This window comes from Zeaxanthinibacter sp. PT1 (assembly GCF_028464225.1).
Taxonomy (GTDB): domain Bacteria; phylum Bacteroidota; class Bacteroidia; order Flavobacteriales; family Flavobacteriaceae; genus Zeaxanthinibacter.
In genome coordinates this window covers 173,015-288,357 of record NZ_JAQPCN010000002.1, presented here as the reverse complement: position 1 = coordinate 288,357, position 115,343 = coordinate 173,015, and the positions used below count along the sequence as shown (strand labels likewise).

111 protein-coding genes (2 of these 111 running past the window's edge) are annotated in these 115,343 nt (G+C 44.5%); 69 read left to right on the top strand and 42 right to left on the bottom strand.

The genetic code is table 11. From position 1 onward, the window contains the following. From PP178_RS08315 to PP178_RS08295, 5 genes are all read left to right on the top strand, one after another. Positions 1 to 171, top strand: partial view of a DinB family protein gene (locus tag PP178_RS08315; RefSeq protein ID WP_272593881.1) — the end only. The gene continues 336 nt to the left of window position 1, outside the view; the window shows 171 of its 507 coding nt (coding positions 337–507); its start codon lies off the left edge, out of view; the stop codon is at positions 169 to 171. 1 nt (position 172) lies between these two features. Further along, complete coding sequence (gene hisF, locus PP178_RS08310; RefSeq protein ID WP_272593880.1) at positions 173 to 928, top strand: imidazole glycerol phosphate synthase subunit HisF; 756 nt, start codon at positions 173 to 175, stop codon at positions 926 to 928. 43 nt (positions 929 to 971) lie between these two features. Continuing rightward, positions 972 to 1,568 (top strand): bifunctional phosphoribosyl-AMP cyclohydrolase/phosphoribosyl-ATP diphosphatase HisIE, encoded by a 597-nt coding sequence (gene hisIE / locus PP178_RS08305; RefSeq protein ID WP_272593879.1) that lies wholly within the window; start codon positions 972 to 974, stop codon positions 1,566 to 1,568. Positions 1,569 to 1,638: 70 nt separating this feature from the next. Beyond that, the gene (locus PP178_RS08300) at positions 1,639 to 2,793 is read left to right on the top strand and encodes a vWA domain-containing protein (RefSeq protein ID WP_272593878.1); all 1,155 of its coding nucleotides are present in this window, start codon (positions 1,639 to 1,641) and stop codon (positions 2,791 to 2,793) included. A 28-nt stretch (positions 2,794 to 2,821) separates the two neighbouring features. Then, positions 2,822 to 4,291, top strand: coding sequence for a magnesium chelatase (locus PP178_RS08295; protein WP_272593877.1), 1,470 nt, complete (start codon positions 2,822 to 2,824; stop codon positions 4,289 to 4,291). A gap of 30 nt (positions 4,292 to 4,321) precedes the next feature. Here the strand turns inward: PP178_RS08295 and PP178_RS08290 are convergent, their stop codons facing one another. Further along, positions 4,322 to 4,804 (bottom strand): hypothetical protein, encoded by a 483-nt coding sequence (locus tag PP178_RS08290; RefSeq protein ID WP_272593876.1) that lies wholly within the window; start codon positions 4,802 to 4,804, stop codon positions 4,322 to 4,324. Positions 4,805 to 5,034: 230 nt separating this feature from the next. Here PP178_RS08290 and truA point away from each other — a divergent pair, with 230 nt between their 5' ends. The 4 genes from truA (at position 5,035) to PP178_RS08270 (ending at position 8,361) form a co-directional block, all read left to right on the top strand. After that, positions 5,035 to 5,811 carry a tRNA pseudouridine(38-40) synthase TruA gene (truA, locus tag PP178_RS08285; RefSeq protein ID WP_272593875.1) on the top strand — a complete coding sequence of 259 codons (777 nt, stop codon included), beginning with the start codon at positions 5,035 to 5,037 and terminating at the stop codon, positions 5,809 to 5,811. 40 nt (positions 5,812 to 5,851) lie between these two features. After that, positions 5,852 to 6,955 (top strand): magnesium/cobalt transporter CorA, encoded by a 1,104-nt coding sequence (gene corA, locus PP178_RS08280; RefSeq protein ID WP_272593874.1) that lies wholly within the window; start codon positions 5,852 to 5,854, stop codon positions 6,953 to 6,955. Positions 6,956 to 7,183: 228 nt separating this feature from the next. Continuing rightward, positions 7,184 to 7,687, top strand: a complete 504-nt coding sequence (locus tag PP178_RS08275) for a Dps family protein (RefSeq protein WP_272593873.1) — start codon at positions 7,184 to 7,186, stop codon at positions 7,685 to 7,687. An 80-nt stretch (positions 7,688 to 7,767) separates the two neighbouring features. Continuing rightward, entirely contained in the window at positions 7,768 to 8,361 is a 594-nt protein-coding gene (locus PP178_RS08270; protein WP_272593872.1) for a hypothetical protein, read from the top strand. 58 nt (positions 8,362 to 8,419) lie between these two features. Here the strand turns inward: PP178_RS08270 and cysM are convergent, their stop codons facing one another. Beyond that, entirely contained in the window at positions 8,420 to 9,304 is an 885-nt protein-coding gene (gene cysM, locus PP178_RS08265) for a cysteine synthase CysM (protein WP_272593871.1), read from the bottom strand. Further along, positions 9,294 to 10,088 carry a serine O-acetyltransferase EpsC gene (gene epsC, locus PP178_RS08260; protein WP_272593870.1) on the bottom strand — a complete coding sequence of 265 codons (795 nt, stop codon included), beginning with the start codon at positions 10,086 to 10,088 and terminating at the stop codon, positions 9,294 to 9,296. Before epsC ends, cysM begins: the two co-directional genes overlap by 11 nt. 91 nt (positions 10,089 to 10,179) lie before the next feature. Between epsC and PP178_RS08255 the strand changes: the two genes are divergently transcribed. After that, on the top strand, positions 10,180 to 10,860 hold the full coding sequence (locus tag PP178_RS08255) for a DUF2461 domain-containing protein (RefSeq protein WP_272593869.1): 681 nt from the start codon (positions 10,180 to 10,182) through the stop codon (positions 10,858 to 10,860). Here PP178_RS08255 and PP178_RS08250 read toward each other — a convergent pair. Beyond that, entirely contained in the window at positions 10,852 to 11,259 is a 408-nt protein-coding gene (locus tag PP178_RS08250; RefSeq protein ID WP_272593868.1) for a glyoxalase, read from the bottom strand. The genes PP178_RS08255 and PP178_RS08250 overlap by 9 nt on opposite strands. A gap of 191 nt (positions 11,260 to 11,450) precedes the next feature. On the opposite strand from PP178_RS08250, the gene PP178_RS08245 reads away from it, so the two are divergent. Next, the gene (locus PP178_RS08245; protein WP_272593867.1) at positions 11,451 to 12,806 is read left to right on the top strand and encodes an NAD-dependent succinate-semialdehyde dehydrogenase; all 1,356 of its coding nucleotides are present in this window, start codon (positions 11,451 to 11,453) and stop codon (positions 12,804 to 12,806) included. Here the strand turns inward: PP178_RS08245 and PP178_RS08240 are convergent. Beyond that, positions 12,796 to 13,023, bottom strand: a complete 228-nt coding sequence (locus PP178_RS08240; protein WP_272593866.1) for a hypothetical protein — start codon at positions 13,021 to 13,023, stop codon at positions 12,796 to 12,798. The genes PP178_RS08245 and PP178_RS08240 overlap by 11 nt on opposite strands. 149 nt (positions 13,024 to 13,172) lie before the next feature. Between PP178_RS08240 and PP178_RS08235 the strand changes: the two genes are divergently transcribed. After that, the gene (locus tag PP178_RS08235; RefSeq protein WP_272593865.1) at positions 13,173 to 13,568 is read left to right on the top strand and encodes an acyl-CoA thioesterase; all 396 of its coding nucleotides are present in this window, start codon (positions 13,173 to 13,175) and stop codon (positions 13,566 to 13,568) included. On the opposite strand, the gene PP178_RS08230 is transcribed toward PP178_RS08235, so the two are convergent. After that, a complete protein-coding gene (locus PP178_RS08230) occupies positions 13,565 to 14,854 on the bottom strand; it encodes a dipeptidase (RefSeq protein ID WP_272593864.1) in 1,290 nt (429 codons plus the stop codon). The genes PP178_RS08235 and PP178_RS08230 overlap by 4 nt on opposite strands. Positions 14,855 to 15,004: 150 nt before the next feature. Here PP178_RS08230 and PP178_RS08225 point away from each other — a divergent pair, with 150 nt between their 5' ends. From PP178_RS08225 to PP178_RS08200, 6 genes are read left to right on the top strand one after another with little or no spacing between them, the layout of a single operon-like run. Then, positions 15,005 to 16,756: a response regulator gene (locus PP178_RS08225; protein WP_272593863.1), complete on the top strand. Its 1,752-nt coding sequence runs from the start codon at positions 15,005 to 15,007 to the stop codon at positions 16,754 to 16,756. A gap of 6 nt (positions 16,757 to 16,762) precedes the next feature. Then, positions 16,763 to 17,140 (top strand): response regulator, encoded by a 378-nt coding sequence (locus tag PP178_RS08220; RefSeq protein ID WP_272593862.1) that lies wholly within the window; start codon positions 16,763 to 16,765, stop codon positions 17,138 to 17,140. Between the two features lie 10 nt (positions 17,141 to 17,150). Further along, on the top strand, positions 17,151 to 19,325 hold the full coding sequence (locus PP178_RS08215; RefSeq protein ID WP_272593861.1) for a HEAT repeat domain-containing protein: 2,175 nt from the start codon (positions 17,151 to 17,153) through the stop codon (positions 19,323 to 19,325). A gap of 2 nt (positions 19,326 to 19,327) precedes the next feature. Further along, entirely contained in the window at positions 19,328 to 20,755 is a 1,428-nt protein-coding gene (locus PP178_RS08210) for a glycosyltransferase family 2 protein (RefSeq protein ID WP_272593860.1), read from the top strand. A gap of 3 nt (positions 20,756 to 20,758) precedes the next feature. Then, complete coding sequence (locus PP178_RS08205) at positions 20,759 to 23,140, top strand: sulfatase-like hydrolase/transferase (RefSeq protein WP_272593859.1); 2,382 nt, start codon at positions 20,759 to 20,761, stop codon at positions 23,138 to 23,140. After that, positions 23,137 to 24,645: a YaiO family outer membrane beta-barrel protein gene (locus PP178_RS08200; RefSeq protein WP_272593858.1), complete on the top strand. Its 1,509-nt coding sequence runs from the start codon at positions 23,137 to 23,139 to the stop codon at positions 24,643 to 24,645. The genes PP178_RS08205 and PP178_RS08200 overlap by 4 nt, the downstream gene beginning before the upstream one ends. Before the next feature lie 436 nt (positions 24,646 to 25,081). Here PP178_RS08200 and PP178_RS08195 read toward each other — a convergent pair whose 3' ends face one another. After that, entirely contained in the window at positions 25,082 to 25,945 is an 864-nt protein-coding gene (locus PP178_RS08195; RefSeq protein ID WP_133644240.1) for a sigma-70 family RNA polymerase sigma factor, read from the bottom strand. 189 nt (positions 25,946 to 26,134) lie between these two features. On the opposite strand from PP178_RS08195, the gene PP178_RS08190 reads away from it, so the two are divergent. The 5 genes from PP178_RS08190 (at position 26,135) to PP178_RS08170 (ending at position 31,411) form a co-directional block, all read left to right on the top strand. Continuing rightward, positions 26,135 to 26,662 (top strand): DUF6155 family protein, encoded by a 528-nt coding sequence (locus PP178_RS08190; protein ID WP_272593857.1) that lies wholly within the window; start codon positions 26,135 to 26,137, stop codon positions 26,660 to 26,662. A 19-nt stretch (positions 26,663 to 26,681) separates the two neighbouring features. Then, entirely contained in the window at positions 26,682 to 27,611 is a 930-nt protein-coding gene (locus PP178_RS08185; protein WP_272593856.1) for a 2-hydroxyacid dehydrogenase, read from the top strand. 116 nt (positions 27,612 to 27,727) lie between these two features. After that, positions 27,728 to 29,239, top strand: a complete 1,512-nt coding sequence (locus PP178_RS08180) for a DEAD/DEAH box helicase (protein WP_272593855.1) — start codon at positions 27,728 to 27,730, stop codon at positions 29,237 to 29,239. A gap of 40 nt (positions 29,240 to 29,279) precedes the next feature. After that, on the top strand, positions 29,280 to 30,521 hold the full coding sequence (locus PP178_RS08175) for a glycosyltransferase (protein WP_272593854.1): 1,242 nt from the start codon (positions 29,280 to 29,282) through the stop codon (positions 30,519 to 30,521). 47 nt (positions 30,522 to 30,568) lie between these two features. Beyond that, positions 30,569 to 31,411, top strand: coding sequence for a 1,4-dihydroxy-2-naphthoyl-CoA synthase (locus PP178_RS08170; protein ID WP_272593853.1), 843 nt, complete (start codon positions 30,569 to 30,571; stop codon positions 31,409 to 31,411). Positions 31,412 to 31,423: 12 nt separating this feature from the next. On the opposite strand, the gene PP178_RS08165 is transcribed toward PP178_RS08170, so the two are convergent. Continuing rightward, positions 31,424 to 32,578, bottom strand: a complete 1,155-nt coding sequence (locus PP178_RS08165; RefSeq protein WP_272593852.1) for a carboxylate--amine ligase — start codon at positions 32,576 to 32,578, stop codon at positions 31,424 to 31,426. A gap of 230 nt (positions 32,579 to 32,808) precedes the next feature. Continuing rightward, positions 32,809 to 34,140: a serine hydrolase domain-containing protein gene (locus PP178_RS08160; RefSeq protein WP_272593851.1), complete on the bottom strand. Its 1,332-nt coding sequence runs from the start codon at positions 34,138 to 34,140 to the stop codon at positions 32,809 to 32,811. Positions 34,141 to 34,240: 100 nt separating this feature from the next. Between PP178_RS08160 and PP178_RS08155 the strand changes: the two genes are divergently transcribed. The 3 genes from PP178_RS08155 to PP178_RS08145 all read left to right on the top strand — a co-directional run bounded on the left by PP178_RS08155 (position 34,241) and on the right by PP178_RS08145 (position 37,862). Continuing rightward, positions 34,241 to 35,833 (top strand): FG-GAP repeat domain-containing protein, encoded by a 1,593-nt coding sequence (locus PP178_RS08155; protein WP_272593850.1) that lies wholly within the window; start codon positions 34,241 to 34,243, stop codon positions 35,831 to 35,833. Positions 35,834 to 35,846: 13 nt separating this feature from the next. After that, positions 35,847 to 36,269 (top strand): 3D domain-containing protein, encoded by a 423-nt coding sequence (locus PP178_RS08150; RefSeq protein ID WP_272593849.1) that lies wholly within the window; start codon positions 35,847 to 35,849, stop codon positions 36,267 to 36,269. Between the two features lie 117 nt (positions 36,270 to 36,386). After that, entirely contained in the window at positions 36,387 to 37,862 is a 1,476-nt protein-coding gene (locus PP178_RS08145; protein WP_272593848.1) for a M14 family zinc carboxypeptidase, read from the top strand. A gap of 241 nt (positions 37,863 to 38,103) precedes the next feature. Here PP178_RS08145 and PP178_RS08140 read toward each other — a convergent pair whose 3' ends face one another. Continuing rightward, entirely contained in the window at positions 38,104 to 39,192 is a 1,089-nt protein-coding gene (locus PP178_RS08140) for a vWA domain-containing protein (protein ID WP_272593847.1), read from the bottom strand. Positions 39,193 to 39,324: 132 nt separating this feature from the next. Here PP178_RS08140 and PP178_RS08135 point away from each other — a divergent pair, with 132 nt between their 5' ends. The 18 genes from PP178_RS08135 to PP178_RS08050 all read left to right on the top strand — a co-directional run bounded on the left by PP178_RS08135 (position 39,325) and on the right by PP178_RS08050 (position 55,959). Continuing rightward, positions 39,325 to 40,254 carry a polysaccharide deacetylase family protein gene (locus PP178_RS08135; protein ID WP_272593846.1) on the top strand — a complete coding sequence of 310 codons (930 nt, stop codon included), beginning with the start codon at positions 39,325 to 39,327 and terminating at the stop codon, positions 40,252 to 40,254. 95 nt (positions 40,255 to 40,349) lie between these two features. Further along, positions 40,350 to 40,811 (top strand): (2Fe-2S)-binding protein, encoded by a 462-nt coding sequence (locus PP178_RS08130; RefSeq protein ID WP_272593845.1) that lies wholly within the window; start codon positions 40,350 to 40,352, stop codon positions 40,809 to 40,811. A gap of 77 nt (positions 40,812 to 40,888) precedes the next feature. After that, the gene (locus tag PP178_RS08125; protein ID WP_272593844.1) at positions 40,889 to 43,060 is read left to right on the top strand and encodes a xanthine dehydrogenase family protein molybdopterin-binding subunit; all 2,172 of its coding nucleotides are present in this window, start codon (positions 40,889 to 40,891) and stop codon (positions 43,058 to 43,060) included. 1 nt (position 43,061) lies between these two features. Then, positions 43,062 to 43,307: a MoaD/ThiS family protein gene (locus PP178_RS08120; protein ID WP_272593843.1), complete on the top strand. Its 246-nt coding sequence runs from the start codon at positions 43,062 to 43,064 to the stop codon at positions 43,305 to 43,307. A 62-nt stretch (positions 43,308 to 43,369) separates the two neighbouring features. Next, on the top strand, positions 43,370 to 44,353 hold the full coding sequence (moaA, locus tag PP178_RS08115) for a GTP 3',8-cyclase MoaA (protein ID WP_272593842.1): 984 nt from the start codon (positions 43,370 to 43,372) through the stop codon (positions 44,351 to 44,353). A 12-nt stretch (positions 44,354 to 44,365) separates the two neighbouring features. After that, positions 44,366 to 44,989, top strand: coding sequence for an NTP transferase domain-containing protein (locus PP178_RS08110; RefSeq protein WP_272593841.1), 624 nt, complete (start codon positions 44,366 to 44,368; stop codon positions 44,987 to 44,989). Then, positions 44,979 to 46,055: a HesA/MoeB/ThiF family protein gene (locus PP178_RS08105; RefSeq protein WP_272593840.1), complete on the top strand. Its 1,077-nt coding sequence runs from the start codon at positions 44,979 to 44,981 to the stop codon at positions 46,053 to 46,055. The genes PP178_RS08110 and PP178_RS08105 overlap by 11 nt, the downstream gene beginning before the upstream one ends. 25 nt (positions 46,056 to 46,080) lie before the next feature. Further along, complete coding sequence (locus tag PP178_RS08100; protein WP_272593839.1) at positions 46,081 to 47,292, top strand: molybdopterin molybdotransferase MoeA; 1,212 nt, start codon at positions 46,081 to 46,083, stop codon at positions 47,290 to 47,292. Continuing rightward, positions 47,293 to 48,303 carry an XdhC family protein gene (locus PP178_RS08095; protein ID WP_272593838.1) on the top strand — a complete coding sequence of 337 codons (1,011 nt, stop codon included), beginning with the start codon at positions 47,293 to 47,295 and terminating at the stop codon, positions 48,301 to 48,303. Continuing rightward, positions 48,300 to 48,911, top strand: a complete 612-nt coding sequence (locus tag PP178_RS08090; protein ID WP_272593837.1) for a nucleotidyltransferase family protein — start codon at positions 48,300 to 48,302, stop codon at positions 48,909 to 48,911. Before PP178_RS08095 ends, PP178_RS08090 begins: the two co-directional genes overlap by 4 nt. Before the next feature lie 64 nt (positions 48,912 to 48,975). Then, positions 48,976 to 49,992, top strand: a complete 1,017-nt coding sequence (locus PP178_RS08085; RefSeq protein ID WP_272593836.1) for a M4 family metallopeptidase — start codon at positions 48,976 to 48,978, stop codon at positions 49,990 to 49,992. Further along, positions 49,989 to 50,255 carry a hypothetical protein gene (locus PP178_RS08080; RefSeq protein ID WP_272593835.1) on the top strand — a complete coding sequence of 89 codons (267 nt, stop codon included), beginning with the start codon at positions 49,989 to 49,991 and terminating at the stop codon, positions 50,253 to 50,255. Before PP178_RS08085 ends, PP178_RS08080 begins: the two co-directional genes overlap by 4 nt. 108 nt (positions 50,256 to 50,363) lie before the next feature. Continuing rightward, the gene (locus PP178_RS08075) at positions 50,364 to 50,855 is read left to right on the top strand and encodes an RNA polymerase sigma factor (RefSeq protein WP_272593834.1); all 492 of its coding nucleotides are present in this window, start codon (positions 50,364 to 50,366) and stop codon (positions 50,853 to 50,855) included. Between the two features lie 2 nt (positions 50,856 to 50,857). After that, positions 50,858 to 51,451 (top strand): hypothetical protein, encoded by a 594-nt coding sequence (locus PP178_RS08070; protein WP_272593833.1) that lies wholly within the window; start codon positions 50,858 to 50,860, stop codon positions 51,449 to 51,451. A 109-nt stretch (positions 51,452 to 51,560) separates the two neighbouring features. Then, complete coding sequence (locus PP178_RS08065; protein WP_272593832.1) at positions 51,561 to 52,301, top strand: protein-L-isoaspartate(D-aspartate) O-methyltransferase; 741 nt, start codon at positions 51,561 to 51,563, stop codon at positions 52,299 to 52,301. Positions 52,302 to 52,409: 108 nt separating this feature from the next. Beyond that, positions 52,410 to 53,207 carry a hypothetical protein gene (locus PP178_RS08060; RefSeq protein WP_272593831.1) on the top strand — a complete coding sequence of 266 codons (798 nt, stop codon included), beginning with the start codon at positions 52,410 to 52,412 and terminating at the stop codon, positions 53,205 to 53,207. A gap of 244 nt (positions 53,208 to 53,451) precedes the next feature. Beyond that, positions 53,452 to 55,560 carry an elongation factor G gene (locus PP178_RS08055; RefSeq protein ID WP_272593830.1) on the top strand — a complete coding sequence of 703 codons (2,109 nt, stop codon included), beginning with the start codon at positions 53,452 to 53,454 and terminating at the stop codon, positions 55,558 to 55,560. Between the two features lie 33 nt (positions 55,561 to 55,593). Next, positions 55,594 to 55,959 (top strand): DoxX family protein, encoded by a 366-nt coding sequence (locus PP178_RS08050; RefSeq protein ID WP_272593829.1) that lies wholly within the window; start codon positions 55,594 to 55,596, stop codon positions 55,957 to 55,959. On the opposite strand, the gene PP178_RS08045 is transcribed toward PP178_RS08050, so the two are convergent. Beyond that, a complete protein-coding gene (locus tag PP178_RS08045; protein WP_272593828.1) occupies positions 55,956 to 56,312 on the bottom strand; it encodes a DoxX family protein in 357 nt (118 codons plus the stop codon). The two genes, PP178_RS08050 and PP178_RS08045, sit on opposite strands and share 4 nt — an antisense overlap. A 104-nt stretch (positions 56,313 to 56,416) precedes the next feature. On the opposite strand from PP178_RS08045, the gene PP178_RS08040 reads away from it, so the two are divergent. The 3 genes from PP178_RS08040 (at position 56,417) to PP178_RS08030 (ending at position 62,802) form a co-directional block, all read left to right on the top strand. Further along, entirely contained in the window at positions 56,417 to 57,685 is a 1,269-nt protein-coding gene (locus PP178_RS08040; RefSeq protein ID WP_272593827.1) for an FAD-dependent oxidoreductase, read from the top strand. A 176-nt stretch (positions 57,686 to 57,861) separates the two neighbouring features. Beyond that, positions 57,862 to 61,110: a VPS10 domain-containing protein gene (locus PP178_RS08035; protein ID WP_272593826.1), complete on the top strand. Its 3,249-nt coding sequence runs from the start codon at positions 57,862 to 57,864 to the stop codon at positions 61,108 to 61,110. Positions 61,111 to 61,272: 162 nt separating this feature from the next. Further along, on the top strand, positions 61,273 to 62,802 hold the full coding sequence (locus tag PP178_RS08030) for a GH3 family domain-containing protein (RefSeq protein WP_272593825.1): 1,530 nt from the start codon (positions 61,273 to 61,275) through the stop codon (positions 62,800 to 62,802). Between the two features lie 7 nt (positions 62,803 to 62,809). On the opposite strand, the gene PP178_RS08025 is transcribed toward PP178_RS08030, so the two are convergent. Together PP178_RS08025 and PP178_RS08020 are read right to left on the bottom strand one after the other, a co-directional pair. Next, on the bottom strand, positions 62,810 to 63,379 hold the full coding sequence (locus tag PP178_RS08025) for a hypothetical protein (RefSeq protein WP_272593824.1): 570 nt from the start codon (positions 63,377 to 63,379) through the stop codon (positions 62,810 to 62,812). An 81-nt stretch (positions 63,380 to 63,460) separates the two neighbouring features. Continuing rightward, positions 63,461 to 63,616: a YqaE/Pmp3 family membrane protein gene (locus tag PP178_RS08020; RefSeq protein ID WP_272593823.1), complete on the bottom strand. Its 156-nt coding sequence runs from the start codon at positions 63,614 to 63,616 to the stop codon at positions 63,461 to 63,463. A 353-nt stretch (positions 63,617 to 63,969) separates the two neighbouring features. On the opposite strand from PP178_RS08020, the gene PP178_RS08015 reads away from it, so the two are divergent. Further along, positions 63,970 to 64,389 carry an OsmC family protein gene (locus PP178_RS08015; RefSeq protein ID WP_272593822.1) on the top strand — a complete coding sequence of 140 codons (420 nt, stop codon included), beginning with the start codon at positions 63,970 to 63,972 and terminating at the stop codon, positions 64,387 to 64,389. Between the two features lie 41 nt (positions 64,390 to 64,430). On the opposite strand, the gene PP178_RS08010 is transcribed toward PP178_RS08015, so the two are convergent. Continuing rightward, positions 64,431 to 65,693 carry a mechanosensitive ion channel family protein gene (locus PP178_RS08010; protein ID WP_272593821.1) on the bottom strand — a complete coding sequence of 421 codons (1,263 nt, stop codon included), beginning with the start codon at positions 65,691 to 65,693 and terminating at the stop codon, positions 64,431 to 64,433. A gap of 217 nt (positions 65,694 to 65,910) precedes the next feature. On the opposite strand from PP178_RS08010, the gene PP178_RS08005 reads away from it, so the two are divergent. From PP178_RS08005 to PP178_RS07990, 4 genes are all read left to right on the top strand, one after another. Next, the gene (locus PP178_RS08005; protein WP_272593820.1) at positions 65,911 to 66,867 is read left to right on the top strand and encodes a nuclear transport factor 2 family protein; all 957 of its coding nucleotides are present in this window, start codon (positions 65,911 to 65,913) and stop codon (positions 66,865 to 66,867) included. Between the two features lie 123 nt (positions 66,868 to 66,990). Continuing rightward, positions 66,991 to 67,422 carry an FKBP-type peptidyl-prolyl cis-trans isomerase gene (locus PP178_RS08000; RefSeq protein ID WP_272593819.1) on the top strand — a complete coding sequence of 144 codons (432 nt, stop codon included), beginning with the start codon at positions 66,991 to 66,993 and terminating at the stop codon, positions 67,420 to 67,422. 195 nt (positions 67,423 to 67,617) lie between these two features. Further along, entirely contained in the window at positions 67,618 to 68,517 is a 900-nt protein-coding gene (locus PP178_RS07995) for a serine hydrolase (protein ID WP_272593818.1), read from the top strand. 29 nt (positions 68,518 to 68,546) lie between these two features. Beyond that, positions 68,547 to 71,372, top strand: coding sequence for an Npt1/Npt2 family nucleotide transporter (locus tag PP178_RS07990; protein ID WP_272593817.1), 2,826 nt, complete (start codon positions 68,547 to 68,549; stop codon positions 71,370 to 71,372). A 1-nt stretch (position 71,373) separates the two neighbouring features. On the opposite strand, the gene PP178_RS07985 is transcribed toward PP178_RS07990, so the two are convergent. The 5 genes from PP178_RS07985 to PP178_RS07965 form a co-directional block, all read right to left on the bottom strand. Next, positions 71,374 to 72,618, bottom strand: a complete 1,245-nt coding sequence (locus tag PP178_RS07985; RefSeq protein WP_272593816.1) for a serine hydrolase — start codon at positions 72,616 to 72,618, stop codon at positions 71,374 to 71,376. Between the two features lie 3 nt (positions 72,619 to 72,621). Further along, positions 72,622 to 75,534, bottom strand: a complete 2,913-nt coding sequence (locus PP178_RS07980; RefSeq protein WP_272593815.1) for a PEP/pyruvate-binding domain-containing protein — start codon at positions 75,532 to 75,534, stop codon at positions 72,622 to 72,624. Positions 75,535 to 75,625: 91 nt separating this feature from the next. Beyond that, complete coding sequence (locus PP178_RS07975) at positions 75,626 to 76,201, bottom strand: urea carboxylase-associated family protein (RefSeq protein ID WP_272593814.1); 576 nt, start codon at positions 76,199 to 76,201, stop codon at positions 75,626 to 75,628. Further along, positions 76,198 to 76,875 (bottom strand): guanitoxin biosynthesis heme-dependent pre-guanitoxin N-hydroxylase GntA, encoded by a 678-nt coding sequence (gene gntA, locus PP178_RS07970; protein ID WP_272593813.1) that lies wholly within the window; start codon positions 76,873 to 76,875, stop codon positions 76,198 to 76,200. Before gntA ends, PP178_RS07975 begins: the two co-directional genes overlap by 4 nt. A 92-nt stretch (positions 76,876 to 76,967) precedes the next feature. After that, complete coding sequence (locus PP178_RS07965; protein ID WP_272593812.1) at positions 76,968 to 77,939, bottom strand: YihY/virulence factor BrkB family protein; 972 nt, start codon at positions 77,937 to 77,939, stop codon at positions 76,968 to 76,970. Between the two features lie 178 nt (positions 77,940 to 78,117). Here PP178_RS07965 and PP178_RS07960 point away from each other — a divergent pair, with 178 nt between their 5' ends. Next, complete coding sequence (locus tag PP178_RS07960; protein WP_272593811.1) at positions 78,118 to 78,618, top strand: GreA/GreB family elongation factor; 501 nt, start codon at positions 78,118 to 78,120, stop codon at positions 78,616 to 78,618. Here PP178_RS07960 and PP178_RS07955 read toward each other — a convergent pair whose 3' ends face one another. Together PP178_RS07955 and PP178_RS07950 are read right to left on the bottom strand one after the other, a co-directional pair. Next, positions 78,619 to 79,212: a pseudouridine synthase gene (locus PP178_RS07955; protein ID WP_272593810.1), complete on the bottom strand. Its 594-nt coding sequence runs from the start codon at positions 79,210 to 79,212 to the stop codon at positions 78,619 to 78,621. A gap of 24 nt (positions 79,213 to 79,236) precedes the next feature. Then, on the bottom strand, positions 79,237 to 80,112 hold the full coding sequence (locus PP178_RS07950) for a sugar phosphate isomerase/epimerase family protein (protein WP_272593809.1): 876 nt from the start codon (positions 80,110 to 80,112) through the stop codon (positions 79,237 to 79,239). A gap of 169 nt (positions 80,113 to 80,281) precedes the next feature. Here PP178_RS07950 and PP178_RS07945 point away from each other — a divergent pair, with 169 nt between their 5' ends. From PP178_RS07945 to PP178_RS07930, 4 genes are all read left to right on the top strand, one after another. Beyond that, positions 80,282 to 81,232: an EamA family transporter gene (locus PP178_RS07945; RefSeq protein ID WP_272593808.1), complete on the top strand. Its 951-nt coding sequence runs from the start codon at positions 80,282 to 80,284 to the stop codon at positions 81,230 to 81,232. A 1,334-nt stretch (positions 81,233 to 82,566) separates the two neighbouring features. Next, positions 82,567 to 84,351 (top strand): alpha-amylase family glycosyl hydrolase, encoded by a 1,785-nt coding sequence (locus PP178_RS07940; protein WP_272593807.1) that lies wholly within the window; start codon positions 82,567 to 82,569, stop codon positions 84,349 to 84,351. Positions 84,352 to 84,438: 87 nt separating this feature from the next. Then, the gene (locus PP178_RS07935; RefSeq protein WP_272593806.1) at positions 84,439 to 84,576 is read left to right on the top strand and encodes a hypothetical protein; all 138 of its coding nucleotides are present in this window, start codon (positions 84,439 to 84,441) and stop codon (positions 84,574 to 84,576) included. A 46-nt stretch (positions 84,577 to 84,622) separates the two neighbouring features. Further along, entirely contained in the window at positions 84,623 to 85,852 is a 1,230-nt protein-coding gene (locus PP178_RS07930; RefSeq protein WP_272593805.1) for a multidrug effflux MFS transporter, read from the top strand. A gap of 83 nt (positions 85,853 to 85,935) precedes the next feature. Here the strand turns inward: PP178_RS07930 and PP178_RS07925 are convergent, their stop codons facing one another. Genes PP178_RS07925 through PP178_RS07915 form a run of 3 tightly spaced genes read right to left on the bottom strand, consistent with a single transcriptional unit; the run spans position 85,936 to position 87,501 of the window. Next, positions 85,936 to 86,565 (bottom strand): NADPH-dependent F420 reductase, encoded by a 630-nt coding sequence (locus PP178_RS07925; RefSeq protein ID WP_272593804.1) that lies wholly within the window; start codon positions 86,563 to 86,565, stop codon positions 85,936 to 85,938. 10 nt (positions 86,566 to 86,575) lie between these two features. Then, positions 86,576 to 87,109, bottom strand: coding sequence for a peroxiredoxin-like family protein (locus tag PP178_RS07920; RefSeq protein WP_272593803.1), 534 nt, complete (start codon positions 87,107 to 87,109; stop codon positions 86,576 to 86,578). Positions 87,110 to 87,120: 11 nt separating this feature from the next. Then, a complete protein-coding gene (locus PP178_RS07915) occupies positions 87,121 to 87,501 on the bottom strand; it encodes a hypothetical protein (RefSeq protein ID WP_272593802.1) in 381 nt (126 codons plus the stop codon). 148 nt (positions 87,502 to 87,649) lie between these two features. On the opposite strand from PP178_RS07915, the gene PP178_RS07910 reads away from it, so the two are divergent. Beyond that, positions 87,650 to 88,606 (top strand): TerC family protein, encoded by a 957-nt coding sequence (locus tag PP178_RS07910; protein WP_272593801.1) that lies wholly within the window; start codon positions 87,650 to 87,652, stop codon positions 88,604 to 88,606. Here the strand turns inward: PP178_RS07910 and PP178_RS07905 are convergent. Next, positions 88,603 to 88,941: a hypothetical protein gene (locus PP178_RS07905; RefSeq protein ID WP_272593800.1), complete on the bottom strand. Its 339-nt coding sequence runs from the start codon at positions 88,939 to 88,941 to the stop codon at positions 88,603 to 88,605. The genes PP178_RS07910 and PP178_RS07905 overlap by 4 nt on opposite strands. Before the next feature lie 215 nt (positions 88,942 to 89,156). Between PP178_RS07905 and hpf the strand changes: the two genes are divergently transcribed. Both hpf and PP178_RS07895 read left to right on the top strand, forming a co-directional pair. Continuing rightward, entirely contained in the window at positions 89,157 to 89,459 is a 303-nt protein-coding gene (gene hpf / locus PP178_RS07900; RefSeq protein WP_272593799.1) for a ribosome hibernation-promoting factor, HPF/YfiA family, read from the top strand. Positions 89,460 to 89,463: 4 nt separating this feature from the next. After that, complete coding sequence (locus PP178_RS07895; protein WP_272593798.1) at positions 89,464 to 89,922, top strand: arsenate reductase family protein; 459 nt, start codon at positions 89,464 to 89,466, stop codon at positions 89,920 to 89,922. Between the two features lie 9 nt (positions 89,923 to 89,931). Here the strand turns inward: PP178_RS07895 and PP178_RS07890 are convergent, their stop codons facing one another. The 11 genes from PP178_RS07890 to PP178_RS07840 all read right to left on the bottom strand — a co-directional run bounded on the left by PP178_RS07890 (position 89,932) and on the right by PP178_RS07840 (position 99,865). Continuing rightward, on the bottom strand, positions 89,932 to 90,300 hold the full coding sequence (locus PP178_RS07890) for a hypothetical protein (protein WP_272593797.1): 369 nt from the start codon (positions 90,298 to 90,300) through the stop codon (positions 89,932 to 89,934). Positions 90,301 to 90,684: 384 nt separating this feature from the next. Then, positions 90,685 to 90,936, bottom strand: coding sequence for an acyl carrier protein (locus PP178_RS07885; RefSeq protein WP_272593796.1), 252 nt, complete (start codon positions 90,934 to 90,936; stop codon positions 90,685 to 90,687). Positions 90,937 to 90,939: 3 nt separating this feature from the next. After that, complete coding sequence (locus PP178_RS07880; RefSeq protein ID WP_272593795.1) at positions 90,940 to 92,214, bottom strand: beta-ketoacyl-[acyl-carrier-protein] synthase family protein; 1,275 nt, start codon at positions 92,212 to 92,214, stop codon at positions 90,940 to 90,942. Beyond that, positions 92,207 to 92,650 carry a 3-hydroxyacyl-ACP dehydratase FabZ family protein gene (locus PP178_RS07875; protein ID WP_272593794.1) on the bottom strand — a complete coding sequence of 148 codons (444 nt, stop codon included), beginning with the start codon at positions 92,648 to 92,650 and terminating at the stop codon, positions 92,207 to 92,209. The genes PP178_RS07880 and PP178_RS07875 overlap by 8 nt, the downstream gene beginning before the upstream one ends. Position 92,651: 1 nt before the next feature. Next, on the bottom strand, positions 92,652 to 93,443 hold the full coding sequence (locus tag PP178_RS07870) for an enoyl-ACP reductase FabI (RefSeq protein WP_272593793.1): 792 nt from the start codon (positions 93,441 to 93,443) through the stop codon (positions 92,652 to 92,654). A 25-nt stretch (positions 93,444 to 93,468) separates the two neighbouring features. Continuing rightward, positions 93,469 to 94,524 carry a type III polyketide synthase gene (locus PP178_RS07865; protein WP_272593792.1) on the bottom strand — a complete coding sequence of 352 codons (1,056 nt, stop codon included), beginning with the start codon at positions 94,522 to 94,524 and terminating at the stop codon, positions 93,469 to 93,471. Further along, positions 94,517 to 95,242 carry a methyltransferase domain-containing protein gene (locus tag PP178_RS07860; protein WP_272593791.1) on the bottom strand — a complete coding sequence of 242 codons (726 nt, stop codon included), beginning with the start codon at positions 95,240 to 95,242 and terminating at the stop codon, positions 94,517 to 94,519. Before PP178_RS07860 ends, PP178_RS07865 begins: the two co-directional genes overlap by 8 nt. Further along, positions 95,239 to 96,357, bottom strand: coding sequence for an NAD(P)/FAD-dependent oxidoreductase (locus PP178_RS07855; protein ID WP_272593790.1), 1,119 nt, complete (start codon positions 96,355 to 96,357; stop codon positions 95,239 to 95,241). The genes PP178_RS07860 and PP178_RS07855 overlap by 4 nt, the downstream gene beginning before the upstream one ends. A 182-nt stretch (positions 96,358 to 96,539) precedes the next feature. Next, positions 96,540 to 97,202 (bottom strand): OmpA family protein, encoded by a 663-nt coding sequence (locus tag PP178_RS07850; protein ID WP_430974710.1) that lies wholly within the window; start codon positions 97,200 to 97,202, stop codon positions 96,540 to 96,542. A 37-nt stretch (positions 97,203 to 97,239) separates the two neighbouring features. Then, on the bottom strand, positions 97,240 to 97,728 hold the full coding sequence (locus PP178_RS07845) for a lipocalin family protein (protein ID WP_272593788.1): 489 nt from the start codon (positions 97,726 to 97,728) through the stop codon (positions 97,240 to 97,242). A 160-nt stretch (positions 97,729 to 97,888) separates the two neighbouring features. Further along, on the bottom strand, positions 97,889 to 99,865 hold the full coding sequence (locus tag PP178_RS07840) for an alpha-ketoacid dehydrogenase subunit alpha/beta (protein ID WP_272593787.1): 1,977 nt from the start codon (positions 99,863 to 99,865) through the stop codon (positions 97,889 to 97,891). A 127-nt stretch (positions 99,866 to 99,992) separates the two neighbouring features. Between PP178_RS07840 and PP178_RS07835 the strand changes: the two genes are divergently transcribed. The 6 genes from PP178_RS07835 (at position 99,993) to PP178_RS07810 (ending at position 106,185) form a co-directional block, all read left to right on the top strand. Beyond that, positions 99,993 to 100,943, top strand: a complete 951-nt coding sequence (locus tag PP178_RS07835) for an isopenicillin N synthase family dioxygenase (RefSeq protein ID WP_272593786.1) — start codon at positions 99,993 to 99,995, stop codon at positions 100,941 to 100,943. 72 nt (positions 100,944 to 101,015) lie between these two features. Beyond that, a complete protein-coding gene (locus PP178_RS07830) occupies positions 101,016 to 101,345 on the top strand; it encodes a translation initiation factor (protein WP_272593785.1) in 330 nt (109 codons plus the stop codon). Positions 101,346 to 101,418: 73 nt separating this feature from the next. Then, positions 101,419 to 102,351, top strand: a complete 933-nt coding sequence (locus PP178_RS07825) for a DUF1835 domain-containing protein (protein ID WP_272593784.1) — start codon at positions 101,419 to 101,421, stop codon at positions 102,349 to 102,351. 1 nt (position 102,352) lies between these two features. Then, the gene (locus tag PP178_RS07820) at positions 102,353 to 103,234 is read left to right on the top strand and encodes a nucleoside phosphorylase (protein ID WP_272593783.1); all 882 of its coding nucleotides are present in this window, start codon (positions 102,353 to 102,355) and stop codon (positions 103,232 to 103,234) included. A 57-nt stretch (positions 103,235 to 103,291) separates the two neighbouring features. Then, a complete protein-coding gene (gene ppk1 / locus PP178_RS07815) occupies positions 103,292 to 105,334 on the top strand; it encodes a polyphosphate kinase 1 (RefSeq protein ID WP_272593782.1) in 2,043 nt (680 codons plus the stop codon). Next, positions 105,331 to 106,185 carry a substrate-binding domain-containing protein gene (locus PP178_RS07810; RefSeq protein ID WP_272593781.1) on the top strand — a complete coding sequence of 285 codons (855 nt, stop codon included), beginning with the start codon at positions 105,331 to 105,333 and terminating at the stop codon, positions 106,183 to 106,185. The genes ppk1 and PP178_RS07810 overlap by 4 nt, the downstream gene beginning before the upstream one ends. Here the strand turns inward: PP178_RS07810 and ung are convergent, their stop codons facing one another. Then, positions 106,186 to 106,851 (bottom strand): uracil-DNA glycosylase, encoded by a 666-nt coding sequence (gene ung, locus PP178_RS07805; RefSeq protein ID WP_272593780.1) that lies wholly within the window; start codon positions 106,849 to 106,851, stop codon positions 106,186 to 106,188. A gap of 46 nt (positions 106,852 to 106,897) precedes the next feature. Here ung and PP178_RS07800 point away from each other — a divergent pair, with 46 nt between their 5' ends. Then, positions 106,898 to 109,072 (top strand): endonuclease MutS2, encoded by a 2,175-nt coding sequence (locus tag PP178_RS07800; RefSeq protein ID WP_272593779.1) that lies wholly within the window; start codon positions 106,898 to 106,900, stop codon positions 109,070 to 109,072. Positions 109,073 to 109,147: 75 nt separating this feature from the next. Beyond that, positions 109,148 to 109,567, top strand: a complete 420-nt coding sequence (locus PP178_RS07795; protein WP_272593778.1) for a thiol-disulfide oxidoreductase DCC family protein — start codon at positions 109,148 to 109,150, stop codon at positions 109,565 to 109,567. Between the two features lie 4 nt (positions 109,568 to 109,571). Here PP178_RS07795 and PP178_RS07790 read toward each other — a convergent pair whose 3' ends face one another. The 5 genes from PP178_RS07790 to aroC form a co-directional block, all read right to left on the bottom strand. Then, positions 109,572 to 110,735 carry a flavohemoglobin expression-modulating QEGLA motif protein gene (locus tag PP178_RS07790; RefSeq protein WP_272593777.1) on the bottom strand — a complete coding sequence of 388 codons (1,164 nt, stop codon included), beginning with the start codon at positions 110,733 to 110,735 and terminating at the stop codon, positions 109,572 to 109,574. Beyond that, a complete protein-coding gene (locus PP178_RS07785; RefSeq protein ID WP_272593776.1) occupies positions 110,732 to 111,559 on the bottom strand; it encodes an N-formylglutamate amidohydrolase in 828 nt (275 codons plus the stop codon). Before PP178_RS07785 ends, PP178_RS07790 begins: the two co-directional genes overlap by 4 nt. Continuing rightward, positions 111,552 to 112,583 (bottom strand): glutathione synthase, encoded by a 1,032-nt coding sequence (gene gshB, locus PP178_RS07780; RefSeq protein WP_272593775.1) that lies wholly within the window; start codon positions 112,581 to 112,583, stop codon positions 111,552 to 111,554. The genes PP178_RS07785 and gshB overlap by 8 nt, the downstream gene beginning before the upstream one ends. Before the next feature lie 14 nt (positions 112,584 to 112,597). Then, positions 112,598 to 113,923, bottom strand: a complete 1,326-nt coding sequence (locus PP178_RS07775; protein WP_272593774.1) for a dicarboxylate/amino acid:cation symporter — start codon at positions 113,921 to 113,923, stop codon at positions 112,598 to 112,600. Between the two features lie 64 nt (positions 113,924 to 113,987). Continuing rightward, on the bottom strand, positions 113,988 to 115,052 hold the full coding sequence (aroC, locus tag PP178_RS07770; protein ID WP_272593773.1) for a chorismate synthase: 1,065 nt from the start codon (positions 115,050 to 115,052) through the stop codon (positions 113,988 to 113,990). Positions 115,053 to 115,278: 226 nt separating this feature from the next. Here aroC and PP178_RS07765 point away from each other — a divergent pair, with 226 nt between their 5' ends. Next, positions 115,279 to 115,343: the beginning of a UDP-2,3-diacylglucosamine diphosphatase gene (locus PP178_RS07765; RefSeq protein WP_272593772.1), read on the top strand. 796 nt of this gene lie beyond the right edge of the window; the window shows 65 of its 861 coding nt (coding positions 1–65); its start codon is at positions 115,279 to 115,281; the stop codon falls past the right edge of the window.

Below are 115,343 nucleotides of genomic sequence, written 5' to 3'. Positions count from 1 at the left end.
TTGAGGGTAAGAAAGGTACAGGGTTTTAAATTATCAGGGATGGGGATCGTGATCCACGTGACCGAACACTTGTCTTATCACGGCGGCCAGATAGCTTTCTGGACCAAGTACTTAAAAGATCAGGACCTTGGATTTTACCAAGGGTCTGACCTGAATAAAAAAAACGATTAGTATGCTGACCAAAAGAATCATTCCCTGCCTGGATATTAAGAACGGGCGAACGGTTAAGGGGGTCAATTTCATCGATCTGAAAGATGCCGGAGACCCCGTGGAACTCGCTGCAGCTTATGCAAGGGAAGGAGCAGATGAACTGGTTTTCCTGGATATTTCAGCAACGGAAGAACGCAGGAAAACACTGGCAGAATTGGTTTTGAAAGTAGCAGAGAAGGTAAATATTCCCTTTACGGTAGGAGGAGGGATCGCCTCAGTAGAAGATGTGGATATACTACTGCAGAATGGAGCTGATAAAATTTCGATCAATTCCTCTGCCGTTAAAAACCCGGACCTGATCAATAAGCTTGCAGATAAATTTGGTTCCCAATGTGTAGTGGTTGCCATCGATGCAAAACAAATTGATGGGAAATGGAAAGTACACCTGGTAGGAGGTAAGGTTCCTACGGAAATTGACCTGTTTGAATGGGCCGCAGAAGTAGAAGAGCGCGGAGCCGGGGAGATTTTATTTACCTCTATGGATCATGACGGGACCAAGGAGGGTTTCGCAAACGAGGCTTTGGCAAAGTTGTCAACTTCCCTCAATATTCCAATCATCGCTTCAGGCGGTGCAGGGAATATGGATCATTTTGCAGACACTTTTACAAAAGGTTTAGCGGATGCAGCCTTGGCCGCAAGTGTTTTTCATTTTAAGGAAATTGGTATCCCCGAACTTAAATCGTCCCTAAAAACAAAAGGAATTCCTGTAAGGACGTAACAATAATCAGACAGAGGACCTTAAACCGATAGAGATTTAAAAGATGAGTATAGATTTTACTAAGAGCGAAGATGGGTTAGTACCCGCCATAATCCAGGATTCGGATACCCGTAATGTCCTGATGCTAGGCTACATGAACCAGGAAGCTGTTTCCAAGACGCTCGAGTCCAGGAAAGTCACTTTTTACAGTAGGAGCAAACAACGACTCTGGACCAAAGGAGAGGAAAGCGGTAATTTTTTAAACCTGGTATCCCTGAAGATGGATTGTGACCAGGACACCCTTCTGATCAAAGTACAGCCACAAGGGCCTACTTGCCATACCGGCAGCGATACATGCTGGAATGAAGAGAACATTGATGATGACCACTTCTTATCCCAATTGGAATCCGTGATTGCTGACCGGAAAGCTGATAAGGACAATCAAAAGAGTTATGTGGCCTCCTTATTCAGGGACGGAATAAATAAAATAGCCCAAAAGGTAGGAGAGGAGGCCGTTGAGACGATCATTGAAGCTAAAGATGAAAATGATTCACTCTTCCTCAATGAGAGTGCCGATCTCTTATTTCATTACATGATCCTTTTACAAGCAAAGGGTTATCGTTTGGAAGATGTTGTGAAAGTCCTGAAATCACGGCATTGAGCGCATTTACGAAGCGTTAAGGTTTCTTTAAAACCTCCGGCCATTTTATGAAATGTCTTATTTTTATGAAATGGCTATGAATATAAAAAAAGGGTTCCGGTTCTCCTCCTATGAAGCCCCGGAACTATCTCCCTTTGATAAACTCTTCGAGATTTTCCAGGAACTTATCACCCACACCTCGGGGGATGTGGAAGAAGCCCTGGACTGGCTTCGGGAACTGGATAAGGAATACGAACTCACCACCGAGGATTACACCATAGACGATTTTATTGAGGACCTGAAGGCTAAAGGGTTTATTCAGGAAGAATTTGAACCGGGGGATGGCGATGCAGATGAAGGGGAAGATGGCCAGGGTGGTCGTGGCAGCATGTCTATTACCGCAAAAATGGAAAGACTGATCCGTAAAAGGGCACTGGACCAGATCTTTGGTAAGATTAAGAGAAGCGGAACCGGTAATCACAAGACCGGTGCCTCCGGTCGTGGGGATGAACACACCGGTGATTTTAAAGAATATCACTACGGGGATCCCTTGGAAAGGATCTCGATGACTGAAAGCCTGAGAAACGCCCAGATAAACCACGGCATGGATGAATTTGCCATGAACGAGAATGACCTGGTTGTAGAGGATACCCACCATAAAGCACAAATGAGCACCGTACTGATGATAGACATCAGTCACAGCATGATACTATACGGGGAAGACCGGATCACCCCGGCCAAAAAAGTGGCAATGGCACTGGCAGAATTCATCACTACCAGATATCCAAAAGACACCTTGGATATCCTGGTCTTTGGTAATGATGCATGGCCTATATCCATTAAGGAGTTGCCTTACCTCAAGGTAGGGCCATATCACACGAATACAGTAGCAGGACTTCAGCTAGCGATGGATATGCTGAGGCGCAAACGGAATACCAATAAGCAGATTTTTATGATCACGGACGGGAAGCCGAGCTGCCTGCGGCTTCCGGATGGCCATTATTACAAGAATAGTGTTGGGTTGGATGATTTCATCGTGGAGAAATGCTACAACATGGCCCGGCAGGCTCGAAAGCTGCATATCCCTATTACCACTTTCATGATTGCGCAAGATCCTTATCTGCAACAATTCATAAGGCATTTTACGGAAGCCAATCGCGGGAAAGCTTTTTTCACAGGTTTAAAAGACCTGGGCGGAATGATTTTCGAGGATTATGAACAGAATCGGAAGAAGAGGATCAAATAACGAGATACAACAAAAGAAAAAATTGAATATGAATATAGATCATACTACTATAAATACCCTGGGTGCACTTAAGGCTTCGGGGTATACCCCGAAGTCTATCAAGGACGAACTTCGAGATAATTTACGGGAAAAGCTGAGGAAAGGTGAAACTACCTTCAGTGGTATATGGGGTTACGAGGATACGGTTATCCCGGAACTGGAAAGGGCAATTTTATCCAGGCACAATATAAACCTGCTGGGACTAAGAGGGCAAGCAAAGACACGACTGGCTCGGATGATGGTAAACCTGCTTGATGAGTATATCCCGTTTGTCGAAGGATCAGAAATTAACGACGACCCATTTAACCCTATTTCAAGATATGCCAGGGAATTGATTGCAGAAAAAGGTGACGATACTCCGCTACGCTGGTTACACAGATCTGATCGCTTCTTTGAAAAACTCGCAACCCCGGATGTAACGGTCGCAGACCTGATTGGAGATGTAGACCCAATTAAAGCCGCCAATCTCAGATTGTCATATGCGGATGATCGCGTGATTCACTTTGGGATGATTCCCAGGGCAAACCGCTGCATATTTGTCATTAATGAACTGCCTGATTTACAGGCTAGGATTCAGGTCTCCTTATTCAATATTCTCCAGGAAGGGGATATACAGATTCGCGGATTTAAGTTAAGGCTTCCATTAGACCTCCAATTCGTTTTTACCGCAAATCCTGAAGACTATACCAACAGGGGAAGTATTGTTACACCTTTAAAAGACCGTATCGGCTCCCAGATCCTTACGCATTACCCGGATGACATCGAAACTGCCCGAAAGATCACCGAACAGGAAATCCAGGTAGATTCAAGGCAGACAGATGCCATTTATATTCCTGACCTTGCAAAAGATCTGCTGGAACAGATCAGTTTTGAAGCGAGGGAAAGCGATTATGTCGATACCAAAAGTGGGGTCAGTGCAAGAACCAGTATTACGGCTTACGAAAACCTGTTAAGCACAGCCGAACACCGTAGTTTACAATCCGGTTCGGATAAGACAGCGGTTCGACTCAGTGATTTCATGGGGGTGATCCCCTCTATTACAGGCAAGATAGAGCTGGTTTACGAAGGGGAACAGGAGGGCGCAGATACCGTTGCGGTCATATTACTCGAAGACGCAATAAAATCGCTTTTTGAATCCTATTTTCCCAAGATCAATAAATTGGAACACAAGGATGCAGAAACACCTTATGACGATGTGATCCTGTGGTTTTTTGAAGGAGAAGGTTTTGACCTTTCTGATGAGGGACAAGATGAAGATTATAAGAAAGCATTGGACAGTATACCCCCGCTGGATGCCCTGATTGATAAATTCCAACCGGATACTGCTAAAGAAGACCGGTACTTTTTAAAGGAATTTATTTTATGGGGATTGGCTGCAAATAATAAACTCAGTAAACATCGATTTACAGATGGTTACCAGTTTAAAGACCTATATGGCAGTTATATCAGTAAATTATAGTTCTTACGACCCGGTCCTTGGCCGGGTTTCTTAATCCCAGGGTTCCAGGTGATCATCCAGGTAATCCGTTTTATAATCACCGATCATTCTTTTTCTATGACCAAAAGTGACCAGGGTAAGGAGCAGTAACAAACATTGCAGTGCAATGATCACTCCGCCGACAGGGAAGAAGGTAGGGGGAATAAGGTGTTGAGAATATTCGTGATGACTTAATAGGATTTTCCCAGTCTCCAGGGTGTTAAAGACGTAAATGACAAAGATTACGTACAGGCTGTACTCCAGGTTACGCATCCGGGGATCAGGAAATTCCTGTTCTTTGATCTTAAACCAGAATACATACAGGAATGTAAAATGTAACAGGCTCAGCAGGGGGAAAATATAGTTATCCAGTTTTAAAAAATAAAAGCGGTTGGAGTATAATCCATAAAAATTTAGGATGATCAGTAAAGCTAAAACACCTATTGAAAGTATCAGGCAGCGTTTCCAGCCAAGAATAGAATAGAGGTATTGCATAAGACAACTGAAATAATCTGTATGTTTAGTTCGGTGATAAAACGGAACGCATTTTTCTTTATTTTAAAACCATCCAACATTTTAGAATTCTTATTACGAGCTTCAGGAAAACTCGGCCGTAACAAAAAGGATTCTTAACATTCAAGGCATTAAACACCTAAAATAAAAAATAATCTATATACTGTGAGCCGACTTTAGAAAGTCATGAGATACTTACGTCCATTTAAACGATGAAACATCAGTACGTTATACGATTGCAGTACCTCGGTTTCAGGTACAGCGGCTGGCAGCGGCAACCCTCCCAGAAAACTGTAGAAGGCATGGTGCATAAAACCATGAAATTTGTGCTGGGGCAAAAACCTTTCAGGATACTGGCCTCCGGCCGGACGGATGCCAAAGTTTCTGCTCTTGATGCCGCGGTGGCCCTTTACCTGGAGGATGAATTGCCCATGCCACTCGAGGATTTCTTGCGTTTGCTCAACCAGAACCTGCCACCGGATATCCGGGCCATGAGTGTTCAACCGGTGACGCCTGCCTTCAATATTATAAAGGACAGTAGCATGAAGGAGTATGCCTATCTATTTGCTCATGGTGAAAAGATACACCCCTTCTGCGCCCCCATGATGGCCTGTATCCATGAGCACCTGGATATTTCATTAATGATCGAGGCGGCTCCGCTTTTTGTGGGAACACATGATTTCAGTGCCTATACTGTAAAACAAACTGGAGAGAAAGATACGAGCAGAACTGTAACTTTTTGCGAGCTGGGCGCTAACGATCAATGGCAGGCCAATTTTTTCCCTGAAGAATCCTACCTCTTACAAATTAGGGCGGAGGGGTTTATGCGGTACCAGGTACGTATGATCATGGGCGCCTTGATAGAACTTGGACGGGGTAACATCACCTTGGACCAGCTTACCAAATCCTTAAAGCCAGGTAACGACACCCGCTGGACCTATGTGGCCCCGGGATCGGGATTATCACTTAACCGCCTGGATTTTGAATGAACCAAAGCCTTCTTTTTTATCTTTATAAAAATTACTGTCCATGACCAAGAAAAAGAGCAAGCGAAAATATAATTTTAAAACTAAGCCTATCAGACCCAGGAAGATCTTCCAGAAGAAAGGTAAAGCTCCGGGAACCATCATTTATGTAGGGGATAGGGAGGGCATGACCAGCTCTGTTAACATCATGGAATACAACTGGGACGACATACAAGAATACAGTCTTGCGCCCGTAACGGAACTGGATAAACAAAAAGACAGTAGTACTACGGCCTGGATAGATATTCTTGGGATCAGTGATGAAAAGTTTATCGCGGAACTGGGGAAAAAATTCGAGATCAATAACCTGGTGCTCGAAGATGCCATTAATACCCAGCAACGACCCAAGATCGATGAATACGATAATTACATCTTCGGAGTTTTTAAAATGCTATACCTGGATGACAACCAGCAAATGGTCGTAGAACATATCGCTTTGACACTATTTCAACATAACGTTCTAGTATTCCAGGAGCTGGAAGGTGATGTATTTAACGGGGTAAGGGAAAGACTTCGCAGCAGGACAGGAAAGATTAGAGCTAAAGGAGCAGATTACTTGTTCTTTGCACTTATTGATGCCGTAGTAGACAGTTATTTTGAAGTGGTTGAGAATATATTTGAGCGGATTGACAGCCTCGAAGATGAAGTCTATTACGACCCTAAACCTGAAACGGCAAGGAAAATACAGGATGTTAAAAAAGAAGTTATCCGACTCCATAAATGGATTTTTCCGGTTAAGGAAATGATACAGCGCCTGATTAATACTGAAAATCCATTGATCTCCAAGGATACCAGGCTGTACCTTCGCGACGCCTTGGATCATTGCATCGAGATTAACGAGAGCTTACAGATCTACCGGGAAATGTCTATCAGCCTGATGGAAATGTATATGACCAGCGTTAGTAATAAGATGAACGAAGTGATGAAAGTCCTGACGATTATGGCTTCTATATTTATTCCACTTACATTTATCGCCGGAATATATGGGATGAATTTTGAACATATGCCAGAACTAGATTGGCGTTATGGTTATTCAGTAGTACTGGGTATAATGTTGGTAATCCTGGTAGGAATGTTAATTTTCTTTAAAAGGAAGCGATGGATTTAACATTCATTATGTTAAGAATTCTCAAAAAGGGTTAAAGCCCGTTAAATCCCTTGACACAGGCTGTCTCAGGCTTATATTCTTAGTGTATTATTAGAGACCAATAGGGGTTGTAAACTCCCTGAAATTGGCGTTCTGCCTATACTTAAAAGGCCTTTTGTGGCCACTATGCACGATCTCTATTTCCAATGCATAGTCACCCAACATTTATAAAAACAGCTTTTTAAAACGATGAATTACTTAAATATCAGCGAAGAAAAATTATTGCCCGTGGTGGTTGAACTTAATACACTGCTGGCAGATTACCATTTATATTATCAAAAACTCCGCAATTTTCACTGGAATATCTTAGGCAGGAATTTTTTTGACTTGCACGAAAAATTCGAGGAATTATATTCGGACGCCCGGATAAAAATTGACGAGATCGCGGAACGAATATTAACCCTGCGGTACCATCCCATGAGCAATTATACCGAATATTTGAAAACATCTAATATAGAGGAGAGTACCCGGAACCTGAGAGACACTGAAATGGTGGAAGAAATCTTAGAAGCTCATGGCATTTTGTTAAAACAAATGTCCAAAGTGGTATCTGAAGCAGACGCTATCAGTGATGAAGGTACTATTGACCTGATAGGGGCTTACATCAGGGAAATGGAAAAAACCAGCTGGATGTTGGATGCATGGAATAAAGAAAATGAAGAGCGCCTGAAAAGTGCAGATTTAGTACAATAATGCACTAGTAGGCCATGAGCCTTGCCTTGAGCGGCAAGCAGATGAATGATAACTGATTATTTAATCCTAAAACAAGACAAATGAAAAATTTAAAAAATATACGAATAGCTTTATTAATGACCGGTGCTTTTGCCATGACCGCTTATACCGCGGGAGCCCAAAAAAGCCCGGATAAAAATGTCATGGATCAACAGGAAGAGATAGCCTCGGAGTCTACACAGAAAACGTACAAGTTGTGGAGAAATAACGAGGTCATCAAAAATTCTGTAAGGATCAGCACGGAAAAGAAAATGGCCGTAATGTTATCCGATAAGGACAGTAACGATATCAATCAAAAGAGGATTCTCCCAAAGAAACAGGTGATGAAGACCGTAGAGATTGATAACGATTCCGACGACGCCTATGATGAACGGATCAGTTTCCGATATAATGCCGAGGAAACATCAGATTTTGTTTTGGTAAGCGATAAAGATGAAATCCTGGTTGCCCTGGAGAATGGTGAAAACCTGGAAATCCTGGAAGACAAGAGCATCCCTAAAGACGCTATGCCGGATGATAAGGACTCTTATGTATTTACCGACAAGAATGGAAAAGAAGTTGAGTTCTTTATAGAAACTTATGAAGATCTGAATACCGGTAAAAATGACAATGACACTAAGAAATCAGACAAATAAAAGCTGATAATTAGGACTGGATAACAACCATGAAAAAGAGCACGATTTGTGCTCTTTTTTATTGGAACAGATCCGAGGACAAATAACGGTCACCGCGATCACAGATAATGCTTACGATCACCCCTTGTTCTAACTCCTGTGCGAGTCTCAATGCTGCCGCGGTAGCTCCTCCGCTGCTCATACCGGCAAAGATACCTTCCTTGGCCGCAAGAATATTGGCCATTTCACGGGCATCGGTTTCACTGACATCCAGGATACGATCCACTTTCTTTGGGTTATATATTTTGGGGAGGTAAGCCTCCGGCCATCTCCGGATGCCCGGGATACTGGAATCCTCGGTCGGCTGTACTCCAACGATCTGGATATCGGGATTCTTTTCTTTTAGGTAAGTTGACGTTCCCATAATGGTACCCGTGGTCCCCATGGAGGATACAAAATGAGTGATTTTTTTACCTGTAGCATTCCATATTTCCGGCCCTGTAGTATGGTAGTGTGCGCGCCAGTTATCATCGTTCCCAAACTGGTTTAACATCACATAACCGGGTTCTTCAGCTTTAGCTTCGGCATAATCCCGGGCACCTTCTATCCCGATATCTGCTGATGTAAGGGTCACCTTAGCCCCATAAGCCCTCATGGTCTGTACTCGTTCTTTAGTGGCGTTCTCGGGCATGACCAATTCGATCTGAAGGCCGTAAATTCCCGCGATCATGGCCAGGGCAATTCCTGTATTCCCACTGGTTGCCTCTATAAGTTTGGTGTTTTTTGTAAGCGTACCACGCTCCAGGCCATTTTTGATCATAAACAGGGCCGCACGATCTTTTACACTGCCCCCGGGGTTCTGCCCCTCCAGTTTAAAATATAATTTTACGTTCTTATTCGTATTTAAATGGGTGGAAAGTACAAGGGGAGTATTTCCGATCAAATCGGTCAAACTATGGGACATTGGGAAGTGTTTTGATTTTAATTTCCGGGCTGTGGAATACTGTAGAATTTGGTGGGACCGAAGAGGTGACCCATGCATTCCCCCCGATCACCGAATTCTCACCAATAATTGTATTTCCACCTAAAATGGTGGCATTGGCATAGATAGTAACGTTGTTTTCAATGGTGGGGTGTCTTTTTGTCTTTTCGAGGTTTTTAGCCACGTAAAGAGCCCCAAGAGTAACTCCCTGGTAAATCTTCACATGATCGTGGATTACCGCTGTCTCCCCGATGACCACCCCTGTGGCATGATCGATAAAAAATGAATTCCCGATACGAGCCCCGGGATTGATATCCACCCCGGTCTTACTATGGGCATATTCTGTCATTAGCCGTGGGACAAGGGGAAAACCATAGTTATATAACTCGTGCGCCAGCCTGTAGATGGCAATAGCGTAAAACCCGGGATAGGCCATGTATACCTCTTCCAGGGAAAGGGAGGCAGGATCACAATCGGCGATGGCTTCAGCATCTAAATTGAGTTTTTCCAGGATTCCCGGTAATTTCCCAAGGTATTGTCCCCAAAGTTCTTTGCAGGAATTCTCCGGATCCCAGCATGCGAGTTCTGCCAGGGTGCTGAATTGCTCCTCCAGTTGCTGCAGGCTGGTCTCTACCGGTGTCTCTATATCAAAGAGGCAGAGGAAGAGTTTATTGGAAAATGTCTCAACCTCGGTTTTCAATCGGAAACGAAGGTTGGGTTGTTTCTTGTGGTCCTTTATTTTACGGACTATATCATCCTTATCCATAATTCTTTTTAACACTCAAAATTAACCAATTAATAAAAAGGAGGCCTTTCAAATTGGTTAACTTTAAACTAAATTAAACAGATTATGTGGTATGAGTAACGAGAGAGTGCCCCAGGAATCGCTTATATTCCTTAAGCGATTGGCTAAAAATAATAACCGGGAATGGTTTACAGAACACAAAAAAGAATTTAAAGCAGTTGAATCCTCTGTAAAAGAATTCTATAATTCCTTGCACCAGAGGATGAGTCTGCATGACGAAATAGAAAAATTCAAGATGTTTCGCATTTACAGGGATGTGCGCTTTTCTAAAGATAAAACTCCGTATAAAACGCATTTCGCAGGATCGTATGCTAGGGCAGGGGAACATCGCAGAGGTGGATATTACCTTCGTATCAAACCGGGGGAAACATTTATCGCGGTGGGTTTCTGGGAACCGAACAAGGAGGATTTATTACGGATCAGGAAAGAATTTGAGAATGACGCTTCTGAGTTCAGGGAAATTATAACATCACCCGGAATACGGGGAACATGGGGAAGCCTGCAGGGGGAGGAGTTAAAGACAGCACCCAAGGGTTTTGATAAAGAGCATCCCGATATTGACCTTATCCGTAAAAAACAATTCATTTTTGTAAAGAATTATACAGACAAGGAGGTCATGGATCCCGGTTTTATAGAAGATGTCAATAGTTCCTTTAAAGCCATCAGGCCATATTTTGACCTGATGAGCGATATCCTCACCACCAACTTAAACGGGGAGTCCCTCTTAAAGTAAAGGAACCAATTCAAAGACCTGTACCTGGTCTTTCAGACGTTCAATCACCATGTTCATCATGCGTTTGTTCAGGGCTGAGGAATTAAGAATATATAATTCGTACTCCTCCACGGTGAATTGCCCGATGAGCATTCCTTTTAGTGAATTACGGAATTTGATGTCCTTGTGGATGGCGTTATCGATGTATTCGAGCCTTCGCTCCATCGATAGCTCATAGAAACCATTCTTATGCTTGGCGATATAATTCTTAAAGGCAGCAATAAGAAGTTGGTTCTGGAATTTGATGATCGGCCTCAGGGTTGCATTCTGAAACCTTTCGTCATCACTGGTGTTCAGGTTAATTCTTGCGGAGGGAATCTCTGGACGGAATCGCAGGAGATCAGTTGATCTATTGTTCATCACAGGTGGTTTTTTTAAAATTAGAGAGAAAATAGACTCGTAAAGACGGCTGTCCGATTAGTTTTTAACCAGTTTATGAACAGTGGAGAAGTTTTGGCCATAGCCGGGCTATGTTTTGAACTAAAAATCCTTTTGGAAGACAACCATTAAAGCCGGCCAGAATTTTATCTTTAAAAAAATCACAGATATTTATGAAGAAGTCCGTCAACCCATATAATAACCAAGTACTCTACGAATTTGAGGAGTGGTCAGAAAATCAAATTGACCAAGTGTTGAAACAAGCAGATGAGACAGCCAGGGAATGGAAAAGAGTCCCCTATGAGAAACGATCTGCACTTCTGATCAAGGCCGCAGAAGAATTGAAAAAAAATAAACATGAATATGCCCGTACCATTAGCGAGGAAATGGGCAAACCTATATCGCAAGCCGTTGCAGAGATAGAAAAATGTGCCTGGGTCTGTTCTTATTATGCCGATAATGCCGAGAATCAGCTCGCGGATGAGACGATAGACACGGATGCTGACCAGAGTTATGTAAGCTATGAACCCCTGGGGGTCGTACTGGCGATCATGCCCTGGAATTATCCATTCTGGCAGGTTTTCCGCTTTGCAGCGCCGGCTTTGATGGTCGGCAATGTGGGGTTGTTAAAACACGCTTCAAATGTGATGAAATCTGCCGAAATGATCACAAGAGTTTTCGAGAGAACCGGGTTTCCTAAGGGTTGTTTTCAGCATCTTGTGGTTGGTAGTGATGCGATTGAATATATCCTGAAAAATCCTATTGTCAAAGCCGTTACCCTGACCGGGAGTAAACCCGCTGGATCATCGGTGGCTGCATTAGCTGGGCAGGAAATCAAGAAGTCGGTACTTGAACTGGGCGGCAGTAACGCTTTGGTAGTGTTCGATGATGCGGATTTAGATTCTGCTGTGGAAACCTGTGTTCAGGCGCGATTCCAGAATACGGGGCAAAGCTGTATAGCCGGTAAACGTTTACTGATACATGAAGCAATCGCTGATGACTTCACTAAAAAATTCCTGGATAAAGTAAGTTCATTAAAATCCGGTGACCCCTCAGATGAAAGTACTTTTATAGGGGTGATGGCAAGGGAAGACCTCGCCGAAGAATTGGAAAAACAGGTTAACGATTCTGTTTCGATGGGTGCTGCACTTCTGGCCGGTGGTAAGAGAGAAGGCGCGTATTTTGAACCTACTGTCCTGGGAGATGTTACAACTGGGATGCCGGTTTTTAAAGAGGAAACGTTTGGGCCTGCCATCGGAATTACGCGCTTTAGGAGTGAAGATGAGGCTGTAGAACTATCCAATGCCACAGAATTTGGCTTAGGGGTTTCAATCTTCACTAAGGATAGGAAGAGGGTGAACAGGTTGATTCCCCAATTAAATGAAGGGGCGGTATTCGTGAATGAATTGGTGAAAAGTGATCCCAGGCTTCCGTTCGGAGGTGTAAATACTTCCGGTTATGGTCGTGAATTATCAAGACACGGAATCCTGGAATTCGTCAATAAAAAGACGGTCTACATCAACAAGTAGTGCTGGGACAGCTTTTGTTGGTTGCAGCCGGATTGAGATTAATATACCGTATCTCCCGGTTTGTAATCGTACCCTGGTTGCTGAGGGAAAATGTCCTGCTTTGCTCGGTAACACAGGAATTATTGATCATGGTTGCTGCCTCACGAGAATCTCCGGTTACGATATAACCGAAAAAGGAAAAGATCGCAGCGGTAAAATATTTGACTACGGTTTGCATGGCTTGAGGATTAGTTCGTTGATATAAAGCTATTTAATAATGCCTCTGCCCGGTTTTGCCTTAAGAAAAGTTTAATGCATCTTAACAAACTTTAGGAATCATAACTATCTTTACGACTTTAATCAACACACTTAAATCTGACTTATCCAATGAGATTTCACACGAGAAAATGGGTAAAACCGGAAGATCTGAATGCTAACGAAACCCTATTCGGGGGAAGATTACTTGGTTGGATAGACGAAGAGGCAGCATTGTACAGTATAATCCAGTTAGAAAACCGTAAGGTGGTCACCAAATATATGTCCGAGATCAACTTTATGAGCTCAGCACAGCAGGGTGATATTGTCGAAATAGGGATAGAAGTGGTGCATTTTGGGAAGAGTTCTATCACGCTAAAAGCAGAGGCCCGGAATAAAATGAACCGGGTCACTATACTGACCATAGACCAGATTATCATGGTCAACCTGGGAGAGGACGGCAAGCCGAAACCTCATGGTAAAACAAAAATTGAATATGTTAAGGACAGGCTTGGAGAGGCTGATTAAGTCTTTTTCTGGGCAGTTGCCACCGAGCTTACTTCGTCCAGTACCCTTAGAAGGTTAGCTCCCCATAGTTTTTCTATCTGCTCTTCCGTATACCCTCTTTTTACCAGTTCTACCGTAACGTTCAGGGTTTCTGAAGCATCCTTCCATCCTTCGATACCACCTCCTCCATCAAAGTCAGAACTGATCCCCACATGGTCAATACCGATCAGGTCTACCATATAATCAATATGGTTGACCAAATCCTCCACATTTACTGCAGGGGGTACATCCTCGCGGCTTGACAGTAAGCGGTCTACCTCTTCCTGAATCCGCGCTGCATCTTCTTTATAGGCTTCTTGTTCGGCCTCGCTGAGAGAATAGCGTTCTCTCCTGCTGTACCATTGTAATCCGAGGGAATCAGCGACCTGGTTGTGTAATTCTTTTAGATAAGCAGAACGAGCTTCGTGCTTCTCTGTATTCAGGTAGGAAGAAAAGGCAACGGTCTGAACCACCCCTCCGTTTTCCTTTAAAGCTTTTAATTGTTCATCATCCAGGTTCCTGCTGTGGTTACATAACGCCCTGGCCGAAGAATGTGATGCGATCACAGGTGCCTTTGATCGTTCTACGATCTGCATCATCGATGCCTTGGAAACATGAGATAAATCGATCATTATTCCTAGTCTATTCATCTCATCTACAGCCTTTTCACCTAATTCACTTAAACCATTATATAACCATTGATCGTCCTCTTCACCCGTATTGGAATCACAGAACTGGCTATGCCCGTTATGGGATAAGGAGATATACCTGGCACCCATGTTGTAATACTTCTCAAAATTGGATAGATCAGTTCCCATGGGGTAGGCATTCTCAACCCCGATCATCGCCACTTTTTTTCCCGCAGCCTGGAGTTGCCGAACATCATCTGAACTCACCGCTAATCCAATCTGGTCAGGGGCAAATTCTTTTGTGAGCTTGTGAATAGCCTCAAATTTAGCCATGGCATTTTCTTCGGCCTTTTCATACCCTGAAGGGCTTAACGTATCCTGCCCCGTATAGACGATAAGAAAGACTACATCAAGCCCACCGGCATTCATTTTAGGCAAGGTTACCTGGGTCTCCAGGTCTTGCGTATAATTTATGCTGTCCGTAAAATTTTTGACATTGATATCGTCATGGGTGTCAATAGTGATCACCCTGTCGTGTATCTCTTGGGCCTTGCTCATCAGGTCGGTATCGTTTTTATTCTCTGGTTGTTCAGCGCAGTTTATCGATAATATGCACAAAAATAAGGTGAAGTAACGCATTTGTTAAAATTTTAAACCTACAAAAAGAGGAGTTTGACAACAGCTTAAGGGCTCTAGGTAACATATTATTGCCAGCCCCCGACGAATATAAGATTTTTAGAGCGTTAATGCACCTATTGATTTTCATCTCAAAATAGAAAAACAGCTCCATTGAAATCAGACCACCTACTTGACCAGCTCAACCAGTTAGAATCTCAACTGAATCATTTCTCCTTTGGCGAATTATCTGCAGAAGAAGCTTCTGAACTCAAGAATTCCTTCCAATCCTTTAAGGCTCAGCTGGAGAGGAAGATCTGGGGAGAAAAATCGACCATCGTACACCCGGGAAATTCCCCGGTAACCGATAAATCCCAGGCAGGGACAGTGAACAGTGCAACAGATATGCATTTGGTCACTTCTTTCAGCCAGGAGATACAAACAACTTTACACAGCATCATCGGGAATTCTGAGAAGTTACAGGAAGGGATGCTGAATCACGATCAGCGAGTTCAGCTCCAGGCCATATTAGCTGATTCTAACGGGCTTGTGAATATCACTAACGAATTGCTGGAGTTATATAAACTTTCCAGCGGACAAGAGATTTTCGAGACCGTGAGCTTTAATTTGCCAAGCCTGATCAATGAAGTTGTTTACCTGTGTAAAACCCTGATCGTCAACAAAAAGATCTCCATAATCCTGGAGATGGATCAGGATGTGCCAGAATTTATAGAAGGAGATCCTTCTAAGCTATCACAGGTATTACTGAACCTGGTAGGAAACGCTATAAAGTTTGTCGAAAGAGGTGAGATAAAACTGATCATAGGAGCAACTCGCAGTAAAATGTCTGCTGTAGAACTGGATTTTAAGATTGCTGACAACGGGGATGGAATGGATGATGAAACCCTGGAACAATTATTCCAAGCTTTTATATCCCCCCCAAAAGGACAGGTCCCAAAACTTAATTTTTCAGGCCTTGGCCTTAGCATCATTAAACAGATCATAGAACAGCAGCAGGGGGTTATCGGGATAGACAGTATCCCTGGTAAAGGAACCACCTGCCACTTTAGAATTCCTTTTAAAACGGGGAAGGAGAGTGGGAGAGCGGTAACCCGGGAGAGCAGGCAGGACCCGGATACAGTAAGGGGCAGCAGGATCCTTGTTTTTGAAGACAATCCCCTGAATCAGAAAATCATTGAACAACGGTTAAAAACCTGGGGATGTATTTCTTATATCACGGAAAATGTTCGTTATGGACTGCAGCTATTAGAGGAAAAAGAGATAGACCTTGTCCTGATGGACCTTTGTATGCCTGTAATGAATGGTTACCAGGTTACGGAGATCATCAGGAACCATGACCAGGATCGTATAGCCGGGATACCGGTAATTGCACTTACAGCCGATTTTACCGCCCAGGATAAGAGTGATTGTGAGCAGGCAGGGATGAATGATTTTATCCTTAAGCCTTTCAGTTCAGAAGAACTGCTTTCTAAACTCGCCAAGTTTATCAGGAGAGCCCCTTCTAATAATGAAGCCAGGAAAGAAAAGGAGATAAAACCTGAAATAATACCTGAGACCACTGATGAACTTGACCTGGAAGAAATGCTGGCGGATTGTATGGGCCAGATCGACTTGCTAAAGGAACTGGTCGTATTATTCAAGCAGAACGCCTTGGAGTTCATCGGGATGGTAAAAATGCACTTGGAGAATAACGACTATGAAGGCATAGCGCAATCGGCACATAAGATCAAATGCGGGTTGAAGATGTTCAATGCAGAACGCCTGATCCTGCTGACGGAGCAAATACATCAGAATGCACGTACGGACAAGGACTCCAGGCATCTGAAATTTTTATATGAATGTTTCGTAGAAGAGTTCCCGGTTATGGAAGCCAGGATACAAAAAGCACTGGATGCACTTAAATAACCAAATATGACTCCCCCAAAAAAACAATTACTGCTTGCAGAAGATGATGACTTACTGGCATCCCTTCTCAATTTCCGGCTAAAGAAGGCGGGCTACGATGTCCTCCTCGCCAGTGATGGGCAGCAAGTAAAGGAATTGCTTAAAAATCATATTCCGGATATCATCGTAAGCGATATTATGATGCCTTATTTCTCCGGGATAGAATTGATAGATTTTGTCCGGAACGAATTAAAGTCACAGGTTCCGGTAATTATCATTTCATCTGCAGGGAATGAACAAAACGTTCTCAGTGCATTTGAACTGGGAGCAAACGATTTTATCTCAAAACCTGTGAGTCCTTCAGAACTGCTCGTTAGGGTAGGCCGGGAATTAAATAAGAATTAAACATAACTGTATGCAAGCCGCTATAGTCCCCCGCTATATCCTGAATGCTACCTCGTTCCACCTGGAACTTGTGGGGTACTTTACGGTGGGCTTTACGGTAATTGCACTGATCCTTCTACTTATTGTTTTTCTCAACCGGAGAACTCAATCCAATAAAAAAAGAGGGACCGCAGCCAGGAAGAAGATACTGGCGCCTATGATCAGTACCTTTTTGTTCTATGAAAACGAAGGAAACAAAGAGGACAATGTTGAATATGTTGAGATGAAGATCCGTATCCGGGAGATGCTAAAAGATAAGGACAACAGGGGAGTGCTGACAGAAATACTGATGGACCTGCAGAAAGATATATCCGGGGATGCACAGGATAGACTTCTACAACTGTATGCAGATCTTGAGTTACACTTTGATGCATTTGAAAAACTTTCCAGCTGGCGATGGGAGATTATTTCGTCCGGCATCCTGGAGCTGAGCAGAATGAAAGTGGATAAGGCATATACATTTATCAGACCCTTTGTAAACGACAGGAGAAGTGTGATAAGAAAACAAGCCCAGATTGCCACAGTAACCTTGAGAAAGGAAGGAATTAATTATTTCCTGGATACGGCCAAATATGCTATTTCCGAATGGCAGCAATTAAAGTTGCTCGATATTATCCGGGAAAAAGAAGATTTTATTCCCCCTAGTTTCCGCCTCTGGCTCACTTCCGGGAATAAAGATGTTGTCCTGTTCGCACTCCGGTTGATACGTTACTATAAACAGAGTGATGCCAATAATGCAATCCTGCGTTTACTGCGCCATAAAAATGACCAGATTAAACTGGAGGCCCTGGAATGTGTCAGAGAATTCTGTGTTTTAGAATCGCTGGAGATTTTAAAGAAAATATACCCGGAAAATAAAGCAGAAATCAAACGGACCATATTAGATACGATTGGTTTCTTGGGCTCAGAAACAGAAATACCCTTCTTAGAGGGAGTAATCCATGAAGAAAAAGACTTTATGGTGAAAAGTAAGGCGATCAGCAGCCTGAATGAAATAAAACCCGACAGTATCCTGCCCGAAGACGTTTTGAGTAAGACCGAAAAAGAAGAACTGACCGTTGCTCCCCAGCAGGAAGACCAAGTAGAAAAAGTAGATACTCAGGAAAATGAGCCAATACCCGCTGTCACTGTAACCCAAACCTCGGAGACACCATCTTTAGAAGAGGAGGTATTGATCGAAGCGGTTCCCGGAATACCCCCTGCTGAGGAAATGCCTGTCGCTGCCACGATCGAAGAACCTGCAAGCAAAGAAAATATATCAGCACAGGATGAAACAGATTTAAGTATTCCTGATGAGCTTCCGATAGAAGAAGAGGACCTCGAGATTTTTGACCTCTGCCTTCATGAATCTCTTGAAGAATTAATCCTGGAAGCTCGTGAATACGAAGGAACGCTAAGTCCAAGGGGTGTACTATCCCTGGATTTCCTGCCCCTGGTCAATGAACCACAAGCCGTGGAACCATTTGATTCCGAGCTGTCTGAAGACGAATGTGAGGCCATTATGCATATGGAAACCGTGTACGAGATCCTTGAGGCCGGGGATGGTGGAAAGACAGAAGAGGAGCAGGAAGATGTACCCTTGGACAGCTTATTGCAACCCCATGGCATTGCCCTGAAAGCGGAGGATGAAAACACTTTTTTAGAAGATGCAGAAGCTATTAAAGGAGAGAATCATATCCCGGAGCTGGAGATCGACTTTTCACCGGAACCTGCTTTTCACCTGAGTATCTTTTCCGATCTGTTCCTACGCTGTGATAAAGATACCAAGTTGATGCTGCTGGACGAAATACTGGCCGTGGGAGATGAAAAAGAGCTGGAATTCCTTGATTTCCTGTTAGGACAGGAAGAAGGCGAGGTATTGGAGAAAGTGGAGTGTATTCGAGAGAAACTGGGTTCCCTGCTGGAATCATTCCCCGTTGGAACTTACTGTGAATCTTCGGAGCAAGATCAGTCCTCGGGGTTATCCATGCATGAAGGAGTGAGATTGGCAGTAACCTCTACAGATACAGAAGTGGACCCTGGACATTCGGCGAAAGAGGAGGAGGGACTCCTCCATCTGAATTTTGAACCTGACGTATCTAATGAAGAGTCTGCTGAAATCGTTACGGGATCGTTCTTTAGTTGTATTCGCAGATTGATGAAATAAGAATGGAAAAAGATATACTGCAAATCGTATTTGAATACCTGAACATCGTTTTCCTGTTGTTTACAGCTACGCTGTTCCTTATGTTCGGTTTTATGGCGTATCTCTCTTCCAGGAGTTCGCTTCATTATAAGCATAAGAATAGTTTCGGTGACCTGTCAAAGATCATGGCTTCTCCTTTGGCTCCAAGTATAACCATCATTGCGCCGGCCTATAACGAAGGTCCTACTATCGTTGAAAACATCAGGTCACTGTTGTCCTTACAATATGTGAATTTTGAAGTGATGGTGATCAACGATGGAAGTAAGGATGATACCTTACAGAAAATGATAGACGCTTACGACCTGGTAAAATCGGATGAGCTGACGGACCCGGACCTGAAGTGTAAGAGAATTAGGGGTATCTACAAATCGACCCAGCGATCTTTTGGGAAACTCACCGTGGTGGATAAAGAAAACGGGGGGAAGTCCGATGCCCTCAACGCCGGTATACACCTGTCGACAAGTCAATATGTAGGATGTATCGATGTAGATTGCCTTTTGCTTCCAGAAGCTTTGCTGCATGTGGTAAAATCGTTCTTCCAGCGTTCACAGAAAAGGGTTATCGCGGTAGGAGGGGTGATCAGGATTGCAAATTCCTGTAAAATATCGGGGGGTACGCTAGAACAGATCCGTATGCCAAAACATTGGTTAGCCAAGTTCCAGGTGTTAGAATATACTCGTTCTTTCCTCATTGGCAGGATGGCCTGGGGAAGAATAGACAGTTTACTTATTATTTCCGGAGCTTTTGGTTTTTTTGATCGTGAGATCGCCGTTGCCGCAGGCGGGTATGATACCAATACGGTTGGAGAGGATATGGAAATCGTTTTCAGGATGCGCCGCTTTATGCATGATCGGGATCTTCCTTATTCCATAGAGTACATTCCCGATCCCCTGTGTTGGACAGAAGTTCCTGAAGATCTTAAAATGTTTGTGAATCAACGGGACCGTTGGTCACGTGGTAACCTGGAAACATTATACACTCATAAAGACATGTTTTTTAACCCCAGCTATGGCAGGTTAGGAATGCTGAGTTACCCGTATTGGTTTTTTTATGAATGGCTGGCCCCCTTGTTGGAATTCGTCGGTTTTCTCTCGGTTATACTATTCTGGTATATGGGAGTTCTCAATAAAGAATTTTTTATCCGAATCACCCTCGCAGTGTATATGTTCTCCGTGATGTTCTCCTTTTACGCCATCCTGGCAGAAATGTACTCTTATAACCAATACAATAAAACCAAAGATATTTTCACCCTGGCCTTATGTGCCCTTATAGAACCATTTATTTTTCACCCCATCGTGGTCTATTCGGCGGTTAAAGGGAACTTTAAAAAACTGTTCAATATCAAGTCAGGCTGGGGTACTATGGCGAGAAAAGGATTCGCAAAAGCGTAATAAATGTTCACAAGTATTACAGATAGCAAAATAAGGGATCAGCGACCACTTCGGGATTACATCCGTATGGTCCTGACTTTTTTTATCTGCCTGGTTCTGTTATCTGTATTACAGCAATTTCACCTATACCGTCAAGGTGTATTGGACTCCGTGATCAACAAGAGCCTGTTAATCCTGGTGGTCCATCATACAGGTTTTGCATCTTTGGCAGGAATAATCCTGGCCTTTATTTTCAAATTCCTGGAATCGGTAAAAAAATCATTGGGTCTATTTAGTTGTGGGATGGTATTTATCTTTCTGTTGTTCTCAGAAATCCTGACCACCCTATACTTCACTGAACACCACGAAATGCTTGGATCGGACTTTATCGTGGTTTATTTAGCCCGTTACACTTCTTCACAGGTTATTTTAAGACTTGGATTGGGTTTATCACTGGGTTTATTGAGTTTCCTTGTAATGTATCGCCTCGTGGCCCGTGTTTACCATCTTATATCGAGGATGTATCCCTTCACCCTGGTTTTGCTCAGTATATTCCTCGCCACGCTCATGTCTCATAAAAACCCTGTTAACGAAAATAAAACCCAGCATTTGCTAGAGAATGCGTTAACGGAGCTTATGGACTGGAACGCCTACCAAGGGGAAGCTGAATACCCACTTTTACGGCCAAAGTCCTCCTCAGTGGCATTAGGTCCCTACTTTAAATTGGGTGCCGAGAGACCAAACCTTGTTTTCCTTGTCATTGACGGTTTAGGAGCGGATTTCCTGGGAACCGATGCCAAATACGCAGCATTTACTCCCTTCCTAAGCTCATTGTCTGAAAAATCACTGCACTGGGATCATTTCTTAAGCAACCAGGGAACAAATTATGCCGCTGTCCCTAGTATTACCGGCTCACTGCCATTTGGAACAAGGGGTTTTACCAAGATCGATCAACAACTGAATCGCCATACGCTATTTAGCCTGCTCCAGGAGAATGGTTACAGGACTTCATTCTATTATGGGGGGAATACAGCTTTACATCAAATGGATCGATTCTTATTTGAAGAAGGAATAGACGAGATCATTGGCAGGAAAAATTTTGGAAGAGCATATCAGCAACAACCCGAAGACGAAGCCGGTATCTCTAAAGGATACCCTGATAAAGCATTGTTTGCGTTCTATCATTCTGAGAAAAAGGATAGGAGCAGACCAAGGCTGGAGGTATTCCAGACCCTCAGTAGCAGTAAACCCTTCAATATTCCTCAAAAGCAGGTCTATGTAAAAAAGGTGAGGCAGACCTTGGCTTCAGGAAACTATCAAGAGGAGATAGCTTCCAGGATAAGTCGAAACAGCGATATTTTCGCATCTATCCTGTATATGGATGATGCGGTAAGACATTTTATTCAACAGTATAAGGCAAACCCGGAATTTGATAATACCATTTTTATTATTACCGGTAGCCATAACCTCTCAGAGTTACCCCAGGAGAGTAATATAGACCGGTACCGGGTGCCACTCATCATGTACAGTCCTTTAATAAAAGAAGCGCGGAAATTCAGTGTATTGGCTTCCCATGCCGATATAGTACCCGCCCTGTTGGGCCTACTAGGCCAGGACTATCCAATAAAGCAGCCTTCGGAGGTAGCGTGGTTAGGGGATGATTTGTTGATGGAGTCCGACCATAAGACCATTCCTTTATTTCGATACCAGAACGGCATAGAGGATTTTATAATGGGATCTCACTTTTGGAGTAATGGTGATTTGTACAAGATCGGGCCATCCTTTACACTCACGAAGCTCAGGAATCATGAAAAGGAAGAGGAAGTAGAATCGGCATTCCAATATTTTAAGGCGGTTAACCGTTATGTAACCATGCAGAACAAGCTTATACCTCCTGTTAACATTGGTCTAAACTCATATACATCCCAAGAATTCAGTAACGAAGACCAGATCTGGATACAGAGCATTTTTAACGGGGAGGATTATGATAAAGCCTACGGCATTGCAAGAGAGATTGCCTTCCAAGGAGATTGGGATCGGGCTGATCTCCTCTGTCGATATATATTGGACAAAGTGCCCGGACATGCCGACACCGAAATACTCATGGGAAGGATAGCTGCATGGCAGGGGAAGTATGAACCAGCCGAAAGAATACTCAGTAGCGTGGTACGTAAGTACCCTGTATATTCAGATGGTTATGCGGCTCTTCTCGATGCTTATTACTGGAGTGGTAAGCATAGCAAAGCCCTTGAATTGAAGACTGGCATTGAAAAATATCACCCGGAAGACCACGTACTGAATGAAAAACTTCAGAGAGCGTCGACCAGCCTCAGAAAACAGCTTTTAGAAAAAAGTGATAAGAGCAGGCATAAGCAGGTGAAAAACTCCATAACAGCAAAAATATGAAAGGATACCTTGCATACCTCGGCGTTTTGCTGTTATCGCAGTGCTTGGCATACGGCCAGGAGAAGGCTCAATTTCAGGATTCAGACCTGCTCTTTTCTGAAGCTCGTGAACTTGCCTTTAATGGCCAGCACAGCGATGCCAGGAATACCCTTGAAACTATACTGGCAGAACACCCCGATCATTCAGATGGGAAAACCCTGATGGCCAAAACTTACAGTTGGGAAGGAAATTATGAGGAAGCACGGAAACAACTTAACCGTATGACTTCCAGGAATCGGGATAATCAGGAGGCCTGGGTAGCCGCTATCAAGAACGAAATGTACGCGGGAAACACATACATCGCCCTGGGACTTGCGAACAAAGCACTGAAATACATGGCTACAGATCCGGAACTTAATGGTCTGAGAACTGCCTTGGAATCCGAACTCAACCAGAATTCAAAGCATGAGATACAACAAGAATCAGCCTCTGGAGATATTATAGCTTTAAAACCAAAAAGTCAAACTTGGATGGGAAAGTATGACCAGGCAAGGAAGCGTTTTAATGCATATACATCTGAAGATCCATACCACCAACAGGCCTGGGTGGGAGCCATAAATAACGAAATGGATGCCGGTAATCATAATATCGCATTGGGATTGGCCAATAAAGCTCTCGAGAAACTATCGGCAGACCAGGAAATTCTTGTGCTCAGAGCCCATCTTTTAAAATTAATCGACCCTACAGCTACTGCTAGCGGTATAGAGAAAAAGCCGGTGCTGAAGGAAAATTACAGGGCTAACCGTGTATCGGTAGCTAACCAGGTTGATGTCTTTGACCAGGTTTTTGATCCAATGTACTACGGGAGTGTTGAATATACCCGGGAAACTCCCTTTGGCAAAATTATCCCCAGGATACTGTACAGTAACCGCTTTAATACAGAAGGCCTGCAATATGAATTGGAATTGTACCCGAAAATTTCAGAAAAGATCTATGCCAATATTAGTTATGCGTATTCTTCCTCTTTCATTTTTCCGGCACAAAGGGGCGGTGCAGAGGTTTTCGCTAACCTGCCCAAGGGAATTGAAGCTTCTTTAGGAGCCCGTTATTATGATTTTAAAAAATCTGACGCTTTGGTCTATACGGGTAGTATGGGTATGTATAAAGGTAATTATTACGTTTCATTAAGACCTTTTATTACCCCGCGTACCGGGCAACCTGTTTCGCTGTCAGGATCCTTACTGGCCAGGAAATATACACGGACCAAAGATGATTTCTGGGGAATTCGACTGGGAGTAGGGTATAATACAGACTTAAAACAGCTCAGGAGAGATGATACCCTCCTTTCAGAGACTATACTGTTCGTGAGTTCTCAACAACTTCAATTAGAACACCAGTTCCGGCCAAAGCAGGCTGCTTCTATGTACAGGGCAAACCTTGGACTATTGCGACAAGAATTCGCTGCTGACCCGGGTAATTTTTTCTATGCCATCTCCGGGGGATTGCAATATTTCTTTGATTTCTGATTTAATTCACCATACTCAAACCAGTGTTTAACCACAAAAAAAAGAGGGTACACCACAATAAGTTGCGATAATTTCTATTATTAAATATGTTTACTACAAGCAAATTTGACACCAATCAAACCACGTAAACCCCACTTACTATGTTATATGATACCTACGGTGAGGAATATTTAATTTTCCTTAGAGAATTGAATGAGATTTTAAGTTTAAATGAACTAGCCGAGCTGGATTATCTATAATCGGTTTAACCCCTAAAACCTTTTTACTATGGCAAATGATCACAAAGACCAAGCAGCGTATCTGAATTTCATCGAAGATCTCAATGAAATACTGATGAATTTTAATATCAACAGACTTAACTGTTCTTAATTGTTTTAGTGTATAGTGTAAAATAAAAAAGGGAGCTTCTCAGCTCCCTTTTTTTATTGTTAAATGTTTATCCCAGGTAATTTTTAAGCAATTTGCTCCTGGAATTATGCCGAAGTTTCCTGATCGCTTTTTCTCGGATCTGGCGAACCCTTTCCCGGGTCAGATCAAATGTCTGCCCAATCTCGGCCAAAGTCATGGATTGTTGGTCCCCGATCCCGTAGTATAACTTAACTACATCAGCTTCGCGGGGAGAAAGTGTATCCAGCGCCCGGTTAATCTCTGTATTCAAGGACTGCTGCATGAGTGATTTATCCGGCTTTGGGGATTCCCCGGATCTCATTACATCATATAAATTAGAATCCTCTCCCTCTTTTAATGGAGCGTCCATAGAAACGTGCCGGCCAGAATTTTTAATGGACTGCTTGACTTCATTTACGCTCATATCCAATTCTTTCGCGATCTCTTCTGCAGATGGCGGGCGTTCATGAGCCTGTTCCAGGTAAGAAAAAGTCTTTTTGATCTTATTGATAGAACCGATCTTATTCAGTGGTAATCGTACCACCCGGGACTGCTCTGCCAAGGCCTGGAGAATAGACTGCCTGATCCACCAAACGGCATAGGAAATAAACTTAAACCCCCTGGTTTCATCAAAGCGCTTTGCAGCTTTAACCAAACCGACATTCCCTTCATTGATAAGGTCAGGTAATTTTAATCCTTGATTTTGGTATTGTTTGGCCACGGAGACGACGAATCGTAAATTGGCGTTGGTGAGTTTTTCTAGTGCGGCTTGATCCCCTTCCCTTATTTTTTGGGCTAGCTCAACTTCTTCATTAGCAGTGATCAGATCTATTTTGCTGATATCTTGCAGGTATTTGTCTAATGATTTGGATTCTCTGTTTGTTACCTGCTTGATTATCTTTAGTTGCCTCATATGTTTGTAAAGGGATTTAAGGGTTATATCCTCTCATTATAACATTTTATTCCGTCTTTTCCAAAAGCGATAGGGTTGTACACCCGATTTTATCAAAAGTTTAGCAAAAAGAGCGCAAAATTATACCCTCAGGGGTATATTGGAAGATGTATAGCAAGAGTTTACTTTCGATATCATTATCTTCGGGGCATGAGTAAACGAGCCTTGAAGAAGTATGTGGCCGAGTTGCCCAAAGAGGAATTGGAGTTGCAACTCATCGCGCTATATGAGCGATACCCGGAAGTTAAGAAGTATTACGATTTTATATTTAACCCTAAAGAAGAGGCACTGGTTCAGGAAGCAAAAGCCAAGATATCCTACGAATATTTTCCCACCCGGAGAAAAAGGGCACGGGCGAGACGTTCGGTTGCCCATAAGTATATCAAATCTTTCAGGAAACTGGAAATGGATCCTCAATGGGTGGCAGAGCTTATGTTGTACAACTTGGAAATTGCCCAGGTATTCGAGGAAAAAAAGCCGCTATCTGATGCCTTTTATAAGAGTATGTGGAAATCGTACTCCGAGGCGATACAGTTTATCAGCTATCATCACCTTAAAGCAGAGTTTGAAGAGCGCATCAGGAAAATTCTCAACACGGTGCAGGAAAGGGAATGGCCCTATGAAAGTGAATTTATAAGGGTATACGAATTGTTAGAAGAAGACCAACAACAGCATTAATACAACAAGACAACACCATATGGCAATAGTAATCATCCGGCAAGACGGTAAATCTGAAGAATGGAAAAGTGCTATCCTAGAGTTAGCACCTGATACAGAAGTGTATGTACATGGAGATGATTTCCCAAAGGAAGAGGTAAGTATGGCCTTGGTGTGGAAACATCCGGAGAACAGCTTAAATCAATACCCTGGGCTAAAACTGGTTAGCTCTATGGGTGCGGGGGTCGATTTTATCCTGGAAGATCCCGGCTTGCCCGGGCAGGTGGCGATAAGCAGGGTGGTAGATCCCTTATTGGCGGAAGATATGTCTGAATTTGTTTTGGCCCTGGTCTTAGGTCATATAAAGAATCTGAACACTTATCACGGGGACCATCGTCGAAGATGGTGGCAACCTATTGCGTATACCCGGATTAAGGATACACGGGTGGGTATTTTGGGATTAGGGCAGTTGGGAGCTAAGGTCGCCATAGACCTCAAGGGTGCGGGATTCCAGGTCAGTGGCTGGTCCAGGTCTTCTAAAGATATTCCCGGGATAACGACTTATGCCGGGCAGGAGGAGCTAACCGATTTCCTGAATGATACGACTGTTTTAGTTTGCCTGCTTCCGCTGACACCGGAAACCGAGGGAATACTCGATGAAAAGTTTTTTGAGAAGGTTGAGGAAGGTACCTACCTGATCAATGTCGCCAGGGGAGGGCACCTTGTAGAAAACGACCTGCTTATGGCCATAGAAAATGGAAAGATTTCCGGTGCCTCCCTGGATGTATTTCAGCAGGAACCCCTGGGGGTAAATCACCCATTCTGGGAACACGACAATATCCTCATAACTCCTCATGTTGCCAGTGTTTCGGACATGGATTCCGTCGCATCATTGCTGCTTGAGAATTACCGCAGGCTTACTGATGGTGATGCTTTACGCTTCGAGGTTTCCCGTAGCCGGGGGTATTAAAGCACCAGTTTTCACACTCATAATTTCTTTTAAGCTTAAAAAACTGCTAGTTTTGCAAAATTGATGTTCCCGTATTCAAAGGGCAACAGACCTCAAACTTAAATCCAAATCTCGATTTGAACCTGCAGACCCGAAACAAAGAAAAAACACTTTACGATTACCAGGCAGACGACCTGAATGCCATATTTGATTACCTGGACGAAGCCCCGGATAACGTCAATTTGTTATACCAGCTTCCCACGGGCGGTGGTAAGACGGTAGTATTCTCGGAAATTGCCAGGAGGTTTATTCAGAAAACCGGTAAGAAAGTCGTTGTGCTCACCCATAGGATTGAATTGAGTTCGCAGACCTCGAAGATGCTGAAGGGATTTTCGGTCAAGAACAAAGTGATTAACAGCGAGGTAAAAGAGCTGGGAGCGGACGATGACCACATGTGTTATGTGGCCATGGTTGAAACCCTTAACAATCGACTGCAGGACGGGATGATCACCCTGAATAATGTAGGGATGGTCATCATCGATGAAGCGCATTACAATTCGTTCCGTAAACTTTTTAAATATTTTGAGAAATCGATCATCCTCGGGGTAACCGCCACCCCACTCAGTTCCAACATTAAGCTCCCGATGAAGGACAATTACAAGAAATTGATCGTAGGGGAATCTATAGAATCCCTAATTTCAAAGAATTTCCTCGCCAAGGCCAATATGTACAATTACGATGTTAGCCTTAAGTCGCTGAAACTAGGAGTTAGCGGGGATTATACCGTGAAATCATCGGACGAACTGTATGGGAACCAGAATATGTTGGGGAAATTGTTGGGCGCGTACGAAGAGATTGCAAAGGGAACCAAGACCCTGATTTTTAATAACGGGATAAGTACTTCTCGTTATGTCTACGAGATCTTTAAGAAAGCCGGGTATAATATCAGGCATCTTGATAATAAGAATACGGCCTCGGAGCGAAAAGAGATCCTGGAATGGTTTGCGGAGACTCCCGATGCCATCCTGACCTCCGTCAGTATTCTAACCACCGGTTTTGATGAACCAACGGTAGAAACCATTATCCTGAACCGGGCTACACGGAGTCTTACCCTATACTTCCAGATGATTGGACGGGGATCTCGAGTGCTCCCGAATAAAAAGGAGTTCACAGTAGTAGACCTCGGAAATAATGTGGCGAGGTTTGGCCGTTGGGATGCCCCGATTGATTGGCAGGAAATTTTCCACTTCCCTGATTTCTTCCTCGAGAACATTAAGAATGACGAGGATATAGAGCGGGAGTTTGTATATGAAATGCCCCAGGAACTCAGGGAGAAATTCTCAAAGTCGGACTCCATCGAATTTGATGTCAAAGAGGAATATAAAAAGGTGTTTGCCCAGGGTCTTAAGTCCAAAACGGTTCTTGAGAGATCTATAGAACAACATGCACAGATCTGTGTGGAAAACAGTAGTGATGTCTTTGATGCCCGCTTATTGGCTAAAGAATTAAAGGAGGAGATCTCGTACCGGGTAAGACAATACTCTTATTGCATCATGAATAATACCAAGAGCTACAAAGAATGGCTGGAGGAAGATTATGAGCGTAAACTCCGATTGAGTATTTCACAGAAATTCGCGGCCCGGATGTAGTTTCGAACCAGGTTCAGAAATAGCGCTGCAATTTATTGTCATGAAAAAACTCCTGATCATTGGATATAACTGGCCGGAACCTGCTACTACGGCTGCAGGTGTACGCATGATGCAATTATTGCGGTGTTTCCGGGAAGCCGGCTACCAACAGACCTTTGCCTCTACCGCTGCTGCCTCTTCCTATACTGCAGATCTCAAAGCCGAAGGTATACAGACCAGGACCATCCGGATAAACGATTCTTCTTTTGATGCTTTTGTCAAAGAACTGCAACCCGATGTTGTACTATTTGACCGCTTCCATACCGAAGAACAATTTGGTTGGCGCGTAGAGGCTAATGCGCCGGATGCGCTACGCGTGCTGGATACCGAAGATTTGCATTCGCTCCGCAATGCCAGGAAAGAAGCTTTAACGAAAGACCGGGATTTCTCTTTAGATGCCTGGTTACAACAAGACCTGACCTACAGGGAACTGGCAAGCATCTGGCGATCAGATCTGAGCTTGGTGATTTCCTCTTATGAGTATTCATTACTGAAGGATCAGGTAAAAATTGATTCCTCACTGCTAGTCCTGGTCCCATTTATGACAAGTACTGTGAATACGATAACCACTGATTTTAACAAACGCAAAGATTTTATATGTATCGGGAATGGCAAGCACCATCCCAATATGGACGCCGTGCAGTATCTCTACAAAAAGATCTGGCCGGGTTTAAAAAAACTCATTCCCGATGCCTGCATTCGGGTCTATGGCGCTTACCTACCAAAAGCCATTCAACAGCTGCACCAACCTGCAAAAGGTTTCCTGGTAGAAGGCTGGGTAGAAGATGCAAAAAAGGCAATGGAAAATGCCAGGGTGCAATTGGCACCGTTACAGTACGGCGCCGGGATCAAAGGCAAGCTCTTGCTGTCTATGCAAGTAGGCACCCCAAGTGTTACTACGAGTATCGGGGCCGAAGGGATGCACGATGGTTTACCCTGGAACGGTTGTATTGCGGATGAACCGGAAGACTTTATACGATCTGCCGCTGATTTGTATACTGATAAAACCCTTTGGATAAACAGTGTGGAAGCGGGGAAGACCATTTTAGATGCAAAATATAATCGTGACCTGTGGGAACCCAAGCTAATAAGCACACTATCAGAAATACATCGCTCCTTAAGAGCTCACCGGGCTAAAAACTTGTTTGGCAGTATTTTACGTCATCATTCGATGGCTGCTACCAAATATATGAGCAAATGGATAGAAGCCAAGAACAATAATCAGGCCGGGAAACAGGGATAACTTTTTTTAAAAGTACCTTATCTTTAGCCTTTATAAATTAAATCAACATGGAGACAGCTAACTGGGTAACCGTTCGGGAGTACCAGGATATCACTTATAAGAAATGTGACGGAGTGGCACGGATTGCTTTTAATCGGCCAGAGGTCAGGAATGCGTTCCGCCCACAGACTACCAAGGAATTATATGATGCTTTTTACGATGCACAGGAAGACACGAGCATCGGGGTGGTATTGTTGTCGGCAGAAGGTCCTTCGCCCAAAGATGGAGTGTATTCGTTCTGCAGCGGGGGAGACCAGAAGGCCCGCGGACATAAAGGATACGTGGGTACAGATGGGTATCACCGGCTGAATATCCTGGAAGTACAGCGACTTATCCGCTTTATGCCGAAAGTCGTTATCGCTGTTGTCCCAGGATGGGCAGTAGGAGGGGGGCACAGTCTGCACGTGGTATGCGATCTTACATTGGCAAGTGAAGAACACGCGATATTTAAACAAACGGATGCTGACGTGACCAGTTTTGATGGGGGTTACGGTTCTGCTTACCTGGCAAAAATGGTCGGGCAGAAAAAAGCCCGCGAAATCTTTTTCCTGGGTCGTAACTACAGTGCAAAAGATGCTTATGAGATGGGAATGGTCAATGCCGTGATTCCGCATGCTGAACTTGAGGATACGGCCTATCAATGGGCCAGGGAGATCCTGGAGAAATCTCCTACCTCTATCAAAATGCTGAAGTTTGCCATGAACCTTACGGATGATGGGATGGTTGGGCAACAGGTATTTGCCGGTGAAGCCACCAGGTTGGCATATATGACGGAAGAAGCTAAAGAGGGCAGGGACGCATTCCTGGAAAAACGCAAGCCGAATTTCGGTAAAGACAATTGGATTCCGTGATCGGAATCTAACCTATAAAGTTTTTCTGCCCTTAATCTTCCTGAGAAGGATATTCTTGGTTCTCCAGACAAACTGATAAGCCACAGGGAGAGGATCCTTAACGATGTATGGTAGTGGGGAGTGATTCCATAAATATCCAGGTCTGAAAATAACCCTATAATCTTTGCCAATACTCGCAAAGATACCTTTGAGATTTACGAAATCCTTCGCCATATAGGTGTTTTCAGTGATGGGCTTTCCGAGCACAGCCTGGCAGTAAACGAGGGGAAAGTTTACCCCTGCAACCAGGGATCCAAGGAGCGTATTCCAGTAGCGTGGATTGATCTCCAGGATTTTATATTCCCGGCTATTATTATCGTAGAAAAGATCCACGTTCGCCACACCGGTCCATTTCAAGGATTTCATGAGTTTTCTAACGGATTGTATTACCGCCTCATCCTGTACCATCGTCAGCCCGATCTGAGGTGAGAAAGGAGTTTTGTTGTATAAGAACCCCCTCTGAATGGTAAATGCAAGGATCTCGCCCTCTTTACAGATCACGTTGCAACCCAGGTCGTGGCCGTCTAATTGCTCCTGTAATAATACCGGTGTTTGAACAGTGCCACTTTCCAACTTCTCCAGGAGTTCATTTTTGTTATTTACAGGCACAATACCTTCTCCACCTCCCGATACCAGGAAAGGTTTAGCTAACAGGGGATAATTTAAATGACACTCTTGAAGCGAGTTGTCATTTTTGTCCTGTAGCAGATAAGAACGGGGAACCGGTAATTGGTGTTGTTGTAAATGTTGGGCAAGCTTCGATTTATCGTTAGCAATATCAAATTCCGTAGTTGATGCGGCAAGAAGTGTCTTTTCACGAAATCTTAGCTGCTGCTTATTCTCGACCAGCTTTCGGATACCTTCTTCAAAAATGGGCATCAGGACATCAATATGGTGTTCCTGCATCCGCTGGTTGATCAGGGCTATCCATGCAGCTGTGTCGTCTGAAAGTTCATGGTATTCATAATGATATATATACCGCGAGAAACGCATGGGAGTGTAACGTTTAGCGGAAAGCACATATATCCTCGCGCCTTTTATCCGCGAAAGACAGTGAAGTACAGTACGGAGATAAAAACTCTCGCCATCGGGGATCAGGACAGATATGGAACCGAGTTCGTCTTTCATTCGTTAATCAGTACAATGGAAAAAAGGTAAATAACTTCTTATTAAAATCAAAAAGAGCCCTGTTCTTACGTCCAGGACTCTTTTACGAGAACACTATATGAAAATGAAAAAATTAACTCCGTTTTTTATTACATGGTAAACATACAACCACATAGGCCTGTCTCAAACTTATTGTTGTCAACTGCTGAAAACTTGTGGTGAAAGTATGTTCCCCTGATATCTTTTATGGTCTAGAAAGCCTGGAGGAGTGATTTTAAAAAGCCATCAGCATCAAATTCGGGCGATTCTGCCAATCCTGTTCGGACTATGACGAGCTCTTTTGACGGAATAATATAGACATGCTGCCCCTGGTAACCATTGGCGGAGTAAAGATCTGAAGGAGCATTGGGATAGACTTTCCCCTGGTTAAGCCAGAAGTGTCCGCCATATTGCCCTGCTGAATCTTCTACCGGGCTAGTCACAAAATCAACCCAGGAAGGATTGAATAAGCGCTCCCCGTTCCACTCGCCCCGGTGCAGGTAGAGCAGCCCAAACTTTCCCCAATCGCGGGTATTAGCCCAAGCATAGGAAGATCCGACAAAATTGCCCTCCCAGTCAGTTTCTATGAGCATACTGTGCATCCCTATTTTGTCTATAAGCGCTGAATAGGGGAAATCCAGGTACTCTTGTTCTGTATTAAAATAATTCTTTAATATACCTGACAAGAGGTTAGAAGTTCCAGAAGAGTAATTCCACTGTGTCCCGGGAATGGCCTGCAGTTCTTTTTCGCGTTGCGCACGGCTCATGTCCGCATCAAAAAAGAGCATTTCCGTTACATCAGAGATTTTGGAATAGTCTTCCTCCCATTCCAATCCGCTTTGCATTTGCAGCAAGTTTTTGAGGCTGATCTGGCTGCGTTCATCTCCCTGCCATTCCCTTACCGGTGCTGGGTCCTCTATATGCAGTACTTCCTTTTCCTGTAGGATGCCATAGAGGGTAGCTAATATACTTTTGGTCATTGACCAACCTAGAATCGGGGTGTTTTTATCAAACCCTTCGGCATATCGTTCTGCGATGATCTTGTCTTTATACAGGATAAGCAGGGTTCGAGTACGTTGTGTATCATTTTCACGGAAGGCATGAGCAACGGCTTTTTCTAATTGCCGATAATTGATCTCTGGGAATACAGTATCCTTTGGCTCCAGGCTTCCGAAAGGGTATTCCAGGGTATCCGCCTTTATAGTTCGTTTAGGGGTGAGCCAGTTGTTTTTGGGTTCAAAGTCTTTATTGAACAGTACGCATCCCAACCCGTCGCGGCACAGCGCATATCTTTCTGCCAGTCCAAAAACAGAAGCTTTCGCTTCCCCGCCCTGTTCCACTAATTCAGCATCCGCCCATTCGATCAATGGCACATTGTAGTCCTGGCGAATAATGTCCGCCGGTGTTCTATCGGCCAGGTGTACACCGGATGCCATGTATTTTGCGGCATAACCTGATATTATATTCAGTTTGGGTAATTGAAACAGGACTACCCCTGTTATCAACAACAGGAATACCAAAAGAATCTTTACGCTTAGTTTCATAAGAATTATTGTAACTTTCAAAAGGACAATATACACTTTTGCTATAGCTAAACGAAGTGAAAATTATGAACCTCTATTCCCTCTTAATAACGTGCTTTTAGTGACCAGACCATTGTGGTGTTATAGCTTGTTCTATTATTGTATCAGGCACGGTGTTTCCGGAAATCCGGCCAATTTTAAGAAGTTCGTTTATTTTTTTCTCTCGATATCGATGTTCGGGGCCTTGTCCTGCAAGCCTTCTAAGAAGGAAAGACAGCAGGCCCTCTACCAATCCTATTGTGCCAGTTGTCATCTGGCGCCTGCTATAGAGGATCTTCCCCGTAATACCTGGGCCAAAAGTGTTTTGCCCGATATGGCAGCAAGATTAGGTATAGAGGATGGCGACTACAATCCTTACAGAGGCCTTACATATCGCGAGCAGGAAGAAGTGATTAAAACAGGTATCTACCCGGGGCAGCCACTCATCGCCCGGCAAGATTGGGAATTACTTAAGGAATATATCCTGGAAATGGCTCCGGCAGATATCGGTGAAATAAAAAACAGAACTATTCTCCCGCAGCAAGAACTATTTGAATTAAAGGTTCTTCTCAGTGATAGTATCCAGGGTACATATATAAGCTCGCTGGACTTTGAAGAACAAAATTCCACCCTTTTTACGGGGGATCTGGATGGGCGTTTAAGAAAATTCAATTTTAAAGATTCTACCTGGCAGGATATGGGATCCTTTGAGAAAGGGATAACATCGTATTCCGGAAAAGATTCCCTGGAAATAGTGACCAGCGTTGGTAAGCTTGACCCTTCAGAAATTGCGAGGGGAAATCTATTTAATGCAAATACAGGTGAAAGGATAGCCCTACCGGGCCTGCTGCACAGGCCGGTCCATTCCCTTGCCGTTGATCTAGACCAGGACCAGGTCTGCGAGATCTTAGTGAGCGAATTCGGTAATTTGAGGGGAAGCTTAAGCCTGTTCAAGAAAAACACAGAGGGTACATATGATAAAAAAATATTGATGCACCAGGCCGGTGTAATAAAAACTGCAGTAGAAGATATGAATGCAGACGGTCTCCAGGATATTATTGCCCTGACATCGCAGGGAGATGAAAGCATCACCCTTCTCTCCCAACAGCAAGACGGGGAGTTTATACAGGAAAAACTTATCCGTTACAGCCCGATCTACGGCAGTAGTTGGTTTGAACTCCTGGACTACGATAAAGACGGGGACATGGATATAGTTTCGGTTCATGGTGATAACGCGGATAAAACATACATCCATAAACCCTATCACGGAATGCGGTTATACCTGAACGATGGAGAAAACCGATTTGAAGAAGCTTATTTTTTCCCAATGCATGGCGCCACAAGAGTAAGTGCCCGTGATTTTGACCAGGACGGGGATATAGACTTCGCTTTACTATCCACCTTTCCTGACTATGAAAATGAGATGCTTGAAACTTTTATTTATCTTGAAAATGAGGACAGTGATAATTTCAGCTTCAAGGCCATAGGGCAGTCCATTTCCGATATGGGTCGATGGTTCCTGATGGATACGGGCGATGTGGACCAGGATGGTGATACAGACCTGATCCTCACCGCGTTCACCTACGCGTTTACACCCATTCCGGAGGAACAGCTCAAGGCATGGGACATGTACGGTATCGATATTCTTCTATTGGAGAATCAGACCGTAGATTGAATTTATTTAAGTTATGAAAAGAATATCGTCCTTCTTTTTACTGCTTAGCTGTTTTAGTTGCGCTAAGGGGGAATCCGTACCGGAATACACCTGGAAAACCCTGGAGGTAAGGGCATCGGCTTATAATTCGGTAGAATGGCAGACTGACGAAGATAGTAACCTTGCGGCCTGGGGGGATACTTTAAAACCAACAATGCGTGCCATAGCGGTCTCCCGCGACCTATTGAAAAAGGGCCTGGATCACAATACGCCTGTATTTATTGAAGGATTGGATGGCGTCTTCCTCGTAAAAGATAAGATGCACTATCGATGGAGAAACAAGATCGATATTTATATGGGGAAGGATATCAAGAAAGCAAGGAAATGGGGTGTGCAAAAAGTTTTGATCAGTTACCCGGTAAAAACGGATTCGGCCTTCAGTCCATTGCCAAAATAAAACACTGATTAATTCGTAGATCCAAGTTTTAAACCGGAGCTTGAAAAAAGAATCAGGTACAATATTTTGGACGGGGACAGAAAGTAGTATTTTTAGACCATTCCTAAAAGCAAACTAATGATTAAAAGACTTCTCGCGCTGCAGGCGCTGTTATTTATCTCTTGTGTTTCTGAAGCCCAAACCGTGAATATAACAGACACCTTGTACGCCACATATGATTCTTACCATGAGAACAGTATAGAGAAAAGACGTATCAAGCATAAGGATATACAGCCTCTGATCGATAAGTACAGGAATAAGGAGGGATACCAGGTAAACAAGGTGGGAACCTCTATAGAAGGCCGACCGCTGCATTTAATCAGCCTAGGAGAGGGAGAGACTGATGTATTTTTATGGTCACAGATGCACGGAGATGAACCTACGGCCACACAAGCAATTTTTGACATTCTTAATTTCTTTTCTAGTGACGATTTTAAAGAAGAGAAAAAGGCGATGCTCAACGAATTGAAGATTCATTTCCTTCCCATGCTTAATCCTGATGGGGCAGAGGTGTTTCAACGCAGGAACACTTTGGGAATAGACATCAACCGCGATGCCCTGAGGCTGCAATCGCCTGAGGGAAGAACCCTGAAAAGAGTCCGCGACAGCCTGGAGGCCGACTTTGGGTTTAACCTCCATGACCAAAGCGTGTATTACAACGCCGAAAGAACACCCAAACCGGCTACAATCTCGTACCTGGCACCTGCCTATAATTATGAAAAGGATATTAATGATGTCCGGGGGGATGCCATGAAGGTAATCGTCTTTATGAACGACATCATACAGAAATATGCCCCGGGACAGGTAGGCCGTTACAATGATGATTTTGAGCCCAGGGCCTTTGGGGATAATATTCAGAAGTGGGGTACGAGTACCATACTCATAGAGTCAGGCGGATTTCCCGGTGACCCGGAAAAACAAGAGATCAGGAAACTGAATTACGTATCTATCTTATCTGCGATCTATACTATCGCAACCGGGCAACATAAAGACATTCCCTTATCCTCTTATGAGAAAATACCTGAGAATGACCGCAAATTGTTCGATCTTAAATTAGAAGGGCTTACCTATAACCTATTAGGAAACGAATATGTCCTTGACCTGGGGATACAACGAACTGAAATAGACAATGCCAAGCATACTGATTTTTGGAATAGAAGTACCATTGCGGACCAGGGAGATCTTTCTACCTATTATGGATACCAGGTTATGGATGCCAAGGGTTACCAAGCTGTACCCGGAAAAATATACCCTAAAACATTGGGCAACCTGGAGGCGGTAAAGGGCTTAGACCTGTTGCAAGTCTTAAAAGAGGGATATCTCTATGTTAAGGTAGCTGATCTTAGCAAGTCTGCCAAGTATATCGAGTTGCCGATCAATGTGCTGAGCACATCGTATAAATTACCGGAATTCCGTTTATCGGTAGATCGTAATCCGAACTTTTTATTGCAGAAAAACGGCAACAATGAGTATGCCGTAGTAAATGGATTCCTTATCCCGCTTCAAGGACAGGAAAAGGAGTTCAAATTCAAGAACGCCCTTATTTTACGATAGGGGTTTAAAAAAGCAATACGCCTGGGGAGGCGTATTGCTTAGACCATTTATATAGTGGACTCACCTTCTTTCCCCTGAAGACAAGCGCCAGATATAAAGGTCTATTGGGGCTATATGTAGAAAGGTAGTATATGGGAGAACTACCTTGTTATTATAAAACAACTCAGCTTTGTTTTTCCCTACCGGCAGCACAAAAAAAAGACCCTGGATAGGGTCTTTTAATATTTAAATTGTGCATTTCTTATTCGCATCCACCGGTAAATCCCTTAGCGCTGAATTTGGTCTGAACTGCTCCCTGCCGGTTACCATCCCTGACCTGTATCGCAAGGTTGTTCTCCCCGCTGCCATCCCTTTTGGGGCTGCAGTATTCGAACAGGTAAAAACTACTGGCCTGTTCAGAAACCCGGAAAGAGATGTCGTTAAATGTAGTCTCCAATTCTTCTTTATTCCCGGCAAACACACTGAAGGTTTTACCGATCTGAGATAAGATATCAGCGTCGATCTCTGCTCCCAAACCAATAGAAAAGAAGGATATATTGCGATTAGCCTTTTCAACTTTCTCTATAGCAGCCTTCTCAGTATACCTGGAAGCCTGGTCTGTTCCATCGGTGAAAACCACTACGGATGCCGCAGCAATTACGTCGTTATTACTACTTTCCCTCAGCACATCCTCTGCTATGGTGGTTGATTTAATAACGGCCCCGTAAAGATCGGTAGAGGGGTCTGTACTGATATCCTTGGTAATCCCATCAATAGAAGCGATCAGTTCTGTCTTGGACTGGGTCAGCGGGTTTAATAGGTGTAATTTGTCTTCCCCGTCAAACCAATAAATAGCCATTTTGTAAGATTCTGTTTCCGCTGCGGGCATAACGTTATTGACAAAGCTTATGGAAGCAGACTTCAGTTCATCCAGGCTGCTGCTCAATACGCTATTACTAAGGTCTAGCACTAATAAAGTGTTATTTCTGAATATCTGGGAATTAGGCGATATTCGCGCTTGTGATTCCGAGGTGGAAATGGTGTTAAAACAGTCATCATTACGGCCTTGTTCATAAATGGTGAACTGGTTGGCCTCCAGACCGGGTACCGGGTTTCCATTGCTGTCGGATACTTTAAAAAAGATCGATACTTTACCGGGTAGGGTAGTAAACTGGTCCTGTATAGAAAGTATTAATTCATTTTCTCCAAGACCAAGGCAATCATCAACCGGTTTTCCCTGTCCTAATTCTCCCTGGTTAAATTCAAAATCGACATCATTATCGGCATTCCCGCAGGACACCACCAGGGCTGCAAGGCTGAGAATAGTAAAGATGGAGCGTATAAATTTCATAGACATAAGGTTTATTGTTCTGCGTCCATAACGCATGATTGGCCACAAAAGTATGAAGCACGGAAAATTCTTATGCGATAGATTCAGAATTTATTTTTGTAGTTTTCTTTATCCATTTTTAATCACGCTCCTATGAAAACATTCTTTTCCCTGCTGATTCTCTTCACAACATGCCATATACATGGGCAGCAACCCTCTATTGCTGAACGTTTGGGTTACCCAGAAAAGGCCAGGTTACTGATCATTCACGCCGACGATCTTGGGGTTGCTCATTCAGAGAACAGTGCCAGTATTTCCGGTTTGGAGGACAGCCCGGTTAACTCTGCCAGTATTATGGTGCCTTGCCCCTGGTTCCCGGAGATCGCCGCTTATGCCAGAAAAAATAAACAGGCTGATCTCGGCTTGCACCTGACCCTGAACAGCGAATGGAAATATTATAAATGGGGTCCGGTAAGCTCCAGGGATTCTGTCCGCACACTGGTCAATAACGAAGGATATTTCTACGCCACCGTAGATAGTACGGCAAGGCTGGGAAAACCCGAAGAAGTTGAGCGAGAGCTCAGAAACCAGGTGGATAAAGCATATAGGGCAGGAATAGACGTAACCCATTTGGATGCCCATATGGGAGCGGCATTGAGCACCCCGGAGTTTATAGCTGCATATATGCGGGTAGGTAAAGAGTACCGGCTACCACAATTATTACCAAAAAGTATCCTGCAGTTAGACCATCCCGGCATCAGGGAACTGCTAGATCAAAATACAATTCTCATGGACGGTATCCATACCGTGGTTCCTGAGGATTACCGGAAGGGACCGGAAAAATATTACGATCGCTTATTGAGAGAGCTACCCCCGGGACTGCATTCCCTGCTGATTCACCTGGCCTATGACGACGAAGAGATGCAAGCCATTACCGTAGATCATCCTGATTGGGGCGCAAGCTGGAGGCAGGCCGATTACGATTACTTTACCAGTGAAGCATTTCGAAGTCTGCTACAGGAAGAAGATATCATCCTGGTGACATATCGGGAATTGCGCGATAAGATCAGTAGGGCCGAATAGTTTTAACATTTAACATATTGTTAAAACCCCATTTTAAGTATTCATTTTTTGATACCTTGTAAGGACAACCAATTTCACAAACTAACAAGCTTGTTATGCCAACTTATCAGATTAAAGTAAACGGGGCAAGTCGTTCCGTCAACGTCAGTGAAGATACCCCCTTATTATGGATACTCCGGGATCATTTGGATCTGGTAGGGGCTAAATACGGATGTGGTATTGCCCAGTGCGGGGCATGCACTGTTCACCTGGACGGGCAGGCAGTTCGCAGTTGTGTGCTGACAGCAGCACAAGTGGAGAACAAGGAGATAACCACGATAGAAGGACTCTCAAAAGACGGCTCGCACCCTGTACAACAAGCCTGGAAAGAGGTGGATGTTCCTCAATGCGGCTATTGCCAGGCAGGACAGATCATGACCGCAGCGGCTTTCCTGGATAAAAATCCTAACCCCGAGTCTCAGGATATCAAAAGTGCTATGCAGGGGAATCTCTGCCGTTGTGCTTCATACAGCCGCATTTACAAGGCTGTGGAAAAAGCAGCTTCTAACATGAGCTAAAACTCATCAGCTGATAATATTTACTGACCGGTTTAATAAACCGGATCTTTAAAACAACTATTCACAAAACCAACGATATGTCTACTTCCAAGCCAACAATAACCTTCAGCCGACGCGACTTTATGCGAACCAGTTCACTGGCAAGTGGAGGAATATTAATCGGGTTTAATCTTTTTACTGCATGTAAACCGGAGGCCAAGCCTCCTGTAGATCTTGCATCGCTCAATTACAACGACTTTAATGCCTTTATAAAAATCGCAGATAATGGAGCCGTCACCATCTTTTCTCCGAACCCGGAAATAGGGCAGGGGGTAAAGACTTCCATGCCCATGTTGATCGCGGAAGAATTAGATGTAGCCTGGGATAAGGTACTGGTAGAACAAGGAGTTCTGGATACCAATAACTACACAAGGCAGGTTGCGGGAGGTAGCCAGTCGATCAGGTTTGGCTGGGAGCCACTCCGACAGACCGGTGCCACGGCCAGGCAGATGTTGGTGAATGCCGCTGCCTCCAGGTGGGGAGTAGACCCTGCAGAATGCTCTACCAGCGAAGGTGTCATTACCAATGGTGCCGGGGAAACCCTTGGTTACGGGGATGTAGTTAAGGATGCTGCCGGCATGGAAGTACCGGATAAAGTAAAACTTAAGAAGAAATCAGAATATAAGATCATCGGGAAAGACACATGGAATGTCGACCTGGATAAAATAGTCACCGGCCAACCGCTATTTGGTCTTGATTATAAAAAAGAAGGAATGTTGATTGCCTCCGTAATAAGACCGCCGGCATTCGGTCAAAAACTGGATTCCTATGATGATTCTGCGGCTAAGCAAATAGAGGGCGTGCTGGATGTGGTTCCTTTTGGCGATAAGATTGCAGTCCTGGCCAAAGATACCTGGACGGCCATGAAGGGCAAAAAAGCTTTGGATGTCAGTTGGAAAAACGATAGTAAATTGGAAAGTACGACAGATCACGATCGTATCCTGACCGGCTTGCTGGATGGGAAAGAGTTCCAGACGCTGAGAGCAGATGGGGATGTGAAAAAAGCATTTGCAGGTGCCGATAAGGTACTGGAAAGGACTTATGAATCACCGTTTCTCCCACATAATTGCCTGGAGCCTATGAACTTTTACGCGGACGTCCGCAGCGATAAAATTCACCTGGTAGGCCCAATACAGACCCCTGAGCGTACAGCCCAGGAAATCGCAGAAAAATTAGGGCGAAACCCCGATGAAATTCACCTGGAAATGACCCGGATGGGTGGTGGTTTCGGAAGAAGGTTGTACGGAGATTTTGCCCTGGAAGCTGCGGAAATATCACATAAGGCCGGTAAACCGGTGAAAGTCGTTTTTTCTCGGGAAGACGATATGGCAGCCGGAATTTACAGGCCGGCGATCAAATACAGGATTAAGGCCGCAGTAAAAGACGGTAAAGTAACCGGTTACCATCTCAAAGAAGCTTCGGTCAACAGTAATATGTATGGCCTGATCCCTAATTTCTTTCCCGCCGGAGCTATTGAAAATTACCAGGTGGATGTAGCCAAGCACGATAGTAATATAACCACCGGGGCGTGGAGAGCTCCTTATACTAATTTCCTGGCTTTTGCAGAACAGAGTTTCTTTGATGAACTCGCAGAAATGATGGAAGTAGACAAGGTTCAGCTCAGGCTGGATCTTTTACAGAAGGTAAAGGGAACCACGGACGAAAGGATACAATATTCCCCGGAACGAATGGAAGAGGTCATTAAGACCGCTGTAGATAAATCCGGATGGGGTAATCAGCCCGATGGTGTATACCAGGGCTTTGTCAATTATTACTGCCACAACAGTCATGTGGCCGAAGTGGCCAACGTGGAGATCGAAGATGGCATGCCGGTGGTGAAAAAGATAACCTGTGTGGTCGATTGCGGGATCGTTGTCAACCCATTAGGAGCGCTGAACCAGATAGAAGGAGGAGTAATCGATGGTGTCGGACATGCAATGTACGGGGATTTCGCATTTGAAAATGGTGTACCCCAGTCCGGGAATTTTGACAGTTATCGACTGATCAGGATAAACGAGGCTCCGGAAGTTGAAGTGCACCTGATGGAAAACGATTTCTCGCCCACAGGATTGGGAGAACCCACCTTGCCTCCAGCAGGAGGAGCTGTTGCCAATGCTTTAAAAGCCGCTACAGGCAAGCGTCTATACAAGCAACCCTTTATAAAATACCCCGAATTACTAACCGTTCCCGAAAAGGAAATAATAGGATAATATGACTGTCTTACTTTTTGGTGTTACCAGGGATATCGTAGGTGCCGAGGCCCTGCAAATGCCGGTTGATAAGGTTGCATCAATACGTACCGTCGGAGATCTCCGAAGCTACCTGCAAGATACTTTTCCGTTGTTGAAAAATTTGTCTTCACTCCTGGTAGCCGTCAATAATTCATACGCCGAGGATGACATTAAACTCGATAATTTTGATGAAATTGCATTGATACCACCGGTCAGCGGTGGTTAGTACCCAAAAAAATCGCACTTCCTACAAACAGGAGGCTATCAATCAATCCATTAGCAGCTTATATGCTTATAGACAACCATCATAGAACAATTAATTACCTAAGACTCGCGGTGACCGATCGTTGTAACCTCCGTTGCAATTATTGTATGCCCTCAGAAGGCATACAATTTGCTAAGAAAGAGCAACTGCTGACTACGGAAGAACTGTGCCGGGTGAGTGCATTGATGGTGGCAGAAGGAATTGATAAGATAAGGATTACCGGTGGTGAGCCTTTTGTTCGGAAAGACCTGATGGTATTATTGCGATTCCTGGCCGGTTTAAAAGATCTGAAAGACATTTCAATTACGACAAATGCCACCCTGATCGGTCCTTATATAGAAGAACTGAAAGAACTGGGGGTGACCAATGTCAATGTCAGTTTAGATGCCATAGACCGGGAAAATTTTAAGCGGATCACCAGGAGAGATCAATATGATCTGGTATTTCAAAACCTGCAGCTGTTGATTGACAAGGGTTTTAATGTGCGAGTCAATTGTATTGTCCTGGATGGTCAGAATACCGATGAGATCATCCCTATGCTTCAGTTGGCTGAGGACTACCCCGTATCGGTAAGATTCCTGGAAGAGATGCCTTTTAATGGGGGAAGTAAGAGTTTTAATAGCATTCGCTGGGATCATCGAAAGATCCTGGACACCATAAGTTCGGTCTACCCGGAGTATGATAAGCTGGAATCTCCTGCAACTTCCACTTCTGTAAATTACAAGATTAAAGGGCATAGAGGAAGTTTTGGAATCATCCCTTCATTCAGCAGAACTTTTTGTGGTAGTTGTAACCGCTTGAGGATTACGGCTAAGGGTGATGTGATCACCTGCCTCTATGGCAAACCAAAAGCGAATATAAGGGACCTGATCCGCGGGGATAATAGCGCTGAAGCAGTTACTAAAGCCGTAAGACAGGCCATCGGTAAGAGGGCGAAAACAGGTTTTGAAGCACAGGAAAATTTTGATGGAGTTTTTGAGAATTCCATGACCTCTATCGGAGGCTGAAGAATTGAAATTATGAATACTGAGAATCATAAGAAAGAAGGAGTGCCACCGCTTTATGGACTTGTATTATGCGGGGGCCAAAGCAGTAGGATGGGCCAGGACAAAGGATTGATTTCCTACCATGGAATACCGCAAAGGGAATATTTGTACAAGCTACTGAGTCGTTATTGCGATCAAACATTCATGAGCATTCGATCGGAACAACTCGATTCCTTAGATAGCCACTTCAATACCATAATTGATCAAGATAAATATCGGGGTCCCTACAACGGACTTCTTAGTGCGCATGCTCAATTTCCTGAAGCAGCATGGCTAGTACTTGCCTGCGATCTCCCGCTTATGGATGATGAAGGGATCCGCACCCTGCTCAATTCCAGGAGGACGGGTAAGATAGCCACCGCCTTTACAACCTCTCGATCCGATTTGCCGGAACCCCTGGCAGCTATCTGGGAACCCGCTGCCCTGGAAGAATCCATTGCTTACCTGGTAAATGCACAGAGCAGCTGCCCGAGGAAATTTCTGATCAATTCAGAGACCGAATTGCTTAGGGCGACAAAAGATGAGTGGCTTATCAATGCTAATTCCCTGCAAGATTATAAAGAAGTCCATGAGAAACTAAAAAGTTGTGAAAAGTAACCGTTACATCAGGCAGACCACATTAAAAAGTTTTGGGCAGGAAGCCCAGAAAAAATTGGCTGATGCCAGGGTGCTCATTGTAGGGTTAGGAGGTTTGGGTCTTCCTGTTGCCCAGTACCTCAATGCCATGGGCGTAGGTACATTGGGTTTGGTTGATGGAGATGTGGTGGAGCTTCACAATTTACAGCGGCAGGTTTTATATACTGAAGAAAATTGTGGCACCTCTAAATTGGAGGCTACAATCCGCTTTTTGGAAAAGCAAAATTCAGAGACAAATCTGAAGGGTCACCAGCTTTTCCTGGATCGGAATAATGCCTTGGACATCATTGAGAAATATGATGTCATAGTTGATGCAACAGATAATTTCCCGGCGCGGTACCTGATCAATGATGCTTGTGTCATATTAGGGAAGCCTTTTATTTATGGTGCTTTACATGCTTTTGAAGGACAGTTGAGCGTATTTAATTACATGGAAGGACCAACTTACCGCTGCCTCTTCCCGGAAATGCCAAAGAGTGGTGAAATTGCAAATTGTGACCAACACGGGGTATTGGGAGTTTTGCCGGGGATTATAGGAAACTTACAAGCACTCGAGGCTGTAAAAGTAATCACGGGTATTGGTCAAGTACTTTCAGGTAAACTGCTGCTTTTTGACGGACTCTCACAGCGTTCCCAGCAAATAAGTTATCCTTTAAAGGCAGAGAACAGGCAAATCAAATACCTGGCTAATGATTATAACAGTGTTAGCTGCGATGCACGAATGAAATGCCAGGAGATAGAACTCTTCTTAAAAGAGCTATACGATCCGGATTCTGACCAGCTAATAGACGTACGTTCAACAGAAGAATTCAGGGAAGACCATTTACCTAATGCCATTAATATCCCTTTAAATGTCTTAGATCAGAACCTGGATGTACTGCATCCTGCAAAAAACGTCTACCTGCTCTGTGCTTCCGGCGTACGTAGCCAGAAGGCATGGGAACTCCTGAAAGATCATGTGGCCCCGGAACGGCTCATCGTGATCCAAGGAGGTATGAATACGCTCCGTATGGCCACCAAACAGTAGTGATATATTGAATTTATACAGAACTATGACAGAAACGATGATTACCTATAAGGAAGCAATGCAGGCAGTTTTAAACCAGGCTTGTCGTTATGGGGAAGAACTTGTTTTGCTCAAAGATGCAGGCGGCAGGGTACTGGCCGAAAATATTTATGCCGACAGGGATTTCCCTCCATATGACCGGGCCACCAAGGACGGTATCGCTATTCGATTTGAATCTTTCCAAGGTGGGCGTAAAGATTTTGAGATAGAATCGGTAGTACCTGCAGGAGAGCCACTCACTGCTCTCAGGGAGACAGAACACTGTGTTGAGATCATGACCGGAGCCGTTGTACCTATGGATACAGACACGGTAGTGATGTACGAAGAGATTGATATCGCACACCAGGTGGCAACACTAAAAACAAAGCCCGTAAAAGGGCAGAATATACACCGCCGTGGAAGTGATCTTAAAAAGGGTGATATTCTTATTACGGAGAACAGCAGGATTACTCCTGCAGAAATTGGAATACTCGCATCGGTAGGGTGCGAACAGGTCAAGGTGAGGAAACTTCCTAAAGTGGCCATCATTTCTACGGGAAACGAATTGGTAGAGGTAGGACAAACCCCTTTGCCACACCAGATCAGGAAGTCTAATGCCCACACGCTCTACGCGGCATTAAGAAATGAAGGAATCACCCCGCTCTTATTGCATGTATATGATGATGTGGATATGATCCGGCAAAAACTGCAATACGCCATTGAAGAAATGGATGTACTCCTTCTGAGTGGAGGGGTATCTAAGGGTAAATATGATTTTATACCTGGTATCATGAAGGACCTGGGTGTAGAAAAGATATTTCACCGCGTACTCCAGCAACCGGGGAAACCATTTTGGTTTGGGAGCAGAAAAGCGTCTAATACCCAAGTATTTTCCTTTCCCGGGAACCCTGTATCTACCTTTGTCAATTATCATTTGTATTTTAAGAACTGGTTAAGGCTGTCTCTGGGGGTCCCTGGAGAAGAGTTAGAGGTTGTTCTTACAGAGAACATGGATATTAAGGGCACACTAACTAAGTTTATCCAGGTAAAAACCTATTGGGACAGTGGATGCCTTAAGGCCAGGATAGTACACGGCAATGGTTCCGGGGACCTGGCAAGCCTGGCACAGACAGATGGTTTTATTTGTCTTGAACCCAGGGAAGAGGCATACAAACAAGGTACAGCGGTACGTTTTGTGCCTACAAGAACCTTACATTAAATGCTGCACGAATTAAAAAAAATAGTCCTCGAATACCAGAGAGCCCGGGAGGCTGGTTTAAAAACAGTTCTGGCAACGGTAGTACACCTAGAAGGATCTTCCTATCGCCGACCGGGGGTAAGGATGCTGCTGGATGAAAATGGAACTATGACCGGTGCTGTCAGTGGGGGCTGTGTAGAAAAAGAAATCTGGAGACAAGCACAACAGGTTTTCCAGACCGGGCTGCCCAAGTTGATGACTTACGATGGCAGGTACCGCCTGGGTTGCGAGGGAATACTGTATATTTTACTGGAACCTTTTGAACCCGGAGATGTTTTTACATCGCGGTTTTTTAAACAGTTACAAGAGAGAAATTCTATCCTAATCCATATACATTACGAAAAGAAAGAAGGCATCACCACCATTTCAGGGTCGGAGATGGTATTGAACGGACAAAAGTTGCCTTTTCGTATAGCATATAAGTCGCAAGTCAACATTCCGTGCCTGGAACAGGAGCTATCTCCTTGTTTTAGCTTACTGATCATCGGGGGTGAACACGATGCCGTAGAATTAGCTCGGTATGCCAGTGCGACCGGCTGGGAGGTCCGGGTGGTTGTCAACCCCATGGAGGAGAAATCCGTATCAGACTTTCCCGGAATAGACCAACTGATCCCGGTGAGTCCGGAACAACTGGATACTTCTATGATAGATTCCAGGACCGCCATAGTCCTTATGACTCACAGTTTTGTAAAAGATTTACAATACCTCTTGGCTTTAAAGGATTGTCCTGCATCCTATTTGGGCTTATTAGGACCTGCCTCACGAAGAGAAAAATTGCTGGGTGCCCTGATAGAGCACGACCCTGGAGTTACAGAACAATTCCTGGAACGGCTTCGGGGACCAGCCGGACTCAATATCGGTGCAGAAACTCCACAGGAAATAGCCATTTCAATAGTGGCAGAGATCCTGGCGGTCATAAGGCAGCAAGAACCTATGCCGCTAAAGGACAAAAAGGGTAGAATACACCATTGAATAAAGATTTAGCGATATTGATCATGGCGGCAGGTGCATCTTCCCGGATGGAACCGGTCAAACAATTGCTTCCGTGGAACGGTAAAACTCTATTAGAACACGTATATGCTAATTGCAGGGCCACCACTGCTACTGAATCCTACGTAGTTCTCGGTGCTTTTGCAGACGAAATCATTGACGACTGGAATGCTCCTTCAGAGCATCTTATGATCAACCCTGAATGGCAGCAGGGATTGGGCAGTTCTATTGCGTTTGGGGTGCGGAACATACTGCTTAATAAACCACAACTGAAGGGAATTCTTATTGTCTTAGGTGATCAGCCTCTTATTGACACAGCTTACCTGGACCGGTTGATATCATATTGGCAAGAACATGACTCGGAAATAGTGGCTACCCGATATGGTGATAAGATTGGAGTCCCGGCCCTTTTTGACCAGCGCCGGTTTAAAGATCTTCTGGCTTTAGATGGGGACAGGGGGGCTCAGAAAATGCTTTCCTCAGAATCTGAAATGATTGCTACCATTGATGGCTCTTCTTATATAGCCGATATAGACACGCTAAGTGATTATGAGCGCATAAAGAAAAAACAGGGAGATTCCAGTAAATAGCCTTGGAGGAAAAAACATTTGCAAGCTTAGTAAAAAGATTCGAAATTGTAGGAAAAACGCCACTATGTGTACCGGAAAAATTTGTTTTATCATTCCTCCTCACATCCTTGAAGCCCTTGCCAAGCAAGGGAATATATCCTGCAAGAAAGCACTGAATGACACCCGGAGGATCCTTTCTAAAAGAAACGAAGCCCTGAATAACCTACTTTTAAGACCAAGAGCAGAACGGGATGGAGAGCGATTTGTCTACGATTCCCAGGGGCAGTATGAGCAACGAGTTTCCTTACAAAGGACAGAGGAAGATAAACCATCCGGGGATGTTGTGGTGAACGAGGCTTTTGAGACCTCGGGCTTTGTACGCGATTATTTTGAAAACACCTTTGGTCTGAATTCCATGGACAATATGGGTATGCCCGTGATCTCTAACGTGCATTATGGAAAAGCCTATAACAATGCCTATTGGGATGGTGATGAAATGACCTATGGTGATGGGGACGGAATTGAATTCAAGAATTTTGCCAGCGCTATTGATGTTGTGGCACACGAACTTACCCATGGGGTTACCCAGTTCATGGCCAACCTAGAATACAAAGGTCAGCCCGGGGCGCTGAATGAGCATTTTTCGGATGTATTTGCTACCATCGTAAAACAAAAATACCTGGAACAAAATATAGAGGAGGCCGATTGGCTGATCGGGGATACCATAGTAACATCAGCCTTTCCCGGAATTGCCATAAGATCCATGAAGGAGCCAGGCAGTGCCAATGAATTTGATCGCCAACCGGCGCATATGGATAATTATTACAGTGGTTCTGATGATCATTACGGTGTGCATATTAATTCCGGAATACCCAACCGTGCTTTTTACCTCTGTTGCGTAAAGATAGGTATAGAACAATGCGCCCTGGTCTGGTACCACACCCTGAAAAAGTTGTGGCGAACCAGTAATTTCCAGGATATGGTAGACGTGATCCTGGATGTTACCCAAAAACTATCATCAGAGGGCCGCATTTCGGATAATGCAACAGACGCTGTTAGTCGCAGCTTTAATTCAGTAGGACTGGAAACACAATTAGTATGAAATATAAGGTGATTGTCGACGGTGGATTTACAGGAATCAGGCGGACTTACGAAGGGGATGTCAGCCTCGATGAAGAAGAGCGGAAAATCCTGTTGTCAGCCTTACGGGAATCTCATTTGCCAACCAAACCACCCTTGAATGACGGGGAGCAATACAGTTGGTTCCTGGAAAACGATGACGACATCATAGAAGCCATTTTTGATGAACAGAATCACCCGCCTGCCCTCCGCAAATTCCTCGAACAAATAAAAGCTGATCAATAGTTTGGAGTCCGTTATATTTTCTTCTCGCTTTATAAAAAATAAAATTTCTGAGTTTTAGTGTGATCTTTTAAGGTGACAGTATACTAATGAGTTGTAATCGACCAATAAATGACCAAGGAAGAAGCCTTTGTAGCTATAATCCAGGAACACGAAGGAGTTATTTACAAGATAACAACGGTGTATACCAATTCGGTTTCAGAACAACAGGACCTGTACCAGGATATCGTATACCAGTTGTGGACAGCTTATGACTCGTTCAGGAACGAGTCTAAGATAAGTACCTGGATGTACAGGGTTGCATTAAATACTGCTTTCAGCAGGATCCGGAAAGAGAAACGGCAACCTCGCGCTGTAACACTGGATCATCTTAATATTCGGCAGGCAGAGCCTTATGACAAACAATTTGAAGAGCGACTCCAGGCCATGTATGAGCAGATTGACCAATTAAACTCCCTGGATAAGGGATTGATACTCCTTGTGCTTGAAGGCAAGAAATACGAAGAGATAGGGGAGATCACGGGCTTATCCAAAACAAATGTAGGTACCAGGATTTCGAGAATAAAAGAGCGATTAAGGAATAAGATGACCAAAAAGGCGTAGCGATGGAACTTGAAGAATTACAACAGGTCTGGACAGAACTCAGTCAGGAGGTTGAGAAACAGAAAAAACTAAATCATAAAATCATCATGGAAATGACACAGCAAAAATATCGGAGGAAATTTGATAAAATAACCCGTTATGAAACCGCAGGAACGGTGATCTGCATACTCTCTGCAGGATTTGTCCTGTTCAATTTTGACAAACTTGATACCTTTTTCTACCAGGCCTGTGGCATATTTGCCATTGCTTTCCTAGTGGTACTGCCAACATCGGTGCTCCTGGCGCTTAGAAAAATCAAGGCCATAGACCTGATCAATAATCCGTATAAGGATACAATAGTGGCATACACCAAGGCTAAAAACCGGCTCTTGTTCCTTCAGCGGATAGGGATTTTTAGCAGCTTTATTTTCTTTTTTGTCACGCTGGCACTCACCGGCAAGATCATGAACGATAAAGATGTATTTCAAGAGACAGAGATCTGGTATTTTATCGTCCTTGTATTGATCGGTTTGCTATTCTTTAGCAGGTGGGGGTACCGAATGTATCTGAAAATCACCGGATCTGCGGAAGACCTTATAGAAGATATTAAACCATAAACAGCGAAGTGAACAAATGTATGTTTTTGATATTCAGTATATTGACCCCTGTAGTATCTTGACGAGTTCTGATCTGAAAAGATAATACGCATAAATCATATCATCTGTCATGAACAGGACGAAAGCTATCTTTAAAAAGTTGATAACTGTTAATTTATGGCCAGTTAATTTATTGCGCTTGATCGGTCCGTTGCTGATGATGCAAGCCGGTTTTTCTCAAGAGGCCTGGGATGTAGCCAGGGAGAACATGGTAGTTTTGCAGATAGAGAACAGGGGTATTAAAGACCAGGCAACACTGGCTGCCATGAGAAAAGTACCAAGGCATCTCTTTGTTCCTGAAAATATCCGGATCGCAGCCTATTCAGATCGTGCTCTTTCTATTGGAGAAGGACAAACGATCTCACAACCATATATCGTTGCGTTCATGACCGAAGCAGCAGAATTAAGCCCATCAGAAAAAGTTCTCGAAATAGGTACTGGCTCCGGGTACCAGGCCGCCATTCTTGGAGAAATTGCCGCACAAGTATACACTATTGAAATTGTACCAAAACTGGGGCAACAAGCTAGCGAATTGCTCTCTGAGCTGGGGTATTCTAATGTTTATGTAAAGATTGGGGATGGTTATGCGGGATGGCCAGATAAGGGCCCATTCGATGCTATAGTGGTCACTGCCGGAGCTACAGAAGTACCCGAACCACTATTGCAACAACTGGCGGACGGGGGCAGGATGGTGATTCCCGTGGGACCACATAACGGGGTCAGGCAACTTACGATAATTAGCAGGAAGGGAAATACTTTCCGGAAAAAGAGGGTAATGGCTGTTCGTTTTGTCCCCTTTACACGAAACTAACGAATTACAACCTAGGATCTTGAATCACCAGATAGTTTAAAGCGGCTGCCCATTGTACTAAATCAGCTTTAGCTTCGTTTACTTATCAAAACCTCAAACAATTACCAGATGAAAAAAGTTCAATTTCTTGGCAAATATGCAGGAATGATACTGTTAACTGCATTAGTGGCCGTAGGCTGTAGTAAAGATAACGAGACTGCTGCCTTACCTGAAGAGCAACTTGCACCAGAAGATTTAGAGACCGTAATGGAATCCAGTGAGTATACAGGGGCTGTTGATGCCGTATTAACTGATATATTCACAGACGATGGAACCAGCGGCAAATCGGCAAAAGGGAACGAGTGTTACCAAGCCGAATACACAGAAACAGGATACATGGTTACGTTCAATAATTGTAACCTGAATGGTACCGATAACATGAACGGAACCCTGGAAATGACCTTTGACAGGACTTCCAACAGCAAGACTTTTACCGCTACCTTCACCGATTTCTATATTGGACAAATTAAGGTTAATGGAAGTAGAACCTACACCATGATCGATCACGAAGACGCATCTAAATTCTGTTTTTCCGTAACCAGTGATATGAATGTTGTCCTTGAAGACGGTTCAGAAATATCGGAAGAAGGCACCAGGACGCTTACCCTTACCTTAGGCGACAGCCTTGAAACCACTACCATTGAAATTAGTGGTGAATGGACGGTTATGGCTGACGGCCATACCTATTCCGTAGATATCCCTGAAGCCATCGTAGGTAACCTGGGATGTGAATACTTTGTAAGCGGAGCTATGACCCTTGATAAGAACGGGCTGGTCGTAGTCGTGAACTTCGGGGACGGTGAATGTGATAATATCGCAACCGTGATCTATCCAAATGGTGCAACTCAAGAGATTGAACTGGATTAACATAAAACACCTTTATTAAAAATCCCTGTTGTTGAATAAGCAACAGGGATTTTTTTTGATATCAATTTAGCCTACTGAAGCTGGGCCATCGAGGTCTGAGGACTATTACCCGCCAATTTTCAACTATGAATGGCTTAACTACCTCATTTAATTGGAATTACTAAAAAGATCAAAACAAAAAATTGCTATCTTAATGGAGCGCTTTCTGGCCAAATAACCTTTACTAGACCAAAAACCATCCATTATGAAAGTATATGACGACAAACACATTAAAAATGTGGTTTTCGTAGGGGCTCATTCCAGCGGTAAAACAACCCTTGCGGAAACCATGTTATTTGAGGCAGGCCTCATTAACCGGAGAGGAACTGTTGAACAAGGTAACACGGTATCTGATTACCATGAAATTGAACAACACAGAGGTACCTCGGTTTTCGCGACACCCCTGCACACCGAGTGGCGAAACTATAAGATCAATATCATAGACACCCCCGGGCTGGATGATTTTGTAGGAGAGATCATTTCTTCCATACGTGTAGCGGATACCATCGTAACAGTCCTCAACGCTCAACATGGGGTGGAGATTGGAACAGAAATTATCTGGAATTATATCGATACCTATAATAAACCGACGGTATTTGTTATCAACCAGATAGACCATATTAACGCGAACTACGAAAAAAGTATCCGCAGTATACGAGACCTGGTCGGGAACAATGCCGTGATCATTCAGTATCCTATGACCATAGACGGGGCACAATGTATTGTAGATGTCCTGAAGATGAAATGCTATAAATTCCCGGAGACAGGGGGTAAACCGGAAAAGTTAGCCATTCCGGAGGATCAAAAAGAAAAAGCCAATACCCTGCACAATGAACTTGTAGAAAAAGCAGCAGAGAACGATGAGGCACTGATGGAGTTATTCTTCGAAAAAGGCACCTTGAACGAAGATGAAATGAGACAAGGTATAAAGGCCGGGATGCTGAATCATGAACTGTTCCCGGTCTTTTGCGTTTCTGCCCTGCAGGATATGGGGAGTGGACGTCTCATGGGCTTTATCGATAATGTTGCACCGGCAGCAGCAGACCTGCCACCGGAACAAACCGTTGAAGGGGATCTTCTTGAACGCAAAAAAGATAGTCCGGCCACCTTGTTTGTTTTTAAAACCATTTACCAGCCCAATTTGGGTCAGATCACTTTTTTCAAAGTGAAATCAGGAGTGCTTCATGTCAATGATAAGATGGAGAATTCCAGGAATGGGGAGACCGAGATTCTGAACCAGCTATTTATCATGGATGGAAAAAAACGTGAGGCTGTAAATCGGCTCGAAGTTGGAGATATAGGGGCAACTCTCAAATTAAAGCATACGGAGACCAATGATACCTTGTATACTCCCGGGCACCCGGCAACCATAAAACCTATACAGTACCCTCAACCCAGGACCCGAAAATCCATCAGTGCTGAAAAGCAACAGGATGAGGAAAAACTTTCCGATGCACTTAGGAAACTTCATAGCCAGGACCCTACAGTTGTGGTGAAATACTCTACAGAACTAAAACAGCTGATACTCGGTTGCCAGGGAGAACTTCACCTGGCCACGATTAAATGGTTGTTGGAAAATGTATATGGAGTTACCGCTGTTTTTGAGGCACCAAAGATTGCTTACCGGGAGACCATACAGCGCTCTGCCGCTGCCAGTTACCGGCATAAAAAACAGTCGGGCGGAGCCGGGCAATTTGGAGAAGTACATCTTAAAATAGAGCCTTGGTTAGAAGGCATGAACGAACCCCAGGGTTTCAACATCCGGGGGAAAGATGAAATAGACCTGCCATGGGGTGGAAAATTGGTATTTTATAATTGTATCGTAGGTGGAGTCATAGACGCCAGATACCTGCCATCTATCAGGAAGGGCATCCTTGAAGTCATGGAATCCGGTCCGCTCACCGGTTCCTATATCCGCGACATTAGGGTAATGGTCTACGACGGTAAGATGCACCCGGTAGATTCCAACGATATTTCCTTTAAGATTGCCGGTGCTCATGCGTTCAAGGAAGCATTCCTGAATGCCAAACCAAAACTGCTGGAACCCATACAGGAATTAACGGTGAAAGTACCGGAAGAGATGGTGGGAAGTGTTATGACCGACCTGCAATCAAGACGTTCTATTATACAGGGGATAGACAGTATAGACCAATATCAGATCCTGAAATGTGCAGTACCCGAGGCAGAGCTGTTTGGCTATTCTACCAACCTTAGGTCGCTAACACAGGGGAAGGCTACATTTAAATCAGCTTTTTCTTCTTTTAAGGCTGTACCCAATAACATACAGGCATCTTTGACCAGCGCTATGAGTTAATTACTTATATTTAAAAAACTTATCTAATTATTTATGTATTATTTCATAGTTGCCCTGCAGGTAATAGTGGGCTTAAGCCTTCTTAATGTTTGGCTGGTACAATACAACAAGCCCACAAAATACAGGGGCGGGGATGCCCAGAACATCCTGGAGGAATTTAAGGTATACGGTCTCCCGGAGTGGATGTGCTACGTTGTAGGAACTTTAAAAGTAATGCTTGCCTTGCTGCTGATTGCAGGGGTCTGGTTTCCTGCATTAAAACAACCTGTAGCACTGGCCCTGGCTGCTTTACTCGCCGGATCAATAGTTATGCATTTTAAGATTAATGATCCGCTGATCAAATCGTTCCCGGCTGCTTTGTTCCTGGTGATGTGTCTCCTGATTGCATTCTTGGGTTAAATACCAAAATGTTCTAGTATAAAATAAAGGGCGATATAAAGATTCAGGACTGCAAATGAGAAGGAGGGAAGGGCCAGTACTATAGAGTCTTTTATTCTTAATCTCACGATGAATCCCATAAACATCAGTATACTCAGGCCTGAAGCAGCAAGAATGACAAGAATATTTGAAAACCAGATACCTAATAACATCCCGGTCGCCCCAGTGAGCTGCAAAGCCCCGGTAAGCACCCTGTATTTTTCCAGGCCATATCGTACAAATTCACTTTTCATCTTAGGTGTTGAAAGGCAGGCAATACCGAAGAAAATAAAAGAAAAAACCGAGATTAGCGTAAGGTAGTATATGAACTCCATAAAAGATTCGCTAGTGAGTCAGGGGAGTATCCCGATGAACTAATGGAACATGATAAAGATACGCCAATTGAAAACAATAGATTTTAAAGGTACACTGTTCATTAATGAGTAGAACGGAACAAAGAATTATGGACAAAAAAGCCCGGGTCCATATCATCGGGGCCGGGATCAGTGGTTTAACCGCAGCTTTAGTCCTGGAAAAGCATGGATTTGCCCCTGTCATTTATGAAGCATCGGGTAGTGCCGGCGGAAGAGTAAAGACAGAAATCATTAATGGCTATCATTTAGATATCGGCTTCCAGGTATTGCTAGAGGCCTATCCCAAAGTACAGCAATACCTCGATATACAGGCTCTGGAACCGATAGAACTCTGGCCCGGTGCCATGATTTTCAATAATGGCCGTAGAGAAATCATAGGAGACCCATTGAGAAATATCGCCCTGCTTTGGCCGACGATCAAGGCGGGATCGGCTACATTTTCTGATAAATTAAAGGTGGCACGACTCAACCTGGAATTACAAGCTACATCCCTGAAAGACATTTTTAATGGAGAGGACATCCCTACAAGGGACTACTTGTTACAGAAAGGGTTCTCGGATAGTATGATGACCAATTTCTTCCTGCCTTTTTTTAGCGGAATTTTCCTCGAAGAGCATTTACAGACTTCCTGTCGCATGTTCAAATTTGTCTATAAGATGTTTGGCAAGGGAAGTGCCCTGATTCCTAAGGATGGCATTGGAGTAATAACGGACCAGCTCGTATCAAAACTCGGCCGAACAAAGATCAAATACAACAGGCCGGTGTACCAGGTAAAAGACGGGGCAATCAGTTTTGAAGATGGGTCTCAGCAACTATCCGATCATATCATAATTGCCACTGCAGATACTAACCTAACTGGCAGAACAGGGGAGAGGTCTGTGCAATGGCAATGCAGTGACACCATATATTTTGAATGTCTAAAGGATGAAATTCGGAAACCACTTATCGGCTTAGTAGCGGATTCCGAGGCCCTGATCAATTCGATCATATACCTACCACAAGGATCAGCTGTTTCCAGAATACCTTATATCTTGTCAGTCACGGTCGTAAAATCTCACCAACTTAGCTCCGTCGACTTACGGAAACAGGTTGAAGCAGACCTATCCCGCTTTTGCGATATCAATGATGTGAAATTTTTAAAACATTATGCCATTAGGAAAGGGTTGCCTGTAGTAGAGGATCTTAAAAATCGTTTACCCTTGTCTGCATATAGATTGGATAAGAATACTTACCTGGCCGGGGATTACCTGCTTAATGGTTCTTTAAATGCCGCCATGGCCTCCGGGGAAGGCGCTGCTCTTGCACTGATTGAGGATCATAATATGGCAAGTTGATCTTATATTCTTTACACACTTTTTTAAACTACAATGTTATGCCATAGAGGCATGTTTTACCTCTTTGTTAATTAAGAATATTTTAACATGAAAAGCCCTATTCCGGGCCCGTCTTCTCTTGGAGGTTGGATGGTGATTTAATTATCTTACAGGCTTAAACAAATACCACTTAAACAATGAACAAATTGCGAAAAAACTACTTTTTTGCCATTCTCTTTGTGATGATCCTGACTGCAACAACTGCCAGCGCTCAGGATTCTGTCATTTATAAGGGATTGGAATTCCGGTCCCTTGGCCCGGCAACAACCTCCGGACGAATTGCAGATATTGCCATTCATCCACAAGATGAGAACACCTGGTATATTGGTGTTGGCTCAGGAGGGGTATGGAAAACAACCAATGCAGGAACCACCTGGAAACCCATTTTTGACGACCAGTCTACTTATTCAATCGGCTGCGTAACCATAGATCCTAACAACCCCAGTACAGTGTGGGTTGGTAGCGGTGAGAACGTCGGTGGAAGGCATGTTGCTTTTGGTGACGGAATTTTTGTCAGCCATGATGGCGGAAACAGTTGGAAGAACATGGGGCTTAAAAATTCTGAACATCTATCTAAGATAATCGTCCACCCGGAAAACTCGGACGTGATCTTTGTGGCTTCTCAGGGACCTTTATGGAGTAAAGGCGGAGAGCGAGGGTTTTATAAATCAACAGATGGCGGGGAGACCTGGAACAGGACACTGGGCAACAGTGAATGGACCGGGGTTACCGATATTGCCATGGATCCATCAAATCCTGATGTGCTGTATGCCGCTACCTGGGACAGGCACAGAACCGTAGACAAATACCTTGGAGGTGGACCGGGATCCGGCCTTCATAAAAGTACGGACGGGGGAGAGACCTGGACAGCACTCAAAAACGGAATTCCCAATGCCAAGCTTGGAAAAATTGGAATAGCCATTTCTCCTTTTGATTCCCAGACCATCTATGCTGCTATAGAACTGGAGCGTCTTAAAGGAGGTGTTTTTATCTCCCGCGATGGCGGAGCTTCATGGAGCAAGCAATCCGATGCCGTTTCCGGTGGGACAGGACCACATTACTACCAGGAATTGTATGCGTCACCACACCAGGAAGGACGTCTGTACCTGATGAACAACTACGTGTTGATCTCTGATGATCACGGCAAGAATTTTTCTCGGATGAACGAGGACAAAAAACACGTTGACAGTCATGCGATGGCCTTTAAAAAGTCTGATCCGGATTATGTATTATTCGGTACTGACGGTGGATTATATGAATCTTATGATCTTACAGAGACCTGGAGATACTTCTCTAACCTGCCGATCACCCAGTACTACAAGGTAGCAGTAGATGATGCAAAACCTTTCTACCATATTTATGGAGGCACCCAGGATAACGGTTCACATGGTGGACCATCGCAGACTACCAGTGAAGGTGGGATTACCAATTTTGATTGGTGGAAAACATTAGGTGCAGATGGTCACCAGTCGGCTACAGAACCCGGTAACCCGGATATCACTTACGGAGAATTTCAACAAGGTGTACTTTGGCGTATCGACCAGAAAACCGGTGAGACCGTCTATATACAGCCTCAGCCCGGACCTGGAGAGCCTCATGAGCGTTTTAACTGGGATGCACCCATACTGGTGAGTCCGCACAAACCGTCCAGGATCTATTTTGGTTCTTACCGCGTTTGGAAATCAGAGAACAGGGGAGATGAATGGACCGCTGTTTCCGATGATCTTACCCGAAATGAAGAGCGCATGACCTTACCGATCATGGGCAAGAAACAAAGCTGGGACAACGCCTGGGATGTGAACGCCATGTCTGAATACAACACGATTACTTCCTTATCAGAATCTCCTGTTAAAGAAGGCGTTCTTTATGCTGGAACTGATGATGGGATGTTATCGGTATCTGAAGATGGCGGTAATACCTGGAGGAAGATTATGCTGGGTAATATAAAAGGGGTTCCAGACAGGGCATTTGTAAACGATGTACGCGCAGACCTTTATGATGCCGGTACAGTGTACCTGGTTCTCGATAATCATAAGGAAGGGGACTATCGGCCCTTCTTGCTGAAAAGCACCGATATGGGACGCAGTTGGACCAATATTAATGCCAACCTTCCGAATCGCTTACTCACATGGAGAATTGTTCAGGATCATAAGGATAAGAACCTATTGTTCGCTGCAACAGAATATGGGATTTACATGACCAAAGACGGTGGAAAAAGCTGGACACAACTAAAGGGAGGTCTTCCAACTATCGCGTTCAGGGATATCACCATACAGCGGGACGAAGATGACCTGGTTGCTGCTTCATTTGGACGTGGCTTCTATATCTTGGACGATATCAGTCCTTTGAGAGCCATGAACCAATCCATGGCCAAGGAGACTCAATTATTCCCGGTAAATACGACTCACCTGTATGTTCAGCGAGACGGTATGGATAGCCAGGGTCATACACACTATACAGGAGATAATCCTCCTTTCGGGGCAGTAATCACCTATTACCTCCCGGAAAAACTGAAAACACTCAGGGATGAACGCCAGGAAAAAGAGAAGGAAATGGCTAAATCCGGTAGTGATATTGAATTTCCCGGGTGGGAGGCCCTTGCGGAGGAGGCCAACCAACAAAAACCGGAATTGGTGCTGACAATAAGGGATGCGAAGGGCAACGTGATCAATACGGTTGACGGAACCAATAAGAAAGGGTTTAATCGAGTTGCCTGGGATCTCAGGCATGCAGACAGATCTGGGGTTTCCCTGCAAGCACCCAGCGGTGAGGTTAATCGGTGGAATCGCAGATCCTATTATGTTACCCCGGGAACCTACAGTGTAACCCTGTCCCAATGGGTAGATGGATCCCTGGAACAACTGGCCGGTCCTGAAAGTTTCGAGGTCGTTCCACTTGCTGAAGGAGCCCTTCCTTCTAAGTCAAAAGAAGAAATCGAGGCATACAGGGAGAAGCTTAACAATTTCCAAAGTGAAATGTACGCTGTCAGGAATACCCTGAAGGAAAGTGTTGCTAAAGTTTCTGCAATGAAACGAGCACTTGACAAAGCCAGTAAGCCTAGCCCTGAGCTTTATAGCCGTATTTACCAGGCAGGACAGGAGTTACAGTCTTTACAGACCATCATGGAAGGTAATGCCGCCAAGAACGAGATCGGGGACAGGAACCCGCCATCTCCGGGAGAAGCGCTGAGCGCTGCTTCAAGAGGCCTGTCTAATACCTATGGTCCTACAGCCAATCATAACAAGGCTTTGGATAGAGGAATCTCGCAACTGAATACGGTAGAGACACGTCTTAAAACAATGATCAATACCACGATTCCTAAGCTGGAAGCAGAGCTGATAGCAGCAGGCGCACCGGTGATTGAAGGTCAGGGCCTGATCGATTAAAAACACATATCATATCACCTTGAAAAAAGGGTCTGCTCCACATTAATGGGCAGGCCCTTATTTTTTTGGCCTGAATGGCTACTCCATTGAACACATATAAATTGTTTAAGGATACCCCCGAGGCCCCTATAAGACCTATTTTTGTGTATACCCGGAATAATTATGGCGATACTAGGAAATATAATCAAAGGAGTAATAGAGGTTAAGGACGCCCTAACAACAGCATCTGACCCCATCGAGGAACAACGCGATGTACTTAAGCATTTACTGACGACTGCCAGGGATACTGTATTTGGAAGGCACTATAATTTTGAAGCCCTGTTACAAGCCGAAAATACTGAAAAAGCCTTTTCAGAAGCCATACCGTTCTATGACTACAATGAAATGTACGAACGCTGGTGGCAGAGACAACTGGATGGGGAAGCAGATATTACATGGCCGGGTTCCAGTTCGTATTTTGCCATGAGTTCAGGAACTACCGGGAAAACCAGCAAAAGAATACCGGTAACGGATGCTATGATAGAATCTATCAGGCAGGCCGGAATCAAACAGGTTTTCTCTCTGAGCAACTTTGAATTTCCTGCCGATTTTTTTGAAAAAGAAATCCTGATGTTGGGCAGTTCTACAGATCTGGAAGAAAACGATGGTCGCTTAGAGGGTGAGATCAGTGGTATAAGTGCCAGTAATATTCCATTCTGGTTTCGGAAATATTACAAACCGGGAGAAGAAATCGCTTCAATAGACGACTGGGACAGGCGTGTGGCACAGATCGCAGAAAAAGCTCCGGAATGGGATATCGGGGCACTAAGCGGGATTCCTTCGTGCATAGAATTAATGTTAGAAAAGGTGATTGAAAAACATGGTTTGGACCATATTCACCAGATCTGGCCGAACCTCCAGGTATACACATCCGGTGGGGTCGCCTTCGGGCCCTATGAAAAAAGTTTTAGGGCCTTGATGGGTAAACCGGTGACCGTGATCGATACCTACCTGGCATCCGAGGGTTTTATCGCTTTTCAATCCCGCCCGGAGACCCATGCGATGAAACTGATCACGGATAATGGTATCTATTTTGAATTTGTCCCTTTTGAGCCGGACTATATTTTACAGGACGGATCGATCACACAGGATGCACCTTGCCTGAATTTGTCTGAGGTAGAAGAAGGTAAGGACTATGTTCTGGTGATCAGTACGGTGTCCGGGGCCTGGCGATACCTCATTGGTGACACTATTAGTTTTACTAACATGGAACGGGCGGAGATTATTATCACCGGACGGACCAAGTTTTTTCTCAACACCGTAGGTTCCCAGTTATCCGTAAACAAGCTGGATGATGCCGTAAAGCAACTGGAGGATGAACTGGAATTGAAAATTCCTGAGTACACTTTATGTGCCAAGCGATATGAGGATGGGTTTTACCATACCTGGTACCTTGGTACAAAGACTAAAATGGAAAATACCCGCATTGCTGCAGTACTGGATGAGTACCTGAAAGAAGCTAATAAGAATTACCGGGTAGCCAGATCAAAAGCCTTAGAAGGCGTCAAGGTTCACTGCATTGCACCTTCAGTATTTTACGAATGGAACGGTAGGAACAAGAAAAAAGGAGGGCAGGTAAAAATGGAACGGGTCATGGGAGAAGATAAGTTCCGGGAATGGGAAGAATTTGTAGCCGGGGAAACCAACAGCTGATCATCGCTTAACCGGCTTTATTTCGCTCTGCGACCATTTCCATGATTTCTTCCGGGCTCAGGTAGAATTTTTTTATCCGGTTCTTGTACTCCGGTGAAATTGCGGCATGGTTCAATATAAATTCCTTGGTCTTTAGTATATACTGCTCCATCCCGTTAGCCACCGCGAAGGCATCTGCCGTGCGTTCGGCCGCTTTGATCGAATTGCTGAAGAATAGGTACCTGAAGCCAAACCACATTAAATTTAACCCGGATCTGTGTGTATAGTCGAGGATATGCCCTAATTCGTGCCCCAGCCAGCCTATCATGATCTCGGGTGGAATATCCCTGGTCCTGAATTCCTGTCCGGAAATCTTGAACCGGTTACTGATCAACACATAATATTTTCTCTTTTCCTTAGCACCCAGTATGGTTTTAAAATCCGGCTGAGCCTGCATGGTAGATTTCCTGATATCTTCTTTGAATTTAAAGGTAATGTGGGTTTTTGCTAAAACCGGGTAATAGGAGAGGGCTTTTCGTGCTTCGTCTTCAATACTCGTGGGAACTGAGTGGTAGGGAGAGATTTGTTTTTGATGCATTTCTTAAGGGTAAAACTATGGAGTATGTAAAAAAAAGGCCACTCTGGCTGGTGGCCCTTTTCTTCTCAATGTAATGGTTTATTATTTGGAGTTCACAATAAATGCATGAATCACCCCGGGCAACCAGCCCAATAAGGTCAGTAATAGATTGATCAAAAATGTTCCTCCCAAACCGTGCTTTAGAAATACAGCTAGTGGTGGAAGGAGGAGATTTAATATAATGGTAACTAAAGACATATTCTATTGTTTTAATATTTCACCATAATATGCCAATTCTTTGGCAAACTCCCGGGTGGCATCAAAATAATATTTAGTCCATTCCAAATAAAAATGATAAACCTAGTACAAGTATAGCTGTACAGTAAGCATTGGGGAAAGAAGATCAATAAAAATCGTATTTTTAAGTACTAAACCCAGTATTGTGAAAAATGTAAATATTCATAGCCTGGCGATGCTTTTTATGTTGTTGTTCTAGCTGTTCCGTTGAAAGCAGGAAAAGATGAGGTTTTATCACCTTACTCGATTATTTGAATAATATATTTAATTAGTTATTTACAAGTTGTTGATTATAAAATTTTTAAAAAAATAATATGAAATTTATAAGAAGAGCGAAAGCGCAGTGGAAAGGAAGCGGGATGGAAGGATCCGGGAAACTGACAACCCAAAGCAATGTACTAAAAGACACATCATATTCCTTCTATACACGGTTTAAGGACGAAGTAGGAACCAATCCCGAGGAATTGGTAGGAGCGGCACATGCGGGTTGTTTTGCCATGCAGCTCAGTTTTGTGTTGAGTGAAGAAGGGCATGCCCCGGAATCTTTAGATGTAGACTCCAAGATCACCTTTGAAGATGGGAATATAACACACAGTACCCTTAGCCTTTCAGCAAAGGTTCCCGGTATAGAAAAAGAAGAATTTGAAAAGCTCGCTAAAAAAGCCAAGGACATCTGCCCTATCTCAAAATTGCTAAAGGCCGAAATTATCCTGGAAACCGAGTTAAAGAACTGATTTTGTCAACTATTTGAAAAAGCCAGGACCGGACTTTTTTTTTAGGCAATCTCTTGTGCTTTAGCAGGCTCAAAAGAAGAAGGTAATTCAAAAATCTTTAAGCCAAAGTAGGGTGTGGCGGCAATCAGGTGATCAAATATATCGGCCATGATATATTCATAATTTTCCCAGCGCTTATCTGTACTAAAGGCATAGATCTCTATAGGTATACCCTGGGGGGTGGGTGCCATCTGCCTGCACATCAGGGTCATCTTTTTATTGATGGCCGAATGCTGTTCCAGGTAAGTTTCTGCATATTTACGGAACAACCCTAAGTTGGTCAGGTTCCTGCCATTTATAGGCAGGGATTTATCGGCGTGGTGGTCCTTGTTATGCTGATCAATTTTCTCACTTCTCTGCGTAATATAAGCTGCGATCAGCTGTATCTTCTTCAAGGACTCCACTTCTTCTGAACCGAGGAAGCGAACACTGCTCTGCTGCAGTATGATTGCTCGTTTAATACGCCGTCCACCAGCTTCACGCATTCCCCTCCAGTTCTGGAAAGAATCAGCGATAAGGGAGTAGGTTGGGATAGTGGTAATAGTCATATCAAAGTTCTGGACCTTTACCGTGGCCAAATTGATCTCTACAACATTCCCATCAGCGCCAAACTTTTCAAAAGTGATCCAATCTCCTATACGAACCATGTCGTTCGCACTGACTTGAATACTGGCTACAAGGCCGAGGATAGTATCCTTGAAGATGAGTAAGATAATAGCCGAGGCGGCACCAAAACTGGCAAAAAACTTCCAGAGTGTACTCCCGGTGAGCAGAGCAATTACCATTAACAGGCCTGCCGCCCAGGCAAAGATCATAAACACCTGTATATAACTGTCTATCGGTTTATCTCTGAACCTGGGAAGTGTCTTAAGGTAATCTTTAATACTTGCCAGTACCCTTTTCACGATGCGTAACACCAGGATAACGGCAAATACCTGGAAAAATTTAAGCACCCAATATCCGATGGTTGGATAGTCTACGAATATCAGTTTTATCATTTCCAGGATAAAGACCAGCGGTAATAAGTGAGCTACACCGCGAGGAACCCGGTTGGTCACCAGGAAATTATCAAAATTGGTACGACTGCGCCTGGCGATATTTATGGTTACAAAGCGCAGTATCTTCCAGATGATATAATCCATCAGCAGGGCCAATAGGAGAGAGGTTGCAAACAAGGTGGTTATATTGAGCAGGTTGGCGGCATACTCACTCATGCCCAGCTCAAGGAAATAATCATACAGCAAGTGTATAAATCCGTTATCCATAGGTGGAAATTTTGAACAAAAGTACAGTAAAATAGTCGTTTGAGACCATGAATCCCCCATAGGCTGTTTCCAGGTATGGAATGATAACTGTGCTCCACCCATCCCTTGCTAATATTAAACGTCTGCCCGGACAATTTTTCGCAGTGTTCGTCCGTAAACAGGCGCTCAATCTTCATTTTATATGTAACTCTGGCAGGTAACTTTTAACCATAAGAAAATGAAACAACTGGTATTTATGATGGCACTGCTGATGACTTTAGGTCTGGCCGCCCAAAAAAAGAAAAATGGAACTGTTTATATTGAGCATCCTGCGATCAGCACGGTGGATGCGTTCAGCAAGGCCTGGGTGGAAGGTGATTCAGCCAGATTAGCTTCCTACCTCGCAGATGATTTTAAGGTATACAATGGTACCACGACTAATAAAGAAGCCAAAGGGGGTAACAAGGAAAATTTCTTGAAAGGCTTAAATTGGTGGCATAAAAATTTTAATCACCTGAGTGTTAAGCCTTCAGAAGGCGCATATCCCGATGCGATCGAGTACGACGACAGCGGGGTCTGGGTGCAATCCTGGGATCATATAAAAGGTGTTCATAAGGAGACGGGTGTAAAGCTCGACATGCCTATGCATCGCCTATACCGGATGGACAAGGACGGAAAAATAAACATGGTCATCAATTATAACAATTCCCAACCCTTCAGGGAAATATGGACCAGCCAGAAAGACCTAGTTAACGGGACGATATACAAGAACCATGAAAATATTAATACCGTAAGGAAAATGTTACATGCCATGGAATTCGGGGATTTTGATGAGGCTTACAGCTATTTCAGCCCGGATGCAAGTTTCAGGGACCTGGAAATGCCACCCGGTGAAAGCATGTCCCTGGAAGAGGATAAAATGTGGACCAAGAAATTTTTAGAAGATTTTGAAATTAAGAGTATCGATGTCCGCGGGTACCCTGATTACCTGGAGTACGACCTGGGTGATCAAAAAGACGTTTTATCCTGGTGGAACTTTTACCTGGTCAGAAAATCCGATCAGGCTAAGATCACTTTTCCGGTTATGTTTATTCATGGCTTTAATGATGAAGGTAAGATCACAGATAGTATGGGATATTACAGCAGTGCTGTACTGAAAGCAGAGGGGAAGAAGTCGGATACCGCCTCAGAATAGGCTTACATATTGTTAAGATTATGTAAAACCCCCGGATTAACCGGGGGTTTATTCGTTCAGCCGTTCAATATTTCCTAGTTTTGTCGTTTATAACAGTATTGAAAATTAGATAATTAAGTTTAGATGAGCAAAGTAAAAGAAAACGACACAGTACTAGTACATTACACTGGAAAATTAGAGAATGGTCAGGTTTTTGACAGTTCTGAAGGAAGAGATCCACTTGAAATTCAATTGGGTCAGGGAATGTTGATTCCAGGTTTTGAAGAAGGACTGATCGATATGGAGGTCAAAGAAAAGAAGACCGTTACTGTTCCTCAGGATAAAGCCTACGGAGACGTACGCAAAGAACTCTTCCAGGAGGTACCGAAATCAGAATTGCCTCAGGAGATTGAGCCGGAAGTAGGAATGGGTCTTATGGCTCAGAACCCTGACGGTTCCCAGCGTCAGCTTAGGGTAGCTGAAGTACACGATGAGCACATCGTGATAGACGCTAACCATCCTTTAGCAGGACACGACTTGGTTTTTGACCTGGAAGTTGTAGAGATCAAAGGATAATATTCCCAGGAATTTAATTTCCGGATAGATACATTAAACCACCCTTTTCAGGGTGGTTTTTTTGTTTGTAAAAAACTCTTTCTCAATATATTGAAGCACGGGATGCACTTCTGTACGACTTTATCAAAATTTTATGAGAGTCGATTTTGAAATGTATTAATATTGCGCTAGTTTTTTACAAAATCGCATTAATTTATGATAAAACGTGTTCCATTATTCTTAGCTGCATTATGCTTCGTCCAAATGCTTCTTGCACAGCCTTCTTTGCCTATTGCCCAGAAGGAGGAAGTGAAGCCCCTGACGGAACTTCACAGCGAAAAATTAAGGAAATTGCTTAAATCAGAACTTTGTAATAACCCTACCTGGAAAAAGCTGATCAACAATAAGAAAATGACCGTCGGCTTGGTCGATCTGTCAGACCTGGATAATGTCCGATATGCCGGCTTAAATGACGACCACATGATGTATGCGGCTAGCCTGCCGAAAATTGCAATTCTTTTGGCTGCCATGGATGCCATGGAGGATGGAACACTGAAAGAAACTCCGGAGGTTATAGAAGATCTTACCCTGATGATAAGGAAGTCAAATAATCAGGCCTCTACCCGGATGATAGACCGTTTGGGCTATGACCGAATAGAATCTACCTTGCGCAACCCTAAATATAAACTTTACGATGAAGAAGAGGGGGGAGGCCTTTGGGTCGGGAAGCGCTATGCTGCCGGCGGACTCAGGCATCCTGAGCCTATGAAGGGTCTGAGCCATGCTGCAACTACCAGGCAAGTGAGTAACTTTTATTATATGTTGGCCATGGGTGAACTGGTGAGTAAAGAACGGTCTGAGCAAATGTTGGATATCATGGTAGACCCAGGATTACATCATAAATTTGTGAATACCCTTGACCGAATTGCACCCAAAGCAAAACTTTACCGAAAATCGGGATCCTGGCGAAACTATCACTCAGATTCTGCTCTTGTCTGGGGCCCTAACCGGCGTTATATCATTGTAGTGCTGGTAGATGACGCTTATGGGGAACAGATTATGAGAAGAGTAGTTCGCCCCCTTGAAAATGTTATCAAAAAAAGCCACCAATTATAAGTACTTTTGAGCAGACCTAATAAGCCGGTATGCTCAAAACTACCTTAAAGAAACTTTTCCTGCTGAGGGACGGTGAATTCCGGGTATCACTGCTGATGCAGTTGTATATCTTTTTGATCATTACCGTTTTACTTATCGTAAAACCAACGGTTAACGCCTTGTTCCTGTCCGAACTGGGTGCAGGATACCTTCCTTACGGCTATATGCTGACTGCCCTGATCGCTATGGGCAGTTTTTACTTTTACAGCAAGGCAGTCCACTATTTCTCACTCAGGGTTATCATCTATTCGAGCCTCGTCTTCTTTTCAGCCTGCTTCATTTTACTAAGCCTGCTGATCCACTTTAAGCTCATAAACACCTTTTCCCTTTTTGCCTATTACATCAGTGTATCGCTTTTCGCCGTACTCACCACATCACAATTCTGGCTCTTTGCCAACATGGTATATAATTCCCGGGAAGCTAAACGATTGTTCAGTTTTATTGGTGCAGGTGCTATATCCGGGGGGATCATCGGCGGCTACCTGACCTCTATTATAGCTTCTAATTTTGGTAATAAATTCGCCATACTGCTGTCAGCAGTTTTACTACTATGTTGCATCCCTATCCTCCATAGCGTCTGGAAATTGCGAATATCCAAGTTAAACCTGTATACCCGGAAACAGCGCACCAGAGCAAAGACAGAACAGGAATCCCCGGCGTACAGGCTTATCCTGGATTCCAAGCACCTTTCTAACCTTGCCGGGATTGTTGCCGTAGGGGTCGTTGTAGCTAAATTGGTTGATTTCCAATTCAGTGATTACGCCAACAAATTAATTCCGGACTCTGATGACCTCGCCTCGTTCTTCGGTTTCTGGTTTTCTACCTTCAACGTACTGGCCTTGTTGATCCAATTACTATTAACCACCCGGATCATGGATCGCCTCGGGGTTGCGAGTACCTTGTTACTTATGCCTCTTGCACTGGCCATGGGAAGTTTATTATTCCTGACCTTCCCGGAATTGTGGGTTCTGGTGCTTCTTAAAGGTATAGACGGCAGCTTTAAACAATCAGTGTATAAGGCTGCCCTGGAGCTTTCTATTATGCCCATCCCGTTCCAAATTAAGAACCAGGCCAAATCTTATATCGATGTTGTGGTGGACAGTATCTCCGGTGGAATCGCCGGCCTCTTACTCTATTTCGTGATCCGGAAAATGGAGATAGACACCATTTATATCACCATCCTGATTCTGCTATTTCTTTTTGTCTGGATCATACTGATATACAGGTTGCGTGAAGCATATTTTGACTCGTTCAGGAGAAATCTTAAAAGCTCCATAGATCCGGTGGCCAAGGATAAGAAAGGGGATAGGAGGGCAGCTACCCTTAGGCATGCAAAGCAAATACTGAGTAAGGGCACGGAGGAAGAAATTCTCAGGTTGCTCGATAAGTTGGATGATTATAAGCTAAAAACTTTACAACCCGATATCATAGCGCTGCTGTACCATCCGGATAACAAGATTAAAACGAAGGCGCTCAAATTGCTGCATTTCTACGATAAAGGCACGGCGTCCAAAAAGGTGGTCGGGCTCTTAGAGCTCGAAGATCGTGAAGTGGTCCTGGCAGCTATGGAATATATTTTGGATAACACTCACATCAATGACGTGTACGTCTTTAATACCTACCTGGATCATCCGCAAGCCCAGATTGCCGACGCAGCCCTATTGTGCCTGGCACAGGATGCGACGAACAATGAAAAACTTGGGGCGCGCTACCATTTGGCAGAGCGTATCGGTCAGCGAATTAAAATTACCCAAAGCGCATCATCACCATCAGAACAGTTCCTTTCAGAATTGCTGTTGGTTATTGGTCATGCAGGACTACCCGAATTTTATCCCTTTATTGAAGAACACATAGATAAGCCTGAAGAAGCGGTGGTCAAAAAAGCGATCAGGGCAGCAGGTCTTACTGCAGATCAAAGATTTATACACCCCTTGCTCAATGCGCTTAAGGAAAAGAAATATAGAAAGGCGGGGATAAAGGCCCTTAAAAACTACGGGCAGGAAATTTCAAGAACCCTGTATGCGATGGCGGAACAGGAGTTATTAGAAGACCAGGTTAAGCCTTACCTGCCCGATGTTATCGGATCCTTTCACAACCAGCACTCGGTTAACACCTTATTAAAATTATTAAAGAACCGCGATGTCCGGACTCGTTTAGCCTCCGCTAAGCACCTCCGGAAACTTAAATTATCCAACCCTAAATTACGATTCCCGGACAGGCTGATCAACAGATATATTATACGGGAAACTAAGTACTATAAGAACACGATCTGGTCTATTAATACTGTAGAGGCATCTTTGAACTTAAGCCAGGATCCCGAGAAGCAGAAAGACCTGCTGAACCTTCAGATTGCAAGGGAAGAATTACTACAGATTCTTTACCAGCAATTAGACCTCAGTTTCCAGGCTATTTTTGAATTGCTCAGTATAAAATATCACCATGCAGACATCGAAGTGGCGTACTATGGGATAAAAAGCCAGAAGGAAGACACGGTGAATAACGCGCTGGAATTCCTGGATAACCTTTTACACAATCGCCTGAAAGGTGCTATTCTTCCCCTGTTGGAATACCGCATCCTTGAAAATATTGATCAGAAGAATGCCATGCCTGCTATGAAAAAGATGAACGAACATAAATGCATCAGTATGCTAGTGGCCAACCGCGGAAAACGGGTAAAATTGGCCAGCTTGCGCATCATAGATGAGCTCAGGGATCAGAAATACAAAAAAGTGGTCAGGAAACTGTCCAGTCATAAAAACCCGGAGGTCAGTGAACTCGCTAAGCAGGTAATGAAGCGCCTGTCAACTTCTGTTTAGATCAATGTAATATCCTATCTATAGCTGTAGCGAGGTACATATGTTCCCCTGCAGAATTTTTATTTAATACATTGGTCATGAGGCAAACGATGTAACGGGTTCCATCCGGATGTTCTACCAGGATAACAGAATTCATATAATTAAAGACATTTCCTGCATAATCGCCGCAATCGGGATTTTTTTGGCGATCACATTTGTAGAAACTCCCTGATTTAAAATATACAGCGGCATCATTGAGCCTTGGTGAATGGGCATATCGAATGCGCCGGTCTGTAAGGTACATCAGTCGCTTCATCTCCAAGCTAGAAGGGGCATCTATGGCTTCTCCCTGCTCCATCTTCAGCATAAATTTCATCAGGCCTACAGGCGTTCCTATACTGCCACCCTTTCGACTCACATACCGGTCTGGTCCATTAGTGAAAAAACCTCCCAATCGCCATTCGTCTTCAGTGATTCCCATTTCCCTCAGTGGATCGTTAACAATAGCATGAGACAGGTTGGTCAGGGAATCACGTGGAGTTTCCTTGAAGAATCTTTCAGATTCCTCCGGTGTTAAGGTGAGGTAATCTTCTCCAAGTGCTGCCATAAGCAAGGCTTCCCTGTATACAACGCTAGCTGCCCCGTTATTGCTGACAGAGACCATGTGATCTGCCCATTCAAATAAGGTAAATTCATCTTCAGCCCTGACAGTACGTCTGCTCAGCTTTTCTGTTTCCGGGTTATATATGGGTACCGTATGATGGTCACCCGTACCCCATATCCCTGACTTTACCTTACGATTCTTCAGCAGAGCAATCCGTTGTTCAAAATCTTCCGGACATAATTTAGCCAACTGGTCAAATAAAGCGATCAATACGGCCAGTTTCCCTACGCTCCCGGGTTGATAACCAATATTCTCCCTGTAAGCAGAATAGCGAAGAGAATCGGGTTTAGTGATGTCCATTACCGTTGCCGAATAGCCCTTTCCCGGAAAGAGCTTATTGATCTTCTCTGCGAAACCCCGGTCTTCTGTAAGTAGTTCCTCCATAGAGTCTCCCTGCCTGGATAGTAGGTTTAGCCTTATTTTATCCATTTTAAGGTAGGCCCCTTTGGGAATTCGAGTATAGGGGACACTGTCTTCCTGGAATTTCTGTATTTGCAGCAACCTGGTAATCCCACTCCTCTCATAGCCGTCTATTGGATACAGGAACAAGCCCAGTGATGTGAGTATAAAAAATGTACTGATGAGTAGAAAATGGGTACGCATATTTTAAATCTTTGTATCTAGTTCAATCTTAAAATTATCTGGCTTCTCCGGGCTGATACTGTTCAGGTATTCTGATGTCCTGGCATTGTTATTCTCGACAAATGGTCTGATCTGGAACAACCAGAGTTTATTATCCCGGAACCCGAGCTCTACATCGTAGGCCCCTTGGTAAGAAGCATCCTGGGTCTCCGGAATCTTTTTACGGATCTCCGAAGCTATTGCCCTGATCGATTCAATATTCCCTGGATTCAGTATTGGTTCTTCGTAAGTGGCATAGTGTTTTTGAACACCTCCTGAGACCGGAAGCCGGATGTAATCTGGCTGCCGGGCAGGGGAGAGGAGTTGCCAGCTATGATCTGTAATGAGGTAGGTCTCGGCTGATTGGCCGTCTACAGCACCTCCAGCACCCCTGCTGAAAGCTACCGTAAGGTCTTCTTCGGTCCCAACATTAATTCCCTTGGTTATCATAACGCCCGAATAGTCGACATCCACACTGGGAATGATCAAAATGGAAGGGTAAACATTTTCAGGGTTTAAGAGGTAGCTTTGCCTCCACTTAAAACTGCGTTCGCTATAGGGTGATGCCCACACATTTTTCACACCCTGGAGAATCTTCTCACGTTCCAGGATATTAAAAAGAGTAAGGTTAAGTCCGGCACCTGTAAATTCCTTCAAGTCTTCCATATTGGTGTCACTACGCAAGAAGACCGGTACATCGCCCATGCTGCCACCCAGTACATCTTTAAATTGCTCCTCCAGGGCATTAGTGAATTCATCGGACAATTTTATACCCCGGATCGCATCTGCCAGGACCTTCAGCTTGGATAGCTGGAATTCTTCTACTTGTTTTTCAGAAGAACCTGCCTGCCTCATTTGGTCGGCCTCTTTAAACGTCCTTGTCAAGAATTCCCAGTAAGAAAGATCTTTTCCCGGCATTGGATGTTCCATATGTTGCCTGAATATCCCGAAAGGGATCACCAGGCCTTCTACAACATGCTCCGGGAACAATTTCTTAAGTTCTCCCAGGTTGGCAGCCTTAGGACCACATAACGCCCCTGAATCATCCGCGTCCACTTCGCGCAAACTCAGTACTTGTGCTGCGGCAGTATTAATATTCTCTGTAGGTACTGTGATCTTGTTGCTGTTCCTGCTTTGGGAACTGAAGAGTTGGTTTTCTTCTGCTGTCATATTCGCGGCCGACTTCATTACGACATTTCCAGCAGGGGTGACTGCATAAAATACCTCTGTACCGTCTTTTGATCTGAGTTCCTGCAGGTTAGTTTCTGAAAGGGCTGCATTCGGTATTCCCAGGTTCCTGGCCAGTAATTGTACATGAGAAACCAGGTTTCCTTCGGAGACGGTCATAATGCCTGCTACCGGCTTAAGATCAGCCGGGGGTCTCTGGAATACGTAAATTTTATCTGTTTCCACCTCTATAGCTTCAGGATCCCCTGCTACAACGACCAGGGTTCCTTTGGCATATCCGGGGTTAAGACCACGAATGGCGCCTTGGTCAGCAATATTGAATACCTTGTTTTCCAAGGAAGATTTTAAGGAAATATAGTCGCCCAGCCTGCTGACACTTTCTCCCAGGCCAAGACTTACAGAGCTGCGAATCCGGTCATCGAGAAAGGTACGGGCCAGGGGCTCAAATTCTGAATACCGGTTAACCTCGGTTCCGTAAACTGCTTTTACCATTGCTGCACTCCATTCTACAACGGAACGTGCCGCTCTCTGGAAGGTTAACATATTCTCCATGCTAATTTCTTCCTGCCCGTCCTGTACCATTAAAGCATCATTTACGGCTTCCCATTCATGTGCTTCTATCAAACCCGACCCCATACTGGCGTAAGACAAGGTATAGATCTTCTCCAGGAGTTGGCGAATGTTATCGGGGTTCCAATCCTGTAATTGTTTGATAAGTTCATTCTCCAGGTCAATACTCATATCCAGGATCATCAATCGATCTTCCGGTTTTTCGAGACTTGTGACATTCTCACGAACCTCGCAGAGCATATCGGCAATACCTTTCACTATGGTCTCGGCATCGTTCTCATGGTGCAGGGCCATCAGGGAGGCTTTTAAGGCTTGGGTGAACAGATTATCCCCTTGTACTTGCTCCACCTTTGCCGCAAGGGCGGTCATACTAACCGGGCTGTGAAATTCCTCCATGGTTTTCAGCAACTCGTTCATGTCCCGTATAAGACCGGGGGTTAGTTTGTCCCGTTGTTTATCCAGGAATTTCCGAACCATAGTGATATCTGTAGGTTCGGGTTTACCATGGATCTTGATCCTGGCATCCATAAAAGGGGCGTAGGCTTCAGAGATCACCTTACTCTGGCTTCTCATATCCTGTGCGACATTCGTATCCCCGGAATGTGGTACATCCCTCAGGGACTGCCTGAGCAGGTAATAGTGCTTCTTTAAGATAGAATCCCGGGAAAATAGCTCCTTATAGAAGTCGATCCCCCATGCCTGCTCATCTTCGGACTGAATTGCACCCCGGTAGAATTGTGCTCTTCGCATTATCCATCCGTCATCTACACTGGCAAGGTAGCGTCCTATCTGGTATTGTTTCAGCCTGCTCTGGTTATTTTCATGATCCCAGAATTCACCATTATCCGTGGCTGCGAGAATCTGCCCGAAATACAATTTATTCTTCTTTGCCAAGGAGAGAACATCCTGCTTGTAGCTGGCATGCTGAATTCCACCTCCAATACTATCCGGGCAGGGATCACGGGGTTCCCTTATAGATCCATCATTGCAGAACCAGCGTATCCTATGATAAGGACCCCGTGGATCTTTTTTAAAATCAACGATATATTCTTTGATGGTGCTGTTCGGAATTTCTTGCGCGTCCAGGGTAAAGAGGGGTAGAAAGAAAAAGCTAATAAACAGGGTATAATAATACTTCATAAAGTCATTTTGTAAATTGATGGCGATACATGGTCAATCAAGTGCGTAGGATCACTGCCACCAATATAAGCTATTTTAAAGCCTTGTTTTCTTATTCTATAATATAATGTATAGGCTTAAAGGTGCCGCCATTGCTGTCTTCGGCAGAACATGCAGTCAGAGCTACGACCAGGTCCTTCAGCGCTTTAAATCGTATCCTGTCCCCAGCTCGGGATGTAGGTGGGACTACCGTGATCTTTCCTGAAGTCTCAAATTGTACATTCATAAAAATATTAAAGGCAGTCGGAATATCATCCGGCAGGATGTCAAATTTTTCAAGATTCAGGCAAAGGTTTTCAAAACAGCTGGGATGGTACCCTTCAATCCCGTACATAATCTGAAAGGTTTCAGGGGAGCATGGTGCCAGGAGGAAATCGTTCCGACCGTTGGTATCTTCAAGGATCTTAATTAATTTATTAGACCTGTTACTCCAGAGATGATGTCCTTCGGTAATGAGAATGGTCTCCTCAAAATCGAGTGTCTTGCCCGATGATAATTTCTCTCCTTTGTCTAAAGCATTGAACAATACCATATCACTGACTTGTCCCCCCTCAGGATCTACCACGGTTAAGACCTGGTCTTTCTTGAGGAGAAAACTTGTGCCGCTCTGTTTTGGGATTATATTCATTCGTTTTCTGCTTCTAATTGTTTCCTGTAGAAAGGACATTGCCAGGCGCCCGGCACCTGTCGGCCACTGTATTGCCTGGCTTCACTCGAGGTGCCAAAATCACTGAGCATGGGGTTCACGGACCCGTTCCTCTCTTTATCACGTTCCCGTATCGTATCCCTTATACGCTGGTAGGTACCCATTTCCCGTAATTGCTCAAACTGCCAATGGAGGTTGAAAACAATGCAGGGCACAGGACTGCGCCGGGCCAGCCTTGAACTTTTTGGATGCATGCCCACTATATAAAAGGCTTTCCCAAGCAAACTAAAGCTAAAATCCGGAGCGTCTGGATCCGAACTCACATCGGGATCCCAGTCTTTATCATCCTTGAGGTGTAATTGCTGCAGTTGTTTCCATAACAGTTGTTCATATTCAACTTCCGTTTGTATGTTCATTTCGGGAAAAGCAGCGATAAAACTATAGAATTCCGTGGATGAGAAATCGTAATTATCCAGGTAGTTCTCCAGGTCATCCAGTAGTTTATCCGTGGTCTGCGCACTACCCATTGCCGGGTAGGCCTTAAGTTTAAAGGTATCCAGTTTAAACATGGTCCTGGCCATAATACAGGGATGATCTTGGTCCAGAATAAAATGGTGAAATTCCTGCCTAAGGTGATTTTCAATATGCTTATCCATAAAGGTCTTATAAAAAGTCTAACTCCGTAAAATTAGGTCGAAGGGCCTTTCTCCTTTAACCCGATAGTCATATCCTTTAATCGATTTAGTGATCATTCAGCACTTCTTTTATTTCTAGAAGCTACTCGATCAGCATAATGTGCATCTCTTTGCCCAATGGGATCATCTTCCCCCACTGTGCTATCTTTTCTAACCTGGTGTTCGCTCTCCGCGTTAATTTCGGCACCGAGCAGGATGATAAATGCTGTTAAGAAAAACCACAACATCAGGATGATCACGGACGCAAAGCCACCATAAGTATTACCAAAATTCCCAAAGTTATTCACGAACCAGGTAAACAAAAGGGAACCTAACAGCCACAATAAGCTGGCAGACACCGCCCCGGGGCTCACCCAGCGGAATTCAGGATTATCCCGGTCCGGACCAATTTTATAAAGGAAGGATAGCCCCATCATGATTATAAATCCTAACAAGAACCATCTTAAAACACCGACCAGTAATTCTAAACCGCCGGAGAGATTGAGTCCCGAGAGGTAGGAGGGAAAGGCAATTATAACACCGAGACTAAGAACCCCAACCACAATAGAAAGCAAGGTAATGCCTAGGGTAATGGCTTTTCTCTTGATAAAACTGCGATCGTCAGATTCATGGTATGCTATATTCAGGCCTTTAAAGATGGCCGTTGTTCCTTTATTGGCACTCCATAAACTGAAAAGGATACTCAGGGCGATACTCCATCCAAGTGCTTGCTGGGATTGCTGGCTTACGGAAGTCATCACATCCCTGATCAAACCAAAGGCCTGGGATGGTAGTGACCCCTGTAGATGGGATAACTGTTGGTTCATGGACGATGGGTCCATTATAAGACTATAGATAGAGACAAAGGCAGCTATGGCGGGGAAAATCGCGAGGAAAAAATAAAAAGCAATCCCTGCTGCGACAATCTGTACATGATCATTAGACAATTGAGTTTTAACTCGTTTTAGAATATCCCACCAGCCCGAGCCTGATATCTCGGTAGGGGAGGTAGTTTTGTTGTTGTCGGTTCGTGTAGTATTAGACATATGAAAAGTTTCAGTTCTTTAAATCGTTTTAACCAATGGGGATAATCTATTGATTTGCTGTATAGAATGGTGACAGGAAAAGGGCAAAAATTGACCGCATTAGAAATCTTAGATAAAACCCTCTGTACCTAAGAAGATAGATGTTTGTTATCTTTAAAGAGTAATTCAAAAGAAATTTATGAGCAGAGGATTTGTAAAGGAAGATGACCAGGAAGAAGTACCATTTATTTCCCCCAGGGCAGACCTGCCGGATGGGTCACCCAATTACGTCACAGCGGCTGGGATGCAAGAGCTTTTGGATGAACGGAAGGACCTTAATGAAGAACGAGAGGGGTTGCAGATCGAAACTGAAAAAGATCGGAGGATTGCTCAGAATATCATAGATCTTAAACTAAAACAGCTCAATGAGCGGATAAGCAGTGCCAGGGTAGTGGAGACCACTGAAGAACCACTGGAGACTGTACGATTTGGCTGCGTGGTGACCGTGAAGATGGATTTGACCGATAAACCACAGAAATTCAGAATTGTCGGGGTAGATGAGGCTGATATAAAGAAAGGTAAAATAGCGTTTACTTCACCCTTGGCAAAGCAGTTGTTGCACCAGGAAAAGGGCAGTACGGTTAATTTGAAATTGCCTGCAGGGGACCGTTCCATCCAAATACTCTCTATCGAACCCTGATCAGTTCAGTTCTCCGGGAACTAAGGATTTTGGATTAAAAGGTAACACCTCTCCGGGGTTCAGGTTCCCAATATGAAATTGGCCAATACGGACACGGATCAGCCTGAGGGTAGGAAAACCCACAGCTGCCGTCATTTTCCTCACCTGCCTAAATTTACCCTCTTGGATGGTTATGCTGATCCAGCTACTTGGCCGGTGAAGACCAATCCTTAAGCGGGGGTCGGCAGGAGGGAGGGAAGGGTGTTCCTCCAACATTTGAACCCTGCAGGGCTGCGTATTATACTTCTTACCTTCGAACCCAATTTCAATACCATTTTCCAGTTTTTTCAGAGCTTCCTGATCAATTTCGCCGTCCAGTTGTGCGTAATATTCTTTCTCCAAACCCGATTGGTTGACCCAGTCACTGAGTTTACCATCGGTGGTCATCAGTAGTAATCCTTCAGATTTTTCGTCCAGGCGGCCAATGGGCATGGATCCGGGAGGGAAGTGGTATAATTCGGAAAGGAAGCGTTTCTTGGAGCGTTGCTTGGCATTGCCCGAGCTGAGTTGGCTGAGCATGCCACAAGGCTTATACAGGAAAAAGTGGTTCTTCATATGTAAAAGAAGTAATCTACAACATTAATCAAACCCGATCTCTTCCAGGTTTCCATGACTAATCTTAATGGCTTCCAGGGGATCAAGGTCAAAGGTGTTGTCCTGTTCTACCATGTAGTATTCCATACCAGCGGTTTCTTTATGTTCCAGGATCCTGGAAAAATCAATAGTGCCGGTGCCTACCGGGGCAAATTTTCCATCCTCGTCCATATCTTTTACATGCCAGATCTTGAACCTGCCGGGGTACTTTTCAAAATAGGCCAGGGGATCTGCGCCTGCTTTGGTTACCCAGAAAAGGTCCATCTGGAAATTGACCAATTCAGGATCCAGGTTCTCAAGCAGGTAATCAATGGGCACAATGCCATTTTCATTTTTCATGAATTCAAAATCGTGGTTGTGGTAGAGCAGTTGTAACCCTGCTTTATTAGCTTTCTTACCAAGGGATTCCAGTATATCGGCCAATTCTTTTACCGTTCCTGTCATGCCCATGGAATGAGTCTTATTGTCATAAAAAAACCGGCCCATAGGAGGTACGGGAATAACAAAATAAGTAAACCCAGCTGCTTTAACGTCGGCCATCATCTGCTCCGCATTTTCAAGGGTTACACTGCCTTGGTGAGTGCTTACCGGGTTCAGTCCAACTTGCTGGAGGTAGTCCTTAAATTCAGACGGACTCATATTGTAGAATTTACCGTCATCATAGCCCGCGGCTTCAATATTTGCATAACCGGCATCTGCAACCGATTTAAGGGTGGCCTTGGCGTCTTTTCCCATATGATCGCGTACGGTGTAGAGAGCAAGTCCGCCGTATTTCTCTTGTGATTGACCCTGAAGAAGAGTGACAAAAAAGAACAGCAGCAGTAAGTTGAAAGACAATTTAATAGAGAGCGGAGTTTTCATAGATACAGGAATAATGATCTTTTAAAATTAAGGAAAGTTGTTTAAATAGTGGTTGAAGCGTATTAAAATGCACAGTCATTGATGAGATTGGATCATTAAATAAGAATAAGGTGCGTGCAGATGCATCCTAAAATACTGTAATATTGCCTTTTAATCAACGGAGCAACCTATGCAGACCAAAACGAACGTACCTTTAATCATAGCCGCATTCTTCGCTATATATGTGATCTGGGGGTCAACCTACCTGCTCAATAAGATTGCTGTGACAGAATTACCGCCATTTATGTTGGCGTGTATTCGCTTTGTTACAGCAGGACTGTTAATATTCCTGATCGCAAAGCTGATGGGGAAGGGCCTGGCCATAACGCCACAGCAATTAAAAAACAGTACTATAGCCGGTTTCCTATTTATTAGTTTCGGTAATGGGCTGGTAGTTTGGGCACTGCGATTCGTGGACAGCAATTTTGCCGCGCTGGAAATATCTGCTCAGCCTCTGATCATACTATTAATGATGTGGTTGATACAAGGTAAAAAAATCCAGCCTATGTCTTTGGTCGGAGTATTCCTTGGCATCTGCGGTATCTATTTGTTGATCAGCCAGAAGACTGTAGTGCAGCAAGAAAATTCGTTTTTGGGAATCTGTATGATCTTTGCGGCTATGTTGGCCTGGGCGTATGGTAGTCTATTTGTAAGCAAGGCCGAATTCCCTAAGAATTTCTTTGTGAATACTGGCTACCAGATGTTGACCGGGGGTATCATTCTCGGCTTAATGAGCCTAGCTTTCCGGGAAAACTGGAGTATGCCATGGGCTTGGAGTGCGCGGACCAACTGGTCCATGCTGCTCTTGGTGATCTTTGGCAGCATCGTAGCATTTACATCTTTTAATTTCCTGCTCAAATCCGTATCGCCGGAAAAAGTAGCCACCAATACATATGTAAACCCGATTGTCGCCATGTTCCTGGGAGGATATTTTTTAAAGGAACCGATCACGACTCAATCTATAGTAGCAGCCGTAGTCTTACTTACCGGAGTCTATTTTATCAATACCAAGAAGAAACTGGTATTACTCTCACGATTCAGGAATAACAAAGTATCTGTAGAGGACAGGGGCATCGATTAATGAAACAGACCCTGCTCTTAATAGTTCTATTTTACATAATGTAAATTATAGTGCAGATATCTACTTAGGTAAAGTGCATCAATAGTATCGGATTGGTTTATATATAAGGTATACTAACTTATAATGAAATTATACCTGCAGATATTAGCTAATTATAGTTTTGAACATATCGCTCTTCCTGATAACATTTCTGAAATTATTTCTCAGCGTCCGGATATTTTTCAACATCAATGACCATATGAACTTCAGTTTAACTGGGGATATTGAACTAATTAGTTAATTATCCAATTGATCTCTTTATATCTTATAGACTCAATGTATACTTCCTGCAATGAAGAACCCTTTACTTGATTACGAGGCGGGATTGTAAGTCCCCCGGCGCTGTCCCTTTGTACCTATGTAACTTTGTCCCTTTGCAACCTTGTCCCTTTGTAACCTTGTCCCTTTGTAACCTTGTCCCTGTGTACCTTTATCCCTCCACACTGCAAGCTTTATGCAGTGAATCCCAATATCATGTCTCCGGGACGGGATTGTAGATCCCCCGCCGTTGTCCCTTTGTAACTTTGTCCCTTTGTAACCTTGTCCCTCCACACTGCAAGCTTTATGCAGTGAATCCCATTATCTTGACCCCGGAGCGGGATCGCAGATCCCAGGCTTTGTCCCTATGTACCTGTGTCCCCATGTACCTTTGTCCCTACGTACCTTTATCCCTCCGCACTGCAAGCTTTATGCAGAGAATCCCATTACCTTGACCCCGGGGTGGGATCGCAGATCCCCAGTTCCTTTCCATTTCTAACTGTACCACTGCAACTTGGTAACCCTTTAACCTTGTCCCTTTGTAACCTTGTCCCTATGTACCTTTGTCCCTTTGTAACCTTGTCCCTACGTACCTTTATCCCTCCACACTGCAAGCTTTATGCAGTGAATCCCATTATCTTGACCCCGGGGCGGGATCGCAGATCCCCGGCTTCTTTCCATTCCCAACTGTACCACTGCAACTTGGTAACCCTGTAACCTTGTCCCTTTGTAACCTTGTCCCTTTGTAACCTTGTCCCTATGTACCTTTGTCCCCATGTAACCTTGTCCCTTTGTAACCTTGTACCTATGTACCTTTGTCCCTATGTACCTTTGTCCCTATGTACCTTTGTCCCTATGTACCTACGTAACCCCATATAACTTAAACAGTCCAATTCCCATCCTTAAAGATCAACTTTATACCTTCTAAAGCGCAAAATCAATTTTATGGAAACACTAACAACCACAGGCGCTGCCGTACTTTTATCTCCTTCGCCGGCGACAGGAATTTTCCTTTAAATCTCCGGCAGTCCTAACAGATGGAAACAACAATAAAGCGCTCTCCCGGGATGGGCGCTACAATACAGGGTGGGATCACAACATTCAGAGTTTGGGCCCCAAATGCCGAAAAAGTTTTTGTGATCGGTGATTTTAACGACTGGAACCGAACCAACTTTGAACTGGAACATGAAGATGCCGGCTACTGGTCCGGCGCCACAGACCTGGCTCAACCCCAACAACAATATAAATACCTGATCCATTACCAGGGACAACAACTGGAACGGAATGATCCCTATGCTTTCGAGGTAACTAATAGTGACGGTAATTCTGTGATCAGGGAACTTAATTTCAACTGGGATGGGGATGATTTTACAATGCCAGCCTGGAACACCCTGGTGATATATGAATTACATGTCGGAACCTTTAATCGCAAAGACCCGGAAAAAGTCGGGACTTTCGCCCATGTTGTTGAAAAGCTGCCCTACCTCGCCGAATTGGGTGTTAATTGTATAGAACTGTTACCAGTGGCCGAATTTGCCGGCGGTATTTCCTGGGGTTACAATCCTGCTCACCCCTTCGCTATTGAGCAGGATTACGGAGGCCCGGAAGGTCTTGCTTACTTAGTCAGGGAGGCCCACCGCTCCGGGATCGCTGTGATTATGGATGTGGTATATAACCACTTTGGCCCTTCGGATGTGGATCTATGGCAATTTGACGGCTGGAGTGAAAATGGTAAAGGTGGAATCTATTTCTACAATGATCACCGGAGCCAGACTCCCTGGGGTGATACCCGCCCGGATTACGGCAGACAGGAAGTACGCCAGTATCTCAGGGATAATGCTTTGATGTGGATAGAGAAATACCACTGTGATGGGCTTAGACTGGACGCAACTTCCTATATACGGTTTGAAGGAGGTGGCTTGGGTGATGACAAGGCCATTGACGAAGGGAATCAGATGATGCAGGAGATCAATGCTGAATTGCAGCAGAAATATCCTCAGGTCCTGACCATTGCTGAAGACTTAAAAGGACACTCCTTTATCACCGATGACATAGCGGCTGGGGGTATAGGGTACGGCTCACAATGGGATATGAACTTTGTTCACCCTGTCAGGGAAGTTTTGACCGATACCCATGACGACAGCAGGGATCTCCAGAAGATCATCGATGCCCTCACCTACTCCTACAGCGGCGATGTATTTCGCAGGATTATCTATACAGAATCCCATGATGAAGTGGCCAATGGCAAAGCCAGGGTTCCGGAGGAGATCCAGCCCGGAGATGCTGAAAGCGGGTTTGCCAAGAAAAGAGCGATTTTAGGTTTAGTACTGGTGCTAACAGCTCCGGGTATACCGATGATCTTCCAAGGGCAGGAGTTTATAGAAGACGAATATTTCCAGGATACTGAACCGCTGGACTGGAATAAACTTGATAGGCATCCCGGCATATTCAGATTAGTTTCAGACCTGGTGAAACTCAGAACGGGGGCTTATAGCGGAACAGGTGGTTTAAGAGATCAGGCTATTGAGGTTGTTCATTCAAATCAGGAGACCAAAATATTGGCCTTCCGAAGGGGGGGCATGGAAGAGCCACTATTGATTCTGATGAACTTCAGCGCTGTTGATCACCAGGATTATATGATAGGCCTGGACGATGGCCTGGAATGGAAACTACGGCTTAATACCGTGTGGAAAGGATATGATGAACATTTCTCCGATCTGGAGGTCAGTGAACCGGAACTGGAACATTTTTCTACCGATCAAAAAAACATCTCCGGCAAATTCAATATCCCGGCATATGCAGCATTAATTTACAGTTTGTAGAGGTTTGATGCTCAGCATCAGAAAATCAAATTATAGCGCACTTGTTTCCCCTACAGACGCTATAATTTTAAATGTAAATATACATTCATGAAAAATATAATTAGAGCAATTGTTGCCGGCTATGGCGCTAAGAAAATTGGCGGGGGTAAATGCGGTTGTATCGGTACAATAGTGGTATTCCTGATCTTGTACTGGTTATTGGGATACGTTTTTGAAATTTTTTAAACTAAAATTGACAAACAGCCTCGATAATATCTGCTAATTTTGCCGGATGGTTAAACCTAACAGCTCCCAGGTAGAATTTGTAGGGTTGATGGCGTCACTTATGGCTATCGTCGCCCTGGCCCTGGATGCCTTACTCCCGGCACTGGATGTTATTGGGCGTTCTATAGGTACAAGCGACCCGACAGAGAACCAACTGCTGATAATTCTTTTTTTCCTGGGCCTGGGTTCCGGACCTTTGATCTTTGGACCGGTATCGGACAGCCTTGGACGCAAGCCGGTGGTTTTCATGGGTTTTACATTGTTTATTTTAGCTAGTGCTCTATGCGTAAACGCAGCTGACCTGCAAACCATGGTTATAGGCCGCATTTTACAGGGCATCGGGCTTTCTGCACCCAGGACCATTAGTATTGCCATGATTCGCGACAGTTACAGCGGTGACCGAATGGCAAGGATTATGTCTTTTGTGACTGTTGTATTTATTTTGGTTCCGGTTATAGCACCTGCTTCCGGGAAACTGATTATGGATATTTATGATTGGAGAGCCATTTTTTATGCCCAGGTGATCTGCAGCTTATTAGTTTGTCTCTGGTTTTGGCGGCGACAGGCGGAGACCTTGCTCCCATCTAACCGTAAACCTTTTAAAATAAAGCTATTCAGCCAGGGATATAAAGAACTCATCAAATACCGACAGACCATGATTTACACCTTGATTTCCGGGTTTATAACCGGGTCTTTCCTGGTGTATCTCAGTACATCCCAGCAAATTTTTGAGCGTCAATACGAGCTGCAGGAAAGCTTCCCTTATATCTTTGCCGGTCTTGCCATAACTATAGGAACAGCCACATTTATGAACGGAAGCCTGGTCATGCGCTTTGGCATGCAAAAACTGATTACTGTTTCCCTGTTTTCATTTTTTGCTGTTTCTCTGGCTTACGTACTTCTTTTTCCCTCCGGGAATAATCCCCATCTCGCAGTTTTACTGACCTTCTTTGGGCTACAGTTTTTTGCCATTGGTTTTCTCTTCGGTAACCTTAGAGCCATGGCCATGGAACCCGTTGGCCATATCGCCGGGATTGCTGCGGCACTTACAGGCTTTCTTTCCACACTGATGGCTGTACCAATAAGTACCTTTATAGGACAGTTTGTACTAGGTACTGCCCTGCCATTATTTATTGGATTCTCAATCTGCAGCTTTATTTCCATACTTCTACTGGGGGTAGCAAGATCCTCAGATATCCGGGAATGGCGATTAAAATGGGTACGTACTAAGTCATAAAGAAAGCCGTGACTTATTGTAGACACGGCTCTCTTAACTAATTCAACAATCAGTTGTAATAAAGATATTTAAAGTATTTATAATCAGTTACTTAGCTTTTCTGCTAATTCTGATTTACTTGTACTGACACCATATACACCCTGGTCTACCTCCATAGCCTTGGTGGCGGATAAATCTCCAACATAGACGGCGTCCATTCCAATATCTTCAATAAGCTGCCGCGTTACTTCACGACTTTTCTCATCCTGGGCTGCATAAGGTACTGCAAGCTTTTCTGTGTCCCTGAATGCTCTCTTTTTAAGATGCTCTGCATGGATGGTATTAAATGCTTTAGAGGTGAGGGCTGTACTGAATTTTATCGCCGTATATTCGGTAGCATTTCTATTACTATCCCGGACTTCCTGGGCAATATCCCCATCTCGGTCGGGATAGGGATTGGTGGCATCTATTACTACTTTCTGCCCATATTCCCCAGCAAATACCTCTGCTATCCTATTCACTTCCTTAAACGGAACTGCGAGCAGGTATGCATCTGCTTTGGCCTCAAAGGCTTCAGCAACGCTAACCGCCTTGGCATTCTTACCCGCATCATGCACGAGCGAATTTAATTCTTCAGGGTGCCTGGAACTGAATAATACTTCATGGCCCGCCTTGGCCCAATGCTTACCCAGGGTTCCTCCTATATTTCCACTTCCTATTATTCCTATTTTCATCATTTAAGTTTTATGCGTTAGCTTGTTTGTAATTTGTTTCTGATCCCCTTGCCGGGTAATCTTTCTCCAGGATAAAATCCACGGCCTTTAACACCTCGGCTAGTCTTGGCCGGGCAAAGGGCATGGTCTGCACGGAACCGGCATAAAGATTTTGGTCCGGACGTACCAGGAATAGCCCCGGTTCAAAGAATTGTTCCGGTTCTTTTTCCGATATAGCTCCTGAGATATACAACCCCCATTCCCGGGCTTGCTCCATACTCATTCCATATCCCAATGGTAATCCGGGGATATCCCATTCTTCTGCAGTCTTTTTAGCAAGTTCCTCCGTATTGGTACTGATCGCAATGATATGTACTCCCCTATTTGCAAACTTCTCACGAAGTTGCGCCAGGTCCTCGAGGTAACTTTTACAAACCGGGCAGTGCAATCCCCTGTAAAAAATAACCAGGGTGAAATTTTCCGGATCTTGTGCATATAGATCCCACTCCGTACCATTTATGAGCGATACTTTTAACTGTGGGACTTTTTCATTAGGTATTAACATATGTTTCTTTTTTAATTTACGGTTACTTGTTCTGGCTGCAGCTCCTTTTTCAATTGCTTATAAGCTCTTAGCTGAGGCCTGGTCAGGATATTTGCCATTTCGGCATTCTCCTGTTGTGAAAGCTTTTTCATTAAGGTCATCCTTTCGCGAACAGGCAAGTCCATCTGGTCAATTTCTTGCCTGCGGATCTGGAATTCCTCCACTTTCTGCCGGAACTTGTTTCCCTGCTCAACGGTCATTCCTAATTCTGCCTGGTAACTGCTAGTTAAGGCAACAGCAATCTCCTCTGCTGTCTGATCTTCAGATTGCAAGTAGGGATCCTGGGCTTGAACTGACAACTGGGTCAGAAATAGACTTATCAGTAAAATATAGGGAGCTAATTGAATTTTCATACAGTCATCGTTTTAGGGAATATATTTTTTTCACCTGCCCTATCTTGACCCAATCACTTTTTTTTTTAGTTGCTTAAGTCTTCATGCCCATACCGCTGTTTTCCCTATCGATACGATTGCTATATTTGCGCCTAAACTGAAAATTACTATGTGGATCTGGGGATCATTTATTTTGCTGATTATTATCTTTCTTGCGCTAGACCTCGGGGTCTTTAACCGGAAAGATCACGTGATCCGAACTAAGGAGGCTGCTATATGGACATCGGTCTGGGTAAGTGTTGCCATGGGTTTCAGTGGCGTGATTTATTGGCTTTTCAGTGCCGGAATGATTGAAAACCCAACCGGGCTCACCCCTGGAAGCGCGGTTCTGAAATACATTACCGGATACCTGATAGAACTATCACTGAGTATTGACAATGTATTTGTGATCGCGGTGATATTTAGCTCTTTCGCTATCCCTGCAAAATACCAGCACCGGGTGCTTTTCTGGGGTATATTGGGAGCCATTGTATTCAGGGCCATCATGATCGTGTTCGGGGTTGCCCTGATCAATAAGTTTGAATGGATCATCTACGTTTTTGGCGTATTCCTGTTGTATACCGCCTACAAGATGTTTAAGTCCGATGCTGAAGATTATAAGCCCAAAGACTCTTTCGTCTTTAAACAGGTGAAGAAATTATACCCGATTACAACGGCGATTGATGGTCATAAGTTCTTTATTCGCCGAATGGGGATCAAGGCGGCCACTCCCCTCTTTGTAGCCTTGATCGTAATAGAGCTTACCGATATCTTGTTTGCCTTGGATAGCATTCCGGCTATCCTGGCCATTACTTCGGATCCTTTCATCGTCTTTAGCTCAAATATCTTCGCCATCCTGGGCTTACGGTCTATGTATTTCTTAATTTCTAGAATGTTAGCCAAGTTCAGGTACATCCACTACAGCCTAGTGGTCATATTGGCTTTTGTTGGACTTAAAATGCTCTTCTCGCATTTTCTGCACTTAGAAGAGTGGGTATCGCTCACGGTGATCCTGGTGGCTCTTCTCGGTGGAATTGCGGCCTCCTTGTTATATCCGGAAAAAGTAGAATTGGACCAAAAAAATTAGCAGTGCATTCTGGCCATGCCAATGTACTCCAGGACACTACGCTCCAATTCCTGGAATTCCCTAATCCTGTTGCGGAATAATTCTAGCTGATCTCCTGCAGCTTGCTTTTGCTCTTTAATGGTAGTAATAAGCTCCTGGTTCCCTGATCTTAAGTTTTCCAGGCGACGTTTCAGAGATTCAAATCGCACAAATAAGTTGTACGTCTTGGGTTCACATACGTAGGATTTGAGGGTATCACTCAATCCACTTAATTCTTGATTAGTCCTTTCCAGTCTGTGGATCACATGACTGCTACTTGGCAAGGACCGTTTTGAGGTTGTTTGTAGGGTTCTCATGAAGTAGGTTCATTAGAGTTAAAAATTATTGTTTTAGCGTATAATAAGGTACGAAAAAAACGTATTGATCAGATGCTCTAACGTTCAGAAAATCAGACTTTAACTTTTTATTGAAGATTTGTTTACATCGTGACAATTTTTGAGAGTTCAGGAGCAAAAATAAATTTGGAATTGGGTCCTCGTCGTCATATCTTGAATTCAAAGAAAAAACAACTATGAATATAAATTTTGAGTACGACGGCGTATCGGCCAGTGCGAGACTAGAAGAGATGGCCACTAAGAAACTGGATAAACTGGTTGATAAATATGACTTTATAGTACGTGCTGATGTTTTCTTTAAAAAAGAAAAAAGCTCTGACCCGGAAGAGGGAAAGGTCTGTAATATAAGACTAAGTGTCCCAGGTCCACGACTGTTCGCAGAGGCGAGCAATGATACTTTTGAGGAATCAATCGCGGAGTCCACAGGCGAATTGGAAAGACAATTAAAAAAGAAAAAGGAAAAAATGAAATCTCATTAATCCGATGGCAGACGATATGAGTGTTTTAGCAACAGATAAACGACAATTAACCCTTATCTACAACTCGGAGACAAGCTTGGGGAAACAGACCGTGGGTTATGTAGAATCTTCAGGTGATAAGATCCAGATGGTAGATATTTCCAAGACATCCCTCGGAGATACGGTATGGGTCTCCCTTGCCGAAGGGCTTAATAAACCCTTAGGCAAATTACTGGCTACAGATCACCCGGATGCTCCGGAGATCGAAGGTGCTAATTTCAGTACGGATGATTGGTTAAAACTTATTAAGAAAAACCCCGTGCTGCTGCAGCAGCCCATAGCGGTCAACGGAGATGATTACCTGCAGGTAGACACACCCTCAAGGATTCTTAAGTTCTTCGATGTAGATTCATCCGGCCTTGACAAAAAGCCCTTAGGTGAAGAACCATCTACGGATGCAAATGATGAAGAGCCCTTTGTTTAAGGGCTTTTTTTATGGGTCGGGCTCATCTTCCCCTAACCTTAAAATCATATCGGCAACTACCTTATCCCATTGACTGGTATGAGGGCTTAGGTAGAGCTCTTCTAATAATCTCCACTTTTTCCTGAAAGACAGGTCTAAAGTGTCTATGGCCATTAAACGCGCTTCCAATTCACGTCTGCGATCTTCTTTTAAACGCAATCGCTCCTTCGCACTTATAGCAAATTCGGGCTCAAAGCGTGCCATCAGGGTGTGTTTATTCACCCGCATTTCCTGGATGGAATCCAGGGGAATAGGTGCTTCAGCCTGTGCGCAAAGGCCGTTTATAGCCATAAAAGCACAGCAGACCAGGCCTGTTCTCAGGTAGGCGTATCTGTTCATTAGTATAGTGTTCTCCCCCCTAAGATATTAAATCTAATAATGATTCTCTTTACACTATCGACCAAAGGATAAGAAACATCCGGCAATAGCAGCACTGGGGTAAACTTGAATTAAAATAGATCTCTGGAAGTAAAATTGTCATTCAGCCGGTGCCATTCTGCATTTCCCCACGAACGCAGCTATGTCCTTGGGTGCCATATTTTGAAGTGTCGGACCCATGACCAACTGAATGACAGTACTTTATGGCATATATACGAATTATAATGATCCTTGGTTTTTCCTTAAGCGGAAAAATAACTAAACTTCACCGTGGGAGTAGGAGACTCCCCTATTTTACCACCCGAATATCCAGAGCTTATTAAGGTAATACATCAATCCATTTGACTAAGAAGATCTTTTTCTTTCGATTATCGCCATAGCATCCCTGACGGTCTGCATAGCTTCCATATCATCATTTTCCAGGACGATATCAAATTCATCCTCCACATCAAGGACAATATCCACCAGGTTAGCGGAATTAATATTGAGTTCATTCAGGAAATGACTGTCTATCCCGATCTCATCAACACTGACATCGTCCGGGAGATATGGACTCACTATAGTTTTTAGCTTTTGGTAATATTGGGGTTCTGTCATAGTTCAGTCGGTAATTTTTTTAAAGATAACACAGGCATTGACATCGCCAAAACCAAAACTGGCCTTAGCAATTACCTCAGGTGAAACGTTAAGCGTACTAAGCGGAACCCGGGATCGATGAACTTTTTGTTCGATGGCAGGATTGAGATCATCACAATTGATGTTTCTATATATTTTTGCGTCTCTTAACTGCAGGACCACTCCAACACTTTCGACACTCCCGGCAGCTGCAAGGCAATGCCCCAAAGTGCTTTTAAAAGAGTTTATATAGGGAAAATCATGCCCTTTGCGCCCCAAGGCCATTGACCAGTTCTCGATTTCCTCAGAATCCTTACTGGTGGCAGTCAGGTGCCCGTTAATAGCGTCGATTTCCCCGGCACTGATCCCGGCAATCGATAAGGATTCTGTTATACATCTACGAACAGCAAGGGGATTAGGCGCTGTCATACTTCCCCCCTGCCGCTGGCCCCCGCTGTTAACCGCACCACCCAGGACTTCTGCATAGATGTATGCTCCCCTATTCCTTGCGCTATCCAGCGACTCCAATACCATCGCACCGGCACCACTACCCGGAACAAAGCCTGCAGCTGTCTTACTCATTGGCCTGCTGGCTTTTTCTGCAGCATCATTATATGCCCGCGGAAGAATCCGCAAGGCGTCAAAACCTCCCCAGATATAGGGTCCGCTGTCACTACTACTCCCCACCAGGATTCTCTGGGCATTACCCTGGCGTATTCGGTCCCAGGCCATCAGTATTCCCTCTGTACCCGTAGTGCAGGCCGACGAATTAGCTGTTACCTGGTTTCCGCAGCCAAGTATGCCGCCCAGGTAAGCACTTATTCCACTAGCCATAGTATGCACAACAGCAGTACTTCCTAGTCGCCGTACTTGTCCAAGATCTATTTGGGAAACTGATTCCCGGAAACGGTCAACCCCTAATAATCCTGTTCCGAAAATAATACCACTATCCCAATCCGGCGGGCCCTCTTTCTCTATCCCTAAACCGGCATCCTTCCAGGCATCGACACCGGCGATGACGCCATATTTCAGCCCTGAACCGGGCTCACTTTTCAGTTGAATAGATGTAAAGTAATTATTTAATTCAATATGTTTAATATTCGGTTTTCCAGCAATTTGACATCCAAAATTCAACTCTTTTAATTCTGGTTGGAAACGAATTCCGCTTTTTCCTTCGGCAAGAGCTTTTGAAAATGCCTCCAGCCCAACCGCGTTCGGAGCACAAACTCCCATACCTGTCACCACTACCCTCTTATTCATAGCCTCGTTTTAGCTGCATTCCTGCCAATACCCCTTTACAAACCAACTTATCTTCAGCATTCCACATCCAAACCTTGCACTTTAGTTTTCCAAACCTGAAGTATATTTTTTCCGATCTTACTTTTACCTGTTCACCTGGCAAAACATGGATTAAATACTCCATCTCTGAACTGCTTAGCGCAAAAGCCGTTTCCCTTGCATCCTCTTTGGCTGTTAAAAAAATCCCCAGGCAAACCAAACCGATCTGCGCACAGCATTCGGTCAGCAATACGCCGGGAATTACAGCTTTTTTCTTAAAATGCCCTTCATATATCACCGATTGCTTCCTGAAGGTATAATGGCCGGTCACTCCCTCTTCGCTTGCCTCTAAAAGGCTGTCGACAAAGACAAAGGGCTCGCCATAGGGTAACCGTTTAATTATCTCGCTTGTGTCCATATTACCTTAAGCTTTCACCCCCATCAACTGTAATCGTTGTTCCTGTGATCCATCGTGCCTCGTCCAGTGTCAGGAGGTAGACAGCATTAGCCACATCTTCTGCAAGGGTAAGCCTTCCGGAAGGGTTTCTTTCCCGCGCTGCTTTAAGTAATTTTTCACTTCCCGGTATCATCCTTAAAGACCTGGTATCGGTTACTCCTGCCTGTATACAATTGACACGTACGCCCATAGGCGCGTAAGCCAGGGCCATGTTTTGGCATATAGATTCTAATGCGGCCTTTGCGCTGCTTACGGCAGCGTAGTTTGGGATGACACGGGTTTTTCCCTCGCTGGTGAAGGCAATCACCCTGCAATCCTCATGGGTCAGTTTTTGTTGCACTAATATTTTCATCCAGTCATACAAGCTTACAGCCATGGCATCCAGCGTAAGTAAAAAATCCTCGTGCTCCAGCAGCGGACCATCACCGGTCATCGGCTTCAGGTTCCCTTTTGCTATACTATGCACTACTACTTTGATCTTTCCCTCTTTGCCCAGGCTAGTGGTGATTTGATCAATGACCTGCTCTCTTTTATGTTTATTCAGGGCATCCGTATTAAAAGCTATACACTGGGTACCGCCTGATCTGATGAACTCAAAGTCTTCGTCTATAGTACTGAGATCGGCTTTCCTGTCCCTGTGCAGTATTATTAGGTTGTAACCTGCTGACGCCAATTTTTTGGCCGTAGCAAGACCCAGTCCGTGGCTCCCGCCCAATATTAGCGCCCATTGGGAGTTAAAGTTGTTTTTAGTCATCTCACTGTTCGGTTAACTCTTATTATTACCATTCTAATAATACCCGTTGAGCAGAAAAGCCGGGGCCAAAGCTCAATACCAGGCCCTGTTCTCCCGGTTGTGCCGGTTTTTTCATAAACCGCTCCAGCACGTATAGGACGGTAGCACTGCTCATATTACCATACAACCTGAGGGTTTCGCGGGTATCATCGATATTTTTACCTAAGGGCCGGAACCGATCTTCTACGGCTTGTACGATCTTTCTCCCTCCCGGGTGGAAGATCAAACGGTTTAGCTTGTCAATTCCCGAGCCATTTTCCCGCAGGAAAGGATGGATGATAGCATCAAAATGTGCATTGATGGTATCCGGAACAGAAGGGTCCAGGATCATCCGAAGCCCCGGGTTGGTAAGATCAAAGCCCATCATATGGGTAGCTTCCGGGAAATGGTACATCCCGTCCCCAATGATTCGTGGTCCTTGCGCATCTTTTTCCGATGAAAGCAGCACGCAGGCAGCACCATCACCAAAAATGGCTACACTCACCATATTGGCCATTGAAAAATCCCTGTGCTGAAAAGTAGCTGTAGGACTCTCTACGGCCACCAAAGCTACCCGCTTTCCGGGATTAGACCTCAGGAAGTTTCGCGCATAGATCAGTCCGGAAACGCCAGCTGCACAACCCATTTCTGTCACCGGTAAACGGATGATATCCTGTCTGAGTCCAAGATCGTTGATAAGGTATGCGTCCAGAGAGGGTATCATGATCCCGGTACAACTCACCGTAATGATATAATCCAGCGAACCCCCCTCCCACCCGGCTTGTGACAGAGCTTTCTGAAGTACATCCGATCCCAATTCCTTAACTGCATCCGCGTAAAGGCGATTCTTTTCTTCAAATGAAGTCTCGGTAAACACATCATCGGCCTCCATGATGCTATATCGCTTGTCCACGGCAGCCCCTTCAAAAATCTTCATTACTTTACGCCTGAACCTGGGTTCCTGCGCTCCCAGCCAGCGTTCTACATATGGTAATATCTCCGGGGTTTCCCGGCAATATGGCGGAAGCGACTTGCTTACCGCAACAATTCTAGTATCAGTCATAGGATTGGCGTGCTTTGGCCTGAATTACCCAGAGATAGCGGAATAACCAACGCCACCGGATACTGTGTCGCCATTCGCTGAGCGCTTCTGCAAAACGTATTAATTCACGTTTGCGGAACCCGCTCCGTATAGAGATCAAACCGTCTTCTTTTGCAATTTCTGTTTTTATAAAAATAAGACTAAACAGCTGAAAAAGGTAGTAAGCTATTCTATTTCTTTGGAGATCCTGTATCACGATGGCTTTGCGGGCGCAACGACTAAAGATGCCAAGCAGTACTTCAATATCACGGTCCGCAAAATGGTGTAGGGTGAGCGTACAAAGAAGAATATCATATTGATTATCTCCTGGGTCTAATTGCAACAAGTCCTCCTTTTTATACGTAATCTCGGGGTAATCTACAGATTTGCGCCTCGCGATGGCAAGTGCTGCCTCGCTGTTATCTACGCCTGTAAAAGTTGCTTCTATCCCGCTCTTCCTGCAATAAGCAGCCAGGCGTCGAAGAAGGTCACCGTCACCACAACCCATATCGGCAATACAAGCCGGACTTCCCTGGTTCTGATCCAGTAATCTCCTCGTGGCTTTCAGTGTTATATATTGCCCCGCCAGGAGTTGGTTGGTACGGTTAAGATCGTTAAAAACTTCGTCCAGGTCTGCTTCCTTCAACCCCGGATCGTCCATAGCTTCTTCTTCCTCAGAGCGTTTTTTAAATGCTATCATATCGGTATACCTTTTCCATGGGTTGCCCGGATGACCGCCCTTAACAAACTGGGAGACCGGGCAATGGTCGCTTGTGAAAGTGACGCCAGCGAATCATTTAACAGTACAGTTTGCAATGCTGACCCAATCATCAGTCTTTTCCTGAAGTTGGCCTGCCATAGCCTGCGGTATTCTCGACGAACTGACAGTAGGTCGTCAGAGGAAGTTGACAGGTACTGGTGGACCAGCCTGGCAGCAATAGAGGCTGAGTGTATGGCCATTGCCATGCCGTTCCCACACAGGGGATGTATCACTCCTGCCGTATCCCCAATCATCAGTAAGCCGTTGTCAACAGGGTTTTTAGTTCCAAAAGAGATCTGCGCTATGGACATTGGCTTGTCAAATACCATTTTGGAATGCCGCAGAAAATGACGAAGCTCCCTGTTTTCAGAGATCACCTCTTCCTTGAATTCTGTCATATTCCTATAGCGTTTAAAGGAGTCATAACGCACTAGGTAACAAAAATTAACAGTACCCAGCTCGGTCTTGGAAAGACCACCGTACCCTCCTTTAAACGTGTGTAATCCAACCAGGCGATCTGGCCATCCCTGGCAATGGTAATGGGCCTTTACTGCCAACCAGGGTGATTTCCTGGAGATAAACTGACGGCCTAATGATTTATCGAGAGATTCTCTTTTTCCGTATGCGCCAAGAACGACCCGGGACTCGTATACTTTTCCTTTTGTCCTTACCTGGAAACAGCCGGGGAGGGCTTTAATATCGGTCACAGCGTCAATGAGCACTTGGACTCCGGCATCGCATGCCTTTTGATACAAAAGTGCATCAAGGCCATAACGACTGATCCCTACCCCACCTAAGGGCAACCTGGTTTCCACGGGCCGCCTCCCTGGCACAGACCAGGATAAAGTATCTATGGTAATAGCTCCTGGAAGTTCAACGCCGATGGTATGGAGGTATGGCCATACTTCGCCGGATAAATATTCTCCGCAGACTTTGTGGCGGGGATAGGCATGCTTTTCTATAATCAGCACTTCCCGCCCTCTTACAGCAAGGTCTATCGCAGCAGTTAAGCCTGCAAGGCCTCCTCCAACAATGATCACTTCATGGCGTTTCATGGAAGGAAGATACTATTTTGGCTGTGTGATGTGAGTTCTGGACATAAAAAAAATCGACCTGTTCAGGAATCCTATTGCCACAACGTCCCCACATCGGCAAGTGGATCAGACCGTCTATAATTTTTTGAATGAAGTATAGTGACGGTTTCCTGTACAGGTCGACTTTCGTCTATTTGAAGAAGTTATTCCTGGGTTTCTCTCCTGGCTTCCTCTTTTAATTCTTCGCTGGCAACTATTCCCAGTTCAACTCTCCTGTTCTTAGATCGTCCTTCAGGGGTACTATTGTCAAACCTTGGCTGCTCTTCACCGTACCATTTTGTGGTAAAACGGCTGGCATCAATACCCTGGGCGATCAGGTAATCACTAACCGACTTTGCCCTTTGTTTAGACAAGGTCATATTGTACTCGTCGCTACCACTACTGTCTGTATGTCCTTCAATCAGGATATTAGATTTGGGATATTCCTTGAATATTCCGGCCAGGCGATCCAGTGTAACAGCCGCCGGTCCTTTAATTGTGCTTTTATTCAACTCAAAGTAAACACCGCTGTTCTCGTCAAAAGTCACATTGATCCCTTCTCCGACCCTGGTGACTTCTGCACCGGGTACCTGGTTTTCAATTTCCTCTGCCTGGCGGTCCATGCGATCTCCGATGTAACCCCCTGCAACTCCACCGACTACTCCGCCGATGATAGCACCTAACACGGTGTTTCCTTTACCGACATTGTTTCCAACAACTCCACCTATAACGGCTCCTCCGGCGCTACCGATGACAGCACCTTTCTGCTTGTTGTTGGCATTCTTAACGGCATTACATCCAAATACCAATCCCATCACCAGCAACATACTGATGAACTTGGTGTATTTTATATCTCTTAACATATTATGATTTTTTATTGAATTCGTAAACTACGGTCACAGCTTCCCCATTGACATTAACGTCTGATTTTAGGGTCATCTGTGCATCCGTTAGCTGGGCGATCTTTAATCGATACCCGGTGCCCCCGGAAATATCTTTTCGCTTCTCATCTATAAACTTAAATTGTAATTCGCTCGAATAGGTTTCGGGTCTCTCAATTACGGACCAACGTATAAAACGGTCACCGCCACTACATAGGCTGCCTTGTTCTATCGTATACCTCCCGGTACTGTTATTGTCTCTAAAATACCAATCGCTCCCTTCAAAACACACGGCATTAGCGTCTCCGAATAACTCAGACTTAAAACTTCCCTGGTTATTCTCATATGATATATTCTCGAGGGTCCATGACCCGCTTATCAAGTTTCGCTGCTCACGTACGGATTTTGAAATAGAGCAAGAAATAATGATCAGTAGTAATAAACCACTGAACCAGTAAAATGATTGTTTCATAATTATCTTTCTCTTTTGATGATTCAACATCTATTAACGTAAAGTTTGGTGTTCCGGTTCTGTCGAATCAAATTAAACTCGGTTCACCGAAATAGTACTGCAAGATGTTAATTAAAGAAGGATTTGAATGATGGAAACAAAAGTATTATTGACGCATTCATCAATACTCGATAAGTGACATCAATTCCTGTTCAAAACGCTGCTTGGGCAAAAAACCTGCTTCCAGTGCTGCGGCAAAGGGAATAGGGGTCTCCAAGCTACCAACCCTCTTAACGGGTGCATCCAGGGATTCAAAGCAGTGCTCCATGACCAAAGCGGAGATATCACTTGCGACTCCTCCGAAAAGGGTGTCCTCCTGCAGTATGATCAACTTCCCGGTTTTCCTTACTGATCTATAAATACACTCGGTATCCAGAGGCTGCAAGCTTCGAAGATCAATCAGGTCTGCAGAAATCTCCGGGTGGGCTTCAAGGGTACTAAGTGCCCAATGTACAGCAGCTCCATACGCTACAATACTTATCTGTTCACCTTCTTTCAACAAAGCAGCTTGGCCAAAGGGCAGGGTATAATAATCTGTCGGGACGTTCTGGTATATACTTCGGTACAGGGCCTTATGTTCAAAAAAGAGGACGGGGTTAGGATCGTTAATGGCCGTTGCCAGCAATCCTTTGGCATCGTAAGGAAAAGCAGGGTATACTACTTTTAGCCCGGGCGTTTTGGTAAACCAGGCTTCATTGGTCTGGGAATGGAACGGACCCGCGCCCACTCCTGCACCACAAGGCATCCGGATAACGACATCCGCAGCCTGGTTCCATCGATAATGCACTTTAGCCAGGTAATTAACAACAGGATTAAAACCACTACTGACAAAATCGGCAAATTGCATCTCTACCATGGCTTTCATACCATTGATAGAAAGGCCCATGGCCGCAGATATCACTGCGGATTCACAGATGGGGGTATTACGGACTCTCTCTGTGCCAAAAGTATCGGCAAAACCTTCTGTCACCTTAAAAACCCCGCCGTATCCTGCAATATCCTGCCCCATGAGCACCAGATTAGGGTGGCGCTCCATAGATTGCCTTAAACCCTGGGAAACCGCATCGATTAACCTGATATTCTTATAGGTAGTGCCTGCCGGTGTATCCTCGTATTCAAATGTTTTATAGACACACCCCAGTTCATGTCCTTCATCAAACTCGACCTCCGGTTCTTCGCCCGCTTCCTGCAATCCTTCTTCAATTTCTGATTGAATCCCGATTCGGATCGCTTTGATTTCTTCATCATCCAGTATCCCTTTTTCCAGGAGAAAAGTCTCATAATTCTCCAGTGGATCCCGTGCCGCCCATGTCTCCATTAATTCTGCTGGGACATATTTTGTACCACTTGCTTCCTCGTGACCCCGCATCCGGAATGTCTTGAATTCGACCATTACCGGCCTCGGGTGTTTACGCATGCTTTCACAGATCGCAGAAACTTTTGTGTAGACTTCCAGGATGTTGTTTCCCTCTATGACATAAGATTCCATACCATACCCCTTGCCTTTATCTGCAATATGTTCGCAGCGGAATTGCTCTTCCGTGGGCGTAGATAAGCCATAACCATTGTTTTCTATACAGAATAACACCGGGAGATCCCATACCGATGCGATATTCAGTGCTTCGTGGAAATCACCCTCGCTGGTACCTCCCTCTCCCGTAAATACAGCAGTTACCCGTTTTCTATCATTTAAAAGATCGGCAAGGGCAATTCCATCTGCCACCCCGAGTTGCGGACCCAGATGGGAAATCATTCCCACGATCTTGTATTCCTGTGTGCCAAAATGAAAGCTGCGGTCACGACCCTGGGTAAAACCGGCTGCCTTACCCTGCCATTGGGAAAAAAGTCTTTTCAAAGGAACTTTCCGACTTGTAAATACTCCGAGGTTCCTGTGAAGGGGTAAAATGTATTCCTCTGGTTTCAGGGCATGAGTTACCCCGATAGATATGGCCTCCTGCCCTATTCCGCTGAACCATTTAGAAACCTTACCCTGCCTTAGAAGGATTAGCATTTTTTCTTCGATCATCCGCGGAAATAGCATCGATCTGTAGAGGTCTTTTTGTAAGGATTCGGGAATGCCGTCATTCTGGTAGTGCATAAGCGGATGGAGTGTTTGGAAGTTTATAAGGTAAATGTAATAAAATAGGGAACATTTCCACAGCGCCTCCGATGTCCCTCATATGGTTAATTTTATTAACTTTGACTTCCAATTTTGAAATATGAATATGAACGCAATTCCAAGTGTAGATCTAAGAGATTTCATTTCAGGAGATAAAGAACGGAAGGAGAAATTCATCCGGGAGATAGGTAGTGCTTTTGAAAATATAGGATTTGTCGCGCTAAGCGGGCACTTTTTATCAGACCAGCTGGTAGAAGACCTATATGAAGAAATCAAGAAGTTTTTTAACCTGCCACAAGAGGTGAAAGATTCCTACGAGATTCCCGGTATAGGGGGTCAACGAGGATACACTTCTTTTGGAAAGGAACATGCAAAAGGCAAAAAAGAAGGTGACCTTAAAGAGTTTTGGCATTTTGGCCAATACGTGGAGAACGATCCAAAACTCGAAGAAGAGTACCCGGATAACGTAGAAGTAAAAGAGTTGCCAGATTTTAACGAAGTAGGTAAGGAAACCTATAAAATGCTGGAAAAAACTGCTCGTTATGTATTAAGAGCCCTTGCCCTTCACCTGGGCTTGGAAGAGACTTATTTTGATGAATACATCACCAACGGGAACTCTATTCTCAGACCAATTCACTATCCTCCTATTACTGAAGAGCCTAAAAACGCGGTACGGGCTGCCGCCCACGGGGATATCAACCTGATCACCTTACTGATGGGGGCACACGGACGCGGATTACAGGTTAAGAACCACGAGGGAGAATGGGTAGATGCTATTGCGAAACCCGACCAGCTCATGATCAATGTAGGTGATATGCTTTCTCGCTTATCGAATAACAAGTTGAAATCGACCATTCACCAGGTCGTCAACCCTCCTAAAGAGGAATGGGGTAAGTCTCGTTACAGCATCCCATTCTTTATGCACCCTGTCAGCGAAATGCCGTTGAATTGCCTGGAAAACTGTATCGATGAGGACAATCCTAAGCAATTTGAGGACATCACTGCAGGAGAATTTCTGCACGAGAGACTGATCGATCTCGGTCTGATCAAAAAATAACTTAAACTTTAATTAATGCCTGTTAATTTATTGATAATCAATGAATAGCAGGCGTTATTTTCACTAACTTTAATGGACCTAAAAGATCAATTACAGAATTTGTTCCCGGATCATGTTCCTAAAGAGGACGCTGTAGAGGAGGACAGGAGTGGCGGTATATGGATGCAGGAAGATCCTATCCTCTGTAAGTACGAAAAACGAAAGGGAAAACCTGTAACCATTCTGGACGGTTATACCGGGGCGGATGAAGATTTTAAGAAACTTTGTAAAGAGCTCAAAACGAGGTTGAGCGTCGGTGGAAGTTATAAAAACGAGCAGATCATCCTGCAGGGCGACTATCGCGACCAGATCATGGAAATATTGCAGGAAAAAGGCTTTAAAACCAAGCGTGTAGGCGGCTGAATTCTGTTAATTAGTTTTTCTTTTTTTCTTTATTGATGTACCTTAGGGGTTAGAACACAAACCAAATTAGACAATGAGCTCCCAACTGCATATTACTAACGGGGACAGTTTCACCCAGCGATTACAGGAACTGGATTTAAAGGGCGATATTATTACCTGGAGGGAGATGCTATGCGAAGGTAAAACAGAAACAAACGTCGGTAGCGAGGCCTTCTGGAAGACAAGGTTCGAATTTCTTCATAAGAATTATAATGTAAGTAAATCCTGGTTTGTTGAGAAAACGCTGAAAGAATACAGGTCTCTATGCAACCATAAACAGCAAGACCAGATCATACTCTGGTTTGAGCATGACCTCTATTGTCAAATTAATATGCTCGCCGTACTGAGCTGGTTAAAGACTCATCGCCGGCATGCCGAGATTTCCATGGTTCGCACCGGTAAAGACCCGGAAACATCACAGCTGACCAGCTTAAACAAGTTAAGCAACGAACAATTATTAAGTTTGTTCAATAGCCGCAAGGTACTGAGCCAGGACGATATTGAATATGCAGATTATGTCTGGCAACTCTATTGCAGCGACAATCCTATCAGGCTCGAAAATATCACTGATTCTGATCATTTTAGCTTTGAATATCTCTCCGATGCTCTGAAAGCTCACCTGAAGAGGTTTCCAACCATTAAGAATGGGCTGAACGATATTGAGAATAGGATTCTGGAAGTTTCCCTACTGGAGAAACCCAAGTCTAAAAAGGCACTGCTGACTAACCTTCTTGAAACCCAAACGCTCTACGGATTTGGGGATACCCAATATGAACGGGTTATCACCAGTCTGAAGCCACTGTTTAAGGGCTTTAACCCTGTTAAGATCACCGATAAAGGAAAAGAAATCCTGGAGGGTAAGGCCAATTATTATTCACAACTGAGAGATAATGAATCCTACCTTGGTGGAGCACTTAAATATAATTTTCTATACAATACGGATTCTCGCAGGATCCTAAAACTCTAATATGCCTTTACTTCCCTCAGAATTAATCCTCAACGAGGATCAGAGTATCTATCATTTAAATTTACATCCGGAAGATATCGCAGACACCATCATTACTGTCGGTGATCCAGACCGTGTCGCTATGGTCACTTCCTATTTTGACTCTGTCGAAGTCAAAAAAGGAAAACGCGAATTTGTCACCCAAACCGGGCATTATAAGGGTAAACGGCTCACCGTTATCTCTACAGGGATCGGAACAGATAATATCGATATCGTCCTGAACGAACTAGACGCCCTGGTCAATATCGATTTTAAAACGCGAAAAGTAAAGGAAGATTTACGGCAGCTGAAACTTATACGTGTCGGAACCTCCGGTGCTCTGCAACCCGAGATCGAAGTAGATACCTTCCTGATGAGCGAATACGCCATAGGATTTGATAATTTGCTTCACTTCTACGATAGTTCTCACCTGCAACACCACGAAGTTCAACAGGCTTTCCTTGAATATACCCAGTGGTCTACGGCTAAATCTACTCCATACGTGATCAAGGCCGATGACGAACTGCTGCAACTATTTGCTTCTGAGCAGGTGTTGATGGGGGTTACGGCAACAAAAGTAGGATTCTACGGGCCCCAGGGCAGGAAGCTGAGATTAGAGCTACAGGATCCTGATCTCAATCACAAACTGTCCTCCTTTCGGTATAAGGACCGAATGATTACCAACCTGGAAATGGAGACCTCGGGAATCTACGGGCTTTCAAGGCTGCTGGGTCACCAAGCTGTTTCCATGAACTGTATTCTGGCCAACCGCTACAATGGAACATTTTCTGAAGACCCTGAGAAAGCCGTTAAAAAACTGATCGAATACGTGTTGGAACATTTGACTGTAGCGTCATTTGTTTAACCAATATAGCAAATTGGCTGCTGAACTTATCCGTATTTTTACCCTCAAAACAGCGTAGTGGAAAAATCGTATAAGCACAGGGATGTCAATTGGCTGTCCTTTAATGAGCGGGTTCTTCAGGAAGCAGAAAACCCGGATACTCCCTTATTGGAGCGACTAAAATTTCTTTCGATTTTTTCTTCTAACCTGGATGAATATTTCAGGGTAAGGATCTCACAGCTCCGCCAGTTAAAAAAGGTAGACAAGAAATTACGTAAGAAACTGATGACCAGGTCTAATAAGACCCTGAAACAGATTCTTAAAGAGGTTCATATCCAACAATGCAGGTTCGGTAAAATCCTTAACCAAATCTATGCAGGATTAAAGCAACATGATATCTATTTTGAAACTCCCGAAAGTTGTACTGAAGAGCAGCTTAAGTATATGGACAATCTCTTCACTGAGGAAGTAATAGATGATTGTAATGTGCTCCATAATTTTGATTCCGAAGATCTGGAGAACGGGAAAATATACCTTTTGGTCGCCTTTGAAGACGGATCCTTTTCACTGGTCTTTCTACCCTCAGACAAACATGGTCGTTTTATTCAACTTCCCGGAAAGTACAAACATTTTATCTTCCTGGATGACGTGGTTCGCCCGCATCTGCAACAACTCTTTAAGGACCGGAAGATCATCAATGCATATTCTATAAAATTATCACGGGACGCAGAACTTTACCTGGAAGACGAAACCTCGGATACTGCCCTGGTAGAACGGATTTACAGTTCCTTAGACCAGAGGACTTCCGGGCAGCCTACTCGGCTGTTATACGACGATAGCATGCCCAAGGAACTCTGTACGGCACTCATGAAGAAGTTGGGCATCAGTAAAATAGACATGTTCCCCGGAGGTAAATATCACAATTTCTCCGATTTTATGGATTTTAGCCTTTCACTGGACGAACCCGATTTGAAATATTCCGAAATGCCTCCCCTTCCCCACCCTGAATTAGCCGGTATCTCGGATTACTTCACTGCCTTAAAACGCAAAGATTATCTAACCCATTATCCCTATCAGGATTTCGCGGTACTTGAAAATTTTATTCGGCAGGCGTCAGAAGATGAACAGGTGGTCAGTATAAAAATATCACTTTACCGCATTGCAAAAGAATCGACCCTTACCGATGCCCTGTTAAGTGCATTGAAGAAGGGGAAAGAAGTCATCGTGTTCGTGGAAGCCAAGGCCCGTTTTGACGAAGAGAATAATATTCACTGGGGAAAGACATTTGAAGAAAGCGGCGCCAAGGTAATATTCAGCGTACCCAATATCAAGGTCCATGCAAAAATTGCCATGATAGAGCGTGAAGAAGAGGGCGGTATAATGCGCTATGGATATATAGGTACAGGGAATTTTAATGCTAAAACATCTAAGATTTATTGTGATCACGGGCTTTTCACTGCAGACAGGCGAATAACGGACGACCTCGCCCAGGTGTTCCTTGTACTCGAGAAAAAGCTGATCATCCCCAAGCTGAAATATTTAATGGCCTCTCCATACAATACCCGAAGCACTTTTAGGGAGTTGATAGAGAACGAGATCAGGAACAAAAGAGCGGGTAAAAAAGCACTGGTCATCGCCAAGATGAACAGTCTGGAAGACAAGGGAATGATCGACGAGCTCTATAAAGCACATGCCAAAGGTGTGGATATACGACTTTTGGTCCGGGGGTTTTGTTGCCTGGTACCGCCGGTAATGGAAGAAGGAAGCTCCCAGGGCGAGTTGAAGATCACCAGTATTATAGACCGTTACCTGGAGCACGGCAGGATCTATTATTTTTATAATGATGGTGAGCCGAAAATGTACATGGGGTCGGCAGACTGGATGACACGTAACCTCGACAAACGAATAGAGGTGCTTACACCCATTCTTGATCCTGATATTTTTAAAGAATTAAAACAGGTACTGGATATACAATTAGCAGATAACGTTAAAGCGCGAATCATAGATGTTGAAGATTCTAATGCTTTCGTGGCCAAATCTCCAGCTGAAAAAGATATCCGGTCCCAATACAAGATCTACGAATTTCTCAAATCTAAACTTGAAGTAAAACAAGATCTATGAAAAAAGTTAATGTTATAGGAGTCCCCGAACATTTTAACCTTCCCTGGCACCTGGCCATTGAGGAGGGGGCTTTTGAAGACCGGGGTATAGACCTTGAATGGACCGATATTCCGCAAGGTACGGGTAGGATGTGCGATATGCTGGAAGCAGGAGAAGCAGACGTGGCTATTGTATTGACCGAAGGCATCGTTAAAAAGATCACGGAAGGCCTGGAGGCTAAAATTGTTAGGGAATATATATCCACTCCCCTGCAATGGGGTATACACGTGGCTGCCCAGAGTCATTACCAGAAGGTAGAGGAACTACAGCATGCCAGGGCAGCGATAAGCAGGTTTGGCAGTGGAAGCCACCTGATGGCTTTTGTAAATGCCAGGCAACAGGGCTGGGACACCAAATCCCTGAAATTCAAAGAAATTCAGCACCTCGAGGGTGCTATTGAAGCATTGAGTAAAAAGGAAGCAGACTACTTTATGTGGGAACATTTTACGACCAAACCTCTTGTAGATGAGGGGATTTTCAGGAGACTGGGTGACTGCCCTACACCCTGGCCTTGTTTCGTCATTGCGGCCAACCACCGTTTCCTGGAAAAAGAACCCGGTACACTGGAACACATCCTGGAAATTATGGATAATTATACCAGCGAGTTCAGGAATATTCCTAGCATAGACCGTACACTTTCTAACAGATACGGGCAACAACTGGAAGATATACGGATCTGGTTATCCTCCACCCGTTGGAGCCAGAAACAGATCAGCGAGGAAGTTATTGAAAATGTGAGCAATACACTTCTTTACTTAAAGCTTATTGACGAAAAGGCAGCGGTATCAGACTTGCTTTGGAAAAAGTCGTAATTACCATTCAATAGCAGGTTTCCCCTGCTTTAGTAATAATTGGTTGGTTTTACTGAAATGCTTGTTCCCGAACCAATAACCACGATTGGCACTGAGTGGTGAAGGATGGCCTGAAGTGAGAATATAATGCTTTTCAGAATCGATCAGCTTTACCTTCTTCCTGGCGTATCCCCCCCATAACAGGAAAATTAAGCCCGTTTTATCCTCGTTGAGTACGCGGATAATGGCGTCGGTGAATTTCTCCCATCCCTTGCCCTGGTGGCTCCCGGCTTGCTTTTCCCTTACCGTAAGGGTTGCGTTAAGCAGCAAAACACCTTGCCGTGCCCAATGACTTAAATCACCATTTGCTGGTACTTCCCGGCCCAGGTCCTGGGCTAACTCCTTGTAAATATTGACTAATGATGGAGGGAGAGAATCCTTAGCCCCCACAGAAAAACAAAGTCCGTCAGCCTGCCCATAACCGTGGTAAGGGTCCTGGCCCAGGATCACGACTTTTACTTCTTCGTACGGTAGCTGATCAAAGGCCCGGAATATTTGCTCCCCAGGGGGAAAACATGTATTGTCTCTGTATTCGCCCTGTACAAACCGCATAAGCGATTCAAAGTAGGGTTTTTTACATTCCTCTGATAAAGCATCAGACCATCTGCCCGGTAGGTGTAATTTCATCGTTAATTTGGGTATTTTTGTACCTCTAAAATTATTGCAATATACTTTGAAGCACAAGATCCGCAAAAAAACCCTGGAAGACCTTGAATTTCCAACAGTCTTAAAACAAATCTCCTCCCGCTGCGCAACAACTCCCGGGAAGGATGCAGCACTTGCACTGGTTCCCTATGGGGAGAGAGAAGCAATATTGACCTCGCTGGGACAAACATCAGAATACCTATCATCTTTTACGACGGATAACCGAATCCCGGCTCATGGTTTTGACGAGATCAATGCAGAGTTGCGCCTGCTTGCCATAGAAAATACAACCTTGGAGATACAGGGATTTCGCAGGATTGCCTCGCTATGTGCTGTGGTTGCAGACCAGAAGAAGTTCTTTAAGAAATTTAAAGAATACTATCCGCTGCTCCATGGACTATCCCTATCGGTTGAAGAGGATACCGAAGTAGCGGCCATGATCGAAGGGGTTATAGACCGTTTTGGTGAAGTACGTGATGATGCATCTGAAGCATTAGGCAGGATACGACGACAGATGCAAACCGTGAAAAGCCAGATCAACCAGAGCTTTGTCTCCGCCCTGCAATCCGGACAGGCTTCAGATTACCTGGATGAGATTCGCGAATCGGTGGTGGAGAATCGCAGGGTCCTTGCCGTGCGGTCCATGCACAGGAAAAAAGTAAAAGGAAGGGTGATGGGAACATCTAAGACCGGCAGTATTGTTTATATAGAGCCCGATAACGTATTACGGTACAGCCAGGAATTAGAGCACCTGGAAATGGATGAAAAAGAGGAAGTTCACCGCATCCTGAACCAGCTTACCTACCGTATCAGGCCCTGGCGTCCGGTATTAAAATCGTACCAGGCCTACCTGACTCATATGGACCTTACAGCGGCCAAAGCCAAGTATGCGGATGAAATGGGTGGACTGATGCCGGAGATCAATACTGAAAAACAATGGTATCTCAGGGATGCCTACCACCCCTTGCTATTCTTGTCGAACAAGAAGAAAAAGGAAAAGACCTGGCCACAGACCATCTCCCTACATCCGGAGAACAGGATCATTGCTATCTCGGGACCTAATGCCGGGGGAAAGAGTATTACTTTGAAAACTATAGGATTGCTACAACTAATGCTGCAAAGCGGGATGCTGATCCCTGTTCACGAGCGTAGTACCGTATGTCTCTTTTCTAAAATTCTGACCGATATCGGGGACAACCAGAGCATTGAAAATCACCTGAGCACTTATAGCTACCGCTTAAAGAACATGAACCGTTTCTTGCGCTTATGCGATAATGAGACCCTCTTCCTTATCGACGAATTCGGGACAGGAAGTGACCCGGAACTGGGAGGGGCGCTGGCCGAAGCCTGTCTCGAGGTCTTCTACGAACGTGGATCATACGGAGTAATTACAACGCATTACGCCAACCTTAAGCTACTGGCGGATGAATTACCGCACATGACAAATGCCAACATGCTGTTTGACAGCAGCACCCTGGAGCCAACCTACCAGCTTATGCTGGGCCAGGCGGGAAGTTCTTTTACTTTTGAAGTGGCCCAGAAAAACGGGATACCCTACAGCCTGATCAACAAGGCAAAGAAGAAGATAGAGCGCGGTAAACTACGGTTTGATGCCACCATAGCCAAGATGCAGAAAGAACGCAGTAAAATGGCTGAAACAGGCTCCAGGCTTCAAGTTGAGGAGAGTAAGGCACGCGAAGAAGCCCGTAAACTGGAAGAATTGAAGGACAGAGTAAAGACTAAGCTGGAAAGCTACCAGGAACTCTATGACCATAACCAGCGGATGATCCACCTAGGCAATAAGGTACACACTGCCGCGGAACGCTATTTTGTAGATAAGAAGAAAAGACCATTGGTATCAGAACTGTTGAGGATCGTAGAAACAGAGAACAGTAAAAAGAAGAAGACATCCGCTAAAGAAGCAAAAGCTAAGAAGGTAAAACAGGAGCAGGTTGCTAAAGAAGCGGAGGTTCAGGTAGAAAACATCCGGAAAAAGAAAGAAAAAGCTAAAAAGAAAGCCGATGTAAAGCAAAAACAAGCCCCGAAACCCGTACTTGCGGTCGGGGACCGTGTCCGGCTAACTGATGGTAAGGCCGTTGGCACCATAGACACTATCGAAAAGAAAGAAGCGGTAGTCAATTACGGGCAGTTTACCACCAGGGTAAATATGTCCAAATTGGAATTGGTAATGAAAAAGAAATAGCAAGGGCTGCAGATTCAAAATTTTTCACATAGTGAACATAGTGTATATCTGTGATCGTTAATGTATTTTTACACCATGGAATCCCTTAACCGGAATAAGAAGATCATCCTATTTGACGGGGTCTGCAACCTCTGCAACGGAGCTGTGCAATTCGTGATTCGCCGGGATAAGTCCCACCAGTTTGTCTTTGCATCACTGCAGAGCAATGTGGGGCAGCAGCTGGTCTTGGAAAGAAGAATTAATACAGAAGAGCTAGACTCCATCATCCTTATTGAGCCCTCTGTGGCTTACTACGCCAAATCCGATGCCGCTCTTAAGATAGGACAGGCCTTTGGCGGTGGCTGGAAGCTGCTGGCTATTTTTGAATGGATCCCAAGACCCCTTCGCGATGCTGTATACGACCTCGTGGCCAGGAACAGGTACCGTTGGTTCGGAAGAAAAGAAGCCTGTATGATACCCACTCCCGATCTCCAGGCTCGCTTCTTGGACAGCTGAAATCTTATTTCAGGTTATTTAGGATAAAATCGAGTTTGGTATTACTATTCAGGTTCTCTTGAAAAGCCAGGTTCTCGTAGGCATTTTCAGTGGCCAGGCCTTTTGCTTGTAAATAAGCGATCTCGTCCTCGAAATCTATGGAAACCTTTCCACTTAGCAATATATTGTTAGACTCCTGCCTGCTGTATCTTTTGTAGATCTTACGCAGCCCGCTGAGATAGAGCCGGTCTTTGGTAAAACCTCCTCCCCTATGTGCTCTCAAGGTGATGTTGAAGGCATCATCTCTATTCAGTTTATACTGGGAATGGATCAGGTCAAAAGTGTCCTGAAAACTATAACCTTTAATTAAGCTATCGGATGCCAACACCCTGTATGCTAACTCTTTAAGCCTTTTCAAGGTTAAGGCTCCACTCATGTATTCACTGAAGACTGCCAGGCCTTCCTGGGTTTCAACATTCTTCGGAAAACCATTTGAAAATATTTTTAAGGGCTGGTTCTGCGCGTTAAAAGTGGTGACCAGGTGTACCCCTATTTCATGGTTAGCCAGGGTCTGTAACTGGTTCTTGCTGAACTTGGCATTCCGCTTTAACAACAAAGATTGGGTTGCATTGCTTACCATGGCATCCGCCGCGATATTTGTTGAGAACCGGATATTTAGCGGAAAAGAATAGCGACTGGAAAATTCCTCGAAATAACCCCTGGCATCCTCAGGACTAAATACTTTTTCCAGGTCCGGAGAAGGGGGATCATTTTCAAAATGCAAGATGAATTTTGCATTCTGCACATCCTTCTCTGTAGGTGTTCCGTACACCCTGAGTGAATTGTAGTAGAACTTGCGACCACTCCCTATGGTCTCTATGCACTGTACCATATTGGCATAGAAATACACAATGTCCCTGTACATGCGGTAGATTTCCTCATCTTCTATCCTTTCCAGTCTTAAGGAGAACAGTAAACGATGTAGTTTCAGGGGATCAAATTTAAGCTTGGGATATCGGAACACTGGAGTTTCCGTATACTTGGAGGCAAAAAAGCGATTCTTTTCCTTCTCTATATTCTGTGGGTTCACATAATTGAGCAATTCGATCCGTTTTACCAAGCGGTCCAACTGTGTATCGATCTCCATCAAACCGGAATGAGACTTCTGCAATTCCTGTTCACTGATCATAATATCGTTTCTTCAAATATTCTGTGCTGCAAAGGTATAAATTCCTTCAGCTGCCCCGTTACGGCTTTAACCACCTCAGGATAGATCTCCCCGTTTAACTCGTCACAATAGATCTTAGCGATCTCTGTGGCTAAAACCAGCGTATGGTCAAAATTGTTGGTTATAAACTTCAGGAAATACCCGTTCCCCTGGAAGGTATCATTGATCTTGGAGGTAGACCTGAGTGCTCCCGGCAGCTCCATCTGACCCAGGAGTTTACACCAGGATTCGGCTATTGGACCAAATCGTTTGTTATCAATATTTGCCGTACCCAGGTTCCAGGTGGGCACTTCTCGCTGCCAGCGTTTCCAATTGTAACTGTGCATGTCAAATACCAATGCCTTGCCGTAGCGTTCTTCCATTTTGGCTACCAGTGCACGGGTCACCTCGTAGAAGGCTTTATGCTTCCCCTGGCTGATCTTAATTTCGTCTTCAGGGAGTGGATTTTTCCAGAGCAATTTACCCCAGGCATCCTTATAGATCGCGAGTTCTGGCGGACGATTAAGATCGTACTCGAACCTACTGTCACAGCCTGCGATCACCATGGGATGATCGGCAATCATTTGCAGTGTACAGGGGTCCTCTTCGTACCAACGCTCGTATTCTGAATGCAGGCAGTATGACAATAAGGATTGTCGGAATTGATGCCCGTCGTGAACAGCCCCGCAGAGGTACGGGGCGTAATGCTCTATTTTTACCTGGAAAGAGTTATCCTCTGCCATGGCATGGAAGGGAATTTCTCTCTCGATGTTTTCGATGATTTGTGATACAGGGAGCTTAAGCATTCTGCACCTCGTTTCTCAGGCGCGACCTTCGGTCAAATGCTTCCAGTTTATCCAGCACTTTGCTTTCGATAAAATCAATCACCTTGGTCTGTATCCTGGCTTTATATACTTTGTTAATGTAGGTGATCCCACCGGGAGACATCACGTTAACCTCTACCAGTTTCCCGCCAATCACGTCAATACCGACAAAATAAAGTCCATCTTTAACCAACTTGGGACCAATTTGTTTGCAAAGCGCCTTTTCCTCTTTGGTCAGGTTATGCTTGGCTACACTTCCGCCGGCCGATATGTTGGAACGGTGATCTTCAGAACCCGGGATACGTTTCATAGAACCTATCACCTCCCCGTTCAGCAAGAGTATACGTACGTCACCTTCTTCCGCGCCCTCTATATATTCCTGCAGGATAACATAGTTAGAAGTGCCGTCAGAGTTGGTAATGTAAAAATCGAGCAGGGAGTTGATGTTAGACATGGCCGACCTTTCGATCAGGATCACCCCCGAACCTCCAAACCCGTTTAGGGGTTTCAGGATCATCCGTTCTGCCTCTGACTGTTTTATCTGTTCAACCAGGTAGGCCTTGTTCTTGGACACATGGGTGACCGGGATAATATTACTGTGGCTGTCCCCGAAAGCCGCAGTATATAACTTGTTATTAGCCTCCCGGAGCCCTTGGAGCGAATTCACGATGAAGACATCATCCTTTACAGAGTCCAGGAAATTCAGCATTAGCGGATCCAAAGGCGGGTTTGCCCGCATAAAAATAACATCAAAACCTGCCAGGGGAAGCATCTCTTCACGCAGCTCTACCTTCCTGTAGAAGGTCTTCATATTAGACGGCACCTTTTCCATCTTCCCGATCACCTTGCAAAAAGCACTGGTAACACTATTACGGATGGTTAGGTTTGCCGGCGTACAATACGCCACCCCGTGGTTCCTTTTCACACATTCATGGATCAGCGCAAGGCTGGAATCCTTTTCAGGTTCTATCTCCTCCCAAGGATACATCAGGAAGCATATATTCATAATATTCTGTTTTTTTATTTTACTTCGTCCAGGTGATCATCCCAGTTTTTGACTCTTGGATGCAGGGTCCTGCCAAGGGACTTAGCCACCATCATCGATACGGTAGCATCTCCTGTTACATTAACGACGGTCCTGCACATATCCAATGGCCTGTCTACTGCAAAAATAAGCGCAAGACCAATGGCCAGTTTATCGGCCGGGAAACCAATTGCTTCCAGTACGATGACCAGCATTACCATTCCCGCTCCGGGAACTGCAGCCGAACCAATCGAGGCCAGCAGAGCCGTCAGCACGATGGTCAATTGACTTCCAAAAGTGAGGTCAAAACCGAGCGCCTGAGAAATAAACACGGCGGCAACGCCCTGGTAAAGGCTGGTTCCATCCATATTTATTGTTGCCCCTACAGGAAGTACAAAACTGGAAATATCCTTGTCTACCCCCAGGTGTTCTTCCACACGTTCCATAGTCACCGGTAAGGTAGCCGCACTGGAACTGGTAGAGAATGCCAACAACTGGGCCGGGGTTATTTTACTCAGGAAGGTCAATGGATTATACCTGGTAAAAGTGGCCACAACCACGCTGTAAAATACAACCATCAGGAAAAGCCCGAGTAATACGACACCAGCGTATTTGAGCAGTGCCAACAGCAGGTCCGGATCTCCCGAGGTGACCACAACATTGGCCAATAGGGCAAATACCGCAACTGGCGCGGTTAGCATGATCAGGTCTACCATCTTAAGCACCACATCGTTCAGGGAATCAAAGAAATTTTTGAGAGGTTTGGCTGCTTTCTCACCGATGAGCAACATGGAGATCCCCACGAATATGGTAAAGAAGATCACCTGCAGCATCAGGCTGTTATTGCTAAGGGCATTAAATGCGTTATCCGGAACCATATCTTCCAAAAATTGAAGAGGTCCGCTTTCCTTCTGCTTAGAAGCTTCCTCCAGTTTGGAAGTTACCTGTTCGTCCCCTGCATAGGTCTCGGTCAGCTGGGCAATGGTGTCCTGGGAGATGCCCTCACCGGGTACTAAAACATTTACCAATAGCAGTCCTATAGTAATTGCGACCACAGTGGTAGAAATGTAGATCATGATGGTCCTGACGCCGATATTCCGGAACTGGGAAATGTCTTTCAGGTCAGAGATCCCTTTAATGAGGGATGCGAGAATCAACGGAATCGCGATCAGTTTTAGGAGTTTTACGAATATGGTTCCCAGTGGATTGATCCAATCCTGTACAAACGATGCACCCCAATCAGGATAGGTCATGGCAAATCCGAAGAGGACCCCGGCAACCATCCCGATAAGGATCTGCCAGTGCAATTCCAATTTCTTCATAAAGTAAAATTTGATTTTGCCGGGTAAGATACCATTTTGCAGGCAAACGCCCTAAACTGAGTTGCTATAATTTAGCGCTCTCATTACGAAGCTTTAAATCGGCCAGCACCAGGGCTGCCATAGCTTCTACAATGGGTACTGCCCTTGGAACAACACAAGGATCGTGCCTTCCCTTCCCTTGTACGGTTACGGCATTACCTTCCTTATCAATGGTATCGTAAGCCTGGATCAGGGTCGCAACAGGTTTGAAAGCGACTTTAAAATAAATATCCTCCCCGTTACTGATTCCGCCCTGTATACCTCCGCTATAGTTGGTGCGGGTAGTCCCGTCTGTACTGAAAGCGTCGTTGTGCTCACTTCCCTTCATCCGGACGCCAGCAAACCCACTGCCATATTCAAATCCTTTGACGGCGTTAATAGACAGCATCGCCTTTCCCAATTCTGCATGGAGTTTATCAAATACGGGTTCTCCAAGTCCCTTGGGTACATTCCGGATCACGCAACTGACTACTCCTCCTATCGTATCCCCTTCTTTTCTCACATCCCGAATATGAGCCTCCATCTGCTCGGCCATTTGCTGATCCGGGCAGCGTACCGGGTTTAACTCGGTTTTTGAAAGATCAAGTTCTTGGTAAGGCGTCTCCATGGTAAGAGATCCTACCTGCGAAACATAAGCCTGTATTTGGATCGGGGCGAGTAATTGCTTCGCAATAGCACCGGCTACTACCCTGCTGGCAGTCTCCCGGGCAGAGCTACGCCCGCCGCCGCGGTAATCCCTGAAACCATATTTATCGTCATAAGTTTTGTCGGCATGGGAAGGCCGGTAAGAATCTTTAATATGGGAATAATCCTTAGACTTCTGGTTCGTATTGTGAATGGCAAACCCTATCGGGGTACCCGTGGTTTTACCTTCAAAAATCCCGGAAAAAAATTCAACGGTATCCGGCTCTTTCCGCTGGGTCACAATGGCCGATTGACCGGGTTTCCTGCGTTCCAGTTCTTTCTGTATGGCTTCCAGCTCCAGACTCAGTCCAGCCGGGCAGCCTTCCAGTATACCCCCTATCGCCGGGCCATGAGATTCTCCAAAGGTCATTAGTCTGAAAAGGGTTCCAAAAGTATTGCCGGCCATAGCGAATTGATCATTTGAAGGAATACCCGTAGCATTCCTGTTGGTTTAAGCTATCAAAGATAAAGGTTCGTCTTAACCAATGCAACGCCAACTACTTAATATTCACTTAACAGCAGGCATATCCCTGTTAATCTAATATTAACCTTTGCCTTAAACAAAAATGACACAGTGGATTATGTGCTAAACGGAATGTAATATAATTTTATCCCATACAAATTTAACCATCGTGAGAAAGCGAACAATAGAAGTGGTAGTAGTGTCTGACCTCTACCTGGGCAGCGAAGCGTGCAA

Bases quoted from the DNA above. Each gene is read 5' to 3' on its own strand.
- hisF (WP_272593880.1), top strand. From the start codon at position 173: ATGCTGACCAAAAGAATCATTCCCTGCCTGGATATTAAGAACGGGCGA.
- hisIE (WP_272593879.1), top strand. From the start codon at position 972: ATGAGTATAGATTTTACTAAGAGCGAAGATGGGTTAGTACCCGCCATA.
- PP178_RS08300 (WP_272593878.1), top strand. From the start codon at position 1,639: ATGGCTATGAATATAAAAAAAGGGTTCCGGTTCTCCTCCTATGAAGCC.
- PP178_RS08295 (WP_272593877.1), top strand. From the start codon at position 2,822: ATGAATATAGATCATACTACTATAAATACCCTGGGTGCACTTAAGGCT.
- PP178_RS08290 (WP_272593876.1), bottom strand. From the start codon at position 4,804: ATGCAATACCTCTATTCTATTCTTGGCTGGAAACGCTGCCTGATACTT.
- truA (WP_272593875.1), top strand. From the start codon at position 5,035: ATGAAACATCAGTACGTTATACGATTGCAGTACCTCGGTTTCAGGTAC.
- corA (WP_272593874.1), top strand. From the start codon at position 5,852: ATGACCAAGAAAAAGAGCAAGCGAAAATATAATTTTAAAACTAAGCCT.
- PP178_RS08275 (WP_272593873.1), top strand. From the start codon at position 7,184: ATGAATTACTTAAATATCAGCGAAGAAAAATTATTGCCCGTGGTGGTT.
- PP178_RS08270 (WP_272593872.1), top strand. From the start codon at position 7,768: ATGAAAAATTTAAAAAATATACGAATAGCTTTATTAATGACCGGTGCT.
- cysM (WP_272593871.1), bottom strand. From the start codon at position 9,304: ATGTCCCATAGTTTGACCGATTTGATCGGAAATACTCCCCTTGTACTT.
- epsC (WP_272593870.1), bottom strand. From the start codon at position 10,088: ATGGATAAGGATGATATAGTCCGTAAAATAAAGGACCACAAGAAACAA.
- PP178_RS08255 (WP_272593869.1), top strand. From the start codon at position 10,180: ATGAGTAACGAGAGAGTGCCCCAGGAATCGCTTATATTCCTTAAGCGA.
- PP178_RS08250 (WP_272593868.1), bottom strand. From the start codon at position 11,259: ATGAACAATAGATCAACTGATCTCCTGCGATTCCGTCCAGAGATTCCC.
- PP178_RS08245 (WP_272593867.1), top strand. From the start codon at position 11,451: ATGAAGAAGTCCGTCAACCCATATAATAACCAAGTACTCTACGAATTT.
- PP178_RS08240 (WP_272593866.1), bottom strand. From the start codon at position 13,023: ATGCAAACCGTAGTCAAATATTTTACCGCTGCGATCTTTTCCTTTTTC.
- PP178_RS08235 (WP_272593865.1), top strand. From the start codon at position 13,173: ATGAGATTTCACACGAGAAAATGGGTAAAACCGGAAGATCTGAATGCT.
- PP178_RS08230 (WP_272593864.1), bottom strand. From the start codon at position 14,854: ATGCGTTACTTCACCTTATTTTTGTGCATATTATCGATAAACTGCGCT.
- PP178_RS08220 (WP_272593862.1), top strand. From the start codon at position 16,763: ATGACTCCCCCAAAAAAACAATTACTGCTTGCAGAAGATGATGACTTA.
- PP178_RS08215 (WP_272593861.1), top strand. From the start codon at position 17,151: ATGCAAGCCGCTATAGTCCCCCGCTATATCCTGAATGCTACCTCGTTC.
- PP178_RS08210 (WP_272593860.1), top strand. From the start codon at position 19,328: ATGGAAAAAGATATACTGCAAATCGTATTTGAATACCTGAACATCGTT.
- PP178_RS08205 (WP_272593859.1), top strand. From the start codon at position 20,759: ATGTTCACAAGTATTACAGATAGCAAAATAAGGGATCAGCGACCACTT.
- PP178_RS08200 (WP_272593858.1), top strand. From the start codon at position 23,137: ATGAAAGGATACCTTGCATACCTCGGCGTTTTGCTGTTATCGCAGTGC.
- PP178_RS08195 (WP_133644240.1), bottom strand. From the start codon at position 25,945: ATGAGGCAACTAAAGATAATCAAGCAGGTAACAAACAGAGAATCCAAA.
- PP178_RS08190 (WP_272593857.1), top strand. From the start codon at position 26,135: ATGAGTAAACGAGCCTTGAAGAAGTATGTGGCCGAGTTGCCCAAAGAG.
- PP178_RS08185 (WP_272593856.1), top strand. From the start codon at position 26,682: ATGGCAATAGTAATCATCCGGCAAGACGGTAAATCTGAAGAATGGAAA.
- PP178_RS08175 (WP_272593854.1), top strand. From the start codon at position 29,280: ATGAAAAAACTCCTGATCATTGGATATAACTGGCCGGAACCTGCTACT.
- PP178_RS08170 (WP_272593853.1), top strand. From the start codon at position 30,569: ATGGAGACAGCTAACTGGGTAACCGTTCGGGAGTACCAGGATATCACT.
- PP178_RS08165 (WP_272593852.1), bottom strand. From the start codon at position 32,578: ATGAAAGACGAACTCGGTTCCATATCTGTCCTGATCCCCGATGGCGAG.
- PP178_RS08160 (WP_272593851.1), bottom strand. From the start codon at position 34,140: ATGAAACTAAGCGTAAAGATTCTTTTGGTATTCCTGTTGTTGATAACA.
- PP178_RS08150 (WP_272593849.1), top strand. From the start codon at position 35,847: ATGAAAAGAATATCGTCCTTCTTTTTACTGCTTAGCTGTTTTAGTTGC.
- PP178_RS08145 (WP_272593848.1), top strand. From the start codon at position 36,387: ATGATTAAAAGACTTCTCGCGCTGCAGGCGCTGTTATTTATCTCTTGT.
- PP178_RS08140 (WP_272593847.1), bottom strand. From the start codon at position 39,192: ATGAAATTTATACGCTCCATCTTTACTATTCTCAGCCTTGCAGCCCTG.
- PP178_RS08135 (WP_272593846.1), top strand. From the start codon at position 39,325: ATGAAAACATTCTTTTCCCTGCTGATTCTCTTCACAACATGCCATATA.
- PP178_RS08130 (WP_272593845.1), top strand. From the start codon at position 40,350: ATGCCAACTTATCAGATTAAAGTAAACGGGGCAAGTCGTTCCGTCAAC.
- PP178_RS08125 (WP_272593844.1), top strand. From the start codon at position 40,889: ATGTCTACTTCCAAGCCAACAATAACCTTCAGCCGACGCGACTTTATG.
- PP178_RS08120 (WP_272593843.1), top strand. From the start codon at position 43,062: ATGACTGTCTTACTTTTTGGTGTTACCAGGGATATCGTAGGTGCCGAG.
- moaA (WP_272593842.1), top strand. From the start codon at position 43,370: ATGCTTATAGACAACCATCATAGAACAATTAATTACCTAAGACTCGCG.
- PP178_RS08110 (WP_272593841.1), top strand. From the start codon at position 44,366: ATGAATACTGAGAATCATAAGAAAGAAGGAGTGCCACCGCTTTATGGA.
- PP178_RS08100 (WP_272593839.1), top strand. From the start codon at position 46,081: ATGACAGAAACGATGATTACCTATAAGGAAGCAATGCAGGCAGTTTTA.
- PP178_RS08095 (WP_272593838.1), top strand. From the start codon at position 47,293: ATGCTGCACGAATTAAAAAAAATAGTCCTCGAATACCAGAGAGCCCGG.
- PP178_RS08085 (WP_272593836.1), top strand. From the start codon at position 48,976: ATGTGTACCGGAAAAATTTGTTTTATCATTCCTCCTCACATCCTTGAA.
- PP178_RS08080 (WP_272593835.1), top strand. From the start codon at position 49,989: ATGAAATATAAGGTGATTGTCGACGGTGGATTTACAGGAATCAGGCGG.
- PP178_RS08075 (WP_272593834.1), top strand. From the start codon at position 50,364: ATGACCAAGGAAGAAGCCTTTGTAGCTATAATCCAGGAACACGAAGGA.
- PP178_RS08070 (WP_272593833.1), top strand. From the start codon at position 50,858: ATGGAACTTGAAGAATTACAACAGGTCTGGACAGAACTCAGTCAGGAG.
- PP178_RS08065 (WP_272593832.1), top strand. From the start codon at position 51,561: ATGAACAGGACGAAAGCTATCTTTAAAAAGTTGATAACTGTTAATTTA.
- PP178_RS08060 (WP_272593831.1), top strand. From the start codon at position 52,410: ATGAAAAAAGTTCAATTTCTTGGCAAATATGCAGGAATGATACTGTTA.
- PP178_RS08055 (WP_272593830.1), top strand. From the start codon at position 53,452: ATGAAAGTATATGACGACAAACACATTAAAAATGTGGTTTTCGTAGGG.
- PP178_RS08050 (WP_272593829.1), top strand. From the start codon at position 55,594: ATGTATTATTTCATAGTTGCCCTGCAGGTAATAGTGGGCTTAAGCCTT.
- PP178_RS08045 (WP_272593828.1), bottom strand. From the start codon at position 56,312: ATGGAGTTCATATACTACCTTACGCTAATCTCGGTTTTTTCTTTTATT.
- PP178_RS08040 (WP_272593827.1), top strand. From the start codon at position 56,417: ATGAGTAGAACGGAACAAAGAATTATGGACAAAAAAGCCCGGGTCCAT.
- PP178_RS08035 (WP_272593826.1), top strand. From the start codon at position 57,862: ATGAACAAATTGCGAAAAAACTACTTTTTTGCCATTCTCTTTGTGATG.
- PP178_RS08030 (WP_272593825.1), top strand. From the start codon at position 61,273: ATGGCGATACTAGGAAATATAATCAAAGGAGTAATAGAGGTTAAGGAC.
- PP178_RS08025 (WP_272593824.1), bottom strand. From the start codon at position 63,379: ATGCATCAAAAACAAATCTCTCCCTACCACTCAGTTCCCACGAGTATT.
- PP178_RS08020 (WP_272593823.1), bottom strand. From the start codon at position 63,616: ATGTCTTTAGTTACCATTATATTAAATCTCCTCCTTCCACCACTAGCT.
- PP178_RS08015 (WP_272593822.1), top strand. From the start codon at position 63,970: ATGAAATTTATAAGAAGAGCGAAAGCGCAGTGGAAAGGAAGCGGGATG.
- PP178_RS08010 (WP_272593821.1), bottom strand. From the start codon at position 65,693: ATGGATAACGGATTTATACACTTGCTGTATGATTATTTCCTTGAGCTG.
- PP178_RS08005 (WP_272593820.1), top strand. From the start codon at position 65,911: ATGAAACAACTGGTATTTATGATGGCACTGCTGATGACTTTAGGTCTG.
- PP178_RS08000 (WP_272593819.1), top strand. From the start codon at position 66,991: ATGAGCAAAGTAAAAGAAAACGACACAGTACTAGTACATTACACTGGA.
- PP178_RS07995 (WP_272593818.1), top strand. From the start codon at position 67,618: ATGATAAAACGTGTTCCATTATTCTTAGCTGCATTATGCTTCGTCCAA.
- PP178_RS07990 (WP_272593817.1), top strand. From the start codon at position 68,547: ATGCTCAAAACTACCTTAAAGAAACTTTTCCTGCTGAGGGACGGTGAA.
- PP178_RS07985 (WP_272593816.1), bottom strand. From the start codon at position 72,618: ATGCGTACCCATTTTCTACTCATCAGTACATTTTTTATACTCACATCA.
- PP178_RS07980 (WP_272593815.1), bottom strand. From the start codon at position 75,534: ATGAAGTATTATTATACCCTGTTTATTAGCTTTTTCTTTCTACCCCTC.
- PP178_RS07975 (WP_272593814.1), bottom strand. From the start codon at position 76,201: ATGAATATAATCCCAAAACAGAGCGGCACAAGTTTTCTCCTCAAGAAA.
- gntA (WP_272593813.1), bottom strand. From the start codon at position 76,875: ATGGATAAGCATATTGAAAATCACCTTAGGCAGGAATTTCACCATTTT.
- PP178_RS07965 (WP_272593812.1), bottom strand. From the start codon at position 77,939: ATGTCTAATACTACACGAACCGACAACAACAAAACTACCTCCCCTACC.
- PP178_RS07960 (WP_272593811.1), top strand. From the start codon at position 78,118: ATGAGCAGAGGATTTGTAAAGGAAGATGACCAGGAAGAAGTACCATTT.
- PP178_RS07955 (WP_272593810.1), bottom strand. From the start codon at position 79,212: ATGAAGAACCACTTTTTCCTGTATAAGCCTTGTGGCATGCTCAGCCAA.
- PP178_RS07950 (WP_272593809.1), bottom strand. From the start codon at position 80,112: ATGAAAACTCCGCTCTCTATTAAATTGTCTTTCAACTTACTGCTGCTG.
- PP178_RS07945 (WP_272593808.1), top strand. From the start codon at position 80,282: ATGCAGACCAAAACGAACGTACCTTTAATCATAGCCGCATTCTTCGCT.
- PP178_RS07940 (WP_272593807.1), top strand. From the start codon at position 82,567: ATGGAAACAACAATAAAGCGCTCTCCCGGGATGGGCGCTACAATACAG.
- PP178_RS07935 (WP_272593806.1), top strand. From the start codon at position 84,439: ATGAAAAATATAATTAGAGCAATTGTTGCCGGCTATGGCGCTAAGAAA.
- PP178_RS07930 (WP_272593805.1), top strand. From the start codon at position 84,623: ATGGTTAAACCTAACAGCTCCCAGGTAGAATTTGTAGGGTTGATGGCG.
- PP178_RS07925 (WP_272593804.1), bottom strand. From the start codon at position 86,565: ATGAAAATAGGAATAATAGGAAGTGGAAATATAGGAGGAACCCTGGGT.
- PP178_RS07920 (WP_272593803.1), bottom strand. From the start codon at position 87,109: ATGTTAATACCTAATGAAAAAGTCCCACAGTTAAAAGTATCGCTCATA.
- PP178_RS07915 (WP_272593802.1), bottom strand. From the start codon at position 87,501: ATGAAAATTCAATTAGCTCCCTATATTTTACTGATAAGTCTATTTCTG.
- PP178_RS07910 (WP_272593801.1), top strand. From the start codon at position 87,650: ATGTGGATCTGGGGATCATTTATTTTGCTGATTATTATCTTTCTTGCG.
- PP178_RS07905 (WP_272593800.1), bottom strand. From the start codon at position 88,941: ATGAGAACCCTACAAACAACCTCAAAACGGTCCTTGCCAAGTAGCAGT.
- hpf (WP_272593799.1), top strand. From the start codon at position 89,157: ATGAATATAAATTTTGAGTACGACGGCGTATCGGCCAGTGCGAGACTA.
- PP178_RS07895 (WP_272593798.1), top strand. From the start codon at position 89,464: ATGGCAGACGATATGAGTGTTTTAGCAACAGATAAACGACAATTAACC.
- PP178_RS07890 (WP_272593797.1), bottom strand. From the start codon at position 90,300: ATGAACAGATACGCCTACCTGAGAACAGGCCTGGTCTGCTGTGCTTTT.
- PP178_RS07885 (WP_272593796.1), bottom strand. From the start codon at position 90,936: ATGACAGAACCCCAATATTACCAAAAGCTAAAAACTATAGTGAGTCCA.
- PP178_RS07880 (WP_272593795.1), bottom strand. From the start codon at position 92,214: ATGAATAAGAGGGTAGTGGTGACAGGTATGGGAGTTTGTGCTCCGAAC.
- PP178_RS07875 (WP_272593794.1), bottom strand. From the start codon at position 92,650: ATGGACACAAGCGAGATAATTAAACGGTTACCCTATGGCGAGCCCTTT.
- PP178_RS07870 (WP_272593793.1), bottom strand. From the start codon at position 93,443: ATGACTAAAAACAACTTTAACTCCCAATGGGCGCTAATATTGGGCGGG.
- PP178_RS07865 (WP_272593792.1), bottom strand. From the start codon at position 94,524: ATGACTGATACTAGAATTGTTGCGGTAAGCAAGTCGCTTCCGCCATAT.
- PP178_RS07860 (WP_272593791.1), bottom strand. From the start codon at position 95,242: ATGATAGCATTTAAAAAACGCTCTGAGGAAGAAGAAGCTATGGACGAT.
- PP178_RS07855 (WP_272593790.1), bottom strand. From the start codon at position 96,357: ATGAAACGCCATGAAGTGATCATTGTTGGAGGAGGCCTTGCAGGCTTA.
- PP178_RS07850 (WP_430974710.1), bottom strand. From the start codon at position 97,202: ATGTTGCTGGTGATGGGATTGGTATTTGGATGTAATGCCGTTAAGAAT.
- PP178_RS07845 (WP_272593788.1), bottom strand. From the start codon at position 97,728: ATGAAACAATCATTTTACTGGTTCAGTGGTTTATTACTACTGATCATT.
- PP178_RS07840 (WP_272593787.1), bottom strand. From the start codon at position 99,865: ATGCACTACCAGAATGACGGCATTCCCGAATCCTTACAAAAAGACCTC.
- PP178_RS07835 (WP_272593786.1), top strand. From the start codon at position 99,993: ATGAACGCAATTCCAAGTGTAGATCTAAGAGATTTCATTTCAGGAGAT.
- PP178_RS07830 (WP_272593785.1), top strand. From the start codon at position 101,016: ATGGACCTAAAAGATCAATTACAGAATTTGTTCCCGGATCATGTTCCT.
- PP178_RS07825 (WP_272593784.1), top strand. From the start codon at position 101,419: ATGAGCTCCCAACTGCATATTACTAACGGGGACAGTTTCACCCAGCGA.
- PP178_RS07820 (WP_272593783.1), top strand. From the start codon at position 102,353: ATGCCTTTACTTCCCTCAGAATTAATCCTCAACGAGGATCAGAGTATC.
- PP178_RS07810 (WP_272593781.1), top strand. From the start codon at position 105,331: ATGAAAAAAGTTAATGTTATAGGAGTCCCCGAACATTTTAACCTTCCC.
- ung (WP_272593780.1), bottom strand. From the start codon at position 106,851: ATGAAATTACACCTACCGGGCAGATGGTCTGATGCTTTATCAGAGGAA.
- PP178_RS07795 (WP_272593778.1), top strand. From the start codon at position 109,148: ATGGAATCCCTTAACCGGAATAAGAAGATCATCCTATTTGACGGGGTC.
- PP178_RS07790 (WP_272593777.1), bottom strand. From the start codon at position 110,735: ATGATCAGTGAACAGGAATTGCAGAAGTCTCATTCCGGTTTGATGGAG.
- PP178_RS07785 (WP_272593776.1), bottom strand. From the start codon at position 111,559: ATGCTTAAGCTCCCTGTATCACAAATCATCGAAAACATCGAGAGAGAA.
- gshB (WP_272593775.1), bottom strand. From the start codon at position 112,583: ATGAATATATGCTTCCTGATGTATCCTTGGGAGGAGATAGAACCTGAA.
- PP178_RS07775 (WP_272593774.1), bottom strand. From the start codon at position 113,923: ATGAAGAAATTGGAATTGCACTGGCAGATCCTTATCGGGATGGTTGCC.
- aroC (WP_272593773.1), bottom strand. From the start codon at position 115,052: ATGGCCGGCAATACTTTTGGAACCCTTTTCAGACTAATGACCTTTGGA.